Consider the following 112,450-nt stretch of genomic DNA (forward strand, 5'->3'; position numbering starts at 1 on the left):
CGGCACCGGTTGGGCGGTGCCGGGTGACGGCGGCTGGCCGCAGGCGGCGAGAGTGGCGGCGGCCAGGAGACAGAGGACGGTTCGGGTGTTCATGGCGGATGCCTCCTTTACAAAATGAGGCCTGCCGTCGACAGGTGGATACACCCACCGCTTCCATAGCCCGAAGCTATGGTCAACTGGGATTGGCGGGGCAGCTCCACCAGCGGGGAGGGTGGGAGGAAGGACAACTCTGGAAGGACCCGAATTGGCTCGGACACGCCGCGACATGGCGAAACTGGTGGACGCGGACGGTTTCCGCACGTACATCCGCGACGGCTGGGGTGAGTGGGACAGCTCCGTCGACCTCCCGGACGGCACGGCCGAGGCGGCTGCGGCTCACCGCGCCAGGCTCACGGCGGCGCTGCCGGGCAAGCGGATCGCACTGGCCGCCGGGCGCGCGCACGTCCGGTCCAACGACACGTTCCACGAGTTCCGCGCCGACAGCGACTTCGTGTGGCTGACCGGCTGCCAGGTCGAGGGCGCCGTGCTGGTGCTGACCGACGACGACGCCACGCTGTTCGTTCCGGTGCCGTCGGAGACCCACAGCGTCGACTTCTTCGGCGACGCCGACCGCAGCCCGTTCTGGATCGGCGCCGCCGCCGGCCCGAAGGAGTGGGGCGAGGCCCTCGGCATCACGGCCCGCCCGATCGAGGACCTCGCGAACGCCCTGCGCGGCCGCCACCCCGAGACGCTCGTCGCCAAGGGTCTCGACCCGTTGCTCGACGCGCTGACCGGTTCGCACAGCGATGAGCTGCGCACCGTCCTCTCCGAACTCCGCCGGATCAAGGACGACTGGGAGATCGACCAGCTCCGCCAGGCCGTCGACGCGTCGGTCAAGGGCTTCGCCGACGTCGCCATGGAACTCGGCCAGGCCGTGCGCGGCGGGGGAGAGCGCTGGCTGCAGGGCACGTTCGACCGTCGTGCGCGCACCGAGGGCAAGGGCCCCGGCTACACCTCGATCGTCGCCGCCGGCCCGCACGCCCCGGTGCTGCACTGGACGCGCTGCGACGGCCGTGTGAACGACTCCGACCTGCTGCTGCTCGACGCCGGTGTCGAGATGAACTCCCTCTACACCGCCGACGTCACCCGCACGTTCCCGGTGAGCGGCGAGTTCAGCGAGCCGCAGCGCCAGGTGTACGACCTCGTGCTGAAGTCGCACGTCGCCGCGCTCGCGGAAGTGCGGCCCGGCAACGACTACAGCGCCTTCCACCACACCGCCATGCGCGTGCTCGCCGAGGGCCTGCACGACTGGGGCCTGCTGCCCGTCAGCGTCGACAAGGCGCTCGACCCGCTCGGCCAGCACCACCGCCGCTACATCGTGTGCGGCACCGGACACTTCCTCGGCCTCGACGTGCACGACTGCGCCGACGCCCGCCAGGAGACCTACCAGCAGGGCATCCTGGAACGCGGCATGGCGCTGACCGTCGAGCCCGGCCTGTACTTCCACCCCAACGACGAGACGCTGCCGCCGGAGCTGCGCGGCATCGGCGTGCGCATCGAGGACGACCTCGTCGTCACCTCGACCGGGGCGGACGTCCTGTCGGACTCGCTGCCGATCGAGGCCGACGACGTGGCCGCCTGGGTGCGCAAGCAGCGGTCGTAGCTCGTTCCTAAGTGGACGGAGTGGAGCGGGCCCAGGCGAACGTGAGTTCCACGGCCCGCTTCCAGTTCGCGTACTCGTTCTCGCGGTGCCGGGCGTCCATCGCCGGGTTCCACCGCGCGGCCAGATGCCAGTTGCGCCGCAGCCCCTCCAGGTCCGGCCAGTACCCGGCGGCCAGCCCGGCCGCGTAGGCGGCGCCCAGTGACACGGTCTCCGCGACCAGCGGCCGTTGCACGGGGATGTCCAGCACGTCCGAGATGAACTGCATGAGCAGGTGGTCGGCGGTCATGCCGCCGTCCACCTTCAGCACCGGCGTCGGCACGCCGAGGTCGGCGTTCATCGCGTCGACGACCTCCCGCGTCTGCCAGCCGGTCGCCTCCAGCACGGCCCGCGCCAGGTGCCCCTTGTTGATGTACGAGGTCAGCCCGACGACGAGCCCGCGCGCCTGCGAGAGCCAGTGCGGCGCGAACAACCCGGAGAACGCCGGCACGATGTAGCAGCCGCCGTTGTCCTTCACCGTGCGCGCCAGGGTCTCGATCTCCGGCGCGGAGTGGATCAGCCCGAGGTTGTCGCGGAACCACTGCACCAGCGATCCGGCGACGGCGATCGAGCCCTCCAGCGCGTACGCCGGCTCGCCGCCGATCTGGTAGCCGATCGTCGTCAGCAGCCCGTGCTTCGAGCGCACCAGCTCGTTCCCCGTGTTCATCAACAGGAAGCCGCCGGTGCCGTACGTGCCCTTGATCGATCCCTTCTCGAAACAGGTCTGCCCGAACAGCGCCGCGTGCTGGTCTCCCAGCGCGGCCGCGATCTTGATACCGGGCACCACCCGCGTCGTGACACCGCTGATCTCCGTCGACGGCCGGATCTCCGGGAGGATCTTCGACGGCACGCCGAAGAACTCCAGCAGCATCGGATCCCATTGCCGCGTCGAGAGGTTCATCAACATCGTCCGCGACGCGTTGGTGACGTCCGTGACGTGCAGGCCGCCGTTGACGCCGCCGGTGAGGTTCCAGATCAGCCAGGTGTCCATGGTGCCGAACAGGACGTCGCCGCGCTCGGCCTTCGCGCGCAGCCCGGCCACGTTGTCGAGCATCCACCGCAGCGACGGCGCCGAGAAGTAGGTCGCCAGCGGCAGGCCGCACCGGTCGCGGACCTCCTCGAGGCCCGGTTTCTTCCCGAGCTCGGTGACGAGCTCCTCGGTCCGGATGTCCTCCCAGACGATCGCGCGTCCGATCGGGACACCGGTGTGCCGGTCCCACAGCACGAACGTCTCGCGCTGGTTCGTGATGCCCATCGCGACGACCTGGTCGGCGGTGATCCCCGCCTGCCGCAACGCCTGCGGCACGATCCGGTCGACGTTGCGCCAGATCTCCACGGCGTCCTGCTCCACCCAGCCCGGTCGCGGGTGGTACTGGCGGTGCTCGCGCTGGGCGACCGCGACGAGGCGGGCGTTCTGGTCGAACACGATGCAGCGCGTCGACGTCGTCCCCTGGTCGATCGCCATTACGTACCGTTGCACGGCGAGCCCCTCAGTTCTCGTCGACAAGCGAAGTGGTGACGGATTCCGCGGCCTGCACGACCTGACGCACCAGCGTCGCACGCGGACGGCCCGCCGAGTCGCACAGCCGGTCCGCCGCGCCCGAAATTCCGATCGCGCCGATCACCAGGCCGCCGGGGATGCGGATGGGCGCGGCGATGCTCGCCTCACCCGGCATGTACTCCTCGGCCTCGCCCGCCCAGCCCTGCCCGCGCACCTCGGTCAGCACGCGCTCCAGCATCTGGGTGCGCGTGATCGTCCTGCGCGTCAACGACGTCAGCTCGCGCCGGCGTGCGGCCGCCGACAGATCCGGGTCGTAGGCCAGCAGGACCTTGCCGAGCGCGGTGGCGTGCAACGGCAGCATCGCGCCGATGCCGAGTGTTTGCACAGAGTCATCAGGCCGGAACACGTGGTGCACGACGAGCACGGCGCCGTCGTGGTGCATGCCGATGCGCACCTCCTGACCTGACCGCGAGGCGAGCGTGTCGGCCCAGTTGATCGATCGAGAACGCAGCTCGTTCGCGTCGAGGTAGGACGTTCCCAGGTGCAGGAGGGCGGCGCCCAGCCGGTAGCGGCCCGTCGCGTGATCCTGTTCGACGAACTCGACCCGTTGCAGCGTACGGAGAATCCCGTGCGCGGTGCCCCGCGCGAGACCGAGCGAGTCGGCGATCTCCGTGAGACCGTGATGGCCGGAGCCACGCGCGAGCAGCCGCAGCACGGCGGCGGCGCGTTCGATCGACTGGATGGGTCCCGGCACGCGTGAAACGTAATTGAGACGACCCGTGTCGGCAATGTCGAACAGGTAGGGCGGGCATCACGCCTGGACACAGGCCTGAAACGCCTTGTCTGCGCGCAGCGTGACCGGTCGGTCACACGTTCGGTGGTCGCAGGTGTCGACATTGTCGAACCGCACCTGTTGAACAGCTGTTCAGGCAGTCATACGTTCCGCCTCAATCACCACGGGGTGATCAGCCGTTCAAAGACGAATGGGAGGCCAGCGTGGGTCTCGGGTCAGTGTTCCTCAGCGAGGTGCTCGGTACGGGCGTCCTGCTGTTGCTGGGTGCGGGCGTGGTGGCCAACGTGCTGCTCGCCAAGTCGAAGGGGTTCGACGGCGGTTGGCTGTTGATCAACTTCGGCTGGGGCCTCGGTGTCTTCGCCGGTGTGTACGTCGCCTACAAGTCGGGCGCGCACCTCAACCCGGCGGTGACGGTGGGCATTCTCACCAGCGGTGCGGCCGAGTACGCACCTGGTGTGCCGGTCAGCTTCGGCTCGACGATCATCTACTTCGCCGGTGAGTTCCTCGGCGCGTTCCTCGGTGCCGTCCTCGCGTGGCTCGCCTACAAGCCGCACTTCGAGGAGACGCCGGACCACGGCCTCAAGCTCGCCGTCTTCTCCACGGGCCCGGCGATCCGCAGCTACGCCTGGAACCTGGTGTGCGAGGTCATCGGCACGTTCGTCCTCGTCTTCGTCATCCTCGCGTTCGGCAAGACGCCGACCCAGATCGGCCCGCTGGCCGCCGCACTGCTGGTCGTCGGCATCGGTGCCTCCCTCGGTGGCCCCACCGGCTACGCGATCAACCCGGCCCGCGACCTCGGCCCGCGCATCGCGCACGCCCTGCTTCCCATGGGCTACAAGGGAACCGAGGGTGAGGCGATCGGCGAGAAGGACTCCGACTGGGGTTACTCCTGGGTGCCGGTCGTCGGCCCGCTCATCGGTGGCGCGCTCGCCGGTGTGATCGCTTCGCTCGCGTTCTGACGCTGACCATCCGGAAAGGACTTCTTCGATGTCGCAGTACGTTCTCGCCGTCGACCAGGGCACGACCAGCACGCGGGCGATCATCTTCGACCACAGCGGCTCCATCGTCGCCGTGGGCCAGAAGGAGCACGAGCAGATCTTCCCGCGCGCCGGCTGGGTCGAGCACAACCCGGTGGAGATCTCCGAGAACACCCGGTTCGTGATCGGCCAGGCGCTCTCCACCGCCGACCTCAACACCGGTGACCTCGCCGCCGTCGGCATCACCAACCAGCGCGAGACCGCGGTGGTGTGGGACAAGAACACCGGCGAACCGGTCTACAACGCGATCGTCTGGCAGGACACCCGCACCCAGGCCATCGTCGAGGAGCTCGGCGCGCTCGGCGGCGGTGCCGAGCGCTACAAGGCGAAGGTCGGCCTGCCGCTGGCGACCTACTTCTCCGGCCCCAAGATCCGCTGGATCCTCGACAACGTCGAGGGCGCCCGTGAGCGTGCCGAGGCCGGCGACCTGCTGTTCGGCAACACCGACACGTGGACGCTGTGGAACCTCACCGGCGGCCCCAACGGCGGTGTGCACGCGACCGACGTCACCAACGCGTCGCGGACCATGCTGATGGACCTCGACACGTTGTCCTGGGACGCGGAGATCGCCTCCGACATGGGCATCCCGCTGTCCATGCTGCCGGAGATCCGGTCCTCCTCCGAGGTCTACGGCACCGGCGGCCCCGGTGGGGTGCTGAAGGGCGTGCCGATCGCGGGCATCCTCGGCGACCAGCAGGCCGCGACGTTCGGCCAGGTCTGCTACGAGCCGGGCACCGCGAAGAACACCTACGGCACCGGCAACTTCATGTTGCTCAACACCGGTACCGAGAAGGTCGCCTCGAAGAACGGTCTGCTCACGACCGTCTGCTACAAGATCGGCGACGAGGCCCCCGTCTACGCGCTGGAAGGCTCCATCGCCGTCACCGGCTCGCTGGTGCAGTGGCTGCGCGACAACCTCGGCATCATCGGCTCGGCGGCGGAGATCGAGGCGCTGGCGAAGACGGTGGACGACAACGGTGGCGCGTACTTCGTGCCGGCGTTCTCCGGTCTGTTCGCGCCGTACTGGCGAGCGGACGCGCGCGGCGCGGTCGTCGGCCTGACCCGGTTCGTCAACAAGGGTCACCTGGCACGGGCCGTGCTGGAGGCGACGGCGTTCCAGACCCGCGAGGTGCTGGACGCGATGAACGCCGACTCCGGTGTGCCGCTGACCGAGCTGAAGGTCGACGGCGGCATGGTCGCCAACGAGCTGCTGATGCAGTTCCAGGCCGACGTTCTGGACGTGCCGGTGGTGCGTCCGGTCGTCGCCGAGACGACCGCTCTCGGTGCCGCGTACGCCGCCGGTCTGGCCGTCGGCTACTGGTCGGGGCTCGACGAGCTGCGCGCCAACTGGGCCGAGGACAAGCGCTGGACGCCCGCACTCGAGTCCGACGAGCGCGAGCGCGAGTACCGCAACTGGAAGAAGGCCGTCACCAAGTCGTTCGACTGGGTCGACGCCGACGTTCGCTGACTTCTTTCTTTAGGAGCTGAAGAAGTTGTTCGCAAGGCTGGATCCGGCTCGGCGTGCTCGGTCCCTGGAGACGTTGGGCAGCACGGAGTTCGACGTCCTCGTCGTCGGAGGTGGTGTGGTCGGCGCGGGCGCTGCTCTCGACGCGGCGTCGCGCGGCCTCTCCGTCGCGCTGGTCGAGGCCGACGACTGGGCGGCGGGCACGTCGAGCCGGTCCAGCAAGCTCGTCCACGGCGGGCTGCGGTACCTGGAGCAGCTGGAGTTCAAGCTGGTCCGGGAAGCTCTGAAGGAACGCGGCCTGTTGCTGCGCCGGCTCGCACCGCACCTGGTGCGGCCGGTGCCGTTCCTCTTCCCGCTGAAGAAGCAGTGGGAACGCGCGTACGTCGGTGCGGGCGTGATGTTGTACGACTCGATCGGCGGCGCCGGGGCCGTGCCGATGCACCGGCACCTCTCGCGTCGCAAGATGGCCGCTGTCGGGCCGTCGCTGGACTCCGACGCCTTCGCTGGCGCGATTCGGTACTACGACGCGCAGATGGACGACGCCCGGCTCGTGTCGACGTTGGTCCGCACGGCCGCGCAGCACGGTGCGACCGTGGTGTCGCGGGCCCGCGTGACTTCTCTGCTGCGAGTCGATGGCCGGGTCACCGGTGCCTCGGTGCGGGACGAGCTGTCCGGCGTGACGCACGTGGTGCGGGCGCGGCGGGTCATCAGCGCCACCGGGGTGTGGACCGATTCGCTCAACTCGATGTCGCCGGGTGCTCCGCCGTTCCACGTGCGGATGTCCAAGGGCGTGCACGTGCTGGTGGAACGTTCGAAGATCCAGCTGGACGGCGGGTTGATCACGCAGACCGAGAAGTCGGTGCTGTTCGTGATCCCGTGGGGTGCCTACTGGATCATCGGCACCACCGACACGCCCTACTCCGGTTCGCCGGAAGACGTCACCGCCACCTCTGAAGACGTCTCCTACATCCTGGACCACGTCAACGCCGTGCTGCGGTCTCCGCTGACCGTGGACGACGTCGTGGGCACGTACGCGGGTCTGCGGCCGTTGCTCGCCGGGGCTTCCAGTGACACCTCGAAGCTCTCCCGCGAGCACGCCGTCGCCGAGCCCGAGCCGGGGTTCTTCGTGATCGCCGGCGGCAAGTACACGACGTATCGCGTGATGGCCGCCGACGTCGTGAACGCCGCGGTGTCCGGTCTGGGGCGCGCGGTGGCGCCTTCGCTGACCGCCCGGCTGCCGTTGTGCGGCGCCGTCGGTTTCCAAGAGCTGTGGGCGGACCGGGCTCGAGTCGCTGCGGAGTCCGGCCTGCCCACGTCCACTGTGGAGCGTCTGCTGCGCCGGTACGGCTCGGCCGTGTCCGACGTGCTGGCGCTGATCGCGCAGGACTCCTCGCTGGCCACACCGGTGGCGGGGTATCTGGCGGCGGAGATCGTCTACGCCGTGACGCACGAGGGTGCGTTGGGGCTGGAGGACGTTCTCGCGCGGCGGACGCGGATCGCCATGGAGCACCTGGACTTCGGTGCTTCGGTCGCCGGTGAGGTCGCTGACCTGATCGCCGGTCCGCTGGGCTGGTCTTCTGATGAACGTGTTGCTGCTGTGGAGTCTTATAGGGCTAGCACGGAGTTGGCGGCGAGATGAGATGGACAGCGCGGAGCTGATCGAGAGGTTGCGGCGGGAAGGCGGCTTCCGGCTGCTCCCGCTGCTCGGGAACACCGGGCAGGTCGCAGGGGTGCACCTGGCCCGGTTCCTTCCCGGCGGGCAACTCGACGTGATCCAGGCGTGGGACGAGCGGTGGGCCGTGTGGGCCCGGATGCCGGACGCGCTCGACCCCGCCGCGCCGTTCGCCGGACCTGAGGGCGGCGTCGTGCAGAGCGGCCCGTTCGCTCGCGTGGTCTCGCCGTTGCTGCCGCTTCAGCCCGGCCTCAGCCGCTGAACACGTCCCACTTGTCCCACCACCGCACGACGTGGGACGGCGGCACCGCGTAGTGGCGGCTGTCGGGGTTCTTGGGACGCGTGCCGACGCGTGCCAGGAACTCGGTGTACCGCTTCTCGACGTCGTGGCGGAACCAGTCGGCGGGCACCGGGTAGAACTCGGGGTGTTCGCCTTCCAGGTCCACGAACACCACGGCGTCGGTGTCCGGTGCCAACGGTTTCAACGCGTCGGACAGCTGCCACTCGTCCGAGCGCTTGCCGAACACCTGCACCAGCCGTCCGCCGACCCGCAGTCGATAGCGTCGGGGTTCGGAACGCACGTCGACCGGGAGCATGGTCCTGCACACGGCTTCGGCCGCCGCGCAGTACACCGCGTACGCGTGCACCTGGTCATTGCTCAGCTTGGTGAGACGTAAGTGCGCTCCTAGGTCGGAAGAGCCGGTTTGTTGCGCGGTCAGAAGGAATATGTCCGCTCACATCCAGGTCGCGATCTCGTCATTTTCGTCCTATCGGTCCAGTGGGGCGTCGCGTTGCGTCAAGTCGTTGTTCCGCAGCATGTTTCACCCGTTCGGCGTCCTTCGTCAACGCTCTGTCCACTCCTGACTGCGGAGTGGGCACAGCCCCCGCGAGGCAATAGAAGAATTCAATGTGCGACCTGTAACGATCATTCGTGCGTCATTGATGTAGCCGCTGGCCGCCGGGATTTTGGGTGCCACGCGGGAACTGACATCGGCAAGCAGCCGCCTGAGGCGGGCACGCGACTGCTTCTTGACGTTGCGGAGCCGACATGCGTACTGACGATGCCTGCGCATCGCACGAACCTGGCGTACGACACCGCGTCGGCGGCGCCGTCAGGGCGGCTTGGCGGCACCGAGTCGTGCGCCTCGCTGTGCTGGCCGCGTCCGTGGCGGGTTTCGGCCTGGCCACGTGGACGATCGCGAGCGCGTTGCCGACGTTCTCGGTCGACGTCAGTTCACCGCCCCGGTCGTTCAGTCCCAACGGCGACGGGCAGGAGGACGTCCAGACGGTCGTGTACTGCCTGACCGAACCGGCCAACGTGGACATCACGATCGTCGGCGACGGCGGAACCGTCGTGCGCACGATCGAGTCGGCTGTGTCGCACAGCGGAAATCCGTCGTGCTACGGCTACAACTACGCGGATTGGGACGGCAGGTCGGACTCCGGCACCGTCGTGCCCGACGGCGTCTACGAGGCGCGCCTGCACGCGGTGAACGCGGAAGGCAGGACCGCTGACGACGTCGTCGCGATCGAAGTGGACAGCCGCATCCCCGGCGCGCTGACCGCGCCGAGTCCGAACAGCACGCTGTCCGGAACCGTCAGCTGGACGTTCACGCCGTCGGCGGGTTTCGCCGTCAGCGACGTGCACGTCGACTGCTCCGGCGCCGCACTGGGGTCCGCGACGATCGCGAACGCCGATCGCACCTACTCCGGCTCCGGCGACACGACCCAGTGCCAGGCCGGTGAAAACCGCCTGACCACGGGCGTGCAGTGGACGGACGGCCTCGGAGCGCGGCACTGGTGGACCGCTCCGGTCGTGCCCGTCGTCGTCGACAACCCGCCGCGAGTCGAGATCCAGCCGTACTCGCACAGGTACTTCAGCCCCAACGGAGATTCCCAGGAGGACAGCGCGTCGGTCGCCTACTGCCTGTCCAAGCCCGCGAAGGTCGATGTCACCGTGACCGACTCGGCCGGTGCCGCCGTGCGCACGATCGAGTCCGCCGCCTCCAAGTACGGTCATTCCGTCTGCGCCTACGGCACGAACTACGCCGAGTGGGACGGCAAGACCGACGCGGGTCAGATCGTCGCGGACGGTGTCTACGCAGTGGGCGTCCGCGCGGTCGACTCGTCGGGCCAGTCCGGTTCCGCCTCGATCGAAGTCGGCGTCGACAGGCGCACTCCGGGTTCGGTGGCGTCTCCGGTCGCAGGAGATGTCCTGGCAGGCTCCGTGACGTGGAGGGTCGTCCCGACCGTCGGCATGAACGTCTACGAGGTCGCGCTGTACTGCGCGGGTTCCGGCGGTCTCGGCTACTCCCGGGCAGCGGCTCCCGACGGCGCGTTCACCGCTACCGCCGACTCCACGAGCTGCGCGGCCGGCCGCAACGACCTGGTGGCGCAGGTGCACTGGACGGACCCCTTCGGATCGAGTCACGGGTGGACCTCGCCGCCGACACCGGTCACCGTCGACAACCCGCCGCGGGTCGAGATCAATCCGTACGCGCACCGCTACTTCAGCCCGGACGGTGACGACCAGGACGACACCGTGGACTTCACGTTCTGCCTGAGCAAGAACGCGAAGGTCGACATCACCGTCACGGACTCGTCGGGTTCGTCGGTGCGCACAGTCGAGACGCAAGCGGATCGCACCGGTGGGGTCTACTGCAACTGGAACCTCTGGTCGGGCTGGGACGGCAAGAACGACAGCGGTGCCGTGGTGCCAGGAGGCGTCTACACCGTGCGCGTGCGGGCGACCGACTCTTCGGGCCAGACCGGCGATGCCACGATCGAGGTCGGCGTCGAGACACGCCCGCCCGGCGTGCTCACCGCACCGGCACCGAATGCCGCGCTGTCCGGGGAGGTTCCTTGGTCGTTCAGCCCCACCACCGGATTCGAACTGACGAATGTCAGCGTGGCGTGCGCGGAAGCGGGCATGGGAAGTTCGGGTTCGCCCGAGACCAACGGCAAGTTCACCGGTACCGCTGACACCACGCGGTGCGCGAGCGGCGCCAACCACGTCACCGCGACCGTGCAGTGGATCGACCCGTTCGGCCGAGGCCAAAGCTGGACGACTCCACGGGTTCCGGTCGTGATGGACAACGCGCCGCAGGTGTCCGTTCACCACCAGACCCATCGGTACTTCAGCCCGAACGGTGACGACCAGGAAGACGTCCTCGACGCCTACTACTGCCTGTCAGGCAACGCGAACGTCGACGTCACCGTCGCGGACGGCACCGGTGCGACCGTCCGCACGCTCGAGGCGGCCACGCCCAAGTCCGGCAACCCCTACTGCCCGGGCTGGAACAACCACGCCGAGTGGGACGGCCGCACCGACACCGGAGCCATGGCATCGGACGGCGCCTACACGCTGCGAGTTCGTGCCACGACCTCCTCCGGCCACACAGGGGAGGCCTCGGTCGAGGTCGGCATCGACTCCAGACGCCCCGGCAGCCTCGTGACCCCAGCTCCCGGCACGACGCTCGCCGGCGTTGCCCGGCTCGCGTTCCAGCCGACCTCCGGCTACCCGGTCACCCAGGTCGACACCTCGTTCGACACCGGCGGTCAGGCCTCGATCTTCAACCCTTCCGCGGACGGGCTGTGGCGAACGAGCCTGCTCACCGGATCGCTGCGCAACGGACCCGCCGTGCTGCACGCGACGGTGCAGTCCACCGACGCGTTCGGAGTGCGTCACTGGTGGTCGGCAACCCCGACACCCGTGCTCATCGACGTCACGTCGCTACCGCTGACGGTGAGCGCGGACCCGCTCTCCGGACCCGCACCGCTCGCCACGACGCTGCGCGTCGACACCTCGGACCCTCAGGCACGAGCCGTGCACTACGTCGTGAACTTCGGAGACGGCACGCCGAACGTCTCCGGTGACGCGGTCTCCCCGTATCCGACGATCGAGATACCCCACACCTACACGGCTCCGGGCGTGCGGCGCGCCATCGTCACCGTCACGAACTCGGCCGGTGCCGCCTCCACGTCGGCGGTGGACATCACCGCCACAGGCCGGCCGAACACGGCTCCGGTGGCGGAACTGGCCCTCGACCGGTCATCGGGCACCACGCCACTGGTCGTGAACGCCTCAATCGGAGGCAGCGACGCCGAACAGGACGCCCTGAGCTACAGCATCAGCTTCGGCGACGGCACGCCACCGGCGTCGGGAGCACTCCCGCGCGGGCCGGTCAGCCACACCTACGACGTGCCGGGCAGCTTCCTCGTGCGGCTGGCGGTCAGCGACGGCCAGCGGACGACGGTCAGGACGGCTGTCGTGGTGTCGGCTCTCGGAGAACCCCACACCGCGAACGCGGGTGACGACCAGCGAGCCACCACCGGCGACCAGGTCGCCTTCGACGGAGGTGCGTCGAGGCCGTCTGCGGCGATCTCCTCGTACCACTGGGACTTCGGCGACGGCGCCACCGCTGACGGCGCCGCGGTGACGCACACCTACTCCGCACCCGGCGAGTACACCGCCTGGCTGACGACGAAGATCGGCCAGGACACCGCCACCGACACCGCGAAGATCACCGTGCAGGCACCTCCCGCCGAGCAGGGCCTGATCGTGCACGTGTCGGGAAGCGGTGGCGCCCTGCCCGGAGCCCAGGCGCTGATCGTGCGGCCCGACGGTTCCCGGCTGAGCGCCACGACGGACGGCACCGGCAAAGCCGTTCTCGCGAACGTCGACGACGGCAGCACGACGCTCTACGTCTGGGCCACCGGACACCGTCCGCAGGCGGTGACCACCACCGTCACCGGCGGCCGGGGCGAGGTCTCCGCCACCCTCGTCGTCGGCGAGGTGGGCGCGGCGACGCTCGACCAGCGCAGGCTGACCTACGAGGAGATCATCGAGAAGGGCATCGATGTCGCCGACCCGGTGAACAGCCACGTCTACGAAGCGAACATCCACCTCTACTTCGAACCCGGCGAGCCGGACAGCGGTCGGGTCCTCCCGTTCATCGTGACGCCGAACGGAATCGAGTGCGTCGGAGAATGCGGTCAGCCGAGCGAACCGGGCGGCGGTGGTGGTGGGGGAAGCGGTTCGTGCTCGCCGACATCGCTTCTCAACCCGTGCTTCACCGTCGGTGAGTACCAGTACCTGCCGCGCGTGACGTACGTGCGGAACGAGCCGATCATCCAGTGGCTCGTGCTGCCGATGAGAGCGTCGTTCCTGAAGGAGTTCTTCGACGTCAAACTGATCGTGCAGAACCTGACCGGTGGCTTCACCTTCGAGCACGGCGTGGCGAACCTCCAGCTGCCCGGCGGCCTGTCGCTCGCGCCGACGCCCGTGCCGCAGAGCCTGTCGCAGTCCGTCGACGCGGTACCCGGCGGGGAGAGCCGCACGGTGAGCTGGGTCGTCCGCGGTGACACCGAAGGCAAGTACCCGCTGTCCGCGACCTACTCGGGCTCGGTCGAACCGATCGGCGAACCCGTCTACCTCACCGCCCGCAGCCAGTCCGACGTGGAGGTGGTCGGAGCGTCGAAGCTGCGGACGACCATCAAGGTCGACCAGGACATCGTGCGCTGGGGTCCCTACCACGTGGACGTCGAGATCCACAACGAGTCGGACGTCCCGGTCTACAACATGCAGATCGAGATGTTCGACCGGCCGGAGAACGCGCCGGACGACCAAGCGCTGTTCGACTACGCGCCAGGACTGAACCAGGTGCAGGGCACCGGTGTCATCGCATCGCGCGGTACGTGGACCGCCGAGTACGTCGTGTTCGCGGGCGTGGGCAACGAAGAGGTGACCCGGCTGCACGCCGTGCTGGGCAAGTCGTTCGTCGAACGCACGGGCGGCGACGTGGACCTGCATCCGCAGTTCGGCTTCAGGGACCGCCCGCAGGGCAAACCCACGAGCGTCCACGCGATCGAGATGGAGGTGAGGCAGCGCGGCGGCGTTGACAACGCCGATCTGAACTGGACGAGGCCGCAGGTCGCCGACGGCGTCACCGTGACGGGCTACGAACTGTGGACCCGGCAGTCTCTGCGCGGCGGTGTGTGGAAGAAGCGGAACGACGCACTCAGCACGGACGAGGTGTCGATTCCCTCGACCGAGAGAATGGAGGGCCGCTACTACGGGGTGGTGACCAAGCTTTCCGACGGCACCAGGGAGTACCGGCACTCGGTGGGTGTGGGGCCGTCCCGCTACGTCTCGCTGGGTGACTCGTTCTCGGCTGGCGAGGGGGTGCCGCAGTTCGAGTCGGACACGGCGTCCGACGTGAGCGGCTATGTCGGCGGTAACAAGTGCCACCGGTCCTTCAGTTCCTACGCGCGGCTTCTGGCCGCGGACCGTTCGATCCCTGCTCTCCTGGAACCCGCGACGTTCGCCGCCTGCTCCGGTGCGATCGCCAAGGATTTCGAAGAGTCCAAACCGCACAGCGGTGAGCGGCCTCAGCGAGAACAGGTCAGCCAGTTCACCGATGTCATCACGCTCTCCGTGGGAGGCAACGACATCGGGTTCAAGGACGTGGCGACGAACTGCGCCATCACCGACTGCACCTTGGACGTCCTGGCGAAGATGGCGATCGGTGGAAACGGGTTTCTCGACCGCGTGGGCGAGGTCTGGGATCGCATACCTGCGAACGCGTGTGTCAACCCTTTGACGCGGCAGGACGAAATCCTGTGCGCCTACCAGCTCCTTCAGACGATCACCTCTGCCGAGGACCTGCTCGACCTCGACGCGGACCGCGTCGTCTCCCCGCGCAACCTCTCCAACGAGAAGCTGCGGGATCGACTGACACGGGTCTACAACGCACTGCTGGAGAGAGCGCCGAACGCCCAGATCCTGGTGCAGTCCTACCCACAGGTCGTCAAACCGGACAACATCTTCCTCGGCAGGTGCGATCTGTTCTCCGTCATCGGCCTGCCCGTCTCCAAGCTCGACAGCCTGGAGATCAGGACCGTCGAGTACCTCACCAGCGAGTTGAACCGGGTGATCAGAGAAACCGTGGAGAGCAGGCACAACTCGCGGATCCAGCTGGTCGACGCGCAGGACTACTTCGAGGGCCACGAGCTCTGCCGGGATGGTTCGAGGAACGACGACAGCTACTTCCACGGCCTCGTTGCTCCTGACTTCTCCGACCCGCTGAAGCTCGGTCCGCTCTCATACTCGTTGCACCCCAACGCGGAGGGACAGAAGGCCTACGAGCGGGCAGCGGCGGACCAGCTCAAGAAGGGCGTCCTCGACGTGTTCACCGTGCCGTCCCGCGGCGAGGTGAACGCCGGCGCCGTGTACGTCGCGGCTGGGAGCAGGTCGCTGCGCGCCTCCGCCGCGTGGCCGGGCAGCACGGTGTCGTTGAAGCTGGTCAGTCCACAGGGGACTGAGTACGACCGGCACACACCCGGTGTGCGCACGGGCGGAGACAGTACGTCCCGATGGCTCGAGGTGCCGAACCCGGGCCAGGGCGAGTGGAAGGTCAAGCTCTTCGGGGACGACGTCAACTCCGCCGGTGAGCCGACGCAGGTATCCGCCTATGCCGAGGTTCCCCCGCCGCCGACGCCCACTGCGGTGGCCGTCTCACGACCCGTCGACGGTGTGCCTGGGGCATTCGACTTCGAGGCACGAGATGCCAACACGGCCTACGTCTACGAATGGACGTTCTCGGACGGAACTGTGGCCCACGGTGCGACCGCGCGGCACCAGTTCACAGGCAACGGACCGATGTGGGCGTCGCTCCGGGCCACCGACAAAGCGGGTGAGAGCGGCTGGTACGGCCTCGACCTGGGACCGGCACCCACCACGCCGACCTCGGTCGCCTTGACGAGCAGTTCGGAGACGGCCGCGTACGGCGACAACCTCACCTTGACCGCGACGGTGACGGCGGGTGGACCGGTCCCGACCGGCACCGCAACGTTCAGCCTGGACGGCAGCGCCTTGCCGGGGTGTTCGGACGTGCCGCTCGCCAACGGTGCGGGTACGTGCGCCACGAGCATGCTCGCCGCTGGCACACACTCGATCACGGCCTCGTACAACGGTTCCGCGGAGTTCGGCCGTGCCTCGGCGACGCTGACCCAGCGAGTTGATCGGGCCGTGCTGAGAGTGGACGCGCGCGATGCCACCAAGCCTTATGGCGCGGAGTCGCCGCCACTCGCCCATGACGTCGTCGGCTTCGTCAACGGTGATGACAAGAACGTGGTCGTCGGGACTGCGCCGTGCGTGCTGGCACCCGAAGCGCCGAAGAACGCGGGAGTGCACCAGAACGCGATCACCTGCGGCACGAACGGGTTGTCCGCGCTGAACTACACGTTCACGCCAGGCCGTGTTGGAGCGCTCACCGTCACCAAGGTGCCGCTCACCGTCAACGCGAACAGCGCGAGCACCACCTACGGCGACACACTTCCAGCGCTCACGGCGAGGCTGGCCGGGTTCGTGGCGGGGGAGACCGCGTCGAACGGGGTCGTGACGGGTTCAGCTCTCTGCACGACCACCGCGACGGCGACGTCGCCTTCGGGTTCCCATCCGATCACCTGCACGCCGGGTTCACTCGGCGCGGCTAACTACACGTTCGCCGCTGGTGCGTCAGGAACCCTTGTCGTGGCGAAGCGAGCTGTCACCGTGGCGTACACAGGTCCGGCTTCGGTGTCCACCGGATCCGCGACCGCGACCTCGGCGCGCAGCATCGACCTGCGCGCGCAGGTGACCGTCGCGCCTGGCGGCACCGTCGATCTCACCAAGGCGTCGGTTGTGTTCCGGCTTTATCGGAGCAGCAACACGACCATGGACCCCGCTGCCCCTGATCTGCGGTGTGAGGCGACCTCGACCACTGCCGGGGTGGCGACGTGCACCGTCTCCACCGTCGCCGTCGACAACTGGACCGTGGTCGCCTCGGTGCCGGCTACCAACGGCCACTTCGTCTCCGCCGACTCCGATCCTGCAGTGCTGAGCGTGTACCAGCCGATCGCAGGCAAGTACGCGCTCGGGGCGGGATGGGTGACCGATCCCGGCACCGACGGCAAGCCGGTCGCGGTGGCGGCCAACACCCGTGGCACCTTCGGCTTCATCGCCACCACGAGACTGGGGCTGACCCTGGGCCAGTCCGTCTACTCGTTCCGCGGTGTGAACGGCTACAACTACGTGATCAAGACCGACAGTTTCGTGGGCGGCAGCCTCACATTCGGCGCCAAGAGCATCGCGTTCACGTCGAAGTGCTCGGTCACCGTGCTCGACCCGAAGACCGGCAAGCGGGTGACGTCGCTGGGCATGAGCAATCTGTCGTGCCGATTGGACGTGACCGACAACGGTGATCCGGGCACGCGCGACACCTATGCCTTCACCGTGAAGATCTCGACCGGCGCCACGTACCACCAGGTCGGGACGACTGCGGCACCGCTGCCGGTGAAGGGCGGTGAAGTCGTGGTGCGCGTGAAATAACCACGCCTTAAGCGCACGGCGCGAGTGTGCCGGACATGATCAGAGCACTCGCGCTGGCCGTGCTGGCCGTCGTGGCCATGGCCCCGGCCGCCCACGCCGCCAGTCCCGTCGGCATGACCGACGGCTTCTACGTCGACCCGGACTCCAACCCCGCCGTGTGGGTGCGCGACCACGCGGGCGACGGCCGCCAGGCCGCGATCAAGGCGAACATCTCCTCCAAGCCGATCGCCCGCTGGTTCGGTGCCTGGAGCGGCGACATCAAGACGTCGGTGTCGGCTTATGTGAACAAGACCGGCACCAAGCTGCCCGTCCTGGTCGCCTACAACATCCCCGGCCGCGACGCGTGCGGTGGCCACTCCGGAGGCGGTGCCGGCACGCCGGAGGCCTACCGGACCTGGATCTCCTCCTTCGCCACAGCCATCGGCACGCGCCCGGCCGTGGTGGTGATCGAGCCGGACTCGCTGGCGGACTTCAACTGCATGGACAGCGCGAAGATCGCCGAGCGGACGGCGATGATCAGGTACGCCACCGAGCAGTTCAAGGCCAAGGCGCCCAACACGTGGGCCTACCTCGACGCCGGCAACGCGCAGTGGGTGCCGGCCGCGACGATGGCCGCCCGCCTGGACGCGGCGGGCGTGCGCAACGTGCGCGGTTTCTCGATCAACGTGTCCAACTACCACACCACCGCGGCCTCGACGGCGTACGGCAACTCCGTCAGCGGCGCGCTTCCCGGCTACACCAAGCCGTACGTGATCGACACCAGCCGCAACGGCAACGGCCACAACGGCGAGTGGTGCAACCCCGGCGGACGGAAGCTGGGCACGCCCGCCCGCACCGGTGGCGGCGCGGAGATGTTGTTGTGGGTCAAGGTTCCCGGCGACTCGGACGGGCGCTGCGGCAAGGCACCGGGCGTCGACGCGGGCCAGTTCGACCCGCAGCTCGCGTTCGACCTGGTGTACGGCTACTGAGTCCTGACCAGGCTGCGCAGCGGTGTGGGCCCGCGATACTCCGCGAGCTTGCGCCGTGACTGGTGCTCGTCCAGGGCGACGTCCTCGAGCAGGTCGAAGAGCCTCCTGCTCCGCTCGACGGCCGCCTCGCCCTGGGCGAAGACCCTGGTGTAGCCGGATTCCGCGAACACCAGCGGCGACGCCTTCTCGAACTCGAACAACGTGCACGCCGACTGGAACGCAGCGGACGTCGCCTCCTCGGGCACGATGCGCACGACGGAGGAGTTCGCCAGCAGCCACACGAACTGCTCCTCCATCACCTGGTCGTCGCCGAGCCGCATCCGCAACGCCAGCTCGTGCAGGTAGAAGACGCACTTGGGCCCGTTGGGGCGGCGCATGACCGCCTGCCGGTCCAGGTCTTCGAGCGGTTGCCCGGTCGCGGCCTGCACGGCCCGCGCGTACTTCGGCGTCCGCAGCAGGCTGTTGACGGTCAGGACGTCGTAGGCGGTGATGCCGGTGGCCATCGCCTCCGTCATAGTGAGGGTGCGCAGGCTGTCCGGCGCCTGCGCGAGGTACGGGTCGAAAGCGTTGTGGTAGCGGCGGAGGAAGTCGTCGAAGTAGTCGATGTCCTTGCCGCACACGGTGAGGTACTGCGCGAGGTCGACGTCGCTGCCCCTGATCTTGCCGTGCTCGAGGTTGGAGACCTTGCTCGGATCCCAGCCGAGCTGCAGCGCCATCGCGCGGCCCCTCAAGCCGGTGAACCTCTGCCTGAGCCGGCGCAGTTCGTCGCCCAGATCCCTGCTGTACGCGGTGGAAGTCGTCACGGTCACGACCTCGAACGTATGGGTTGGAACAACTCCATGCCACAGGCTCGTTCGGGTGAAAACGCGCTCTTGATCGCGCCGCTAAGGTTGGGCGTAGGCCGCCGCCCTGACGATGGGAGTTGCGTTGATGAGGCGGCCCTGGATCCCCGCTCTTCTCGCCGCACTACTGGCCCTGGTCTTCGCCGTACCGGCTTCCGCACAGGCGACACCGCGTTCGGCGGTCTTCGGCGGCGGCCCGTTCTACGCCGACGGCCAAGCCGTGATGAACACCCTGCGCTCCTCCGGGTTCACGACGGTGATCCTCTGGAGCATCCACGTGCACCCCAACGGCGATCTCTACTACAACGACATCTTGCTCGTGCAGAACGGCCGCTACGTCGGCGACTCCGGCTGGCCCGCGCGCCTGCGGACGTTGAAGCAGGCCCCGACCTCCGTCAACCGCGTCGAGGTGTCGGTCGGCTCGTGGGGCGTGCGGGACTGGGAGAACATCGCCGCGCTGATCAGCTCCGGTGGCACCGGTTCGTCCTCGATCCTGTACCGCAACTTCCAGGCTCTGAAAACCGCCACCGGCGCCGACGCGATCAACAACGACGACGAGTCGTTCTACCAGGTGGCCCCGACCGCGGCCTTCGCACGGATGGCGGCGGGCCTCGGGTACTCGAAGTTCACGTTCGCGCCGTACACGAACCAGTCGTTCTGGGCGAGCCTCAAGTCGAACCTCGGCTCACTGGTAGACCGCGCGTACCTGCAGGGCTACGCGGGCGGCGCGGGCAACAACCCGGCGACCTGGAACCGCGCCCTGGGAATGACGGTCGACCCTGGCCTGTGGAGCAAACACGGCTCCGGCTGCTCGGCCGGCGACTCACCCGCCACCGTGCAGAGCAAGATGCGGTCGTGGAAGACCTCGGCCGGCATCACCGGCGGCTTCATGTGGCTCTACGACGACATGAAGGCGTGCGCGTCCCAAGGCACCGCCGCGGCCTACGCGACGGCGATCCGCAACGGCGTCAGCTAGTCGGGTCGAGCAGCTTGCGGAGCTCGGCCTCGAAGTCGACGTAGTCGTTCTCACGACCGGGGGCGACTACGTCGTAGGTCGAGTTCAGGAACTCCTGCATCTCCGACGACTGCACGTGGAACACGGCGTGCGACACGTCAGAGCGCAGCTCGAGCACGGCGGTGGTGGAGTTGTGGGGCCGCAGCGTCACGTCGCCGGCACCACTGGTGGTGATCAACCCGTCGGCGAGCAGGTCCCGGCTCACGAGCCACACGGTCTCCTGGCGTCCCATGCGGAACGTCATGGTCACGGCGTGCGGGTCGTCGGCGCGGTAGCCCAGCTCGACCTCGACGGGCAAGGGGCGCCCGGAGGGGGCGATGAAGGCGAAGACGGACTCGGCGCCCACTCGTGTCACGTTCGTCATGCCCCCTAAGACGTACAGCAGCCTCCGTGGATGCCTCGATCAGGAAAAGCGATCAGAACGTGATTTTCAATGGTCCCGAAGTATGACTTTTGACAACCGGCTCGGCTCACCAGGTGAGACGGGGCTGTTCACCTGTTCTGACCTGCGGGTATGTGTTCTTTGTGCTGGTGGGGTTCGGTCATCTGTGGAAGAAATCACCAGCTGGGGCGAGCTGGATGCGGTATGGGAAGGCCCGGATGCTGAGACGGGGAAGCTCGTTACCTTAATTCGACTTAAATGTGGAAGTGCTTTCTGTAGTTAATTCGGCACGGAAAGTGATGGCCGCAAGGCGGTGAGGTCGGCGACGAGTGCCGCCGCTCCGTCCCGCACCTCGGCGGGCTGGGCCGGGTCCTGCGCCAGCTCGCGACAGGTCTTCACCGCCGCGTCCCGCTCGCGCTCGTACACGCCCTGCACGGCGAGGAGAGCGGCGTGCAGGTGGTCGGCCTGCTCGTCGCCGGCGGCCACCACCGCGGCGCTCATGATGGCGAACGCCGCCGCGTCGCCACGGCGGAACAGCGCCTCGGCCGTCTCCTGGGTGACGAACGTGTCCGCGGGGTCGAGCACCAGTTCCAGCAGCACCGGGCGGGCCGCGGGTACGTCGGCGAAGCTCGCCAGACCACGCCCGGCGTCCGCCCTGTCGTCGCAGTGGGGACTGGCCGCCAGCCGGACCAGCGCGGTCACCACGGCCTGCCGTGCGGCGTCGTCCACGGCTGTCATGCCGGGTTGCCGCGCGGCCGCAGCCGCCCGCCCGGCAACGGCGGCGCCGGCAGACGATCCCCGGGATAGCCCTCGACCCGCCCGAACCGGTCCGTCTCCGCCTGCCACTCCTCCCGGAACCCGGCGATCTCGTCGTGCGTGCGCCCGACGAAGTTCCACCACATGACGATCTCCTCGCCGAACGGCTCGCCGCCCAGCAACACGACCCGCGCACCGTCAACCGACGAGAGCGTCAGCGTCGAACGCCCAGTGCCGACGTACCCGAGCGAGCCAGGAGACAGCGCGGTCACACCCAGCGTCACGTCACCGGTGTCGAGCAGGACGCCGTGCTCGAACGACGGCGCCACGTCCAAAGTCAGCGACGCACCCGCGGGCAGCACGATCTCGGCGCCGAGCAGCGGGGTGAAAGTGCGCACGGGCGACGTCGACCCGGCCAGCGAGCCGAGGAACACGCGCACAGCGGCACCGTCCACCAGCACGGTCGGCGGGACGTGGTGCTGGAAGTCGCGCGGGGCGTCGCGGTGGCCGTCGGGCAGGGCGAGCCAGAGCTGTACGCCGTGGAGCACGGAGGACGCGGCGGTGGACACCTCGGAGTGCGCGATGCCGCTGCCGCCGGTCATCAGGTTGAGTTCGCCTGGGCGCACGTAGGCGTGGACGCCGTGGCTGTCGCGGTGCTCGATCTCGCCGGTGAACAGCCAGCTGACGGTTTGCAGGCCCGTGTGGGGATGCGGGGCCACGTCCATGCTGACGTCGTCGGGGCCGTAGTGGTCGCAGAAGCACCACGCGCCGATGAGCGATCGTTGTTTTTGGGGGAGCGTCCGGCGGACCGACATCGCTCGCGGGCCGCCCAGGGGGACGTCGCGCGGCGTCAGGACCTCCACGTCGCCGGGGGAGGAGGTGCACGTGACTTCCGCGGGCTCGGCCTCGACATTGCTCACGCCGGTGATCGTAAGCGGTTCAGCTGACTCACAGCTGGCTCTTCCCCTGCGTACAGCCGCGGCGTCGAGCATGGGCGGAGAACGAAGGAGAGTCACATGGACGTCGACCCGAACACCCCCAGCGGGTCCCGCTGGGAGCCAGGTGCCGCTACGGCCACGGTGCCGCCACCGGCTCAGCCTGTTCCCGCCGGGCGGACACCGCGCCGGCTCACCGGACCGGTGGTCGCGGGGGCGCTCGGCCTCGCGGTGCTCACCGGGGCCGGCGGGTTCGCGCTGGGCCACGCGGTGGCGGGCGACGGCGCGAGCGAGGTGCGGCAGGACTCGGGCCGCCTCCCCGGCGAAGGGCAGCTCCCCGGCGGCAGGCAGCTGCCCGGTGAGGGACGCGGCGACGGCAGGTTCGGCACGCCGCCGGACGGCACGCAGGGTGATCTTCCGGGGCAGGACGGGCAGGGGACATGACGCCGGACGCCGGGCGAAGACGTCCGCTCGACTCCGGGGTGCGGGGCGTCGCCGTCGTGCTCCTGTGGGCCGGGCTCGCGCTCGTCACGTACTGGTGGGCCGCGGGCGGCGGGATCGGCGACCTCGGCGGCTGGGAGTCAGGGCTGAACTCGCTGGGCCGCCTCACCGGCCTGCTCGGGTCGGACCTGCTGCTCGTGCAGGTGCTGCTGATGGCGCGGTTGCCGCTGCTGGAACGGGCGTTCGGCCAGGACCGCCTGATCGCGGTGCACCGGCTCACCGGCTTCACCTCGTTCAACCTCGTGCTCGCGCATCTGGTGCTGATCACGTGGGGGTACGCGGCGGGAGACCTGACCCGGTTCCCCGCGGAGCTCTGGGAACTCGTCATCGACTACCCGGCGATGCTGCTCGCGCTCGCGGGCACCGCGTGTCTGGTGCTGACGGTCGTCACGAGCATCAGGGCGGCCCGAGCGAAACTGCGCTACGAGTCGTGGCACCTGCTGCACCTCTACGGCTACCTCGGCGTCGGACTCGCGCTGCCGCACCAGCTGTGGACCGGCCAGGAGTTCCTCACCTCGACGGCCGCCACCGTCTACTGGTGGAGCCTGTGGGCGGTCGCGCTGGTCGCGGTGCTGGTGTGGCGGCTCGGACTGCCGTTGTGGCGCAACGCGCGGCATCGTCTGCGCGTGACGTCGGTCGTGCCGGAGGACGACGACGTCGTGTCGGTCTACCTGACCGGACAGGACCTCGGCAGGATGCCGGCGCAGGCCGGGCAGTTCTTCGGCTGGCGCTTCCTGAACCGGGCCGGGTGGACGCGCGCCAACCCGTACTCGCTGTCGGCCGCACCGGACGGTCGCAGCCTGCGCATCACCGTGCGGGGGCTCGGCGACGGCAGCACGGCGTTGCGGGAGATGCGGCCCGGAACGCCGGTGTTGTTCGAAGGCCCGTTCGGCAGGCTCACCGACCGCGCGCGAACCCGCCGCAAGGTCGCGTTGGTCGGAGCCGGTGTCGGCGTGGCGCCGCTGCGCGCGCTCGCGGAGGGACTCGGGTACGGACCGGGGGAAGCGGTCCTGCTGCACCGCTTCGCGCGTCGCCCGCTGTTCGCGGCCGAGTTCGGCGCGCTGGTGCGCGAACGCGGCCTGCACGTCGTCGATCTGCCGGGCCACCGCAGGTCGGCCGGGTCGTGGCTGGGTGACGGCGTGCCGGTCGACGACCTGTCCGCGCTGCGGCACCTGGTGCCGGACATCGCCGAGCGCGACGTCTACGTGTGCGGGCCTGCGCCGTGGGCGGAGTCCGTGCGTCGCGCCGCGAGCGCCGCGGGCGTCCCCGCTGACCACGTCCACGTCGAGGAATTCAGGTGGTGACCGGATGAAGCGCGTTCTGGCCTGGCTCCTGGGCACGGCGACCGCCGTCGTCCTGCTGTTCGGGTACCGCACCTCGTTGTCGGGGCCGATGACGGTGGCGACCCAGCCGCTCGCCGGGAGCGCCGGCACGTCGTCCGGCGGCGCGAACACGGTGACGGGCCCCGCCGTCGACACGCGCTGGGGTCCGGTCCAGGTGCGGATCACCCTGGACGGCGGCAAGATCACCGCCGTCACCGTGCCGCAGTACCCGGACGGCAACCGCAAGGACGAGCAGATCAACGCTCGCGCGCTGCCGGTCCTCGTGCAGGAGACGTTGCAGGCGCAGAGCGCCGACATCGACACCGTCAGCGGGGCGACCGTCACCAGCGAGGGCTACGTCGAGTCGTTGCAGGCCGCCCTCGACCAGGCGGGCAGGTGATCTTCGTAGACTGTGCGCGGGGGTAGCGGTGGATCTTCGCGCGCACGTGTCGGGCAGCGGGTACGAGCTCGACGACGCACAACTTCAAGTCATCACGAGGCTCAACGAGCTCGCGAGCGAACGCAGGGGTGTCTACCTGCACGGGCCCGTCGGCCGGGGGAAGAGCTTCCTGGCGGACGCGCTGTTCGACGTGCTGCCGGAGCCCAAGAAACGCGTGCACTTCCACGCGTTCTTCCAGGAGCTGCACCGCAGGATCTCCGAACGGCTGCACGAACGTGGCGCCGTCGCCAGGGCGGTGAAGGAGCTGATCGGACGGGCGAAGGTGCTCGCGTTCGACGAGCTGCACGTGCACGACGTCGGCGACGCGATCCTGATGACGCGGTTGTTGGAGACGCTCCAAGCCCGCGGCGTGATGATCATCGCCACCTCCAACTACCCGCCGGACGGCCTGCTGCCCAACCCGCTCTACCACGACCACTTTCTGCCCGGCATCGCGCTGATCGAGGAACTGATGGACGCGGTGGAGCTCAACGGCGCCACCGACTACCGGCGCCTGCACGGCGAGCCACGATCGCGGTTCGAGACCGGCGAGATCATCAAAGCGGCCGAACTGCCCACCACCCCGATCACCCTCGACGTCAACGGCCGCGCCATCACGGCGCTCGGCACCGAGAACTCCAAGGTCTGGTTCGACTTCGGCGACCTGTGCGAGAAGCCCACCTCGACGCAGGACTACCTGGTGCTGGCCGTCGACTTCGACGAGTGGGTGATCACCGGCGTCCCCATACTGGACACCCGCGACCGCGAGGCACAGCAACGGTTCGCGAACGTCGTGGACGTGCTGGTGGACAAGGACGTCCGGCTGACACTGGTGAGTGACTACCCGCTCGAAGACGTCCTCGGCGGCCACCCGCTCGACCTCGCCCGCACCGCCAGCCGCCTGGAGCTGATCAACACGACCGGGTGAACAGTTGGGCCGCCTCCACCGCCGATAGGTAGCACAACCCCTGTCGTAGGAGCAGCAAGTGATGATGGTGCGCGCCCGCGTCGGCGAGCTCGTGGAGAGCAACCGGTTCCAGATGTTCATCGTCGGCGTGATCGTGATCAACGCGATCACGCTGGGAGCCGAGACGTCGACCGTGCTGGAAGCGAAGTTCGGTCCGCTGTTGACGACGATCGACCACCTGGCGCTGGCGATCTTCACGGCCGAGCTCGCGGCCCGGCTGTACGCGTTCGGCTGGAAGTTCTTCAAGGACCCGTGGAACGTCTTCGACTTCGTCATCGTGGGCATCGCGCTGATCCCGGCCGCGGGGCCGCTGTCCGTGCTGCGCAGTCTCCGGATCCTGCGCGCGCTGCGGCTCGTCGCGATGGTGCCGAGCATGCGCCGGGTCGTCACGGCGCTGGTGCGGTCGATTCCCGGCCTGGTCTCGTTGTCGGGACTGCTGGTGCTGCTCGTCTACATCGGCGGCGTGATCGCGAGCAACCTGTTCGGCGACACCGGCGACCCGCGCTTCACCGGTCTGGGGCCGACGTTGCTGACCCTGTTCCAGATCACGACGGGCGACGGCTGGTCGGACGTCATGCGCGACCTGATGGTGCAGAAGCCGTTCGCGTGGATCTTCTTCCTGATCTACCTGATGGTCGGCACGTTCACGATGCTCAACCTGTTCATCGCGGTCGTGTGCAGCGCGATGCAGGAGGAGGTCACGGTGCCCGCACCCCGTTCCGCGAACCACGACGACCTCCTGCTGATGGAGGTCCGCGCGCTCAGGGAAGAAGTGCGGGCGATGCGGCAGAACGCCTAGAAAAAAGCCAGGGGTCCCGATCGGCGACGCCGCCGTACACCGATCGGGACCCCTGCAACCCCGCCTTCTACGGGGTGACCGGGATGTTCGACACGCCCTTCTTGGCCTTGGTGGCCGTGTTCGAGGCGTGGACGACATTCGGGTTGGCCTTGCACTTCGACGTGGACGACACGTACACCGCGTACTCGCCGACGTTGCCGAGGTCGGACTTGTTGCCGCGCCACACGTTGCCGCAGCCGTTGCCGAACGCCGGCGCGGTGCTCGGATTGTGCGTCTCGTAGCCGTTCGCGAACGTGCCGGGCGAGGAGAAGGTGCCGGTGTTGTTCTCGATCCGGTAGTCGAACCCCTTGACGTCGATCCAGGAGTCAGCGGAGTTCGCGCCGGAGATTCCGGTGCCGTTGAACGTGTTGCCGCTGATCAGACCGCCCTGCGTGCCTTCCTTGACGTCGATGTGCTCCGCCGACACACCAGGGCCGATCCTGTTGTTCAGCACCTGCACGCGGTCGGACTTGTCGACGCCGCCGGAGTTGCCGTGGCACTTCCAGTTCGAGTTCGCGGAGCCGATGTAGACGCCCTCGCCGTAGTCCTTCGTCACGACGCCGGCGTCCGTGATCGTCGAGTTCTTGATCACGCCGTCCGCGGAGGAACGCCGGAAGTGCACGCCTTCCTCGTCGGTCCTGCGCACGGTCACGCCGTCGATCGTGACGTGGTGGGAGTTGTCGAGGATGATGCCCTTCTTCGACTCCGCCACCGTGATGCCCTTGATGTTCCAGTAGGGCGCGTTGTACAGCCACAGGCCGTAGCCGGAGTCCCAGCCCGCGGTCGGCACCGGGCAGGCCGGGGCCGTGCCGGACGGGCCGTCGTTGACCAGTACCGCCGACGAGGGCCCGGTGAGCGTGATCGGGTTGCTCGACGTGCCGGCCTTCTGCGAGACGAACGAACCGCGGTAGGTGCCCGCCGCGAGCTGGATGACGTCGCCCGCCTTGGCGTTGAGCAGCGCGGCCCTGAGCTGGTCGGCGTTGGACACCGGGATGGTGGCCCGGGCGCCGAAGTTGTCCTCTGTGGATCCCGCCGCGAAGGTCGCCGGGATGTTCTTGAGGAACAACGACTTCGCCGAGTCGGTCCTGGTCGCGTCGACGCCGTGGCCGCCGGTGTAGTCGCGCTGCTCGTTCTTCGCCCAGTCCGCGATGGCGGTGCCGCCGACGTCCAGGTGCTGGTACGCGCTCCCGTTCCAGCCGAACTGGTAGATCCGCGACTTCTCGCTGTAGAACGGGTCGTAGGAGCCACCGGTCGACAGCTGCTTCGTCATGCCGTTGTTGAAGAACACGTTGCGCGGCCCGGAAGCGCCCGACCACTTGACGGCCTTCTTGCCCGCGCCCCACCAGATCGGGAACCAGTTCGAGTCGTCGGGCCCGCCGCCGCCCTCCTCACCGCAGTTCGCGCGGCAGTTGCCGGAGCGGTGCGCGTAGGAGATCTTCACGCTGTTGTTCTCGAACAGGTTGTTGCGCTCCCACCCGCCGTGCAGGTTCAGGTCGGAGTCGAAGTCGTTGCCCACCACGACGTTGCCCGACGCGGACCACTGGAACGTGAAGTGACGCAGGTTGCGCGACGTGTTGCCGGCGTAGAGCGAGTCCCACACCCGCGAACCGCGGAAGTAGCCGTTGCCGCCCTTGCCCTTGTTCCACGAACCGTCGAGGTAGTTGTCGACGATCTGCAGGTTCTTGGCCTCCTCGGTGACGATCGGGTGCGACCCGGTCATCTCCGCGCGGATGCCCTTGACCCACGAGTTCGCCGCCCACTTGAAGACGATGCCGTGCATCTCGTCCGCGGGAGCCATGTTGCCGTAGTTGTTGGTGGCCTCGGCGGGGTTGAGGTTCGGCATCGCCTGAGAGAAGCCGAAGTTCTCGAACCCGACGCCGAGGACCGGGTCCACCAGCGGCGACACCTTCGAGTCGTACGTCGCCCCGTCAATAGCCGGTGAACCGTCCGAGGTGGAGTTGACCGGAACGTCGAACTCCAGCGGCTTGTCGAGCGTGACGGTGGTGCCCGACACCGATGCGACGGTGAAGATCTGCTGCCGCATGTGCATGTTCAGCATCGGGTACGGGGTGCCCGTCGCGAACTGCTGCTCGTAGAACTTGACCGAGTTCGCGGCACGGACGTTGACGAACATGCCCGCCTTGATCGCACTGGCGGAGGCGACCTTGATGGTGCGGTCACCGGCCTTGGCGGCGGTGCTCACCTTCGCGCCGGCCTTCCAGTGCACGTTGATCGTGCCCTCGAAGATGTCCTTGCGGTTCTCCGGAGCCGCCGCGTAGTCGCTCGCGTAGCTCGAGTGCACGCCGCGCGACTGGACCCGGAACAGGCCGCGGCCCGGCCACAGCCAGCCGCCCTTGCCCTGCCCGGACGTCATCCCGTCCTCGTCCCAGTCCGAACCGTCCGGCGTCAGCGAGTCGTACCGGGTGTTCGCGTCGGGCGTGTAGACGATCTTCGTCGCCGTCGCGCCGGCGCCCCTGATGATCAGGTAGTCGGCGTCGACGTGCAGTTCCTTCGACACCTTCAGCTGGCCCGCCGGCAGCGTGATGGTGCTGAGCTTGGTGTAGCTCGCGCTGGGCGAGCACTGAGTCCTGATCGCGTCGATCGCGGCCTGGAGCCCCGCCGTGTCGTCGGCCGCGTCATTCGGGCGCACGTTGAACTGAGAAGCGAGTTCCGCCGCCGTGATCTGACAGGCGGCGCTCGGGTTCACCTCATTGTTTCCCGGCAGCACGCCATTGCCGCGATACCCGGCTTTCGACCAGTCGTACAGGCCGGAAACAGGCGCGCGGCGATTGCCTGACGAGACGTCCAGGCCTGTCAGCGCAGGTGCGGCGATCGCGGTGGCAGCGGGCACGGCCATCGAACCTATTAGGAGCAGAGATAGCAGGGGCAGGGAGGTTCGCATCATTGATTACCCTCGTTTGGCAGGGCGGGGCCATTTCTTTGTAGTAGAGGTGCAGACCTCTGTCAAACTTTCACATTCATGAAATAGATAATGATGCAATGGTTTTCAGTAACGGTTTTTGCCCGATCGAACAGTGTCCGGGGCAGCTCACGCGTCTGAATCGAGTGAGTCGATCGGGCCGGCCGCCCTCCGGGGGTCTCCGCTGGGGTCCCGCGGGCCTTGTACCGGGATTTTTGCCCAACCCGCGTGGAATTCGGCCCGTCCTGTCATCCGGTCGGTCGCAGAGAACCCACGAAAGAGCGGATGGTGACCCTCTTGCACGGGTTATGAGGCCTACCGGAACGCGGTGTCCGGCCCACCCGTTCGTGTCCGAACCAAGCCTGAACGGCGGATCGCTGACTGGGCCATCAGCTGCAAAGGTCAGTTCCTGTTCGGCAGTGAGCGTTCCAACGAACAGGAGCCACCCAGACCATGGCGAGCCCCACCGTGAAGCCGGTTCTGCGCACCGACTACCAGCGTTCCGTGGCGGACTACTGGAACAAGGAGAAGGACCCGGTCAACATCAAGCTCGGTGAGGTGGACGGTCTCTACCACCACCACTACGGGCTCGGCCAGTACGACCCCGCGGTGCTGGAGGCCCCGCCCGCGGTGCGCGACCAGGCGATCATCGCCGAGATGCACCGGCTCGAGACCGCGCAGGCCGAGGTGCTGCTGGACGCGTTCGGCGACGTTCCCGTGCGCGGCCACCTGATGGACGGCGGCTCCGGCCGCGGCGGCACGAGCTTCATGGCCAACGCCCGGTTCGGCGCCCTGATCGACGGCGTCAGCATCTCCGAGGAGCAGGTGGCGTTCGCCAACGACCAGGCGGTCGAGCGCGATGTCGCGGACCAGGTCCGGTTCCACTTCAAGAACATGCTCGACACCGGCTTCGAGACCGGCTCGTTCAACGGCATCTGGACCAACGAGACCACGATGTACGTGGACCTCCAGCAGCTGTACGGCGAGTTCGCGCGGCTGATCGCGCCCGGCGGCCGGTACGTCTGCATCACCGGCTGCTCCAACGACCTGACGGGCCTGCGTTCGCGGGCGGTCAGCCAGATCGACCAGCACTACATCTGCAACATCCACCCGCGCAGCGAGTACTTCAGGGCGTTGGCGGACAACGGGTTCGTGCCGATCAGCGTGGTCGACCTGACGCCGGAGACCATCCCGTACTGGGAGCTGCGCGCCAAGTCGTCCGTCGCCACAGGAGTCGAGGACCCGTTCCTCACCGCCTACAAGGAAGGGTCGTTCCACTACCTGTTGATCGTCGCGGACCGCATCTGATGAGGGATCTCCTCACCGGGCCGTCCGGGCTGGGCACCTCTGCTGCCCGGCTCGGACGGCCAGAGGCCGTTGCGCCGCCGCCCGAACCCGGTTATGCCGAACGTCCCTGGGGCGACGGCACCGCGCCACCGCTGTACGTGCCGGTGCTCGAACGCGAGGACGCCGTGCTGGCGGCCGCCGTGGACGAACGCCTGGTCGCGTGGGCGGGGGAGTGCGGTTTCGAGGAGCCGGAACGGTTCCTGGGCGGCATGTTCGGCCGGCTCGCGGTGCTGACCCACGTGGACACCGACGACGTCGAGCAGCTGCTGATCGCGGCGAAGCTGAACGCGGCGTGGTGGGCCGCCGACGACCTGTACGCCGACAGCACCGAGATGGGCGCGATCCCGGCCGAACTGCCGCCGCGCCTCGCGCTGGCGATGGCCGCGATGGACCCGGTCGCACCCGCCGCCGAGTTCACCGCGGACCTCGAGGACAGAATCGCGTCCGACCCGGTGCTCGTCGGTCTGCGCTCGGGCATCGCGCACCTGACGTCGCGCAGCACGGCGACTGTGGTGCAACGGGTCTGCTACTCGACGTTCGCGATGTTCGTGTCGTGGGGCGCTTATGCGGCGTGGCGGCACACCGGCAACTACCCGCCCGCGTGGCAGTACCTCGCGACAAGGCAGCACGACACCTTCTACACGTCGATGACACTGATCGACGCGGTCGGAGGCTACGAACTGCCCGCGCCGCTGTACTACGACCTGCGGGTGCGGCAGCTGCTCACGGCCGCCGGCACGGCGTCGGTCATGGTGAACGACCTGGTGTCGGTGGAGAAGGACGCCGCCGACGAGCAACCGGTCTGCAACATGGTGCTGCAGATCGCCGCCGACCAGGAGTGCTCGATCGCCGAGGCCACCGCACGGACCGTGGAGCTGCACAACCAGCTGGTGCGCGACTTCGAGGCCGGGCACAAGGCGTTGCTCGCGGTGCCGTCGGTGGAGCTGCACCGGTTCCTGAAGGGCACCAAGGCCTGGATGGGCGGCGGCTTCGAATGGCACACCACGCATCCTCGTTACAGGTGAAGCGTCCGCCCGAGCCACGCCATGCGCGTGGCTCGGGCGCGCCGGGACAGCGCGGCCTCCGGTGCGAGGTGGTCGAAGCCGTGGCAGCCGCCGGGCCACACGTGCAGCTCGGCGTCCCCGCCGGCCTGCCAGATCCGGGACGCGTAGCCGACGGCCTCGTCGCGGAACACGTCCACCGAGCCGACGTCGACGTAGGTCGGCGGTAGCCCGGAAAGATCGGTCGCGCGTGCCGGAGCGGCGAACGGTGACACGTCCGGACCGCCCCGCGCGTCGCCCAGCAACGCCGTCCAGCCGGTGATGTTCGACGAACGCACCCAGATCGTGCCGTCGAGGAACTGGTGGCTGGACGGGGTCTCGCACCGGTCGTCGAGCATCGGGTAGATCAGCAGCTGGCCGCGGATCGCCGGGCCGCCGTGGTCGCGGGCCATGAGCGTCACCGCCGCCGCCAGCCCGCCGCCCGCGGACGTGCCCGCGACGACCGGAGAGCCGAAACCGTTGCGCTCCATCCACGTCAGCGTCTGGAAGCAGTCCTGCACGGGCGCCGGATGCGGGTTCTCGGGCGCCAGCCGGTACTCGGGGGAGACCAGCGTGACGCCGAGCTCCTCGACCCACTCGGCCAGCACGTGCAGGTCGGAGCGGCGGGTGCCCGCGACCATCCCGCCGCCGTGCACGTGCAGCACGGGCGGGCCTTCGGGACCCCTGGCAGGGCGCAGCACGAGCACGGGCACACCGTCCGCGTCCTGCTCGGTGAACGTGACCGTGCCGCCCCGGGACAGTTCCGCGTCGGTCACGACCCGGTTGGCGGCCCGTCTCGCCGGGATCCCGTCCGCCGTGAGCGGTGGCCGGGAGAGGTCGATCGCCGCCGCGAGCTCCGGGTCGATCATCCCTTCACGCCCGTGTGCGCGAGGCCCTCGATGAACTGCCGCTGTGCCAGCACGAACACCACCAGGATCGGCACCGCCGTCATCGTCGCGGCGGCCAGCTGGACGTTGAACATCGGACCACCGTAGATGTCGACGAACTGGGTCAGCGCCTGCGGAAGCGTGAACATGTCCGGCGTGGACAGGTACACGATCGGTTCCAGGTAGAGGTTCCACGAGTGCAGGAACGTGAAGATCGCGACCGCGCCCAGCGCCGGCCGGGAGAGCGGCAACGCGATCCGGTAGAAGATCCCGGCGCGACCCAGTCCGTCCATCCGCGCGGCCTCCTCCAGTTCCGGCGGCAGCGCGATGAAGAACTGGCGCATGATGAAGATCGCCAGCACGCACGGCGCGCCGAAGATCGGCACGATGATCAACGGCCAGTGCGTGTTCGTCATGCCGAGCGACTGGAAGAGCTGGAACAGCGGGACGATCGTGACCTCGCTCGGGATGAGCAGGCCGGTCAGCACCACCACGAACAACGCGTTCTGGCCGGGGAACTTGATCCGCGCGAACGCGTAGCCCGCGAGGGCCGCGACGGCCATCGTGCCGACCGTGACGATCACCGCGATGTAGAGGCTGTTCCAGTACTGCTGCCCGAACGGCTGCATCCGGAACACCTGGGAGTACGTGGAGAACGTCCACTCCGACGGCAGCAACGACTCCGAGAAGATCTCGCTGATCGGCTTCATCGACGAGGTGACCATCCACCACGTCGGGAACACGAACGGTATGCACAGCACGCAAAGCAGCCCGTACAAAGCGACCTTACGCCTCATGGAGCACCCACTTCCGGCGCATCCGCCACTGCAGCAACGTCAAAGCGGCGACGATGACGAACAACAGCACCGAGATCGTCGCGCCGTAGCCGAAGTGGTGGAACTGGAACGCCTGCTGGTACAGGTAGTAGATCAACACGGTCGTGGACGTGCCCGGACCGCCCTGGGTGAGCACCGCGATCTGCGCGAACACCTGCAACGAGCCGACGATCGTGATGATCGACGTGAGCAGGATCGTCGGGCTGATCAACGGGATCGTGATGCTCCGGAACCGCCGCCACGCGCCCGCGCCGTCGATCTTCGCGGCCTCGTACAGCGGCGCCGGAACCCCTTGCAGCGCCGCGAGGAACAGCACCATGTTCAGCCCGACGTTCTTGATCACCTGCACGACGATCACCGACACCATCGCGGTGGACTCGCCCCGCAGCCAGTTCGGTCCGTCCACGCCGAAGACGCCGAGCAGCCCGTTCACGCTGCCGTCCGGCTGCAACATGAGCTGCCAGACCAGCGTCCACGCCACCAGCGACACCAGCACGGGGGAGAAGAACAGCGTGCGGAACAGCGTGGTGCCGCGCAGTTTCTGGTTGAGCAGCACCGCGAGCAGCAGAGCCAGCGACAGGTTCAGCACCACCAGCCCGGCGGCGAACCAGGCGGTGGCGACGAGCGACTCGCGCAGCTTCTCGTCGGCGAGGAGCTGCTTGTAGTTGTCACCGCCGATGAACTCGAACGTCCCGCCGAGCACGTTCCACTCGTTGAGGCTGTACCAGGCGACCAGCCCCAACGGGATGAGCACGAACGCGAGGCTGCCGAGCAGAGCAGGCGCGACGAACAGGTAGCCGACCAGGTTGTCGCGCCTGCGATACGTCCAGAACGTCACTGGCGCTCCAGCAACGGCTTGATCTTCGAGCACACGCCGTCGAGTACCTGGCCGACGTTCGCGTCCGGCTTCCACAACGGGTCGAGCGCGGCGCGGATCGTCTGGTTCAGCTCCTCCTGGCCCTGGTGGCTCGGCTTCACGACACCCTTGTTGATGCCCTCGATCACGACCGACTGCAGCTGCTCCGGCCTGATCAGCGGGTTGCTCTTGGCCAGGGTCTCGGCGTTGAGCAGCGACGCGCGCACCGGCGGGAAGAACTGGGCGAGCTTCGCCGAGTTGGCCTCGTTGGTGAGGAACCCGAGGAAGTCCGCGGCGGCGTCGGCGTTCTTCGAGCGCTTCAGCACGCCGACACCGGCCTGGCCGATCACCGCGTAGTCGCCCTTCGGGCCCTGCGGCAGCGGCACGAGGGTCCAGGTGAACTTGGCGTCCTTCAACGCGCCCGCCCGCGAGATCTGGCTGACCGCCATGGAGGCGTCACCCGCGAAGAAGTCCACGGTGGTGCCGGGGCCGGGGATCGCCTTGTCCGTGAAGATCGCCTTGTGGACGAACGTCATGGCGTCCTTCATCTCCTTGCTGGAGAAGCCGCACGACCTGCCGTCCTCGCTCCAGGCGTTCGCGCCCCAGCCGCGCCAGATCGACGAGAGCACCGCCCAGTTCTGGTACTTGAAGTCCGGCAGCACCAGGCCCTTGCCGGACGCTGCCGCGGCCGCCATCGCCTGGTCCCACGTCCAGGTCTCCGGCACGTCCTTGACCAGGCTCGTGTTCACGAAGAGCCCGAACGGCGAGGTGGAGAACGGGTACGCGTACAACTCGCCGTCCTTCTCCCAGAGCTTCGTCGCGGACGGGACGAGCTCGTCGGCCTTCTCGACCTTGCCCCTGATCGGCGCGAGCGCCCCGGAGGCGACGAAGTCCGGCGCCGACTCCTCCAGGATCCATGCCAGGTCCGGTGCGTTCCCGCCGGCGATCTGCGTGGTGAGCGTGGTGGTGTAGCCGTCGGCGGGGATCGAGTCGAACTTGATCTCGGTGACGTCCGGGTGCGAGGCCTTGTACTCGGTCGCGATGTCGTTGAGCAGCTTGAGATGTGCCTCGTTCGCGGTCCACACGGTCATGCGCAGCGACTTGGGGCCGGTGGCCGCCGATCCGCTGCAGGCCGTGAGCGCCAGCAGTGCTGTGCAGATGAGCGCAATGAGTCGGGACATCGTTGTCTCCCAGGACTAGTAGCCGGACACGTCCGGCCAGCGGAGCTCGACGCCGTCGCGTTCCAGCCGGTGCTGGAAGTCCGCGAGCAGGCCGGGGGTGTTGCGCACCGCGCGAGGGGTGACTCGGTGCGCCAGGCAGAAGTCCGCGAGCGCGCCCGCGACCTCGCCGACGTTCCACTCGACCGGGTGCAGCCGGTGGGAACCGTTGGTGATGTGGGTGGTGCCGATGTTCTTGCCCGCCGGTAGCAGGTTCTCGACGCGCTGGGGGATGAGCGCGCCGAGCGGGATCTCGAACGGGCAGCTGGCGACGTCGAGGTAGTTGTCGCCGCCGGTCGAGGGGTGCAGGTCGATGCGGTACATGCCGACACCCACGGCGTCGGCGTGCTGCACCGCGCCCTTGTCGCCGCGCACGGCGAGCGAGAGGTCCTGTTCGACGATCGTGTACTCGGTCCGCATCCGCCGTGACTCGCGGATGTACGGCGCCTGGGCCAGGCCGTCCGCGCTGCCGGTGACGTCGCCGCGCAGCCGCAGCCCGGGGAAGCCCGTGCCCCCGTCCGCTCGTGGTGCCTCGGTCTGCAGCCAGTACAGGACCGACCTCGACAGCTCCCGTGCCGCGGCGATGTGCCTGTCCACGTCCGGCACGTCGATCACCGGTGACTCGAAGTAGTCGATCATCGGCCAGTTGACCAGGCAGATGTCGCTGTCGTAGGCGCCGTCGACGAAGTTGCGGCGGGCGGCGATGCGGCGGAACGTCCAGAGGTTGCTGTCGCCCGCACTGAGCCGCTGGTCGGACAGGACGCTGAGCGGGTCGTCGTCGGGGTTCGGGGTGAACGTGCGCTCGGCGATGGTCAGCGTGCGCGGGTCGGGGGAGCGGAACGACAGCATCCGGTCGCCCCAGTACGAAGGCTGGTACTCGCGCCAGAAGTCGTAGCGCGCCGGCTTGTCGATCGTGTGATCGCCGTCGACGTGGTCGATCGCGAAGCACACCGACATCGCCTGCATGTTCGCCGGTTGCGCGGTCTCCGGTGCGCTGGGCTCGCCGGTGTCCAGAGTGGACTCGAAGCCCGTCACGTACTCGGTGCCGGACAACGGCAGCAGCTCGCCGGTCTCGGTCGCGTCGAGGACGTAGGGCGCGGCCAGCTCGATCTCGGAGCCGTTGTGCTCGACGGTGACCGACACGATCCGGTCGCCGTCGGTGCGCGCGGAGATCGGCCTTGCGGGCTGGAGGACCGTGAGCTTGCCACTGCCCCGGTAAGGCGCCAGCATCTCGTCGATCACGGCGACGGCCACGCGGGGTTCGTGGCAGAGCCTGCTCACGTTGCCCGCGCCGGGGTTGAGCTCGCGCCACGCCCGCGCCTGCGGGGTCAGCGGGTAGTGGCGGCGGTAGTAGTCGCGGATGCCGTCCCGCAGCGCGCGGTACGAGGCGGTGACGCCGAAGCGCTCGACCCAGCTGTGCTCGTCCGGCGGCACGGCCTGGCTGGTGAGCTGCCCGCCGAGCCACTCGAACTCCTCGGTCAGCACGACCCGGCGACCGGCGCGCAGCAGCGCGAGTGCGGCGGCGACCCCGCCCAGTCCGCCGCCCACGACGACGACATCTGTGTTGTGCGGCAACAGGTTCCTCCAGATCAACCGAGCGTGGAGCCTTGAACGAACTCGCAGGCCAGCAGCTCCTGCGGGGTGGTGCCGTGTTCGAGCACCTCGGTCAGCGCCTGCACCGCCCGCCGCCCCATCTCGCGCCGGGGGATGCGGAACCCGGTCAGCTCCACGTCCTGCGGCGCGGGCCGGGTCGCGGCACCGAGCATGAGCACCGACAGGTCGCCGGGGACCGACAGGCCGCGCTCGCGGGCGGCGAGCACGAGCGCGGCACCGTCGGAGACCTCCTCGGCGAGCACGCAGGTGATCCCCGCGCCGACCAGCTGATCGAGCCCGGCGAACTGGACGTGCGTGCCCTCGACACCGTGTGCCGCAACGGCTTGCTTGAACCCGCGCAACCGGTCGGCCGACGACTCGGCACCCGTTCCGGCGCCCGCGTAGGCGAACCTGCGGTGCCCGAGCGCGACCGCGCGGTCCACGAGATCCCGCACGGCGGCGGGGTAGTCGGCGCCGACGTGCGGGACCGGACCGCCCGCGTCGTCACGCCGGCCGATCGAGACGAACGGGACGGCCTCCGCCACGAGCTGGGCGAGGTCGTCCCTGTCGATCGAACGACCGAGCAGTACGCAACCGTCCGCCAGCCGGATCCTGCTGTCGTCGCTGAAGATCCGCCGCTTCCCGTCCGTCGCCTTGGCGCTGGTGAACAGCAGCAGATCGCAGCCCACCTCCTCCGCCTGTTCCTCGATGCCCTCCAGGAACGGCTGGTAGAAGTCCGAGCGGGTGCTCGGGAAGACGGCCTCGTAGGTGAAGACCCCGAGGATGCGGTTGCGCTGGTCGTGCAGCCGGCGCGCGATCGGGTTCGCGACGTAGCCGGTCCGCCTGATCACCTCCAGCACACGGGCCCGCGTGTCCTCCGCGATCCGGACGCCGCTGTCGGTCCGGTTGTTGAGCACCAGGGACACCGTGGCCTGGCTGACGCCTGCCATCCGCGCGATGTCCTGCTGGGTGAGCCTCTTGGCCATGAGCACCTGCCAATTCGAATTGGCACGGAGTCTGCGTCAGCACCCGCATCGCCGTCAACCCTGTAATAATTCGAATTAGCATCTTGACGGGCGCAGCCTGGCGGGCGAAGGTCCTGGGCCTTGGAGGTAAGCCCGTGAACGCATTCAGCCGACGCAGCCTGATCACCGGTGCCACCGCGATCGGACTGCTCGCCACCCTGCCCACGCCGGCGCACGCCCTGCCCGCGCCGCCACCCGTCACCCCGGACCGCCGCGCCTTCGAGCCCGACGAACAGCGGTTCGCGCAGTACCTGATGCTCGTCTCGCCGATGGTCTCGGACATGAACGCAGGCGGCTTCTTCGGCGGTGGCTGGTGGCGCAGCCCCAACGTCTCGTACAACGCCCGCGTCCAGGAGCACGTCTACACGCTGGCCTGGTTCGCGACGCAGTCCCGTTCGTGGAACCCGTACCGCGGCAACGGTCTGGTGCTCGCCGCGCTGGACGCCGGGCTCGGCCACTACCTCGGGCTGCAGCACGCCGACGGCTCGTGGCCGGAGTACTCGGCCGACCAGCACTCACTCGCGGCGACCGGGTTCGCCATGGGCTACCTGAGCAAGACGAACGCGCTGCTCAAGCGCGCCGGAGCGTTGCCGGCCCGGCAGGCGCAGATCACCGCCGCGCTGCGCAGGGCCATGACCTGGTTCCTCGACCCGTCGAACGGCACGGTCTGGCAGTCGCCGCTGACCTGGGCCAACCAGACCACCTCAGGACTCGCGGGGTCGGCGCTCGCGTTGAAGCAGGACCCCGATCCCGCGCTGCAGCAGCGGCTCACCGAGGCGTTCCGGCGGCTGACCACTGTCGGGCAGAGCCCCGCCGGGTTCTTCTACGAGGAGTCCGGCGCGGACACCAACTACAACTTCGAGGTCATGCTGCCCGAACTGGCCGACGCGTGGCGGCAGTCCGGCGACCCGAACCTCGTCACCATGACCAGGAGGTACACCGACTGGCTCGGCTACAACCTGCTGCGCGAACCGGACGGCTCCGGCTGGTTCGCGAACATCGCCACGAACTCGCGCACGTCCTCGAAGTTCTACGCCGACGTGCGGCCCGATCCCGAACGGACCGCGCTCAACGCCCAGTTCGTCTCGGAGGTACCGGACCTCGCCGCGTTCGTGTCCAGTCGTGAGGACATGGCCGCCGCACGGGCCGAGTGGGCGGCCTCGTCCGCTCCGGTTCCCGCGCTGATCAAGCCGGACACGTCACCGCGCATCCTGGCGCACGCCATCTACGGTGAGCGCTACCCGAGCCGGGCCGAGCGGACGGCCGCGATCGCGCGGTTGCCGTATCACCGCGCGCACTTCACCGAGCGTCGCGGCGACCAGGGGCAGGACTTCCTGTTCGTGCGGCGTCCACGGTGGTATGTCGGTGGCTACTTCGGTGCTCGACGCGCGACCTCGTTGGCGCGCACCGGGTTGACGTTCCTGTGGCACCCGGTGGCGGGCACGCTGGTGCAGTCGATGAACAACAACAACCACGCGTGCTGGGCCACCGTGTTCCCCGGCCAGGTGCCGGACTCGAACGGTCCGCAGCAGGCCGAGTTCCTCGGTGGCGAGCCGTACCGGTTCCGCTATCGCACGCCGTCGGGCTCGGTGGTGACCGAGGTGACGGTGGGCGATCGGATCGTGCGGTCGGTGCGAGCCCGGTCTGCGGCCACCGAACAGATTCCTTTGGTGGTGAAGGATTCCGACACGGTGGCGCTCGACCCGCGTGGCCTCACCCTCACCCGCGGCCGGACCGTGATCCGGTTCGACTGGGGGCGCCAACTGGATCCGCAGCTGCGCACGGCGTCCACGATCACCTATCCCGGCCGTCGCATGCAGATCCTCACCGTCCCGCACGACGGCACGTTCACTCTCACGATCACGGCGCGTTAGTCCACTGAGGACGGAATGTTTCACCCTTATGTCGCAGCGCTCTCTCGCATGTGCGCGCAGCTCACGGGGTATTCGGTGAATCCAAACCCCTTGGCCCTGCGATTCACGCGAGGGAGTGATCGTGATGGCACACGTGCGACGTCTGGTGGACGACCTCACTGGCGACGAGTTCGATCAACCGGTTCCCTTCGGCCTGGTGTACCCGATCTGCACCGCGGACGGCTCCGCGCCGCCGAGCCAGCGCGGCCGCACGTGGGAGCACCTCGTGGCCTGCGACCGGAAGCTCCGGCCGGTGGTGTGACGGGTGATCACCGCGGGTAACTTGCCGTGGTGGACATCAAGCACGAAGTGACCCAGCCCGAGTCGTCCCTGCTGGCGAGTTACCCGGACTACCTCGACGCCCAGCGGCTCGTGGACCGGATGTCCGACGACGGCTTCCCGGTGGAGAGCGTGCGGATCATCGGCGACGGGGTCCGGACGGTCGAGCAGGTGACCGGGCGCATGACGCGGGGCCGTGCCGCCGTGACGGGCGCGGCCAGCGGTGCGTGGTTCGGTGTGTTCATCGGTCTGCTGTTCGGCCTGTTCACCGCCGGCAGCAGCTGGATCTGGTTCGTGCTGATCAGTCTCGTCGTGGGCGCGTTCTGGGGCGCGGTCTTCGGGTTCGTGGCGCACTGGACCACGCGCGGTCGCCGTGACTTCGCGAGCACCATGACGCTGCAGGCACGGCGGTACGAGGTGCACGTCGACAAGGAGCAGGCCGCGCAGGCGGCGAAGTACGTGCTCTAGGAGCCGCCGATGCTCACCCGCACCGTGAACCCGTCCTCGTCGCGACCCATCGACACGTAGTCGCACGTGCGGTGCAGGATCCACAGCCCGAGCCCGGCGGACAGGGTCTCGGCGGTCGGCATCAGGCCCGCCAGCGGGTCCGACGGGCCGGGGCCCTGGTCGGTCACCGTCACCACGACCCGTGCGTGGTCCGACCACAGCCGGAACCGCACCGGCGCGATGCCGTGCGTCAGGCCGTTCGTGACGATCTCGCTGGCCGCGTAGACGACGTCATGCGCGTCGTCCTCGCTCAGCCCCATCGCGTCGATCGCCGCTCCCACGGCCTCGCGCACACCGCGGGCGCTCGGGTCGACGAGCTCGACCAGCGGGGAGCGGCGTTCCAGCACGTCCGGGACCTGCGTCGATGCCGCGAGGCCCTCGCGGTAGCCGGGGTTCTTGTCGTGTGCGCCGGGGGTGGTGGAGATGTTCGGGTGCGTGCGGACGACGTCGGCCAGCACCTCGGCGGGCGTCGTCCTGGTGTCGTACGGGCACAGGCCCCACACCGGGAACTCGGCGTAGGCCAGGTTCACGGCGGCCTCGTAGCGCGCCCACCAGTCCCACGGCGCGCCCATGCCGGGGTGCGGCACGTCGCCGACCACCCGCATCTGCTGCGCGCCGGACGCGGTGTGCTCCGCGAACAGGCTCCGGTAGTTGGCGATGGCCTCCGACGGCCGTGCGTACTGGTCAGCGCCCGGCATGTAGGTGACGGCGGCGTCGCGGCCGAGCGCGCCACGCAGCAGAGCGGTGTTCTGCTCGGCGCACGCGACGATCGACGGCTCGCCGGCGCGCAGGCCGTTCTCGAGGAACGGCACGGCGTGCGCGAGGAAGTCGTCGTCGGAGCCGTAGAAGGCGGTCTCGTGGAAGAAACCGGTCACGAGAGTGATGCTACGCGCGCTGCGGGCCGAGAACTGCGATACCGTTCTACTCGGGTTGAGCAGCCAGCCCTTGTGACGGTCGTGCGTGCCGTCCCTACTGGAGGTTGCCGCGTGCTCCCCAACAGTCAAGTTCCCTTCCGGTCCACCCGCGAGAGAGTGGGCGACACCGTCCTCGTCCGCGTCGCCGGCGAGATCGACGTCTCGACCGCCCAGTACCTGGCCGACTGCCTCGGCGAGGCGGTGCGGACGGTCACCCCGCCCGCGTCCGTCGTGCTGGACCTGAGCGGCGTGCGGTTCCTCGGTGCTCAGGGCATCGGCCTGCTGCTCGACCACCAGGACCTCTGCCTGCGCCGTGGCAGCGCGCTCGTGATCGTCGCGAACACCGCCGCGGTCCTGCGCCCGTTGCGGGCGCTGGAGCTGATGAGCGTCCTGGGCGTCCGGTCGAGCGTGCTGGAGGCGATGGCGCCGGCCTAGGCGCGTTCGGAGTCGCCGCGCAGCACGCAGAACTCGTTGCCCTCGGGATCGGCCAGGATCGCCCAGCCGGTCCCGTCGGGGTTGCGGTGATCGCCGACGAACGTCGCGCCGAGGCCCAGCAGCCGTTCGACCTCCTCGTCGCGTGAGGTGTCCGGGCGCAGGCACAGGTGGAGCCGGTTCTTCACCGTCTTGGGCTCCGGCACCTCGTTGAAGTACAGCACCGGGCCCTCAGCCAGCAGGACCTCGGTCTCCCGGTCGCCCGGCTTGTCCTCGGGGTGCAGCGGGCGACCGGTGACCTTGCTCCAGAACAACGCCAGCTCGTAGGCGTTCGCGCAGTCGATCGCCACGTTCTGCAACACCGATGTCATGCGCGCCAGCCTATTGCGGCGCTAGAGCATCGGCGGCATCAGCCGGTAGCTCTCGGCGTAGTAGTCGTCGGAGCGACGGCGATAGCCCTCGTGGTCGTCCGGGTCGTACTCGGGCGCGTTCTTGATCTGCTCCCTGGTGCGGTCGACGTGGACCTTGCGTTCCTCGTGGTCCACGCGCCGCACCGTGCCGACCGGGAGCACGACCCGGTGGCCGAAGATCCACGGGCCGGTGTCGACCATCAGGCAGTCGTGCGGCACCTCGGCGTTGGCCTGGTCGATCTTGCCGATGCCGCCGTCGGTGGCCTCGACGTCGTAGCCGATCAGTCCGGTGTCGGGGCGATCCGCGAGGTCCTGTTCCGGCTCATCGGCCCACGACGGATCGCGCCACACCCACGGCATGAACGGGACGGGTTGCATGCTCGGCCTCCTTCAGTCCGGGCATGGGGTACCCCGTCAGGCCCTGTCGAGGAACTTCTTCATCATGCCGATCTGCGCGGTGCGGGACTTGTCGATCCGGTCCGCGAGGTCCTTCACCTCCTGGTCGGCGCCGCTGCCCGTCTCCCACCGGGCCATCTGCACGGCGTCGTCCTGGTGGGCGATCATGACGTTGAGCAGGCGCTGGTCGAACGCCGCGCCCCGCAGCGCGGCCAACCTCGCGAGCTCCTCGGGATCGGACTGCCGCATGCCGCCGTGGCCAGAGTGGGAGTCCGGCGGTGCCGTCAGCGGCTCTCCCCACGACGTCAGCCAGTCCTTCATCGTGCCGACCTCGGTCGTCTGGGTCTGCTCGATCGCGGCCGCGAGCATGCGCAGCTCCTCGTTCTGGGCACGGTCCTTCGCGAGGGCCACCATCTCCACTCCCTGCTGGTGATGCGGGAGCATCATCTGCAGGAACATCACGTCCAGCGGATCGCCGCGCAACACGGCGTCCGGCTGCGTGGTCGCGCAGCCGGACACCACGAAGGCGAGCGCGAGCACCAGGAACCGCATCAGAGGCGTCGCCACAGGGCGGGCGTGTTCGGCGGCTCCCACCCGGCGAGGGCGGTGTGCGCGAGCTGGCACTCGTAGTTCACGCCGGCGTAGGTGACGCGGTTGCCGATCGAGTAGGTCGTGCCCGCGGCCCACGTTCCGCCCGCCGGCGGGGGAGTCGTGGTGGTCGTGGTCGGCGGGGGCGTGGTGGTCGTCGTGGTCGGGGGAGGCGTGCTGCCGCCGCCGAAGTCGACGTCCGAGCACGTGTAGAAGGCCTCGTTGCTGCCGACCACGCGCTGCCAGATCGAGTAGAGGATGTGTCGGCCGGAACGACCGGGCAGGTTCAGCGTCCAGTTCGTGAACGTGCTGGGGTTCTGGCCGTTGAACGTCTGCAGGTGCACGAGGTCCGACCAGCGCAGCGGCTGCGTCGGGTTCCAGCCGTCCCTGGTGATGTAGAACTCGAAGTTGCTGTTCGAGTGCGGTGCCGACGCGTGGTAGGTCACCGTCAGCGGCCCGGCCGAGACCCGCTTGGCCGGCCAGTCCGCGCGTTGCAGGTCGAGGCCGCGGTACTTGTCGCGGCCCGCGCTGCACAGCTTGCCGTCCGGGATGAGCTCGCGGTGACGCCCGCCGGCCTCGAGCAGCGAGACCTCGTTCCAGTCGTAGTAGGCCTGCGTGCCACCGGCGGCGACGGCCGCCTTGCACGCGTCGGACTTCGGGGTCTCCGGGCCCTCGTTCTTGCACGTGTAGACCCGGCTGGCCGGATCGGACATCGTGCCGTGGGCGATCGCGGGCGTCGTGGGGACGAGGAACGCGACGACCACCACGGCGGTGGACGTGATACTTGCTAGGGCGAGCCGAGTACGTGACTTCACAACGCCTCCTGGCAGGCGGAGGTGGCGAAACACTTCCGCGAGGAGTGGTTCGCGTGACGGGTCGGCGGCCCTGGTTCACAAGTGTAAACAAGTGGTTGAACCATTTCATTGGACCAACCGGACGAATCGCCCGTGGTGCCGAGCCGCGCCGACCGGCTGGTCGTTCATCTGCGCGCGCTGAAGGTGTGGGCGGGCAACTCTTCGCTGCCGCAGACGGAGAAGCTGCCGGGCCTGGCTCACAGCGCGAACCACCGTCCAATGTGATCCTGCCTCGCAGCAGCTGACACCGATGAGTTCTCGTCGCGCGACCGGTCCGCCCTTCCAGAACGATCGGAAGGGTGGACCGCGTGGATCTGCACAGCGTGATGTGTGTGAGCGACCTGGCTCGGTCGCTGGAGTGGTACGAGGTGTTCTTCGGCCGCGCGGCGGACGAGGTCATCGGCGAGGAACACCTCTGGCAGGTGGGGGAGAACGCGTACGTCGTCCTCGACGCCCGTGACGTGCGGTCGGCGCGCGTGGGCGGCTCGATGATCACGTTCGGGGTGGCGCCGGGGGAGTTCGGCGAGGCGCTGGCCCGGCTCGCGGCCTTCGGCGTCGGCCACGAGCCCGTCGAGACGTACTCCAACGGCGTCCGGCACGTCGAGGTGCTGGATCCGGACGGCAACAGCCTGTCGCTGGCCGCCCTGCCCCGGGGTTCGTCGTAGAGTCGGAGAGATGAGCGACGAGAACGTGCTGGGCCGCATCAACGAGCTGGTCGACGAGGAGCACGAGCTGCGTCAGCAGCTCGCGTCCGGGGAGATCTCCACGGACGAGGAGCACGCCCGGCTGCGGTCGTTGGAAGAAGCCCTCGACCAGTGCTGGGACCTGCTGCGGCGCCGCCGGTCGGCCCGGTCGCTGGGTGGCGACGCGGAGGACGTTCCCGCCCGCACGGTCGGCGAGGTCGAGGGCTACCTGCAGTAGCGAGTGCTGTGGCACTCAGTTCCTGGTGTCGCGGAAGATGATCCAGCGCATCACGCTGTACATGAACGCGGCCTCGCACGCGCCGGCGACGATGCGGGACAGGTGGTACTGCAGGCCGATCTCGGTCAGCGCGCTGCCGACCCCGAGGATGAACGCCAAGTAGTTGATCAGGATCGCGACGGCGTAGAGCCCTGCCTGCGGGCCCACCGGCGCGTGCGAGCGGAAGTTCAGCGCTCGGTTGAGCACGAAGCTCAGCCCGAACGCGAGCACGTAGGCGATCGTGAACGCGATCGGCACCGGCAGGCCCAGGCCGCTGCGGAACAGCGTGAGCAGCAGCAGGTCGATGCCGAACGTGAACCCGTTGATCAGGGCGAACCCGAGGAAGCTCGGCGCGACGACGCGGGAGAGCCCGAACGGCAACCGCCTCACGACGACGTCCATCAGGTCGTGGAACCTCTTGCCGAGGTCTCGGTCGTTCAGGGTGGTGCCGGTCATGGTCACGACAGTGCCACGGCCGGGAGGGACGAAAGCGACGAAACGGCCCTTGATCGACAGGGCGTCCACAGGAGTTCAGCGGGTGTTCAGGTGGTTGAACCGCCGCCAACGCGTCGGGCTCATCCCGTGCACCTTGCCGAACGTCCGCGCGAAGTACCCGGCGTCCGGGATGCCCACCTGCCGCCCGATGTCGCCGACCGGCAGGTCCGTCCCGGCCAGCAGGCGCCGTGCCTGGACCATCCGGCGCTCGGTGATCCACTCCTGCACCGTGCGGCCGGTCCGCCTGCGCACGGTCGAGGTCAGGTGGCCGGGGGAGATGCTGACCGCGGCGGCGACCTCGCGCAGCGACAGCGGTTCCGGGTAGCGGCGCTCGATCACCTCGAACACCTCGGCCAGCAGCGGTTCGGCGTTCTCGCGCAGATCGCCGACGACGTCCGCGGCCAGCCTCGACACCCCGACCAGCAGCAGCGTCAGATGTGCTGACACGGCTTCCCGGTAGCCGTCGGGGCGTTGCACGAGTTCCGCGTGCAGTGCCTCCACGCGGGCAGTCCATTCCGTGCGGTGCTCGACGGGGACCTTGAGTCGCAACGCACCCGTCGCGCCGCCGTGGACGAACGGGAACAGCAGCGGGTGCGTGCGCCACGCGAGGTGCGCGCCGGGGGTGTCCGGGCCGAGCGCGTCGGCGGTGAAGAAGACGCCCCAGCCCCGTGCGCCGAGGAGGTCGTCGCTGCGGGCCTGGCTCATCACGTCGCCGGGCGCGATGACGAACAGGTCGCCCGCCTCGACCTGCCTGATCTGACGGCCGTGCCGCACCACGCCACCGGCCGTCTCGAAGTAAGCCAGGCCGGGGAAGTCGTGGGAGTGGGCCTCGTGCGAGCCGTCGAAGTCCGCGCCGTGCCCGAGCCGCACGGTCATGACCGGGAGATCGCCGGGAGCGGGCTGCCAGGAGTACTTCGCGGGCCCGTCGCCCTTCATCGGTGTTCGAATCGCGCGCACCGTCAAATCGTCCCACTCAAACCGTGGATCGGCACAGAAATCCTGTTCGGGCAGCGATCAGAATGAGGTCATGGCCGAAACATCGTCCCAGGAGCGGGACTACCTGCCTGGCATGGGCAAGCACTACCTGCTGCCGTTCTACGACGTTCTGCACCGGGTGTCCGGGCTGCACGCGATCCATCAGGAGATGGTCGAGGCGGCCGGTCTGAGCGCCGGGCAACGCGTGCTCGACGTCGGCTGCGGCACCGGGAACCTGTTGCGCTCCACTGGAAAACGTCATCGCGACGTCGAACTCGTCGGTGTGGACCCCGATCTGAAGATGCTGGCGCGGGCGGAGCGCAAGCTGCGGCGGGCCGGGCTGACGGCGAAGCTGGACCGGGGGTTCGCGCAGGAGCTGGCGTTCCCCGACGCCTCGTTCGACGTCGTCTTCTCCAGCCTGATGCTGCACCACCTCGACGAGCCCTCGAAGGGCGAGATGCTCGCCGAGGTGCGTCGGGTGCTGCGGCCGGGCGGCCTGCTCGTGCTCGCCGACATCGCGCACCACGGCCACGCGGCGAAGGGGATCGCCGACGCCGGGTTCACCGCGGAACCGACCAGGACGCGGAAGTTGCGGATGTTCGGGGAGATCGGAATCGAGGTCGCGAGAGTCCACTAGGGACAGGTCCATTGTCGACCGATTGAACGCGCATGATGTTTCTTTGCTGCCAACAGTTCCGATTGTTCACGAACTTGCCGGTTACCGTCGTGGGAGCGCGATCTCCCATCTAAGCTGCCCGCCGTGACAGATGCGACGGGAAGTCTGGTGGCGCAGCGCTACCGGCTCGTTCAGGTGATCGGCGTCGGCGGCATGGGCCGGGTGTGGCTCGGCCGGGACGAGGTCATCGGCCGTGAGGTGGCCATCAAGGAACTGCTGCTGCCGGTCGGGCTCGACCCCCAGCAGCGGGCGTTGCTGTGCCAGCGCGCGATGCGGGAGGCGCAGCTCGCCGGCCAGCTCAACCACCCCGGCATCGTCACCGTGCACGACGTCGTCGAGTACAACGGCACCCCGATGATCGTGATGGAGTTCGTCCGGGGCGGCTCGCTCTCCGACGCCGTCAAGGCCCAGGGCGCGCTGCCCCCGGACCAGGTCGCCTACATCGCGACGTCGATGCTGAGCGCGTTGCGAGTGGCGCACCAGGCCGGGATCGTGCACCGCGATCTCAAGCCCGCCAACGTGTTGCTGTCCGGCGACCGGGTCGTCATCACCGACTTCGGCATCGCGCGGCTCACCGGCGACGTCCCGCTGACCACCGACGGTTCGATCGTCGGCACGCCCGCGTACATGGCGCCCGAGCAGGGCACCGGCGCGCCGATCACGCCGGCGACCGACATGTGGTCGCTCGGCGCCACGCTGTACGCCGCCGTGGAGGGCAGGCCGCCGTACCAGGGCCAGGACTTCATGACGACCCTGTCGATGCTGCTCACCCAGGACCCGCCGCCCCCGCAACGCGCCGGGCACCTCGCGTCCCTGCTGGGCGGGCTGCTGCGCAAGAACCCCGCCGAACGCGCGTCGGTCGACCAGGCGCTGGCGATGCTCGCCGGCGCGCCCGTCGTGCTGCCGGTCGTGGCCAAGCAGGGCGTCAGCCGGCGCACGTTGCTGCTGGCGGGAGCCGGCGCGCTCGCGGTGGCCGGCGGCGGCACCGCGTGGTGGCTCAGCACCAGGAACAACGACGGCGAGGCGGCCGAACTGCCGTCCACCAAGGACAACAACAAGGCGGCCTCCAACAAGGAGGGCGGCTCCGAGCAGTCGACGACGTCCTCGAAGTCCCAGCCGGGACGCCCGGAGGAGTACACCGAGCACGTCCAGCTCGCCGACCACACGTACGCGATCGCGTCCATCGCCTGGAGCCCGGACGGCAAGTTCCTGGCCAGCGCCCAGGACGGCCTGGGCGACGGCGGTGACACCGTCCGGATCTGGGACACCACGACCAACAAGGTCGTCGGCACCGTCCAGCTCCCGGACGGTCCCGGCGGCGCGGCGGCCACCGCTGTCGCGATCAGCCCGGACGGCAAGATCCTCGCGGCGGGCGGCAACCGCACCGGCGACTTCACCACGTACCTGTGGAACCTCGCCGACCGCACCATGATCGGCGGCCTCGACGAGAGCCGTTCGATCATGAAGACCCTGCGCTTCCACCCGGACGGCAAGACCCTCGCCGGCGTCACCCACACCGGCCGCCTGCAGGTCTGGGACGTCGCGACGCGCAAGGTCAAGATCGGCCTGACCGAGGCCCAGGGCAGCAGCGAGCTCTCCTTCAGCCCGGACGGAAAACTCCTCGCCTACGCGGGCACCAAGTACCAGGAGATCAAGATCGTCGACCCGGCCACCGGCAAGACGGTCAAGACCATCAACGACTCGACCGGTGACGGAGGCACGTTCTCGCCCGACGGCAAGTCGCTCGCGGTCATCGACGGCGACGGCAAGAACGCGATGCAGCTCTGGGACGTCGAGTCGGGCCAGAGCAAGGCGGTGTTCCTGCGCGCGGACGACGGTCTGACGGTGTCGAGCGCGCTGTTCCACCCGGACGGCGACACGATCGCGGTCTGGGGGCAGGGCAACTTCGTCCAGCTGTGGGACGTGGAGACGAAGAAGATCCGCGCGACGGTGATCGGTGCGGCCGGGCAGATCCAGGCGGTGGCGTTCTCGCCGGACGGCAAGCGGATCGCGGCGGGCGGCGACGACAAGACCGTCAGGATCTGGAAGTTGTGAGTGCGCGGAGCGTGATGCGCTCGTCACAAGTGGTGCGACTGAACGAAACGCGCGGTTCCTAGCGTCGAGATCCATGACCCTTGACGAGGTTGTGGAGCCCGCGCCGGTTCGTGCGGCGTCCAAAGAGACGCTCGAGGACTACACCCTTCGGTTCGCACCCAGGACGTACCGGCGCTGGACGCCCGCCGTCGTCGGGGCGTCCGCGCTGGGCGGGATCGCCTACATGGCGGACTTCTCGATCGGCGCGGGCATCGGGCTCGCGCACGGCACCGGGAACGCGTTGCTGGCCATCGCGTTCGCCGCGATCGTCATCTTCGTGACGGGGTTCCCGCTGGCGTACTACGCGGCGCGGTACAACATCGACCTCGACCTGATCACCCGCGGATCCGGGTTCGGCTACTACGGCTCGGTCATCACGAGCGTGATCTTCGCGAGCTTCACGTTCATCTTCTTCGCGCTCGAAGGCTCGATCATGGCGCAGGGCCTGCGGTACGCGCTGGGGTTGCCGCTGTGGCTGGGGTATCTCGCGTCGACACTCGTGATCATCCCGCTGGTGATCTACGGGATGAAGGTGCTCGCGAAGCTGCAGAGCTGGACGAACCCGTTGTGGTTGCTGCTGATGGTGGCGCCGCTGCTCTACCTGGTGATCGCGGACCCGGACTCGGTCAGCCGCTGGCTCGCCTACGGGGACACCGGCGTGAACACCGCGGCGGTGATGCTCGGCGCGGGCGTGTGCCTGTCGTTGATGGGGCAGATCGGCGAGCAGATCGACTACCTGCGGTTCATGCCGCCTCGTACGGCGGAGAACCGGCGGGCGTGGTGGACGTCGATGATCATGGCCGGACCGGGCTGGGTGGTGTTCGGCGCGCTGAAGCAGGCGATCGGCGCGTTCATGGCCGTCTACGTGCTCGACGCGGTCGGCAAGGTCGCGGCGGTGGAGCCGATCGAGCAGTTCACCGGGGTGTTCAAGCAGTTCATGCCGGCGTGGCTGGTGGTGCCGCTGGCGCTGGTGCTCGTGGTGCTGAGCCAGGTGAAGATCAACGTCACCAACGCCTACTCGGGGTCGCTGGCGTGGACGAACTCCTTCACCCGCGTCACGAAGCACTACCCGGGGCGACTGGTGTTCGTGCTGGTCAACCTCGTGATCGCGCTGGTGCTGATGGAAGCGGACATGTTCAGCTTCCTCAACAACCTGCTGAGCTTCTACTCGAACTGCGCGATGGCGTGGGTCGTCACGGTCGCGGCGGACATCGCGATCAACAAGTACCTGCTCAAGCTCTCGCCCAAGCAGCCGGAGTTCCGCCGCGGCATGCTGTTCGCGGTCAACCCGGTGGGAGTCGGGTCGTTCCTCGCCTCGTCGATCTTCTCCATCTCGGTCTACTTCGGACTGTTCGGCCCGGCGATCCAGCCCTACTCGCCGCTGGTGGCGGTCGGGATCCCGATCGTGCTGACGCCGTTGCTCGCGGTGCTCACGCGCGGCCGGTTCTACCTGCGCCGCACCGACGACGGCATCGCGGAGCCGGTGCTCGACGAGGACGGCAACCCGAGCGGGACGCGGTACGAGTGCGTGGTGTGCACGGAGTCGTACGAGCGACCGGACATGACGGCCAGTGCTCTCGGTGGCGAGATCTGCTCGTTGTGCCTGAGCACCGACCGTGACGGCCGCCACGTGCTTCCTGCTTCCTGACCGGCGTGGCTCCACGGGCGAGGTCCGTTCCCATCGAGCAAACTGCACGTCATGCAGGAATGGGCCTTGCTCGCCGTCGCGGCCGTGCTGATCATCGTGGTGGTGTCGTACGCCGCGCCCAAACTGGGCGTGGCCGCACCCGTGCTGCTCGTGCTCGTCGGCATGGCGTGCAGTCAGGTGCCCGGAGCGCCGCACCTGGTCGTGGAGCCCGAGTGGATCCTGGTGATCGTGCTGCCGCCGATCCTGTACTCGGCGGCGGTGAACGTGCCGGTGGTCGACTTCAGACGCAACTTCGCGACCATCGGCGCGCTGTCGGTGCTGCTCGTGGTCGTGTCCGCGTTCGGAACCGGCCTGCTGATCTGGTGGCTGCTGCCCGAGATCGGCTTCGCGGCCGCGCTCGCGCTCGGCGCCGTGATCAGCCCGCCGGACGCGGTCGCCGCCACGTCGATCGGCAAGAAGCTCGGCCTGCCGCCCAGGCTCGTCACGATCCTCGAGGGCGAGGGCCTGGTCAACGACGCGACCGCGCTCGTGCTGCTGCGCACCGCGATCGTCGCGATCACGGCCAGCGTGTCGTTCGGCAGTGCGGTGGGCGACTTCGCGTACGCCGTGTCGGTGGGCGTGGTGATCGGCGCCGCGGTCGGCATCGTGTCGGTGTGGGCGCGGTCGAAGATCCAGGGCCAGCCGGTGCTCACGACCGCGATCTCGTACGTCGTCCCGTTCCTGGCGTTCATCCCGGCCGAGGAGGTGCACGCGTCCGGCGTGATCGCCGTGGTCGTGGCCGGCCTGATCACCGGTCACCAGAGCGCCAAGCGCTTCACCGCGCACGACCGCATCTCCGAGCGCACCAACTGGCGCACGATCCAGCTGATCCTGGAGAACGGCGTCTTCCTGCTGGTGGGCTTCGAACTCACGTCGGTCGTCGCCACCGTGGCGGACGACGGTCTGGCGCGGACGCTGGTGATCGGCGTGCTGGCCACCGTGGCGCTGGTACTGCTGCGCGTGGCCTTCACCATCCCGGTGATCGCTCTGCTGCGCCGCCAGCAACGCCGCGCGGACGCGTTCACCAGCAAGCTCGAGGCCTTCGCCGACCGGTTCGTCGCCCGCGGCCCCAAGCCCGGCGAGGAGAAGCGGTACGACCGCGGAATCCGGATGCTGCAACGCAAACAGGCCGACGTGGCCTTCTACGCCACCGAGGGCCTGAGCTGGCGGGGCGGCGCGGTGCTCGCCTGGTCGGGCATGCGCGGCGTGGTGACGGTGGCGGCCGCCCAGACCCTGCCGGAGGACCTGCCGTTCCGCAACGAACTCATCCTGATCGCCTTCACCGTCGCGATCCTCACCCTGGTCGTGCAGGGCGGCTCGCTGCCGCTGGTGATCAGGTGGCTGGGCATCCGCGGCAACGACGAGGACCACGAACGCCGCGAGTACGCCCGGCTGGCGGGCGAACTGGTGACGGCGAGCCGGACGTTGCTGGAGAGCTCGACGTTGTGCCGCGAGAACGGCGAGCCGTTCGACGAGCACCTGCTGGAACAGACGCTGGAACGCACCATCGCCATGAGCGAGGGCATCGAGAAGAAGTTCCTGGAGCAGGACCCGGACAAGTCGCTGCACCAGCGTTTCGAACTGCAGCGGATGATGACGGACGCGCAGCAGAACGCCCTGCTGGACGCGCGTGCCGGGGGAACCTACGCCTCGCACACGCTGGAACGCGCGCAGACCTTCGTGGACAGTCAGAGCACCCGGTTCATGTGACCCGGCGGCCGGCGCCGCCGGGCATCCGCGAGGGCAACGGCCTGCGCAGTCGCGGCTTGACGAAGGCAATGCCGGCCAGCGCGGCCGCGCGAACGAACAAGGTCCCTGCACGTGATCTCACGTCGCGGCAGCCCCAGCCGGTGTCACTGGAACAGGTTGCCGACCTTCGCCTCCACGTCCACCGTGTTGCGCGGCGAAGCCCCGAGCGTCAACCGGGACACGATCCGATACCGGTCCCCCCGGTAGATCGAATGCACGTACTCCACCTGCCGCCCTTCGGCATCGGTCGTCAACCGCTCGAACAACAACGCCGGTGCCAGCTCGGGAACTCCGAGCAGACCGGCCTCGGAATCGTTCACCACGGTCGGCTCGATCGACTGCACGGCCTCGGAAACGTGGACGCCGTGCTCGCGCAGCCGTTCGTAGAAGTCGCCGGACTCCATGTCGTGCAACGTCAACGAGGGTGCGACAAGCGCGGGCACGTGCAGGTACTCCAACGCCATCGGCTCGCCGTCGACCAGGCGCAGGCGGGCGATGTAGTGGATCTCGGCGGCGGGGGAGAGGTGCAGGCGGCGGCCCACTCGGGCGCCGGCCGGGATGCGGGCGTGTTCGAGCACCCTGGACGACCACGTGCCGCCTGCCTGGGGCAGGGACATGGATCCGGTGTCGGAGACCATCTCCTGGGTGATCTTGGCGCGCGCGACGAAGGTGCCTCGGCCGTGCTGGCGGACGAGCAGGCCGGTGTTGACCAGTTCCTCCACGGCCGAGCGGACGGTGGGGCGGGAGACCGAGAGCTGCTGGCACAGCACGCGTTCGGCGGGGATCGGGGCGCCCGCCGGGTGGGTCTCGATGAGTTCGAGCAGGTAGTCGCGGACCTGCTCACGCTTGAGGATTGCTTCGGCCATGCCCCTCCGCTCGGTCGGCGGCCAGTATGGCATACCACTGGTAAGTAACCAGTCGATTGAAGATCGAGAGCGCTCCCACGCATCCAACCAGGGGATTGACCTGAGAAGTGGTCTATGCCACTTTCTACCTCACCCGACCAGACCTGACCAATTGGTCACATCCCAGCGAGAGGTGAGTCGTGTCGCGCTCCGCTGCCTTGTTAGTCCTGGCGCTCACGTTGTCGGCCTGCGGTACGTCCGCGGGCGGCGGCGGTGGCAAGCAGGAGATCACCGTGTGGCTCATGAAGGACACGGCCACCGAGGAGTTCGTGTCGAAGTTCGAGAGCGAGTTCGAACGTGATCACGCCGACCTCGACCTGAAGATCCAGATTCAGGAGTGGAACGGCATCACGCAGAAGGTGACCAGTGCCCTGGCCAGCACTGATCCGCCGGACGTGATCGAGGTCGGCAACACCCAGGTCGCCCAGTACGTGGCCAGCAAGGGCGTCACGGACCTGTCCGCCAAGAAGAGCGAACTTCAGGGCGACGACTGGATTCCCGGCCTGAGCGAACCGGGTGCGGTGGACGGCAAGCAGTTCGGCGTGCCGTTCTACGCGGCCAACCGGGTCGTCATCTACCGCAAGGACCTGTTCGAGGCCGCCCAGGTCACGTCGCCGAAGACCCGCGAGGAATGGCTCACCGCCACCGCCAAGCTCGACCAGGGCGACCAGCAGGGGATCTACCTGCCCGGCCAGAACTGGTACACGCTGTCCGGGTTCGTCTGGGACGAGGGCGGTGACCTGGCCAAGCAGAGCGGCGACAAGTGGAGCGGCTCGCTGAACACGCCGCAGGCGTTGGCGGGCATGGACTTCTACAAGAAGCTCCAGGCGCTCGGCGACGGGCCCAAGGACTCCGACGAGGCCAAGCCGCAGCAGACGGACGTGGTCGCGGGTGGCAAGGTCGCGCAGTTCATCGCGGTGCCCGGTGCGGCGAAGCTCGTCACGAAGGCCAACCCGGAGCTGGAAGGCAAGATCGGTTTCTTCCCGATCCCCGGCAAGACCGCGGACAAGCCCGGCGCGGTGTTCACCGGCGGCTCCGACCTCATCGTCCCGCTCGCGTCGAGCAGGCAGGACGGCGCGTACGAGGTCGTGAAGGCGCTCGCCGGCGAGAAGTGGCAGGTGGAGCTCGCGAAGGCGATGAACTACGTGCCGAACCGCAAGTCGCTCGCGTCCTCGGTGGGCGGTGATCCCGGCACGGCGGCGATGGCGCAGGGCGCGGCCAACGGGCACGCCACCCCGAACTCGCCGAACTGGGCGGCGGTCGAGGCCCGCAACCCGATCAAGGAGTTCCAGACCGCGGTCCTGACCGGCGCCGATCCCGCGACGGCCGCCAAGTCCGCGGACGAAGTGATCACCCAAGCGCTCAACTCGGGCAAATGACGCTCCTGGCCGAAAGGCCGGTGCGGGAGACCGCACCGGCCGCCCCGAAGCGCCGCAAACGCCCGGTGCTGCCGTACCTGCTGATCGCGCCGACCCTGGTCACCACCGCGTACCTGCTGGTGTACCCGCTGGTCCGCAACGTGATCATCTCGCTGCAGGAGTTCGGGCTGCCGCAGCTCGTGCGCGGCGACGCGAAGTTCGTCGGACTGGCGAACTACGTGAAGGTGTTGTCCGATCCCGAGTTCTGGGGCGTGGTCAAGCGCACGCTCTGGTTCACCGCGATCAACGTCGTGCTCATCATGGTTCTGTCCACATTGGTCGCGTTGCTGCTCGTCAGGCTCGGGAAGTGGCTCCGGCTGCTGGTGATGGGCGGGCTCGTGCTCACCTGGGCGACGCCGATCATCGCGGCGACCACGGTGTTCCAGTGGCTCTTCCAGTCCAGGCTCGGCGTCGTGAACTGGGCGCTGGTCTCGCTGGGCTTCGAGGAGTACCGCGACTACACCTGGTTCGCGGACGGCGAGGCGACGTTCGGCATCCTCATCACGCTGATCGTGTGGCAGTCGATCCCGTTCGCCGCGCTGTCGCTGTACGCGGCGATGATCACCGTGCCGCAGGAGCTGTACGAGGCCGCGCGCATCGACGGCGCCGGTGCGTGGCGGGTGTTCTCGACCATCACGTTCCCCATGCTGCGTGCCATGTTCGGGCTGATCACGTGCCTGGAGGTGATCTGGGTCGTCAAGGCGTTCGTGCAGATCTGGGTGATCAGCCAGGGCGGTCCTGGCCGGGCCACCACGACGTTGCCGGTTTACGCCTTCCAGGTCGCGCAGTCGTTGCAGCGCTACGACCTCGGTGCGGCCGTGTCGATGCTGATGGTGGCGTTGCTCGTGGTCGCGCTGCTGGCGTACTTCCGCCAGCTCTACCGGCAGGAGCGAGACGCATGATCGGACGGATCTCCCGGACCACGGCGGCGTTGATCGTCTTCGTGATCTCGGTCTTCCCCGTGTACTGGATGGTGCTCACGGCCTTCAAGCCCACCAAGGACATCCAGAGCGCGACACCGACGTTCCTGCCGATCCCGGTCACGTTCGACCACTTCGGCACGGCGATCGCCGCGAAGGGGTTCTTCTCGTTCTGGCGCAACAGCCTTCTCGTGGCCGGCGGGGCCGTGGTGCTGGCGTTGCTGGTCGCCCTGCTCGCGGCGTTCGCGATCGCGCGACTGCAGTGGAAGGGGCGCCGGGCGTTCGTGCTGATGGTGTTCGTCGCGCAGATGACGCCGTGGGAGGCGCTGCTCATCCCGATCTACGTGATCGCCAGGGACACCGGCATGCTCGACACGCTATGGATCCTCACGCTGGTCTACTTCATGATGACGTTGCCGTTCACCATCGTGACGTTGCGCGGGTTCCTCGCGGCGATCCCGGTCGACCTGGAAGAGGCGGCGCAGGTCGACGGCTGCACGCGCGGGCAGGCGTTCCGCAAGGTCGTGTTCCCGTTGCTCGCACCAGGTCTGCTGGCGACGTCGCTGTTCGGGTTCATCACCGCGTGGAACGAGTTCGCCTTCGCCAACGTGCTGATCATCAAGGACCAGGACGACCGGACGCTGCCGGTCTGGCTGTCCTCGTTCAACAACACCTTCGGCACCGACTGGGGAGCCACGATGGCCGCGTCGACGCTGTTCATGCTGCCGGTGCTGCTGATCTTCGTCGTGCTGCAGGGCCGGGTGACCACCGGCATCGTCGGAGGGGCGGTGAAGGGGTGATCGTTCCACTCCCGACCAGGATCGTGCGCCGCGGCAAGGGGTTCACGCTGGACTGTGACACGAGTGTTCGCGTCACCCCGGGCGCCGAGCCCGTGGCGAGGCTCCTGCGCTCGCTCCTCAGACCCGCCACCGGACTCCCGTTGCCGATCGCGGACCACGGCCAGATCGTCGTCGCGCTGGACGCCAAGCTCGTCGGCCTCGGCGCGGAGGGCTACGCGCTGACCGTCAACGAACACGGCGTCCTGCTGCGCGCGGGCACCAGGGAAGGACTGACGCACGGAGTTCAGACGATCCGTCAGCTGCTGCCCGTCGAGGCCTTGAAACCGTCCCGGGTGTCCGAAGTGGACTGGACGCTGCCGGGTGTCGACATCCGCGACGTGCCCAGACTGCCGTGGCGCGGGTTCATGCTCGACGTCTCCAGGCACTTCCAGCCGGTGCCCGTGCTGCGCAGGTTCATCGACCTGATGGCCCTGCACAAGCTCAACGTCCTGCACCTGCACCTCACCGACGACCAGGGCTGGCGCATGCCGGTGCCCGCCCACCCGTTGCTGACCTCGGTCGGCGGCTGGCGCACCGAGACGAACGGTGACGGCGTCCCGCACGGCGGCACCTACACCCGTGCCGAGTTGGAAAGCCTCGTGGCGTTCGCCGCCGAACGGGGCGTCCGGGTCATGCCGGAGATCGAGATGCCCGGTCACGCCCGCGCGGCACTGGCCGCGTACCCCGACCTCGGCATCGCCCCGGAACCGCTGCCGGTCTGGACCCGTTGGGGCATCAGCGATGCCGCGTTCGGCCTGCACGCCATGGGCTTCGTCCGCGAGGTCCTGGCCGAGGTGCTGGAGGTGTTCCCCGGCGAGCACGTCCACCTCGGCGGCGACGAATGCCTGCTGCCCGAGGACGTGCACGGCCAGTTCCTCCGCCAGGCGAGCAGGTACCTGCTCGACCGCGGCCGGGTGCCGGCCGCCTGGGAACCGACCGGCGACCCGCGGTCCGTCGTCATGCCGTGGAAGGACGAAACCCAAGCGGCGAAGGCACTCGAGCGCGGCCAGCCGGTCGTGATGGCCCCGCACACCTCCACCTACCTCGACTACCCGCAGTCGGACGCGCCGCACGAACCACCCGGCCAGCCCGGGTTCGTCGTGACGGCACGGGACGTCTACCACGTGCCGCTGCCCGACGGCGTGCTCGGCGCGCAGTGCCAGCTGTGGACCGAGCACGTCCGCTCCCGTGACCACCTGGAATACCTGGCATTTCCCCGTCTTGCCGCGCTGGCCGACACCCTCTGGTCCCAGCGCCCCGAGTGGGAGGGCTTCACCACCAGGATGCGCCTCCACTCGTCAAGGCTCGCCGCCCTGTCCATCCCTGCCGAAATGAGGAGAGAACGTTGCGAGCACTCCTAGCCGCGTCCTGCGCGGCCCTGGCGGTGGCAGCACTGGCCGTGGCGCCCAGCGCGTTCGCCGCCGACGCGATCACCGCCCAGTACCGGACCAGCGCGTCCGGTGCGACGACCGACCAGGCCGAACCGTGGTTCAAACTGGTCAACTCGGGCACCACGAGCGTGCCGCTGTCCGACGTGAAGATCCGCTACTACTTCAAGAGCGACACCCCGGACGTCGGCTACCGGTTCGCCTGCTCGTGGGCCGTGCGCGGCTGCGGCAACGTCACCGGCCAGTTCGGCACCCTGACCGGCGGTCCTGCCGACCGCTACCTGGAGGTCGGCTTCACCTCCGGCGCCGGCACGCTGAACCCCGGCGCCGACTCCGGCGACCTGCAACTCCGCTTCTACCGCACCAACTGGGGCCCGATCGCCCAGTCCGACGACTACTCGTTCCGCGGCGAGAGCACCTACTCGGCGTGGAACAAGGTGACCGTCCACCGCGGCAGCACGCTGCTGTGGGGCACCCCGCCGGGCGGCAGCCCGCCCACCACCACGACGACCAGCTCCACGCCGCCGAACCCCAACGGCCCCAAGATGTTCGACGACTTCGCGTACAACAACTCGAGCGACTCGCGGATCAGCCAGCGCGGCTGGACCGTCCGCTCGGGCGGTGGCGGTCCTGGCGTCCCCGGCGCCGAGTGGGACGCGTCGCGCGTGACGTTCCCGACCGTCGACGGCCAGAAGGTCCTGCGCCTGGACTCGTGGAACAACGGCTCCGCCGCCAAGCAGACCGAGATGTTCCACCAGCGCAAGTTCTTCGAGGGCACCTACGCCTCGCGCGTGAAGTTCAGCGACGCGCCCGTGTTCGGCCCGGACGGTGACCACGTCGTGCAGACGTTCTTCACCATCACCCCGCTCGACGCGCCGATGGCCCCGAACTACGGCGAGATCGACTTCGAGTACCTGCCCAACGGCGGCTGGGGCGAACCGGCCAACGTCATGTACGAGACCACGTGGGAGACCTACCAGAACGAACCGTGGGTCGCCGACAACATCCACAACGAGCAGCGCGTCAGCTACAACGGCTGGCACGACCTCGTGTTCCAGGTGGCGAACGGCCGCGTGAAGTACTACATCGACGGCGTGCTGGTCGCCGACCACGGCGACAAGTACTACCCGGAGACGCCGATGTCGATCAACTTCAACCTGTGGTTCATCTCGGGAGGCCTGCAGGGCAGCAGCGCCGAGCGGGCCTACCAGCAGGAGGTCGACTACGTGTACTTCGCCAAGGACCAGGTGCTCAGCCCGGCCCAGGTGAAGACGGCGGTGCAGGACTACCGCACCGCGGGCGTCGCGCACGTCGACAACGTCTGATCGGCGTCTGATCAGGCCAGCAGTTTCTCCAGTGTGATCGGCAGATCGCGGACCCGGACACCCGTGGCGTGGTGGACGGCGTTCGCGATCGCGCCGGCCGCGCCCACGATGCCGAGCTCGCCGATCCCCTTCGCACCCAGGCCGCTGACCAGCGGGTCAGGGTGGTCGAGGAACCGGACGTCGATCCTGGGGACGTCCGCGTGCACCGGCACGAGGTAGGAGGCGAGGTTGGCGTTCGCGAAGCGGCCGGTCGCGTGGTCGATCTCGGTGGACTCCAGCAGTGCCTGGCCGATGGCCATCACCACGGCGCCCTGGATCTGACTGCGGGCCGCCTTGGCGTTGACGATCGTGCCCGCGTCGATCACCGACAGCCAGCGGGCCACGCGTGGTTCGCCGGTGAGCCGGTGCACGCGGACCTCGCAGAAGTGCGCGCCGAACGAGCGGTAGCCGTGTTCCGGGTCCACGAGCTGCGGTGAGGTGCCGACGGCCTCGACACCGCCGACGTCGCAGTGGGTGAGCAGGGTGCCGAAGCTCATCGTCAGGCCGCCGCCGGAGATGCTGCCGTCGCGGTAGGTGACTTCCCCGCCGTGGAACGGGGAACGCGGGTTCGTCGTGGCGAGCGAGATCAGCTCGGCACGTGCTTTCGCGGCGGCGTCCTGGACCGCGGGTCCGTTGCTGCACGTCGAGACCGAACCGCCGGCGTTGGCCGCGGCGGGGGACGACGAGTCGCCCAGTTCCGGGCGCACGCGGTCGATCGGGACGCCCATGGCGTCGGCGGCCAGGACGGCGAAGACGGTGTACTGGCCGGTGCCGAGGTCCGCGCCCGTCCCGGACACGGTGACGGTGCCGTCCGCGGCGAGCCTGACCTTCACCGACGCCTTGTCGCGCCAGGCCGCGTAGGTCGCGGTGCCCACGCCGGTGCCGACGAGCCAGTCGCCGTCCTGGGTCGCGCGCGGCTGTTTCGGGCGGTGTGCCCAGCCGAACTCCTCGGCGCCTCGCCGGTAACACTCGTCGAGGTGCTTGCTGGACCAGGGTTTCTTCGAGTTCGGGACGACGGACGCGTAGTTGCGCAGCCTGATCTCGAGCGGGTCGACGCCCAGCTGCCCGGCCAGTTCGTCGATCGCGCTCTCCAGGGCGAACGACCCGTTCGCCTCGGCCGGCGCGCGCATCACGGTGGCGGCGCCGAGGTTGAGCGGCACGACCTTCTTGGTGGTGCGGAGGTTCGGGCTGGCGTAGGTGGTCTGCACCCAGCCCGCCGGGCTCTCGGAGAAGGTGCCGGCCAGGCCGCGGCTCGACACGCTGTCGTTGGTGATCGACGTGAGCGTGCCGTCCTGCTCGCTCGTCAACGTGATCGTCTGCCGGGTGAGCGGCCGATGCCCGGCCACCGCGAACACCTGCTCGCGGGTGAGGACGGCCTTGACGGGGCGCCCGAGCGCTCTGGCCGCCGCGCACGCCAGCGGTACCTGCGCCCAGTTGCCCCACTTGCCGCCGAAGCCGCCGCCGACGTGCGGGCTGAGCACGTGGATCTTCGCCGGGTCGACGCCGAGCGTTTCGGACAGCCGCGTCTGCACGAGCAGGGCGCCTTGGGAGGTCGAGTAGACCGTGAGGTGGTCGCCGTTCCACGTCGCAACAGTGGCGTGCGGTTCCATCGCGCAGTGGTGTTGCACAGGTGACGTGTAGTCGGCCGTGAACGTCACCGGGCCTTCGGCTACCGCGCTCCGCACCTCTTCGACGTCCTCGAGCTTCTGCACGGTCCGGCCGGGGAACTCGGTGACGTGGGGGAGCTGCTGGTAGGTCGCTGTGACCAGGCCCGCCGCGTCCCGCGCCTGTTCCCACGACTCGGCGACGACGAACCCGACGGGCTGACCGAAGTACCGGATCTCCTTGTCCTGCAACGGGGGGAAGCGCTCGTCGTTCTGCTCCTGGACGTACGCGAAGAGCTTGAGCGGGGTGAACGGCGTGTACACCGCGAGCACGCCGGGGGCGCTGAGCGCGGCGGCGGTGTCCATCGCGGTGACCGAGCCCCTGGCGATCGTGCTGGTGACCAGGTAACCGTGGGCGACGCCCGGGATCTTCGTGTCGGCGGCGTAGGGTGCCGCGCCGGTGACCTTGATGCGGCCGTCGACGCGGTCGACCGGCTGCCCGATCATCGCACGCCTGCCGCGTCGAGCAGGGCGCGGACGATCGTGCGTTTGAGCAGGCTGGTCTTGAACGCGTTGTGCGCCAGTGGCCTCGCTCCGTCCACAGCGGACTCGGCGGCGTCGGCGAACGTGCGTTCCACGGCCACGGAGCCTTTCAGCGCGTCCTCGACGGCCCTGAGCCGCCACGGTTTCGTGCCCACGCCGCCCGCCGCGAGCCGCACGTCCTGGACGACACCGCGTTTGACGTCGATCGCCGCCGCGACGGACGTGAGCGCGAACTCGTAGGACTGCCGGTCGCGGATCTTGAGGTACGTGGCGTGCCGGGCCCACGAGAGCGTCGGCACGACCACCTCGGCGATCAGCTCACCGGGCGCGAGCACGTTCTCCCGGTCCGGTGTGCTCCCCGGCAGCAGGTAGAAGTCCTCCAGCGGCACCGTTCGCTCGCCGTCCCTGCTCCGCAGCACGACCTGCGCCTCCATCGCGACGAACGCCACCGCGACGTCGCTGGCGTGGGTGGCGACGCACGAGTCGCTGGTGCCGAGGATCGCGTGACCGCGGTTGACCCCGGTCAGCGCGGGGCAGCCGCTGCCCGGCCGCCTCTTGTTGCAGGCCGACGTCACGTCGCGGAAGTAGTCACAACGCGTGCGCTGCAACAGGTTTCCACCGATGCTGGCCATGTTCCGCAGCTGACCGGACGCGCTGAGCAGCAACGCGCGAGAGATCATCGGGTGCGTCGACGCGACCAGCGGGTGGTTCGCGACGTCGCTCATCCGCTCCAGCGCACCGATCCGCAGCCCGCCCCGCATCCGGATTCCCCTGAGCGGCAACCGGTTGACGTCGATCACCTGGTCCGGCGTCAGGACGTCGAGCTTCATCAGGTCGACCAGCGTGGTGCCACCGGCGAGGAACGCGGACCCCGGCCTGGCGAGCCTGAGGGCGTCGGTGACGGTCGACGGCGCGGAGTAGTCGAAGGCGTGCATCAGCTCTCCCTGGCCTGCTTGATCGCCTGGAGGATGTTCGGGTAGGCGCCGCACCGGCAGAGGTTGCCGGACATGGCCTCCCGGATCTGCTCGTCGGACCGCGTCTCGCGTTCCTCGACGACCTTGACGGCCGACATGATCTGCCCGGACGTGCAGAAGCCGCACTGGAAGCCGTCGTGGTCGATGAACGCCCGCTGCACCGGATGCAGCTCGTCGCCGTCCGCGAGCCCTTCGATGGTCGTGACCTCCTTGCCCTGCAAGGTGACCGCGAGCGTCAGGCACGACAGCACGCGCCGGTCGTCGACGTGGACCGTGCAGGCACCGCACTGGCCGCGGTCGCAGCCCTTCTTCGTGCCGGTCAGCCCGAGCCGCTCCCGCAGCGCGTCCAGCAACGTGACGCGCGGGTCGAGGGTCACCCGCCGCCGCTCGCCGTTGACCAGGAACGAGACCTCGGTTCCTCCGCCGTCCGGCGCCGCGACCGCCTCGAGAGCCGGACTGAGCGCGACGCCCGCGGAGACCGCCGCCGCCTGCCCGAAGAACTGCCGCCTGGTCGTCATGTGACCCCCCTGTGCTCGGGGCCACACAAGCAGTAAGGGTTCGGCTGGTCAATGAGGTGGGCGTGGTTCCGGTACAAGGTTCATCAGCGTGAACCGTCCGGCGGGTTTGCCGTGGTGCCGGGGAGGCCGATCCGCCGGGTGATCGCCGGCGGGTGGGCCGGCCTGGGGGAGGGGCGGCCTCGTGCTGCGGAAGATCCGGCTGTGGGAAGTGCTCGGGATGGTCCTGCTCGGCCTCGTCGTCGGCGGCGCCATGGGGGTGCTCGGCGTCGAGGCACCCTGGACGTACGTGGTGGGCGGGGCCCTCGTGGTCGTCGTGGTGCCCGTGCTGCTGCGCAGGCTGGCGCGGCGGTGATCAGGAGGCGGTCACGGTCTCGCAGGTGACCTTCTCGCCGGGCCTCCCGGTCACGGTCGCCAACTCCTTCATGCCGTCGAGCAGAATTCGGCACGACAACACCTGGTCGCCCCTGGGCGTGGCCGAGACCTGCGCCTTCTCGCCCGCGTTGACCACGACCTCGAACTTCCACGGCAGCGCCGTCGAGACGGTGGCGGACTGCGGTGTCTCCTTGCGGTAGCGGGTGGGCGACTGGGCGAACGTCACGTCGACGGCCGTCTCGGCGGGCTGGGACTCGACCTCGTACGTGATGGCCCACGCCTTGCCCACCAACGTGTTCCAGCCGCCGAAGTGGTTCACCAGGACCACGGTCCCGGTGCCGATCACGGTCAGCACGACGAGGACGATGAGCGTCGTCTTCATAGGACAGACGTTAGGGGTGAACAGCGTGCACCGGCATCGTTCGGTGGTGTGACTCGCGGGTCATTCCGGGGGACTACGCGCCGCGCTCCAGGTACTTCTTGATGCAGTGGACCACGCCCTGGCGGCTGGCGAACGCGTTGAAGTCGGCGAGCCGGTGGACCGAGAACCCCATCTCGCTCCACAGCCGCTCCATCTCGTCGTCGATCACGGCGAGGTCGGCGTTCTCACCGTGGCCGAACGTGGGCAGGTAGACGTTCCTGCCCACTTCCGCGCTGTTCTCGACGAGGCAGTTGTTCCAGGTGATGTGGTGCCAGGACCGCACTTCGACGGTCGTGTCGGCCACGGCGCCCGCCGCCGCGAACTCGGCGACCACCTCGCGCAGTTCGGCGCCGTCGGGGGTGTCGGCGAACGCGCGCAGGGCGGCGAACGTGAGTTGCTGGGAGATGTGCGGCCGGTGCACGAGCGGGTTGCGCACGACGTCGAAGCCGCGTGCCTCGAAGTCCGCCGCGATCTCGTCGTAGGCGTTCTGCAGGCCGTACGGAGACTTGGTGCCGAGGGCGGTGTCCGCGAGCGCGGGGCTGCCGACCAGTACGCGGAAGCGGCCGTCCACCTGTCCGACCAGCGTGACGAACATGTCGATGTGGAAGATCGGCTGGACGTCCCCGACGCCGCCGCCCGGGATGTCCAGGTGGTACTCACCGGCGTCGACCGTCGCGTAGTACGCCTTGAGCCCCAACGGGCGTTTCGTGCCGACCAGGACCAGTTCGCGGTCGCTGTCGACGTGCCTGCGGAACAGCTCCCGGACGAACTCCACGGCCGTCCGCCCCGCCGGCACCGAGATCGGCAGTTCACCGCTCTGGACGAGTTCCAGCGTGTCCAGGAAGTAGTCGGTGCCGAGCAGCCAGAAGTCGTCGCCGATCAGGCAGTTGCCGCCCTGGAACACCAGCGGTGCCTGGGTCGCCCGCACCGGGCCGAACTCCTCGACTGCGTCCGCGATCAGCGAGTCGCCGGAGCGGGGGAACGACCACGGTTCCAGCAGGTACGTTCCGGCCTCTCCCTGGTCGGTGAGGGCGAGGTAGCCGTCCTCCGCCCAGTCCGTGAAGTCGACGTAGTCGGGCATCGGCACGTACTGGGCGGTGTGCCCGGCCTCGGTGAACCAGCTCTCGACGGTCTGGCGGTCGCTTTCGTGGTGCACCACGACGAACCCGGTGCCCGGCCGCAGCGCGCCGATCACCGACCGGTAGCCGGCCGCCAGTTCCGGGGTGTGCACGCCGTAGGACGGGAACGCGAACAGCAGCCGGTCGATCGACCCCGACCACGAGGACACCAGGCTGGGGCGGGCGATGCCGGGCGTCGTCCGGAGCTGGTTCAGCACGCCGATGCGGGACGGGGCGAGCGACGGGACGCGATCGCCGTCCGTGCGGCGGTACGGAGGTGCGTCGGGAACGAGGAACCGGAAGGCGGCGTCGCCGTGCAGACCCATGCCGCCGATCCTAGTGACGGCGCGACGCCGGCGGGCTCACTTCAGCAGCAGGCGCACCGTGAGTTCGAGGCGGTTCGCGACGTCCGTCGCGGTGGCACGGCGGGTGACCCAGGCGACCAGGTTCGACAGCCACACGTCGCCGATGACGCGGGCGATGGCCTTCTGCTCCTCGGTCGGGGCGTCGTCGCTCATCGCCTTGGTGAACATGCTCTCCATGAGCAGCGAGACGCGGTCGATCTCGGCGCCCGCGGAGGCGTCGGCGAACGTGAACGCGCGCGTCATCGCCTCGGTGAGGTGCGGGTTGCGCTGCAGGCCCCTGGTTATGCGGCCGAGCACGAACAACACGCGCTCGTACGGGCTCTCGCCGGGGACGGTGGTGCGGTCCATCTTCTCCTGGGCGCGTTCCAGCTCCACCGCGAGGCTCGACACGAGCAGGTGGACCTTCGAGGGGAAGTAGCGGTACAACGTGCCCAGTGCGACGTCCGCGCGGTCGGCCACGGCGCGCATCTGGACGGCGTCGAACCCGCCCTTCGACGCCAGCGCGATGGTCGCGTCGACGATCCGCTTGCGACGCTCGCGCTGGGCGGCTGAGCTGAGCTCGTCGCCCGCCATGAGCGCGTCCGTGCGCGACTTCGAAGGTGACACGGAGATGATCCTCCTGGAACGTGTTGCAGCTGCCTTCGCATCATACTCGATCGGTTTCCCAGCCATGATCTGTTGCCGTAAATAGAACACGTTCTATAAACTTCTTCACGTACTGGAGGAGGCCGCATGCCGATCGCCACGACCGGGGAACAACGGGCTCTGCGCGACAGCGTGGACGCCGCCAAGGGTGAGTGGGCAGATCTCGTCAAGGTCGGGTTCTTCGAGGTGACGCGGGAGGGCGGCACGGTCGCCGATCTCGCGGTGATGCTGGAGCGGGCGGCCGAGAACCTCGTGCCGGGGCCGTTGCTGCCCACGGCGCTGGTGTCGGTGCTGTTCCCGGACTTCGAGGGGATCGCGGGGTTCGGGTTCTCGTCCCATCATGTGGTCGGTGCCGCCGAAGCGACGCACATGTTGCTCAAAACGGACAGTTGGATGCTCGTTCCGGCCGAACAGGTGTCGCTCACCGCACTGGAAGCCGTGGACCACTCACGTTCGCTCGGGTCGGTCACGGTCAACGCGCCCGGGCAGACGGTCGACGACCCGACCGATCTCGCGGTCACGTTGATGGCCGCCGAGGCGAGCGGGATCGCCGCGTGGTGCCTGAACACCGCTGTGGAGTACGCGAAACAGCGTCAGCAGTTCGGGCGTGTCATCGGGTCGTTCCAGGCCGTGAAGCACCTCTGCGTGGAGATGTTGTGCCGGGCGGAGCAGGCGTCGTCGGTGGCCTGGGACGCGGCGCGGTCGGTCGGCGAGGAGGAACACCCGCTGGCGGCGGCGGTCGCGGCGGCGGTGGCGTTCGACGCGGCCGTCCGCAACGCCAAGGACTGCGTCCAGGTGCTCGGCGGCATCGGCTTCACCTGGGAGCACGACGCGCATCGCTATCTGCGCCGGGCGTTGGCGTTGCGGCAACTCGCGGGCGGCGTGGCGTTCTGGCGCCGACGTGTCGCCGAACTGGCGCTGGCCGGGGCACGCCGGTCGCTCACCGTCCAGGTGGAGTCGGATCCCGACGTGCGGACGTTCGCGGAGGAGATCGCCGGGCTCGACGCCGCCGCGCAACGAGAACGCCTGGCGGACAGCGGATTCCTCGTGCCGCACTGGCCGAAGCCGTACGGGCAGGACGCCGACCAGGCCAGGCAGATGGTCATCGACAGCGAGTTCGTCCGCGCCGGGGTGCGCAGGCCGGATCTGATCATCGGAGGCTGGGCGGGACCGACGATCCTCCGCCACGGAACGCCGGAGCAGCAGGAACGGTTCGTGCCACCGACGTTGAGCGGGGAACTGACCTGGTGTCAGCTGTTCAGCGAACCCGAGGCCGGCTCGGACCTGGCCTCGTTGCGCACCAAGGCCGAGCGCGTCGACGGTGGCTGGAAGCTCACCGGGCAGAAGGTCTGGACGTCGCTCGCGCACCAGGCCGACTGGGCGATCTGCCTGGCCCGCACGGACTCCGGCGTCCCGAAGCACAAGGGCATCACGTACTTCCTGGTCGACATGCGCGCGGCCGGCGTGGACGTGCGGCCGTTGCGGGAGATCACCGGCGACGCGCGGTTCAACGAGGTCTTCCTGGACGACGTGTTCGTGCCGGATGACTGCGTGGTCGGCGCGGTGAACGACGGCTGGCGGCTGGCCCGCACCACCCTCGCGAACGAACGCGTCGCGATGGGCTCGGCACTCGGCGAGCCGCTGGAACAGGTCCTGAGGTCACCGGCTGCCGCTGACCACGCGGAACGGCTGGGTGCCCTGGTGGCGCAGGGACTGGCGGTGTCCGTCCTGGACCTGCGGGCGAGCCTGCGGGTGCTGAACGGGCAGGAGCCGGGCGCGGAGTCCAGCGTCCGCAAGCTGGCCGGGGTGCGGCAGCGGCAGGACGTCGCCGAGTTCGCGGTCGAGATCCTCGGGCCGGACGCCGCGGTCGAGGGTGAGCTGATCCACGAGTTCCTGCTGACCCGGTGTCTGAGCATCGCGGGCGGAACCACGCAAGTGCTGATGAACCTGGCAGGCGAGCGAATTCTCGGTCTACCGAGGGAGCCCTAGATGGATTTCCAGCTCGACGAGACCCAGCAGGAGATCGCCGCTCTGGCGGCCGACGTGCTGGGCAGGGAGAGCGCGACCCCCTGGAAGGCGTTGGGGGAGGCGGGATTGCTGGCCCTGGCCGTTCCGGAACGGCTCGGTGGGGACGGGCTCGGCGTGCTGGAGACGGCCGTGCTGCTCACCGAGGTCGGCCGGCGGGCGGTGGACGTTCCGGCACTGGCCACGCTCGCGCTGGGCGTGTTGCCGATCGTCCGGTACGGAACGCCGGAGCAGCAGGACGCCTTGCTGCCGTTGGTGACCGAACAGCACGGCGTGCTGACAGCGGCGTTGAGCGAACCTTCGAGACCTCTGCCGTCCACGCCGGAAACCACGGCAGGACCGGACGGCATCTCCGGCGTGAAGATCAACGTGCCGTATGCCGCTGAGGCGCGACGAATCCTCGTCAGCACGAGCGGCGGAGTCTTCGTCGTCGACCCGGCGCAACCCGGTGTGTCCACATCGGAGGGAACCGTCCGTCTCGACGGCGCTCGAGGCGAACTGCTGGAAGGCGCGGAGGAGGGCATCCGCCGGTTCGCGCTGGCCGGAGCGGCGGCGGTGGCGGACGGCGTGCTGGCCGGAGCACTCGACCTCACCGTGAAGCACGTCGGCACCCGTCACCAGTTCGGCAAGCCGCTGGCCACCTTCCAGGCGGCGGCGTGCCTGGTCGCGGACGTCTACATCGCCTCCCGCACCCTGCACCTGGCCGCGCTGACGGCCGCCTGGAGCCTCGACGACAACGACCTCGACACGGCGGCCTACTGGCTCGCGGCGGAAGCCCTGCCGGCCGTGCACACCTGCCACCACCTGCACGGCGGCCTCGGGCTCGACATCACCTACCCGATGCACCGCTACTACGGCATGGCCAAGGAGCTGACGCGGTTCGTCGGCGGAGTGGAGCACCGCTTGGGAGCCATCGATGTTCATTGACCTCACCGCCGAACAGCTCAAGCTGCGCGACGAGCTGCGCGAGTACTTCGCGACCGTCATGTCCGACGCCGAACGCGAGGCGATGCTGACCGAACGGCACGGCGTGACCTACCGCGAGCTCGTCAAACGACTCGGGCGCGACGGACGGCTCGGCGTCGGCTGGCCGAAGGAGTACGGCGGGCTGGGGTTCGGTCCGATCGAGCAGCAGATCTTCGTCAACGAGGCCGCTCGCGCGGACGTCCCGCTGCCGTACGTGACGCTGCAGACCGTCGGCCCGACGCTGCAGACGTACGGAACCCAGGAGCAGAAGGACTTCTTCCTGCCGAAGATCCTCAGTGGTGATCTCCACTTCGCCATCGGCTACACCGAACCGGACGCGGGCACCGACCTGGCCGCGTTGCGCACCAAGGCGGTCCGCGAAGACGATCACTACGTCGTCAACGGGCAGAAGACGTTCACGACGGGTGGCCACGACGCCGACTTCGTGTGGCTGGCCTGCCGCACCGGGGCCGCGGACTCGCGGCACAAGGGCATCACGATCCTGATCGTCGACACCACGGACCCCGGCTACTCGTGGACGCCGATCATCACGTGCGACGGCGCCCACCACGTCAACGCCACCTATTACAACGACGTCCGCGTGCCCGAGGCCCGCAGGGTCGGCGAGGAGAACAAGGGCTGGCGGCTGATCACCACCCAGCTCAACCACGAGCGCGTCATGCTCGGCCCGTCCGGACGGCTCGGCGCGCTGGTCGAACGGGTCCACGGCTGGGCCTCGGAACGTCAGCTCCTCGACGAACCGGACGTGCGCCGGGCACTCGCCGAGGCGCGGGCCGTCCACCGCGTGAACGAGCTGCTCAACTGGCAGGTCGCCGGCGGTGAGCTGGAGGTCGCGGACGCGTCGGCCACGAAGGTGTTCGCCGCGGACCGGACCCAGCGCATCGGCCGGCTGCTCGAAGAGCTGGTCGGACGCCACGGCGCACCAGCCGAACTGACGAAGTGGCTGGACGTGCAGGCACGCCGCAACCTCGTGCTGACGTTCGGCGGGGGAGTGCAGGAGATCCAGCGCGAGCTGATCGCGAACATCGGACTGGGCCTACCCCGGGTGGTGCGATGACCGACATCGAGAAAGAGGCCGCCCGCATCGCCGAGCAGGGCGAATGCGCGCCACGACTGGCTCGTGACCTCGTCAACCAGCCGATGATCAACAACTGGCTGGAGGCCATCGGCGACGAACACCCCGGCTACGACGGGATCGCGCCGCCGGCGATGGTCCAGGTCTGGACGATGGCGGGGTTGAAGGGCCAGCGCACCCTGGACGACCCGCTCGGCGCGATGATGACCATCCTGGACGAGGCCGGGTACACCTCGGTCGTCGCGACCAACAGCGACCAGACCTACCACCGCTACCTGAAGGTCGGCGAGCACCTCTCGGTGACGACGAGCCTGGAGGACGTGACCGGGCCGAAGAGGACCGGGCTCGGCGAGGGCTGGTTCGTCACGACCAGGAGCACCTGGTGGGTCGGCGACGAGGCCGTGGCCGAGATGCGGTTCCGGGTGCTGAAGTTCAAGCCCGCCCACGTGCCCGCTCCGCAGCCGGAAGCCGCCTCCGCCCAGTCGAGTGCGCCCGCCGCGCAGCCGGCGGCCCCCGAGATCCAGGCCATCCGGCCGTCCGTCAACCGCGACACCGAGTACTTCTGGGAAGGCACCCGGCAGGGCGAGTTGCGCATCCAGCGGTGCGGTGGCTGCGGTCTCCTGCGCCACCCACCGGGCCCGATGTGCCCGGAATGTGGTGCCACGAAGCCGAAGTACCTCGTCTCGGAGGGCTACGGCGTGGTCTACAGCTACGTCGTGCACCACCACCCGCAGGTGCCCGGCAAGCAGACCCCGTTCGTCATCGCCCTGATCGAACTGGACGAGGGCGTGCGGATGCTGGGCGAACTGGACGGCGAGCCCAGCGTCGGGCAACGGGTCGAGGTCGTGTTCACCAAGGTCGACGACGACCTGACGATGCCGAGCTGGAGGCCCCGTGCGGATCGGTGATTCCCTGCCCGAGTGGCACGTCGAGGCCACCCCGACGTTCGTGATCAGCACCGCGCTGGCCACCCGGGACTTCCAGGACGTGCACCACGACCGCGACCTGGCGATCCAGCGCGGCTCGAAGGACATCTTCATCAACATCCTCACCACGACCGGCCTGGTGCAGCGCTACGTCACGGACTGGGCGGGCCCGGAAGTGCTGGTGCGCCAGGTGAACATCAAGCTCGGTGCGCCCTGCTTCGCCTACGACACGCTGAAGTTCTTCGGCCAGGTCATCGAACGCGAGCGGCAGGACCTGACCATCGAGGTCGTCGGCCGGACCGCGCACGGCGACCACGTCACCGGAACCGTGAAGATCGAGGTGCCCGCGTGAACGCCGCGATCGTCGGAATCGGCGCGACCGACTTCTCCAAGGACTCCGGCCGCAGTGAACTCCAGCTGGCGGCCGAGGCCGTCCGGGCCGCACTCGAAGACGCGGGCCTCGAACCGTCCGATGTGGACGGCCTGGTCAGCTTCACCATGGACACCAACGCCGAGATCGCGGTCGCACGCGAACTCGGCATCCCGGAGCTGACGTTCTTCAGTCGCGTCCACTACGGCGGCGGGGCGGCGTGCGCGACGGTGCAGCAGGCCGCGATGGCCGTGGAGACCGGCGCGGCGAAGGTCGTCGTCTGCTACCGGGCGTTCAACGAACGCTCCGGGCACCGGTTCGGGCAGGTCCAGACGGCGGCAGCGGCCAACATCGACAACAGCTGGTCCTACCCGATGGGTCTGGGCACGCCGGCCGCGATGGTCGCCATGTTCGCCCGCCGGTACATGCACGAGTACGGCGCCACGAGCGAGGACTTCGGCCGGATCGCGGTGATCGACCGCAAGCACGCCGCCACGAACCCGCACGCCTGGTTCCACAACCGCCCGATCACGCTGGACGACCACCAGTCGTCGCGCTGGATCGCCGAACCGCTGCGGCTCCTGGACTGCTGCCAGGAGAGCGACGGCGGCGTCGCGCTGGTCGTCACCTCGGCCGAACGAGCCCGCGACCTGCCGAACAGGCCCGCGCACGTCAAGGCCGCGACGCAGGGCAGCAGCGTGGACCAGTTCACGATGACGAGCTACTACCGCGACGACCTGACCCGGTTGCCCGAGATGGGCGTGGTGGCGAGGGGACTGTGGGAGAAGTCGGGCATCGGTCCGTCCGATGTGGACGTCGCCGTGCTCTACGACCACTTCACGCCGTTCGTCCTGGTCCAGCTTGAAGAACTGGGCTTCTGCGGACGCGGTGAGGCCAAGGACTTCGTCCGGTCCGGGGCGCTCGAACTGGACGGAACGCTCCCGCTCAACCCGCACGGCGGGCAGCTCGGCGAGGCCTACCTGCACGGCATGAACGGCATCGCCGAGGGCGTGCGCCAAGTGCGCGGCACCGCCGTGAACCAGGTCGCGAACGTCGACCACGTCCTGGTCACCGCCGGTACCGGCGTTCCGACCAGCGGCCTCGTGCTCGGCCGGGAGGCCTAAACTGGCCGACCATGACCGAGCCCGCGTTGCACGTGAGCAATGGCGACAGCACCGACGTTCCGGGCACCGGGCTCGCGCAGCGCGTCCTGTACTGGCGTGACTCGCTGCACGAAGGCCCCGTGCCCGACATGGGTCCCGAGGAACTGCGCGGAATCAGGGCCGCCTTCCTGACGGAGAGCGGCGTCGACGACCGCGCGGAGGGCTCGGCCATGTTCGCCGAGCGCGACCGGCTTCTGGAGGCCGACAGGGACGGCGAGTACGTGCTGTGGTTCGAAGCCGATCTGTACGACCAGCTGCAGATCATCCAGATCCTCGACCGCCTGGCCGGCCTGGGCGTTCCGGCGCAACGCATCACGCTGATCTGCATCGGCGAGTACCCCGGCATCGCCCGGTTCGGCGGCCTCGGCGAGTTGACGGCGGAACAGTTGCGGGAACTGCCCGCGACGAAGGCATGTGCGGTCCTGACCTCGGACGCGCTGGAGCTGGCCGTCGACGCGTGGGCGGCCTTCCGGGCGCCCACGCCTGAACGCATCGCGGAGATCGCCGCCCGGCGCTCCGGCGAACTGCGGTTCCTCGCCGAGGCGTTCGACCGGCTCGGTCGCGAGTACCCGTCCACTCGCGACGGTCTGTCGCTCACCGAACGACGCGTGCTGGCCGCGGTCGCGAGAGGGGCTACCGACGCGGGCACGGCGTTCGTCCGCGCCGCGGCCAGGGAAACGCGCCCCTATCTCGGTGACTCGTGGTCTTTCCTGATCATGGAACGGCTGGCGCACGCGCCTGTCCCACTGCTCACCTCGTCGGACGACCGGATCACCCGCCACACCCGCCTGAGCCTGACCGGCGCCGGGGCTCAGGTGCTCGCGGGCACGGCGGACCACGTCACGATCAACGGCGTCGACCGGTGGATCGGCGGCGTCCACCTGCGGGGCAGTGAGCCGGGCTGGCGCTGGGACGAAGGAACCGAAGCCGTCACACGGTCGTGAGGACCGCGTCCGCGAGGACGGGACGGTCGCCGGCGAACGTCGTCAGCACGAGACGCTGACCGTCCCGCCACACCCGCGTCGTCAGCGTCTCGCCGGGGAAGACCACGCCCGCGAACTTCGCCTCGAACGACGACACCTGCTCCGGTCCGTCGAGCATCGCGTCGATCACGGCCTTGCACACCACCCCGTACGTGCACAGCCCGTGCAGGATCGGCGCGTCGAACCCGGCCCGGACGGCGAACTCGGGATCGGCGTGCAACGGATTCCGGTCACCGCACAACCGGTACAGGTAGGCCTGCTGCGGCAGCGTGGGGGTGTCGATCACGAAATCCGGTGCGCGTGCCGGCACCTCCACCTTGCCCGAAGGCCCGCGGTCTCCACCGAACCCGCCCTCGCCGCGGGCGAAGATGCTGGACCGGGTCGTGTACAGCGCGGTCCCGTCCGGCGTCACGGCCGTCGACTCCTGCACGATGACCGCGGCCTTGCCCTTGTCCCACACGTCCGCGATCCGCGTCCGCAACACCGCCTCGCCCTCGGCAGGCAGGGGAGCGTGCACGGTGATCTCCTGGGTTCCGTGCAACACCCGGGCCAGGTCGATGTCGACGCCGGGGAACGACACGGCGGGCGGCGCGGTCTCGTGGAAGCGCGGCGCGACCACGCCGAACGTCGGCAGCACCCGCAACCCCTGCTCGTAGACGTAACGGAGTTCGGTCGCGCCCAGAGCCAGGTGGTAGAGCAGCACGTCGGACTCGGCCCAGGAGAACTTGATCTCGGGAAGTTCCGCTCCCACAGCGACGTCCGGGTCGATCGGCATCAGGCGCCCCTCACTCGTAGCTGATCTTCACGATGTCGGTGACCGGGACCGACTGGCACGCCAGCACGATGCCCTCGGCGATGTCGTCGGAGTCGAGCACGTCGTTGTTGAGCATCTTGACCTCGCCCTCGACCAGCCGGCACGCGCACGCGCTGCACGCACCCTCCCGGCACGAGTACGGCGCGTCGAGTCCCTTCTCCAGCAGCAGGTCGAGCAACTTCGTGCGCGCGGGCCACGGAAACCGGTGCTGTTCACCGTCCAGCTCGACCTCGACCACCGCGTCCGGCCGATCGTCGACCACCGGAACCACGTCGGAGAACGGATCACTGGACAGCGACACGAACTTCTCGACGTGCACGACCGAAACGTCGTGCAACGCCTTGCGAGCAGCCTCCATGAACGGCCCCGGACCGCACACGAACGCCTCGTCGCACGACCGGACGAACGCTCGCAGTCCCGCCACGGAAGGCAGTCCCTGCACCGACTCCAGCCAGTGCACGACGGTCAGCCGCTCCGGGTACGAGCGGGCCAGTTCGGAGAGCTCGCTGGCGAAGATCACCGAAGCCTCGTCCCGGTTGGCGTACACCAGGAACACCCGTCCGGAACCCTTACCGAGCACGGCCCGGATGATCGACATGACCGGCGTGATCCCGCTCCCCGCCGCGAACGCGAGCAGCGATCCGTCCAGCGACGACGGCGTGAACACCCCGGCCGGCGCCAGCACGTCGAGTTCCATGCCGGCCAGCAACGACGAGCACATCCAGTGCGACCCGTACCCGTCCGGCGTCCGCTTGACCGTGATCTTCAACGGCTCACCCGGTGCGCTGGACAGCGAGTAGCACCGCGCCACGTCACCGGCCCGCACCGTCAGGAACTGGCCGGGCTTCACCGCGAAGTCCACGCCCGACAGCACGAACGAACGCGCGTCGGCGGTCTCCTCGATCACGGCGTCGACCCGCAGCCGGTGCACCTCAGCCATCGGCGACCTCCAGCGTTCCCTCGCGCACGGCCTTCTCGATGCCGTCACGCAGCCGCAGACAGGTGGGCACGAAGGCGGACCGCGGCCCGCACAGCTCGACGCACGTGGACGTGTCGGAGAGCCACTGCACGCTGGTGTGCTGGGGGCTGTTCTTCTTGACCAGCACCCGGTTCCCGCAGTCGCACCGGACCGGAACCATGCCACCGACCAGGAACTCGTCGCGCTCGCTCACGTCGCCGACTCCTGACGGGCGAGATTCTCGGCGACCTCCTTCTCCCAGACCTCGATCGCCCGGCTCGTGTCGACCTCGAACTCGAAGCGCCGCACCATGTCGTCGCTGATGTCCTCCACGTCGACGTAGAACTGCTCGTACCAACGGCGGAGCTGGTAGACCGGCCCGTCCTCCTCGCACAGCAACGGGTTGTCGATGCGCGACTTGTTCTGCCAGATCTCCACGTCCTGCAGGAACCCGACGCCGATGCCGCGGGCGAACTTCTCCGCGATCTTGTCGGCGTGGACGTCGTCCACACCCGGCAGCTTCTTCACGATCGCGCCCCACTGGAGCTTGAACGAGGTCGGCGAGATCGGGTAGTGGCAGTTGATCAGCACCGTCTCGATCTCGAGGCCCTTGTAGTCGTTCCACAGGTAGTCGATCATGTACGACGGCCCGTAGTACGCGGCCTCGGAACGCACTTCCACGTCACCGGTGTAGTTCGAGCCCATTGCGACGTCCGGACGGCCGCGCGTGGTCAGGTACTGCGAGGCGACGTGGCCCTCCATCACGTTCTTGAAGTACGTCGGGAACGCGAAGTGGATGTAGAAGAAGTGGGCCATGTCGACGACGTTGTCGATGATCTCGCGGCAGTTCGCGTTGTCGATCACCACCGAGTCCCAGGTCCAGTTGCTCCACTCGTCGCTGAACGCCGACTCGATGCGCGGGATCGTGATGTGCTCCGGCGGCGGGTTGCCCTGCGGGTCGTTCCACACGAAGAGCTGCTTGTTCTCCTCGAGCGTGATCCACGACCGGGTGCGCGCCCGCAGCGGCACCCGCTTGGCGTAGGGGATGTCGACGCACTTGCCGTTGCCGGCCCAGCGCCAGTCGTGGAACGGGCAGGCGATGTTGTTGCCCTTGACCGTGCCCTGGGTGAGGTCGCCACCCATGTGCCGGCAGTACCCGTCCAGGACGTTGATCTTGCCGTCCTCCGAGGCGAACACCACGAGTTTCGTGCCGAACGCCTCCACGGGGTGAGGTTTGCCGTCGCGGAAGTGACTGGCGAGGCCGAGGCAGTGCCAGCCGCGCGCGAACCTCGCTGGAGGCGCGCCGGCGTCGATCGTCCGCACGCTGTCCTGCGTCATCGCTTTCCTCCAGTGATGTCGAGGCCGGCCAGATATCCGAACGTCATCGCCGGTCCGAGGGTGGCGCCCGCGCCCGCGTAGGTGTGGCCCATGACGGACGCGCTGGTGTTGCCCGCCGCGTAGAGGCCGTCGATCACCGACCCGTCCTCGCGCAGCACCCGCGCGTGAGTGTCGGTGCGCAGGCCGCCCTTGGTGCCGAGATCGCCGGGCACGATCTTGACCGCGTAGAACGGGCCGGTCGTCAGTGGCGCCAGGTTGGGGTTCGGCTTGGTGCGCGGATCGCCGTAGTAGCGGTCGTACGCGCTGTCGCCGCGGTGGAAGTCGGCGTCCTTGCCTTCCACGGTCAGGGTGTTGAACCGCCGCACGGTGTCCGCCAGTTCCGGCAGGTCGGCTTGCTGGGCCAGTTCTTCCAGGCTGGGCGCCGTGAGCACGGAGTCCTTCCAGCGCCGGGGGAGCGGGCGGCGCGGCGGGATGCCGCAGAACGGGTAGCGGCTGCGGTAGGCGTGGTCGAAGACGAGCCAGGTGTCGCCGGTCATCGCGTTGACCACGTCGATGTACGGCGCGGCCTCGTTCACGAACCGGCGGCCGGTCTTGTCGACCAGCACGCAGCCGGGCAGAGAACGCTCCGCGAGCAGGAAGAACGGGCCGCGCGGCAACGGGACGGAAGGGCCCCACCAGGCGTCGTCCATCAGCCCGACGGCCGCGCCCGCGCGTTGCCCGGCCTCGATGCCGTCACCGGTGTTGGCCTTGGCGCCGACCGTCCATTCCGTACCGATGTCCTGGTGCTGCTTGCGCATCCGTTCGTTGTTCTCGAACCCGCCGGACGCCAGCACGACGTGCTTCGCCAGGATCAGCTTCTCGCCGACGAGAACCCCGGCCACCCGGCCGTTCTCGTGGTGCAGGTCCGTCATCGCGGTGTTGAGCCTGACCTCGACGTTCAGCGCCTTCAGCCCTGCTCGCAGGCCCGCGGACAGCGCCTGACCCATCGTCAGGCGGCGGCCGGGCAGGAACCGGCGGGCGAAGACCTTGGCGGCGGTGAAGATGCCGCGCGGGTGTCGTCCGATCAGCGTCAGCCAGCGGTAGTCGGTCTGGGTGATCACGATGCCCGCCGGCGTCGGCACGTACGGCGGTTCGAGGTCCTTGACCTCGTCGCCGAGCAGTGCCGCGTTGAACGGCAGTGGTTCCACCGAGCGGCCGCGTGGCTGCCCTCCTGGCGCCTCCGGGTAGTAGTCGGAGTACTCGCGGACCCAGCGGAACCTCAGCGGCGTGTGGGCGCGGATGAAGGCCAGCATGGCCGGTCCGGCGTCCAGGAACGCTTCCCGCAGTTCGGCCGGGACCTCGCTCGCGATGTGCGCGAGATAGGTGCTGGCCCGCTCTGGCGAGTCGGGTATGCCGTTGGCGGCGACCACGGCGTTGTTCGGCACCCAGATGCCGCCGCCCGACCGCGCGGTCGAGCCGCCGTAGTGCGCGGCCTTCTCGATGATCAAGGTCCGCAAGCCGTGTTGAGCGGTGCAGAGCGCGGCTGTCATGCCCGCCGCGCCGCTGCCGACGACGATCACGTCGTACATCGCACCCTCCCGAAGCTCAGACTAGAACAGGTTATAGTTCTGAGGCGGTTTGGCGCTATGGTGTAGGAGTTCCAGGCAAGTCGACTCACCAAGAACCTGTTTCTGGAGGGTTGCGTGGAAGTCACCGCTGACGTGGTCGTCATCGGCTTCGGCGCGGCCGGCGCTTGCGCCGCCGTCGAGGCCGCGGCGGCTGGCGCGTCCGTGGTGGTGCTGGACCGGTTCACCGGTGGAGGCGCGACCGCGTTGTCCGGCGGTGTCGTCTACGCGGGTGGCGGGACGCGGCAGCAGGTCGAGGCCGGTGTCACCGACTCGGTGGACGCGATGTTCTCCTACCTGCGGCACGAGGTCCGGGACGCGGTGTCTGCGGAGACCCTTCGGCGGTTCTGCGAGGACAGCGCGAAGATGCTGGCCTGGCTGGAGGACCAGGGCGTGCCGTTCGACGCGCGGGTGTCGCCGTTCAAGACCTCCTACCCGACCGACGACTACTACCTCTACCTGTCCGGCAGCGAGGACGCCTGGCCCGACCCGGCTCCTCGCGGGCACCGGACCAGGGCGAAAGGCACGTCGGGCAAGGCTTTCTTCACTCGTCTGGCCGAAGCGACCCGGCGTGCGGGCGTGCGGATCATGCCGCAGACCCGGGCCGTCGAACTGGTCGTCACGGACGGCAGGGTGACCGGCGTGCGGTGCCGGACCCTCACCGGGTTTCCACGGCTTCTGCACGGGGCGTTGTCCAGGGCGGGCGCGAAGCCGTGGCTCTACTACCCGCCTTTGGGCAAGAGGCTGTTCGGGCTGGCAGCGTGGCTCGAACGGTTCGGCCGGCCGCTGGTGGTCACCGCCGGGCAGGGCGTGATCATCGCGGCCGGCGGCTTCATCGCGAACCGGGCGCTGGTGCACGAGAACGCTCCGGCCTACCGCGGTGGCCTCGCCTTGGGCACGCCCGGCGACGACGGTGGCGGGATCCGGCTCGGCGTGGCCGCCGGTGGGAAGACCGCGCGGATGGACAAGATCTCGGTGTGGCGGTTCGTCACGCCGCCCAGCGCGTTGCAGCGCGGGGTCCTGGTCGACTCGGCCGGGCAGCGGTTCGGGGACGCGACCCTGTACGGCGCCGCCAACGGAGGCGCGATCGTCGAACGCGGCGGCAAGGCCTGGCTGCTGATCGACGACGAGATCCTCCAGGTCGCGCGGGCCCAGGTGAAGACGCAGACGGCGCCGTTCCAGCGCTGGCAGGTCCGCTACCTGCTGGGACGAGGCATGGTCACTGCGCCGACCATCGAGGAAGTGGCCGCCAAGGCTGGAATCGCGGTGCCCGAGCCGTTCGGGACGCCGCCCTATTCGTTGATCAACGTGTCGGTGCGCGCGGGGTTCGGCTACCCGTGCCCGATGCTCACGCTCGGTGGGCTCGTCGTGGACGAGGACACCGGTCAGGTGCAAGGAGTTCCAGGCCTGTACGCGGCGGGCCGGTCCGCGGTCGGGGTGTGCTCGGAGTCCTACGTCAGCGGCCTCGCGCTCGCCGACTGCGTCTTCTCGGGCCGCCGTGCGGGGCAACACGTAGCCAAATCGACTCGAGCAGGGGAGGCCCGGTGCTGACGATCCAGAAACGGGAGGCGGCCGCCGAACTGCTGCGGACGGCGGAACGCGACCGCGTGCCGATCAAGCCATTGGTGGAGCTGTATCCCGACATCGACGTGGTCGATGCGTACGAGATCCAGCTGCTCAACGTCCGGCACCGCAACAGGGACGTGATCGGCCACAAGGTCGGCCTCTCGTCGTTGGCGATGCAGCAGATGATGGGCGTCGACGAACCCGACTACGGCCACCTGCTCGACGACATGCAGCTGGCCGGAACCGCGGACGCGTCGGCGTACCTGTATCCGCGGGTCGAGGTGGAGATCGCGTTCCTGCTGGCCCGCGATCTGCCCGGCGAGGGCTGCACGGTCGAGGACGTGCTGGCCGCCACCGAGTTCGTCGTGCCGTCCATCGAGCTGATCGACAGCCGGATCGAGAACTGGCGGATCGGCCTGCAGGACACCATCGCGGACAACGCGTCGTCGGCCGGGTTCATGCTGGGCTCCGAACGCGTTCGTCCGTCCGAACTGGACATCGGTGCCGTCGCGGCCACGTTGCGGCGCAACGGCGAGGTGGTCGCAGAGGGACGTGGTGACGCCGTGCTGGGCGATCCGGCGATCGCGGTGGCGTGGCTGGCGGCCAAGGTCGCGGGCTTCGGCGTCCGGTTGCTGGCCGGCGACATCGTGCTGCCCGGTTCGTGCACGCGCGCCATCGACGCCCGGCCTGGTGACGAGTTCCGCGCCGAGTTCGCCGGACTCGGTTCTGTCGACCTGAAATTCGAATGAGGTGACTGGGTGAAGGCGGCCATCGTCGGCTCCGGCAACATCGGCACCGACCTGCTCTACAAGCTCCTGCGCTCGCAGGTGCTGGAACCGCGCTGGATGGTGGGCATCGACCCGGCCAGCGAGGGACTGCGCCGCGCGGCCGATCTCGGGCTTGAGGTCTCGGTCGACGGCGCGGAGTGGTTGCTGCGTCAGGACGAGCTGCCGGACATCGTCTTCGAGGCGACGTCCGCGGCGGTGCACAGGGCCAACGCCCCGCGCTACGCCGAGGCGGGCGTCCGGGCGATCGACCTGACACCGGCCGCGGTCGGGCCCTACGTCGTGCCGCCGGTGAACCTCGGCGAGCACCAGGACGCGCCCAACATCAACCTGATCACGTGCGGCGGCCAGGCCACGATTCCCATGGTGCACGCCGTTTCCCGGGTCGTTCCGGTGTCGTACGCGGAGATCGTCGCGAGCGTGGCGTCGGTGTCGGCGGGACCGGGCACGCGGGCCAACATCGACGAGTTCACCCGCACGACCAGTCGCGGCATCGAGGCGATCGGGGGTGCTTCGAAGGGCAAGGCGATCATCGTGCTGAACCCGGCGGACCCGCCGATGATCATGCGCGACACGATCTTCTGCGCGATTCCCGAGGACACCGATCCCGACCCGATCACGGACTCGATCGCGCGGATGGAGACCGACATCCGGTCGTACGTCCCGGGATTCCGGTTGCTGCGCGAGCCGCAGTTCGACGGCGGCCGGGTCGCGATCTTCGTGGAGGTCGCGGGCGCGGGCGACTTCCTGCCCGAGTACGCCGGGAACCTCGACATCATGACGGCCGCCGCGACCAAGGTGGGGGAGGAGATCGCCCGTGCAGCTCAGGTTGACCGACACGTCACTGCGTGACGGCTCGCACCACAAGCGGCACCAGTTCACGGTCGACGACGTGCGCTCGATCGTTGCCGCACTGGACGGCGCCGGGGTCCCGGTCATCGAGGTGACTCATGGCGACGGGCTGGGCGGGTCGTCGTTCAACTACGGCTTCAGCCACACACCCGAACAAGAGCTGATCAAGGTCGCGGTCGAGACGGCTCAGCAGGCCAAGATCGCCGTGCTGATGCTGCCGGGTGTCGGGGTCAAGGACGACATCCTGGTGTCGCAGGACAACGGCGCCTCGATCGTCCGGATCGCCACGCACTGCACCGAGGCCGACGTCTCCGTCCAGCACTTCCAGTTGGCCCGCGAACGTAGGCTGGAGACCGTCGGGTTCCTGATGATGGCGCACTCGCAGCCGCCGGAGGCGTTGGCGAAGCAGGCGCGCATCATGGCCGACGCGGGGTGTCAGTGCGTCTACGTGGTCGACTCGGCCGGAGCCCTTGTCCTGGAACAGGTTTCGGAGCGGGTTGAAGCACTGGTGGCCGAACTCGGTGACGATGCCCAGGTCGGCTTCCACGGGCACGAGAACCTGGGGCTGAGCGTCGCGAACTCCGTTGCCGCCGCACGCGCTGGAGCGAAGCAGATCGACGGCAGCGTGCGCGGATTCGGGGCGGGCGCGGGAAACACGCCCCTCGAAGCGTTCGTCGGCGTCTGCGACAAGCTCGGATTCGAGACCGGCGTCGACTTCTTCAAGATCGTGGACGCGGCCGAGGACGTCGTCCGGCCCGTCATGCCCGACGAGTGCCTGCTCGACCGGATGGCACTGATGATGGGGTACGCGGGCGTCTACTCGAGCTTCCTCAAACACGCGTACACGCAGGCACAACGCTATGGCGTGTCCGGCGCGCAGATCCTCGTCCGCGCGGGCGAACGCAAGCTCGTGGGCGGGCAAGAGGACCAGCTGATCGACATCGCACTGGAGCTGAGCAGGGAGAAAGTCCGATGAGCGAGGAAATCCTCGGCAAGGTGCGGGAACTGCTGCCGGCGCTCGCCGAACGCGCGCCCGAGGCGGAGGAACTGCGCAGGGTGCCGCCGGAGTCGGTGAAGGCGTTGCAGGAGACCGGGTTCTTCCGGATGCTGCAGCCCGCGCGGTACGGCGGCTTCGAGTCGCATCCGCTCGACTTCTACACCGCGGTCAGGCTGATCGGCAGCGCCTGCGGATCCACTGGCTGGGTCGCGTCCGTGCTGGGCGTGCACCCGTGGCACGTCGGGCTGTTCGACGTCCGGGCGCAGGACGAGGTGTTCGGCGAGGACCAGGACACCCGGATCTCGTCTTCTTACGCGCCAACAGGTCGTGCCACCGCGGTCGAGGGCGGGTTCCGGTTCAGCGGCAAGTGGAGCTTCTCGTCCGGCTGCGACCACGCGACGTGGGTGCTGCTCGGCGGCCTCGTGATGAACGACGAGGGCAAGCCGATCGACTTCCGGACGTTCCTGCTGCCGATCTCCGACTACACGATCAACGACGTGTGGGACACGGTCGGTCTGCGCGGCACCGGCAGCAACGACATCGTGGTGAACGACGTGTTCGTGCCGGAGTACCGGGCGTTGAGCATGTCGAACACCGCGCGGTGCAAGTGCCCTGGCCAGGAGGTCAACCCCGGCCCGTTGTTCCGCATGCCGTACGGCACGATCCACCCGTACGCGGTGACGGCGCCGATCATCGGCATGGCGACCGGGGCCTACGCGCTCCACGTCAACGCGACCCGTGAACGCGTCCGGGCGGCGTACCTGGGAGAGAAGTCGGTCGACGACCCGTTCGCGCAGGTCAGGATCGCGACCGCGGCGGCAGACGTCGACGTCGCGTGGTGGACGCTGGAGAAGGACATCAACGACGAGTGGGCGCACGCCGTCGCCGAGACGAAGATCCCGATCGACCTGCGCCTGAGGGCCCGGCGCGACCAGGTGCTCGGCAGCGGGCGGGCGCTCGCCGCGATCGACCTGCTCTTCGAGAGCGCGGGCGGCAAGGCGATCAACGCCGGTCTGCCGTTGCCCCGCTTCTGGCGCGACGCCCACGCCGCACGAGTGCACGCGGGCAACGACCCGGAGCGCGTGCTCGTGCTGTACGGCAAGAACGAGCTCGGCATCCAGGTCCGCGACGGCTTGTTCTGAGGGGGCGTTGATGAGCGTGCGGTTGCACTACCACGAGGCCGGTACCGACAACGCCGAGACGCTGGTCCTGCTGCACGGCGGCGGGCCCGGTGCGTCGGCGCTGAGCAACTTCCGCGCGAACATCCCGGTGTTCGCGAAGTCGTTCCGCGTGCTGGCGGTCGACATGCCGGGATACGGCCAGTCGGACAAGCCCGCCGAACACGACCAGTACTTCTCCTTCGCCTCCAGGGCTTTGAAGGATCTGCTGGACTCGCTGGAGATCGAGCGGGCGCACATCCTGGGCAACTCGCTCGGCGGCGGCACCGCCGTCCGGTTCGCGCTGGACAACGGGAAACGTGCCGGCCGGCTGGTGCTGATGGGGCCGGGCGGGTTGTCGTTGAACGTCTTCTCGCCTGATCCGACCGAGGGCGTGCGCAAGCTGAGCGCGTTCGCTCGAACGCCTACGCGGGAGAAGATCGAGGAGTTCCTGCGGATCATGGTGTTCGACCAGTCGCTGATCACCGACGAGCTGATCGACGAACGGTTCGAGGCCGCTTCAAAGCCGGAGTCGTTGCGCGCCATGGCGGCGCTGGGCAAGTCGTTCTCCGGTCCCGACTTCGAGCAGGGCATGCTCTGGCGCGAGGCGTACAAGCTGCGGCAGCGGGTGTTGCTGGTCTGGGGCCGCGAGGACCGGGTGAACCCGCTGGACGGCGCGTTGCTGGCGACGAAGCTGATCCCGCGCGTGCAACTGCACGTGTTCGGCGGGTGCGGTCACTGGGCGCAGCTGGAGAAGTTCGACGAGTTCAACCGGCTCGCCCTCGACTTTCTGACGGAGGCGTGATGGGCATCAGGTCCCTGGCCTATCTCCGGATCGAGGCCACCGACATGAACCGGTGGCGCGAGTTCGGGCTGAAGGTCCTCGGCATGGTCGAGGGCAAGGGTTCTACCGAGGGCGCTCTCTATCTGCGGATGGACGACTTCCCGGCGCGGCTCGTGATCGTGCCGGGGGAGACCGACCGGCTGCAGGCATCTGGCTGGGAGGCCGCCACCGAGGCCGAGGTCGAAGAGGTGGCGAAACGCCTGGCCTCGGCCGGGGTCGCGTACGTCGAGGGGTCGGCGGAGGACCTTGCGGAACGGCGGGTCACCGGGCTGATCCGGTTCGAGGACCCGTCTGGCAACACGTTGGAGGTCTTCCACGGCGCGGCTTTGGAACACCGCAGGGTCGTGTCGCCGTACGGGCACCGGTTCGTGACAGGGGAGCAGGGCCTCGGCCACGTCGTGCTGTCCACTTCGGACGACGAGGCCGCGCTGCACTTCTACCGCGACGTGCTCGGGTTCCGGCTGCGCGACTCGATGCGCCTGCCGCCGCAGTTCGTCGGCAGGCCCGCCGACGGACCGCCCGCGTGGCTGAGGTTCTTCGGCTGCAACCCGCGCCACCACAGCCTCGCGTTCCTGCCGATGCCGACGCCGAGCGGGATCGTGCACCTGATGGTCGAGGTCGAGAACACCGATGACGTGGGCCTGACGCTGGACCGGGCGACGCGGCGCAAGGTGCCGATGTCGGCGACGTTGGGCAGGCACGTCAACGACCTGATGTTGTCGTTCTACATGAAGACGCCCGGCGGGTTCGACGTCGAGTTCGGTTGTGAGGGACGGCAGGTCGACGATGAGGACTGGATCGCACGCGAGAGCACGGCGGTGAGCCTGTGGGGACACGACTTCAGCGTGGGCGTCCAGAAGTAGCCGCCCGCTACCGTTCCGTCCTCGGTCACTTCTGCACCGGGGTGACCGTGGTGACCGGCATGTCCGCGGACGGTCCGGTCGGGTTCGCCTGCCAGGCCTTCGCCGCGTTGTCGCTGGACCCGCCGCTGGTGGTGTTCTGTCCACAACGGACTTCACGCAGCTGGGCCGCGATCGCCTCGGCCGGCTCGTTCTGCGTGAACGTGCTGGCCGAGGACCAGCGTGAGGTGTCGACGGTGTTCGGGAAGGCGGGCACGGACAAGTTCTCCGCCGTGTCGTGGACGCCTTCCCCGACCGGCGCCCCGGTGCTCGACGGCGCGCTGACGTGGGTCGACTGCCAGGTGTCGGTGGTGCACGACGCCGGTGACCACCACATGGTCGTCGGCTCGGTCGTGGAGCTGGGCCCGGTGCGCGAGGCGCAGCCGCTGCTGTTCTACCGCGGCCGCTACGCCACGCACGCCGAGCTGGACACCCGCGGCTGGTCCGGCGAGGTCCTCGACAACCTGCTGACCTGGCAGCGCCAGTCAGAGTGGAGCTGACGCGGTGACCTGCCAGACGGCGGCGGGAATGCGCACCTCGTCACCGGTCACGAAGCCGTCGAACGCGCCCCGGACGGCCGCCATGATCCGGGGCCGTTCGGACTCCTCGGCCTCCTTGAGCGCACGGGAGATCGGGCCGAGGTTGCTCAGGTACGGGACCAGCAGCTTCTCGGGCAGGGCGCGGAGTTGGTCCACCGGCCGGATGTCGATCCCGTCCCAGCCGGCCTCCTCGAGGATCTCGCGCGTCCTGGCGGGATCGGCGAGGGCGAACGGCCCAGGCCCGTCCGGGTCCGGCGCCGGGGCGTCGGGCAGCAACGGCGCGGCGGCCTTGGTCGCGGTGGTCATGAACGGGTTCTCCTCCGCCGTGCGCCACGTGATGAAGCAGAGCTCGCCTCCCGGCGACGTGGCGCGCAGCAGGTTGCGGAAGGCCGCGGTGAGGTCGTCGAAGAACATGACCCCGAACCTGCTCACGATCAGGTCGAAGCTCGTGTCGAACGCGTGCACCTGCGCGTCAGCCAGCAGGTACTGCGCTTTTCCGTGCTCGCGTGCGGCGGCGAGCATCGTCTCGGAGATGTCGACGCCCACGCAGGCCGCCCCGGTGGCCTCCGTGATCGCCCTCGTGACGCCACCCGTGCCGCACCCGACGTCGAGAACCCGTTCACGCGGCCGTTCGAGCGCAGCCTGGACGAGCAGGTCCTGGAACGGGCGGAGCATCAGGTCCACGATGTCCTGCACGTTCGCCCAACCCTGCCCCGCGGCGTTCCACCAGGCGGCCTGCTCGCTGTTCACCTCTGCTGTCATGCTCCTACCGTCCTACTTCAAGTCGGCTTGAGGTCAAGTGTCGTGGACAAAACCGAGATCGGCATCGGCGAGGTGGTCCGGCGTTCGGGCGTGCCGGCCTCTACTTTGCGCTACTACGAGGAGCGCGGCCTGATCGCGTCCGTGCGACGGCAAGGTCTGACGCGCGTGTTCACCGCGGCCGTGCTGGAACAGCTGGCGTTGATCGCGGTCTGCCGGACGGCGGGCTTCTCGCTGGACGAGATCACGCTGATGTTCTCGCCGGACGGCCGCCCGTCGCCGAACCGCGCGATGCTCGCCGCCAAGGCCGACGAGCTGGACGTCACGATCCAGAAGCTGGTGTCGATGCGCGACGACCTGCGGCACGCGGCGGCGTGCCCGGCGCCGACGCACATGGAGTGCCCGTCGTTCCGCCGCGTGCTCGGTCAGACCTAGGCGACCCAGATCCGCGGCGCCACGGAGGCGGCGGCCTGGTAGGGGGACGGGCTCGTCCCGACCACCTCCAGCGGCCACTTCTCGCGCAGCGTGACCCACAGCCGCGCGGACAGCCCCGCGAACACCCCGAGCACGTCGGCGCCGGACACCTGCAGGACGTAGGTCCACGTCGCGACGTCCGGTGCCCCGGCGAGCGGTTCCCTCCAGGCGCGGCGCAGGACGCGTCCCCCGTACCTGGCCGCCTCGTTCGCCAGCACGCGGTCCGCCCTGCTCGGGTCCGGCGCGTCGGTGGGCCCGACGGCGCTGAACCGGTACGGCACGGGCGGCACGGCGGTGATGATCCGCACGGCGGCCAGGTCGGGGCTGTGCGGATCGTCCAACGACGACTGGATGAGGTCGTGTTCCTCTTGCGTGATGCCGATGTTCTCGTGCGCCATGGTCAGCAGCAGCGTCGCCTCGGCCTGCGCGGGTTCGCCACCGAAGTAGTCCTCGCGCACCGAACGCAGGACGTCGTCCTCCAGCCGCCCCGCGAACCGCGCGCACAGGTCGGTGACCGTCGCGTAGGTCTGCACGTCCACGGATCAGATCTTCGCCCGCAGCCGTTCGAGGTGCACGGCAGGGCTGCCGAACAGCTGCCCGCTGCCGTGCGCCCGCTTGAGGTACAGGTGCGCGTCGTGCTCCCACGTGATCGCGATGCCGCCGTGCAACTGGACCATCTCGGCGGCGACCTTGAAGAACGCCTCCGAGCAGTAGACCTTGGCGACCGCGGCGGACACCTCGTCGGTGGCGGCCTCCGCGGCTGACCTGGCGGTCTCGACGAGGACGTGCATGTCCGCCATGCGGTGCTTCAACGCCTGGAACGAGCCGATGGGTCTGCCGAACTGCACGCGGGTCCTGGTGTGCTCGACGGTGAGTTCGAGGGCTCTCGCGGTGGCGCCGACCTGTTCCGCGCAGAGGGCGGCCAGTGCGATGTCACGGATTTCGGGCGACCAGCGGCCCAGGCGGGTCGCTTCCGCGTTGGTCAGGCGGACGGTCGCCAGCCGGCGGGCCTGGTCCATCGTCGGCGTGTGCTCGCGGCTGACGCCGGGCTGCTCCGGGTCGACCTCGTACAGGTGCTCGCCGTCGCTGACCAGGAGGATCTCGGCCAGGTCGCCGTCCAGGACGTACCGGTGGACGCCGTCGAGACTGCTCTGGTCGTTGTCCCACGGCCAGGCGAGCGTGGCGATGGCCCCGTCGGCGATCCGGCGCAGCAGGGGTCCGGACCGTTCGTCGTCGAGGGTCAAGAGTGCTTCCGCGGCGATGGTCGAGGCCAGCAGCGGTGACGGGGTGAGGGTGCGGCCGAGTTCTCCGAGCGCGACGTGGGTTTCGGCTCGGGTGGCGCCGGATCCGCCGTGTCGTTCGGGGATCGGGAGCACGCCGATGTCGCACAGCCGCGCCCACACGGCCTTGTCGTAGCCGTGCGGGGTCTCGATGGCCGCGCGGACGTCGGAGTGCTTGTCGAGCAGGCTGCGGACGGCGTCACGCAGTGCGAGTTGTTCCGGTGTCACAACGCCTCCAGCACGCGTGCTCGGTGCATCGACGGACTTCCCCACGCCGTGCGCAGGGCTCGGGTCTGCAACAGGAAACGGCCCAGGTCGTGCTCCGCGGTGTAGCCGATGGCACCGTGGACCTGCAGCGCGGTGCGGGCGGCCTGCCAGGCGGCGTCGGAGGTGGTGACCTTGGCCGCCGATACGTCGCGGGACGACATGGTCACGGCCGCGCCGAACACCAGCGGGCGGGCGAGTTCGAGTCCGATGAGGACGTTCGCGAGGTGGTGCTTGACCGCCTGGAAGCCGCCGATGGGCTTGCCGAACTGGGCGCGGGCCTTGGCGTGGGCCGTGGTCATCTCCAGCATGGCGCGGCCGAGGCCGAGGAGTTGGGCCGAGCAGGTCAGGACGCCGAGGTCGAAGGCGCGATCCGCTGGGATGGTGGTGGCGATCACCGGGCCGGCGGTCAATTCGACGAGGCGGCGGGCGGGGTCGACGGACTGGAGTTCGGTGGTGGGGGAGGCTTCGCGGAGGGTGTCGCCTTCGACCAGGAGGTAGCGGTCGGCCTCGACGGCCTGGGGAATCAGGGGAGGGAAGGCGACGGACCAGGTCCCAACCCCTGCCCTGCCACCGCCGCCGCTGCTGCCACCGCCGCCGCTGCTGCCACCGCCGCCGCTGCTGCCACCGCCGCCGCTGCTGCCACCGCCGCCGCTGCTGCCACCGCCGCCACCACCGCCGCCGCTGCTGCCACCGCCGCTGCCACCGCTGCCACCGCCGCCGCTGCCACCGCCGCTGCTGCCGCCGCCACCGCCACCGCCGCCGCCGCCACCGCCGCCACCGCCGCCGTCCCCGTTGCCGTCGCTGACGCCAGCAGCCCCAGCCCCCACCCCGCCCACCAGCGCCGGCACCACCGCGAGCGACTCCACCAGCGGCCCGCTGACCGCGTGATGCCCCAACTCCTCGAACACCACCACGAGGTCGACCGGGTCGGTCACCTCGTCCACCCCCAGCGAGGCCAGGTCCGTCCTGCCGGCGGCCAGGAACCCGTGCAGCACGGTGGCGAAGTCCGTCTGCTCCGGCGAGAGCGTGAACATCATCGCGGCAGCCCCAGGAGTCGTTCGGCGATCACGTTGCGCTGGATCTCGTTGGTACCGGCGTAGATCGGACCCGAGAGCGAGAACAGCCACCCGTCCCGCCACCCCGGCGCGACCTCACCGAGCAGGTCGAGCGCGGTCTCGTGCAGGGCCACGTCCAGCTCGGACCAGAACACCTTCGTGACGCTGGCGGCAGGCCCCGACAAGGGACTGGCCAGCGCGCCGAACGTGTGGAGCCGGTAGGCCTGCGCGCCGATCCACGCGTCGACGACCCTGTCGCGCAACGCCGGGTCCGGGTTCTTGCGGTACAGCTCGACCAGCCGGGAGGCCGCCGCGGTGAAACGGCCCGGGCTGCGCAGGGTCAGGCCGCGCTCGTTGCCCGCCGTGCTCATCGCCACGCGCCAGCCGTCGCCGACCTCGCCCACGACGTCGTGGTCCGGCACGAACACGTCGTCCAGGAAGATCTCGGCGAAGCCCGGTTCGCCGTCGAGCTGGTCGATCGGGCGCACGGTCACGCCGTCCGCCCTCAGATCGAAGAGCAGGTAGGTCAGGCCGCGGTGACGTTCGCCGTCGCCGGTGCGGAACAGGCCGAACGCCCGGTCCGCGAACGCCGCCCGCGAGCTCCAGGTCTTCTGCCCGCGCAGCAGCCAGCCGCCGTCGCACCGGACGGCGGTGCTGCGCAACGACGCCAGGTCGGACCCGGCCTCGGGTTCGGACCAGGCCTGCGCCCACACCTCGTCGCCGCGCGCCATCGCGGGCAGGATCCGCGCGCGCTGTTCGTCGGTGCCGTGAGCGAACAACGTTGGCGCTAAAAGAAAAATACCGTTCTGCGAGACACGGCCCGGCGCGCCAGAAGCGTGGTACTCCTCCTCGAACACCAGCCACTGCAGCAGAGAGGCTTCGCGGCCGCCGTACGAAGAAGGCCACGAGACCACCGACAGCCGCTCGGACGCGAGCAGTCGTTCCCACGAGCGATGTTCCTCGAAGCCCTCAGCGGTGTCCATGGAGGACAGCGGACGGACGTGCGCGGCCAACCACGAACGCACTTCTGCCTGGAACTCCGAAGTCCGGGCGTCCAGTGAGAGATCCATCAGCCGGAGGCCTTCTTCATCGAACGGGCGTCCATCCCGGCCAACGCGTCGGAGCTCACCTCGGCGTTGTGCGCGTGCGCGAAGTGGTGCAGACCGAAGACGGAATCCATCCCGGCACGCAGGCCCATCAGATCCTCGGACTGGTTGACGGCCTTCTTCGCCAACGCGAGCCCGAAGCGCGGCATCGCGGTGATGCGCGACGCCAGCTGGAACGTCGACTCTTCCAACTCCGCACGCGGCACGACACGCGAGACCATGCCCCACTCGTAGGCGCGCTGGGCCGAGAAGCGGTCGCCGGTGAAGAGCACCTCCTTCGCGGCGCGCGGGCCGAGCATCCACGGGTGCGCGAAGTACTCGACGCCCGGAATCCCCATGCGCACCACGGGATCGGCGAAGAACGCGTCCTCGGCCGCCACGATCAGGTCGCACACCCAGGCCAGCATCAGCCCGCCCGCCACGCACGCGCCCTGCACCATCGCGATCGTCGGCTTCGGGATCTCCCGCCACCGCCGGCACATGCCGAGGTAGACCTCCATCTCGCGGGCGAACCGGAGATCACCGCCCTCGCGGCCGACGTGGTCCCACCACATCACGGCCTTGCGCTCGAAGGAGACGTCGACGTCGCGGCCAGGAGAGCCGATGTCGTGGCCCGCGGAGAAGTGGTCGCCGGCGCCCGCCAGGACGATCACCTTGACCTCGTCGTCGTTCACCGCACGGGTGAAGGCCTCGTCCAACGCGTAGGTCATCGCCGAGTTCTGCGCGTTGCGGTACTCCGGGCGGTTCATGGTCACGACGGCGACCGCGTCCCGCCGCTCATACGAGACTGTCACGCGTTCTCCTTGCGCAGTTGGGTTTTGAGGACCTTGCCCATGGCGTTGCGGGGGAGCGCCGGGTGGAACTCGACGGCACGCGGCACCTTGTAGTTCGCCAGCCGCTCCCGGCAGAACGCGATCACCTCGTCCGCGGAAAGCGAGAAACCGGGCGCCGTGACGACGTGCGCCACCCCGACCTCACCCAGCCGGGCGTCGGCGATCCCGACCACGGCCGACTCCGCGACTCCCGGCAACCGGGCCAGCGCCTGCTCGATCTCGGCGGGGTAGACGTTGAAACCGCCGCAGATGTACATGTCCTTGAGCCGGTCGGTGATCGAGAGGTAACCCCGCGAGTCCACCGCGCCGACATCACCGGTGTGCAGCCAGCCGTCGGCGTCGATCGCTGCAGCGGTGGCGTCGGGATCGTCGAGGTATCCGAGCATCACGTTCGGGCCGCGCAACAACACCTCGTCCTGCTTGCCCAGCCGAAGCTCGAACCCGGCCATCGGCGCGCCGCACGTGTGCGCGACGGTCTCGGGAGAGTCGCCAGGGCGGCACATGGTGGCGACGACGGCCTCGGTCAGCCCGTAGGCGGTGAGCACGGTCAGCGACAGCTCCGCCAGCCGCTCGATCAGCACGACGGGCACCACCGCGGCGCCGGTGACCACCAGCCGCAGGCTCGACAGGTCGAACGAGCCGCGGTCGGGGTGGTCGAGCAACGCCTGGAAGATCGTCGGCGGACCGGGCAGCACGGTGATCCGTTCCCGTTCGATCAGCCGCATCGTCTCCACGACGTCGAACACCGGCTGCGGCACGATCGTCGCCCCGGTCAGCAGACAGGCCAGAATCCCCGCCTTGTAGCCAAAGGTGTGGAAGAAGGGGTTGACGATCAGGTAGCGATCCGCGGACGTCAGCTCACCGCAGGCGGCCCAGGCCCCGGCCACCCCGAGCGACTGCCGGTGCGCGCTCATCGCCCCCTTGCTGCGCCCGGTGGTGCCGGACGTGAACATGACGTCGCAAAGCTGATCTTCAGTCAGGTCAGGAAGATCCACGCCCGTGGCGACCCACGAGGCCGGTAGTCGCACCACCGAGGGCAGATCCGGCGACAACGCCCGCAGCTCCGCCTCCCGATCACGCCCGAGGAACTCGCCCTCGACGACCAGGGCGCGAGCGGCACTGCGTCGCAGCACGTCCAACGTCTCGGTCGCGGTGAACCGGGTGTTGATCGGCACCAGCGCCGCACCGGCACGCAACGCCCCGAGCGCCGCGACCACCCAGTGCGAGGAGTTCGGCGCGCACAAGGCCACCCGATCGCCGGGGAGCACACCCATCCCGGCGAGTGCGCGCGCCGCGTCCAGCACCGCCGAACGCAACTCCAGCCAGGTGAGGCGAACCTCCCCGTCCACCAACGCCTCCGCGTCGATGTACGAAGCAGCAGCGCGGTCGAGCACGGCTGAAACCGTTTGCCTGCTTGGAACGTCCGCCATCACGCCCTCCAAAGCAAGTGCTTGGTAGGTTAGAGTATGGCGCATGGAGTCCTTCCGGCGCGAGGTGCGGGAATGGTTGTCCGCCAACCTCGTCGGTGAGTTCGCTGAGCTGCGCGGCCTGGGTGGACCGGGCCGCGAGCACGAGGCGTTCGAGGGACGGCTGCGGTGGCATCGGCATCTCGCGAGGAGCGGGTGGACGTGCCTCGGCTGGCCCGGCGAGCGCAGTGTGGAAGAACAGGTGATCTTCCACGAGGAGTACGCGGAGGCCGACGCTCCGGCGAAGGTCGACATCGTCGGCGAGGGTCTGCTCGGCCCGACGCTCGTCGCGTTCGGCACGCCGGAGCAGAAGGAACGGTTCCTGCCCAGGATCCGCTCGCTCGACGAGCTGTGGTGCCAGGGCTACTCGGAACCGGGCGCGGGCTCCGACCTCGCCTCGGTCACGACGAAAGCCACCCTCGAAGGCGACAGGTGGGTGATCAACGGCCAGAAGATCTGGACGTCGAACGCGCACTACTCGGACTGGATCTTCGTCCTGTGCCGCACCGAACCCGGTTCGCAACGGCACAGGGGCCTGTCGTACCTGCTCGTGCCGATGGACCAGCCGGGCATCGAGGTGCGGCCGATCCGCCAGCTCACCGGCACCTCGGAGTTCAACGAGGTCTTCTTCGACGGCACGGTGACGGCGAGCGAGAACGTCGTCGGTCAGCCCGGCGAGGGCTGGAAGATCGCCATGGCCACCCTCGGCTTCGAACGCGGCACCGCGATGCTCGGCCACCAGGTCAGCTTCCGCCGGCAGCTCGACGCGATCATGGCGAAGGCACCAGAAGACGAGCGCCTCACCAGGGCGTGGCTCGAACTGCACGTCATGCGCTCGCACACGATGAGAACGCTCAACGACGACCCGGGTCCGGAGGCGTCCGTGCTGAAGCTGTTCTGGGGAAGCTGGCACCGCAGGCTCGGCGAGCTCGCGATGGACTCGCTCGGCCCCGAATCGATGATCGACGACAACGAGTGGCAGCGGATGTTCCTGTTCAGCCGCGCGGAGACGATCTACGGCGGGTCCGACGAGATCCAGCGCGAGATCATCGCCCACCGCATCCTGGGGCTGCCCCGATGAACGGCCACGGCCTGCTCAAGGACAAGATCGTCGTCGTGACGGCCGCGGCGGGCACCGGCATCGGCTCGGCGACCGCGAAGAGGTGCCTCGAAGAAGGCGCCACCGTGATCATCAGCGACTGGCACGAGCGCCGCCTCAAGGAAACTCATGAGTCGCTGGGCACCGATCACGCCGTCCCGTGCGACGTCACCAACGAGCAGCAGGTGCAGACGCTGATCGACGAGACGGTCGAGCGCTACGGCCGCATCGACGTGATGGTGAACAACGCCGGCCTCGGCGGCGAGAAGTCCGTGCTGGACATGGCCGACGACGAGTGGTCGCGCGTCCTGGACGTCACCCTCAACGGCACCTTCCGCTGCACCAGGGCCGCACTACGCCAAATGGTCGTCCAACGAAGCGGTGTCGTCGTTAACAACTCCAGTGTGATCGGCTGGCGCGCCCAGAAGGGTCAAGCCCATTACGCCGCAGCGAAAGCCGGTGTCATGGCGCTGACCAGATGCGCCGCGATGGACGTCGCCGAGCACGGCATCCGGGTGAACGCGGTCGCCCCGAGCTTGGCTGCGCACCCGTTCTTGACCAAGGTCACCAGTGAGGAGTTGCTGACCGAACTGGCGTCCCGAGAGGCCTTTGGGCGCGCCGCCGAGCCCTGGGAGGTCGCGAATGTGATCGTGTTCCTCGCCAGCGACTACTCGTCCTATCTCACGGGCGAGGTCGTCTCGGTGAGCAGTCAGCACCCGTGAGGAAGGAACGACCGATGAGTAGCCGGAGGGCCGAGCTGCTGGAGCTCGCCGCGAAGATGTTCGCCGAACGTGGCTACGGGCAGACCACGGTCAGGGACATCGCGGACGCGGCGGGCATCCTGTCCGGCAGCCTCTACCACCACTTCGACTCGAAGGAGTCGATGGTGGACGAGATCCTGCGGACCTTCCTGGACGAGCTGTTCACGCGGTACCGGGAGATCGTCGACGCAGGCCTCGGCCCGAAGCAGACGCTGAAAGCCCTGGTGGTGGCGTCGTTCGAGGCGATCGACACCCGGCACGCCGCGGTCGCGATCTACCAGAACGAGTCCAAGCACCTCATGCCGCTGGAGCGGTTCTCCTACGTGGACGATCGCAGCGTGGAGTTCCGCAAGCTGTGGACGGTGCTGCTGGAGGAGGGCATGCGTGCGGGCGTGTTCCGCGCCGACCTCGACGTTGACGTGGCGTACCGGTTCATCCGCGACACGGTGTGGGTGGCCGTGCGGTGGTACCGGCCGGACGGTGACCTGGCAGCGGACGAGGTCGCCGACCAGTACCTCGCGATCCTGCTCGACGGCATCGCCACGGGCCGCAGGAAGAACTCCAAGACGTAGCAAAGCCGTAGAAGGAGGGCCCTCGTGGCCGAGGCGTACATCATCGAGGCTGTGCGGACTCCGGCGGGCAGGCGTGGCGGCGAACTGAGCCACGTGCACCCCGCCGATCTCGGCGCGCACGTGATCACGGCGCTGCTCAACCGGGTCGACGTCGACCCGACGGACGTGGACGACGTGATCTTCGGGTGCGTGGACACGGTCGGCCCGCAGGCGGGTGACATCGCGCGGACGTCCTGGCTGGCGGCGGGATTCCCGGAGCAGGTGCCGGGTGTGACGGTCGACCGGCAGTGCGGGTCGAGCCAGCAGGCGCTGCACTTCGCGGCGCAGGCGGTGATGAGCGGCACGGCCGACGTCGTGGTCGCGGGCGGCGTGCAGAACATGTCGCAGGTGCCGATCGGGTCGGCCATGAGCGTCAGCCCGTTCGAGGGGTGTGAGGGCTGGCAGCACCGCTACGGCGACGAGGAGGTCAACCAGTTCCGGGCGGCCGACCTGATCGCCGTGCGCTGGGACCTGTCGCGCCGCGAGATGGAGGAGTTCGCGCTGCAGAGCCATCTGCGGGCGATCACCGCGATCAAGGAAGGCCGGTTCGACCGCGAGATCGCGCCGGTGAACGGTGTCGCGGCCGACGAATGCCCGCGCACGGACACCAGCGTCGAGAAGATGGCCGCGCTGCAACCGTTGCGACCGGGTGGCCGGACGACGGCGGCGTTGTCGTCGCAGATCTCCGACGGTGCCTCGGCCGTGCTGGTGGTGTCGGAGCAGGCCGTGCGCGAGTACAAGCTGACGCCTCGGGCTCGCGTGCACCACATGTCAGCGCGCGGCTCCGACCCGATCTACATGCTGACCGCGCCGATCCGGGCCACCCGGTACGCGCTGGAACGCGCCGGGATGTCCATTTCGGACATCGACCTGTTCGAGATCAACGAGGCGTTCGCGTCGGTGGCGCTGGCCTGGGCCAAGGAGCTCAAGATCGACCTCGGGAAGGTCAACGTCAACGGGGGAGCGCTCGCGCTCGGCCACCCGATCGGCGCGACCGGCACGAAGCTGTTCACGACGTTGCTGCACGAGTTGGAGCGGACGGGTGGCCGGTTCGGGCTGCAGACGATGTGCGAGGGCGGCGGTCAGGCGAACGTGACGATCATCGAACGTCTCTGAGCCGGTCGATCGCCGACTCGGCGTCCTTCACGATGGTCTCGATCAGTTCCGCGCACGTCGGCAGGTCGCCCAGCAGTCCGGCGACCTGACCGGACGCGAGCACGCCCGCGTCGGTCCTGCCCTCGACCAGGCCCGCGCGCAGCAGCATCGGCGTGTTCGCGGCCATGATCACCTGCGACCAGGTGAGGTCCTTGCCGTGTCTCATGGCCAGGCCCTCGCGGATCATCGCGCGCCAGCTCAGCCCGGTGTGCTTGCGGAACTTGGCCGCGTTGCTGACCGCTCGCACCAGACTGCTGACCCGTCCGGACTTCTCGAGGTGCTCGACGAGGTCGGACCGCAGGACCCGGTGCGGCAGGCCGTCGACGCGGGTGGTCACGACCGTGCCGTTCAGATCTCGTTGAAGGTAGGCCTGTTTCACCGCGTCCGGGACCGTGCTCTCCTGGGTGAGCAGGAATCTCGTGCCCATCGCGATGCCAGCCGCGCCGTACGCGAGCGCCGCCGCGAGACCCCTGCCGTCGAAGAAGCCACCGGCCGCGATCACCGGGATGTCGACGGCGTCCAGCACGCTCGGGAGCAGCAAAGTCGTTGCCACGCCACCGGTGTGGCCGCCGCCCTCCCCACCCTGCACGATCACGGCGTGGGCGCCCCACTTCGCGACCTTCTCCGCGTGCCTGGCCGCACCGATCGACGGGATCACGACGACGCCGGCGTCGTTCAGCTTCGCGATCATGTCCGGTTTCGGGGCCAGCGCGAAGGAAGCGACCTTCACCTGTTCGCGGATCAGCAGGTCGATCCGCTCCGGCGCGTCGGAGGCGTCCGCTCGCAGGTTCACACCGAACGGCGCGGACGTGCGGGCGCGGGTCTCCTTGATGGCGGCTTCGAGCTCGACGTAGGTCATGGTCGCCGAGGCGAGAATGCCGAGACCGCCCGCTTCTGCGGTCGCGGAGACCAGCCGTGGCCCCGCGACCCAGCCCATGCCGGTCTGCACGACCGGGTGCCGGACGCCGACCAGTTCAGTCAAGGCGGTCTTCACTGCGGGACTTCCTTGTCCCGCTTGCTGCCCGGATCTAGCTTCGTCCGGATCAGGTCCAGTTCCTCGTCGGTCGGCAGCCGCGTCTCGGTGACGTCCTCGGCGACGAGCGGGAACGACGTCTGCTTCTGGACCTCGTCGACCGACACCCCCGGATGCACGGAGACGATGCGCATCGAGTGGTCCGGGGTGGCGAAGTCGAGCACGGCGAGGTTCGTGACCACGCGGTGGATGTCGTGGAACGGCCCGACGGCGCGGTCGTAGCCGACGCCGGACACCACGTCCACGGCCTCGACCAGCACGCGCGTGCTGTGCCGCGGCACCCAGTAGCTGGTGCGGTGGTTGATCGTGTTGCCCGGTGCGCCGCGGAAGCCCAGGAGCTGCCGGGTGGGTCGCGCGTGGTCGCCGATCGCGGAGATGTTCTGGTTGCCGAACCTGTCCACCTGGTTCGCGCCCATCACGACGTGCCGGCGGCCGTGCGCGACGACGTCGAACACCTTCCGGTACGGCAGCCATCCCTCCACAGTGGACTCGGGCGTGAGCAGGAACGCCTCGCCGTCGCTCAGCAGCAGGTCGGGCTCGGTCGTGAGGCGGGCCAGTTTGGCGCCGAGGGACGGGATGAGGCCCATCGGGCTGGCCAGCGTCTCACCGGCTCCGAGGAACAGGTCGGCGCAGGCGGCGACGCAGACTTCGGCTCGCGTGATGTCGCTCATCCCAGGAACCTCTCGTAGAACTCCGGCCACTGCTCCAGGTCCGTGGCCGCTGAGGCGTACTCGCGCTGAAGGGCCTCGTCGCGGGGATAGTCCGGGACGCAGCTCGTGAACCCCGCCCCACCCGGTGCTTCCACCACGCCGTCGACCATCATCCGGTTGAGCAGCAACGTCTGCGGTGGCCCGTCGAACGTCTCCACGATCTGCTCGCACGAGACGTAACGCCGGTCCGCGGCCAGGCAGAACAGGTCGTCGAAATACGGGTCCGGCCCGAGGTACTGGGCGTTGCCGTGCTTGTCCGCCCGATTCAGGTGAACGAGAGCGATGTCGAGCTTCAACGCCGGCATCGCGACCAGTTCCTCGCCGTCGTCGTAGGGCGATCGCACGGTCTTGAGCTCGGGCGCGTACTTCAGCACGTCCGAACCGAGGCCCGCCCTGATCGGCAGGAACGGGAGCCGGTGCCCGGCGGCCCGCAGCCCGGTCTGGAACATGCCCTCGTCCAGCTCCAGGACCTCGATCGCGGCGGTCTCTCGCGCCCGTTTGAACCACGGGTCGTACGGGATCGAGTCGAGCGAGACGAAGCCGTAGACCAGTTTGCGCACCTTGCCCGCCGCGCACAGCAACCCTGCGTCCGCGCCGCCGTAGGTCACGACCGTCAGATCCTTGACCTCGGATCGAAGCAACGTCTTGAGCAGGGTCATCGGCTTGCGCCGCGAGCCCCAGCCGCCGATGCCGACGGTCATCCCGTCCTTGATCTCGCCGACGACCTCGTCAGCTGTCATTCGCTTGTCGCGCATGGTTTCCGTCCAGGAAGGCCTGCCGGGCGTGGTCCGACACGCCGGTGAGGTTCAGTTCGAAGGTGAAGCCCTGCTCGAAGCGGTAGCTCTGGTGCACGCGCTGCGGGTCGATGCCGTTGATGGCCTCCTTGGCCGCGCGGATCACCGACGTGTCCTTCTTCGCGATCTCCTTGGCGATCTCGCGCGCCGCGTCGTCGAGCTGTGCGCGCGGCACGACCTCGACGACGCTGCCGTGGTGGTGCAGGGTTTGCGCGCTGACGTTGCGGGCCGTGTAGTAAAGCGTCCGCATCAGGTGCTGCGGCACGAGCCGGGCCAGGTGCGTGGCCGCGCCGAGTGCACCTCGATCTACCTCGGGCAGCCCGAACGTGGCGTCGTCGGACGCGACGATGATGTCCGCGTTGCCGACCAGCCCGACGCCGCCACCGAGGCAGAACCCGTTCACCGCGGCGATCACCGGCACCTCGCAGTCGTACACGGCCGCGAAAGCCTTGGCACACCCACGATTGGCCGCGACCAGGGCGTTGTAGTCCTCGGCGCGCTGGATCTCCTTCAGGTCGACGCCCGCGCAGAAGCCGCGGTTCTCGGCCCTCAGGATCACCACGCGGGCGTCCGGGTCCTCACCCGCGGCCGTGATGGCCTTGGCCAGCTCGAACCAGCCCTGCGACGGGATGGCGTTCACCGGGGGATAGTCGACGGTGACCTCGATGATGCCGTTTTCGGTGTGGCTGCTGGAGATTCCCATGGAGCCGCCTTCCGAACCAAGCGATTGCTTGGTAACTTAGCAGTGCCGGAGCGAGCGGGGTAGGTGCTGGTGGAACTGGACCTCGACGGAGCAGTCGTCCTCGTCACGGGCGGCGTGCGGGGTGTCGGTCTCGGCATCACCCGTGCGTTTCTCTCGGCCGGGGCCGTCGTCGTGACGTGTGCTCGGCGTCCCGCGGAGGTCGACGGGGCGTCGTTCGTGCCTTGTGACGTGCGGGATGCCGATCAGGTCGGCGCTTTGGTGTCCGGGATCGTCGCCGAGCACGGCCGGCTCGACGTCGTGGTCAACAACGCCGGTGGGGCGCCGTTCGCGTTGGCGGACAAGGCCTCGCCGCGGTTCCACGCCAAGATCGTCGAGCTGAACCTGCTGGCGCCCCTGCTGGTTTCCCAGGCGGCGAACGAGGTCATGCGGAAGCAGGATTCCGGCGGGTCGATCGTGAACGTGAGCAGCGTCAGCGGACGGCGTCCGTCGCCCGGAACCGCCGCTTACGGTGCCGCGAAGGCCGGGCTCGACAACCTGACCTCGTCGCTGGCCGTCGAATGGGCGCCGAAGGTGCGGGTCAACGCGTTGGCCGTGGGCCTGGTGCGCACGGAGCAGTCGCATCTGCACTACGGCTCCGAGGCCGGGATCGAGGCCGTGGCGAAGACCGTGCCGTTGGGGCGTCTCGCGTCGCCGGACGAGGTCGGCGCGTGTGCGGTGTTCCTGGCTTCACCGCTGGCGTCCTACGTCAGCGGCGCGACCTTGGTCGTGCACGGCGGGGGAGAGGCACCCGCGTTCCTGACCGCTGCCGATGGGGGCTCTTCATGAACCGGGTTGTGATCGTGACAGGGGCCGGGCGGGGCATCGGCCGCGCCCACGCGCTGGCGTTCGGCGCGGCTGGCGCGCGGGTCGTGGTGAACGACCTGTCCGCGGCGGTCGCGGGCGAGGTGGCGGAGCTGATCGGGCCGAGGGCCGTCGTCAACACCGACGACGTCGGCACCTGGGCAGGTGCGAAACGGCTGATCGATGCCGCGGTGTCGGAGTTCGGCGGACTGGACGTGCTCGTCAACAACGCCGGCATCGTGCGCGACCGCATGATCGTGAGCTGCGCCGAGGACGAGTGGGACGAGGTCGTCCGTGTTCATCTGAAGGGCCACTTCGCCACGCTGCACCACGCCGCCGCGCATTGGCGTGCTGTGCACAAGGCCGGGGGCGCCGTCAGCGGCCGGGTGATCAACACGTCGTCCGGCGCCGGGATCTTCGGCAGCGTCGGGCAGGCGAACTACTCGGCGGCCAAGGCGGGCATCGCCTCGATGACCCTGGTGGCGGCCGCCGAACTGGCCCGCTACGGGATCACCGTCAACGCGATCGCCCCCGCCGCCCGCACCCGGATGACCGAGGCGACGTTCGCGACCATGATGGCGGCGCCGGAGGACGGGTTCGACGCGATGGCCCCGGAGAACATCTCGCCGCTGGTCGTGTGGCTCGGCAGCGAGGAGGCCGGGGACGTGACCGGGCGGATGTTCGAGGTCGACGGCGGCCGCGTCTGCGTCGTGCACGGCTGGCAGCGCGGGCCGGAGGTCGACAAGGGCGAGCGCTGGTCGCCCGACGAGCTGGGCAGCGTCGTCCGCAAGCTGGTCGCCGACGATCACCCGACGCCGGTCTACGGAGCCGAGTAACTTCGATCATGTGACCCGTCTGGACTCCTACAGGACCGTCTCGGCAGCCTTGTCGCAGCTCAGCGACCGCGAACTCGGTGAACTGGTGGACCGCGCCGAACCGAGAGGGGCGGGAATCGGCGGGCCGACGGCGGTGGCGGACGTCGGCGGGATCCCGGTCTTCGTGAAGCGGCTGCCGCTGACGGACCTGGAGCTGCGGCACGCCGGATCGACGGCGAACCTCTACGACCTGCCCGTGCACGCCCATTACGGCGTCGGGCTGGTCGGGTCGGCGGGCTTCGGCGCCTGGCGTGAGCTGGCCGTGCACACCATGACGACGGACTGGGTGCTGGCGGGTGAGCACGAGGGCTTTCCGCTGACGTACCACTGGCGGGTCCTGCCGTCGGCCCAGGAACTTCCCGAGGAACTGGACAGGGCGGTCGACTACTGGGGACCGGAGGTGAGGCCCCGCATCGAGGCGTTGCGGGAGTCCACCGCGAGCATCACGCTGTTCCTGGAGTGCTTCCCGCACAACCTGCACGACTGGCTGAACAGCCAGGAAGACCTCGAAAGCGCTTGCGAGATGGTCGAACGCGAGATGGCGGCCGGGGTGGAGTTCATGAACTCCCGCGGCCTGCTGCACTTCGACGGCCACTTCCAGAACATCCTGACCGACGGCGAACGCCTGTACTTCGCCGACTACGGCCTCGCGATCTCCTCCCGGTTCGACCTGTCCGGGGAGGAGATCGCGTTCTTCGCCGAGAACCAGGACTACGACCGCCACTACACCGTCACGCACCTGGTGATGTGGTTCGCGTACCAGCTGCGCTCGCAGGGAGTTCCGCCACGGGTCGCGGCGGTCCTGCACCGCCACAACGACGTCGCCGCGGTGATGAAGGACTTCTACCGCCGGTTCCAGCACGAGAGCCGGCGGACTCCGTATCCGGTCGAGGACCTCAGATCCGTTCGATGATCGTGCCGGTCGCCATGGCGCCGCCCGCGCACATCGTGATCAACGCGGTGGAAGCGTCCCTGCGCTCCAGCTCGTGCAGCGCGGTCGTGATCAACCGCGTTCCGGAGCTGCCCACGGGGTGACCGATCGCGATGGCGCCGCCGTTGACGTTGACCCGGTCCAGGTTCGGCCGGTGCACCGCCGCCCACGACAGCACGACGGACGCGAACGCCTCGTTGACCTCGAACAGGTCGATGTCCGCCATCTTCATCCCGCTGCGCTTCAGCAACCGCGCGGTGGCGTCGACCGGCCCGTCCAGGTGGTAGTACGGGTCTGATCCGACCAGGCACTGCGTGACGATCCGTGCGCGCGGCTTGAGCCCGTGCGCCCGTGCGAACTCCTCGTCCACGACCATCACCGCGGACGCGCCGTCCGAGATCTGCGACGAGGTCCCGGCCGTGTGCACGCCGTCCGGCACGACGGGCTTCAACGCCGCCAACGCTTCGAGCGAGGTCTCCCGCAGGCCCTGATCGGTGTCCACGAGTTCCTCGCCGACCTTCACCGGAACCACCTCGGCGGTGAACCGGCCCGCCGCCCACGCCGCCCGAGCGCGGTTCTGCGACTGGACGCCGAACCGGTCGACCTCCTCGCGTCCGATGCCACGCCGTTCCGCGACGCGTTCGGCGGCCACGAACTGGTTGGGCAGGTCGATGGTCCACGAGTCGGGACGTGGCATGCCGGTCTCGCCGATGTTGCTGCGCAACGGCACCCGGCTCATCGCCTCGACCCCGCACGCGATGCCGGCGTCGATGGCGCCCGCCGCGATGAGACCCGCGATGAGGTGCGTGGACTGCTGGGCCGAGCCGCACTGGGCGTCGACGGTGGTGCAGCCGGTGGTCTGCGGCAGGCCCGCGTGCAGCCAGGCCGTCCTGGTGATGTTGTTCGACTGCTCGCCCGCCTGGGTGACGGTGCCGCCGATGACCTGTTCGACAGTGGACGGATCGAGACCCGTCCTGTCAAGAAGACCTCGTTGTGCCGCACCGAGGAGCTCGGCGGCGTGCAGGCCGGACAACCAGCCGTTGCGCCTGCCGATGGGCGTGCGCACCGCTCCCACGATCACCGGACTGCCCACGCGAGCCTCCTGGAAACTAGAACACGTTCCTCTATGGCTCCAGATTGGCCGCATGGGGGCTTCAACACAAGGCGCAACCGTGTTTGAATCGGATAGAACGCGTTCCACCTAGGAGGTGCCTGTGAGCAAGCCGCGCATCCCGGAAGGCTTCGACTTCACCGACCCCGACATGTACGCGAGCCGGCTGCCGTTCGAGGAGTTCGCCGAACTGCGCCAGACCGCGCCGATCTGGTGGAACTCCAAGCCGCTGGGCAAGGGCGGGTTCCCCGACGAGGGCTTCTGGGTGGTGACGAAGCACCACGACGTCAAGGAGGTCTCGCGCAACAGCGAGCTGTTCTCCAGCCGCGAGAACACGGCGATCATCCGGTTCAAGGACGACATGCCGCGCGACAACATCGAGATGCAGCGGCTGCTCCTGCTCAACATGGACCCGCCGACGCACACGAAACAGCGCGCGATCGTCTCGCGCGGGTTCACGCCCCGAGCCGTGAACAGCCTGCGTGACGCGCTGGCCGAACGAGCAGAGCGGATCGTGGCGGAGGCGCTGGACAAGGGCACCGGCGACTTCGTCTCGGACGTCGCGTGCGAACTGCCGTTGCAGGCCATCGCGGAGCTGATCGGCATCCCGCAGGACGACCGCCGCAAGATCTTCGACTGGTCCAACCAGATGATCGCCTACGACGACCCAGAGTTCGAGATCGAACCGCTCACCGCCGCCACGGAACTGCTCGGCTACTCGTGGACGATGGCAGAGGACCGCCGCAAGTGCCCGCGCCAGGACATCGTCACCAAGCTCGTCCAGGCGGACGTGGACGGCGCAGGGCTCGCGTCGGAGGAGTTCGGCTTCTTCGTGCTGTTGCTCGCCGTGGCCGGCAACGAGACCACGCGCAACGCCATCACGCACGGCATGAAGGCGTTGCTCGACCACCCCGAGCAGTGGGAGCTGTACAAGGACTCCAGGCCCACCACCACCGGCGACGAGATCGTCCGCTGGGCCACCCCGGTCGTGTCGTTCCAGCGCACCGCGATGGCCGACACCGAACTGAGCGGCGTGGAGATCAAGCAGGGCCAGCGGGTCGGCATGTTCTACTCCTCGGCGAACTTCGACGAGGACGTCTTCGACAGCCCGCAGAAGTTCGACATCCTGCGCGACCCCAACCCGCACCTCGGGTTCGGCGGCAGCGGCGCGCACTTCTGCATCGGCGCGAACCTGGCCCGCCTGGAGATCGACCTGATCTTCAACGCGATCGCCGACGCCATGCCGAACATCAAGCAGGTCGCGGAGCCGCGCAGGCTGCGTTCGGGCTGGCTGAACGGGATCAAGGAGTTCCGAGTCCAGTACTCGTGAGAAAGACCGAGGGCCCCTCCGGTGTCGCGGAGGGGCCCTCACTCATGTCCGCTACGACTCGACGCGCAGGGTGGCCATCGCCCGTTCCGTCTCCCAGAACGCCCGCATCGACTTGATCAGCCCGTCCTCGCCCACGTTGTAGACGAACACGCCCTCGGTGTCCACACGCGCCCCGCCGGGCAGGAACGCGCTGATCGTGCCCACGTTGGCGCACTCGGAACCGGCCGCGAACGAGTCGTGCATCGCGAACTCGAAGCGTTCGACGTTGGCGATCGCGAGGTCCCAGAAGGCGGCGATCGCCTCCTTGCCGTGATGGCCCTTGCCCTCGGCGTCGAACATCGACGGGCCCACCGGGTCCTCGACGACGGCGTCCTCGGCGAACAGGGCCAGCCAGTCTTCCTTGAGACCGCTCGACACGGCCTCCATCGAACGCCAGGACGCCACGCGGGCGGGGGTTTCGGTCTTGGACGCCGTCCAGGTAACTGCGGTCACGCGAACTCTCCGATCACCTCGTCGGCGAAGCGCCGAAGTCCGTCCTTCTTGGCCTGCAGGCTGCCGTCGAAGCCGACGCCGTAGAACAGCCACGGCACGACGATCGTGTCGGTCACGCCGATCTCGTCGAGCTGCTTGTAGCCGTCGAGCCCGAACCGGTCGATGCACACGGCCTGGATCTCGAACGGCCTTTCGAAGCAGCCGAGGTCGTCGAGCTGCGCGATGACCGACTTGAGCTCCTCGAACTTGATCATTGCCGACGTCCAGCCGTCACCGACGCGGGCCGCGCGCTTCAACGCGGCGGCGGAGTGGCCACCGACGTAGAACGGCACCGGCGACGTGGGGGCCGGCGACATCTGCAGCCGGTCGAAGTCGAAGTAGTCGCCGTGGTACTCGACCATCCCGCCGCCGAGCACGAGCTTCAGCACGTCGATCATCTCGTCCACGCGCGGGCCGCGGTTCTTGTACGGCACGCCGCACCACTCGAACTCCTCCGGCGACCAGCCGAGTCCGACGCCGAACCCGAACCGGTTGCCGGTCATGTGCGCGACCGACCCGACCTGGCGGGCCAGCAGGAGTGGGTTGCGGGAGCCCAGTTTCAGGACCTGCGTGTAGAAGTTGATCCGGGACGTCACGGCGCCCATCGCTGCGGCGGCGACGAACGGGTCGACCCACGGGGTGTCGGCGTTCCACATGCGGGAACCGTCCGGGGTGTACGGGTAGTCCGCGGACACCTTCTCCGAGAAGAAGAGCGAGTCCGGCAGCGCGATCGAGGCGTAGCCGCACTCCTCGGCGCACTGGGCCAGCTCGGTCAGCTGGTCGAGCGGGCTCATGGCGATACCGACGGTGAACTTCACGGCTTCTCCGATCCTACGACCCACATGGCGAAGAACTGCGAACCGCCGCCGTACGCGTGGCCCAGCGCGACCCGCGCGCCGTCGACCTGGTGGTCTCCCGCGGTGCCCATGACCTGCATGGCGGCTTCGGCGAAGCGCAGCAGACCGGAGGCGCCGATCGGGTTGGACGAGAGCACGCCGCCGCTCGGGTTCACCGGCAGGCGCCCGCCGATCTCGGTCTCGCCGGCCTCGGTGAGCTTCCAGCCCTGGCCGATGTCGGTGAAGCCGAGGTTCTCGAGCCACATCGGCTCGAACCAGGAGAACGGCACGTAGATCTCGGCGGCGTCCACTTCGGACAGCGGGTCGGTGATGCCCGCCTGCTTCCACAGCGCGCGAGCCGCGTCCTGACCGGCCTGCGGGTTGACCTGGTCGCGTCCGGCGAACGTCGTGGGCTCGGTGCGCATCGCGGCCGCGCGGATCCAGGCGGCCTGGCCCGACGTGGGTTCCGCACTGATCACCACCGCGCAGGCACCGTCCGACGACGGACACGTCTCGTCGTAGCGGATCGGGTCCCACAGCATGGTGGAGGCCTGCACCGACTCGACGGTGATGTCCGGTTGTTTGAGGTGCGCGTAGGGGTTCTTGGCGCCGTTGCGCCGGTCCTTGGCCGCGACCATCGCGCCGATGTGCTCGGGAGCGCTGGCTCGGCGGATGTACGAGCGCACGTGCGGTGCGAAGTAGCCGCCCGCACCCGCGTGCACCGGCATGGTGAACGGCGTCGGGACGGACAGCGCCCACATCGCGTTCGACTCGGACTGCTTCTCGAACGCCACGGCCAGTACGCGGTTGTGCACGCCGGACTGGACGAGCGACGCCGCCACGTTGCCCGTGCTGCCGCCGACCGAACCGGCGGTGTGCACGCGCAGCAATGGTTTTCCGACCGCGCCCAGGGCGTCGGCGAGGAACAGTTCGGGCATCATCACGCCCTCGAACAGGTCCGGCGCCTTGCCGAGGACCACGGCGTCGATGTCGGACCAGTCCACGCCGGCGTCGGCCATCGCGCGGTCGATCGCCTCACGGCACAAGCCCGCCATCGACACGTCGAGGCGCTTCGCGGCGTGGTGCGTCTGGCCGACGCCGACCACTGCTGCCGGTCGCATCACTGCCGCCCTTCCATCACGCAGACGAGGTTCTGTTGGAGCAGTGGGCCACTGGTGGCGTGCCCGAGGACCTTGGTCGCCGAGCCGTCGTGGATCCGGCGGGCCGCCTCGCCGATCCGTGCCAGCCCGGCCGCGAACATCGGATTGCCCGCCAGCACTCCGCCGGACGGGTTCACGGTCACGTCGTCGCCGAGCCCGAGTGCCTGGCGCAGCAGGATCTCCTGGTGGGTGAACGGCGCGTGCAGCTCCGCCACCTGGACGCCGTCGGTGCCCGCCGCCTTGCCCGCGGCCACCGCCGACGGCGACGTGGTGAGGTCGCGCGTGCCGAACGACGGCGAGTCCGTCCGATGCTCGAACCCGGTGATCCACGCCGGTCGTTCGCACAGCTCGCGGGCTTTGTCGCCGGCCGCCAGCACGATCGTCGCGGCACCGTCGGTGATCGGCGCGCAGTCGTGACGGCGCAACGGATCCGCGACGTACGGCAAGGTCAGCAACTCGTCGGCGTCGACCTCGCCGGACAGCTGGGCGAGGGGGTTCGAGAGGGCGGCGGAACGGCTCTGCGCGGCCACTGCGGCCATCGCGCGTTCGTCCCACAGTCCGTTCTCGATGCCCATCCGCGCCTGGATTCCGGCCAGGCCAAGGGAATCCGGCCACAGCGGCGTCACGAGGTAGGGGTCGAGCTGCATGGCCATGACCCGCCGCAGCTGACCTGCCGACGACTTGCCGAAGCCGTAGACCAGGGCGGTGTCGATCTCACCGCAGAGCAGCTTCACCCACGCCTCGTACAGCGCCCAGGCCGCGTCCATCTCGACGTGCGACTCGGCGATCGGCGGGAAGGCGCCGATCGCGTCGACCGCGGAGACGAACGAGAACGCGCGCCCGGCCAGGTAGTCAGAGGACCCGGAGCACCAGAACCCGATGTCGGTCTTGGTGAGCCCGAGCCCGCCGAGCACCTCGTGGAAGATCGGCACCAGCATCTCGACACCGTTGGTGGTGCCGTCGGTCTCGCGCACGCAGGGCGTCTGCGCGAAGCCGACTACCGCAATGTCACGCACGCGAGCCTCACAGGTGCTGGGAGTAGGAGTCGAAGGGCGCGTCCGGCTCACCGGACGGCCTGAAGTGGTCGATGTTCTGCATCGTCGGGCCCCACTCCTCGCGCGGCTTCCAGACCGCCTCCACGCGCATGCCCATCCGGACGTCCTCCGGTGCGACGCCGAGCAGCAGGTGCAGGAACGGGATGTCCGCGCCGTCGAGCAGCACGTACGCCGAGACGTACGGCGGCGGGATGCGCTGGCCGAGGAACGGCACGTTGACCACGCAGTACGTCGTGATGGTGCCGCGGTCGGACAGTTCGATCTGGTCCGTCGTCGGAACGCCGTCCACGGGGCAGGCCGGGCGCGGCGGGAAGTAGACCTTCTCGCACACCGGGCAGCGCTGCGCGATCAGCCTGCCTTCCATGAGGCCGCGCAGGAACGGGTCCTCCGTCGGCGACGCCGAGTGCGTGTAGTGCAGGTTCACCGGTGTCGTGACCATCGTGACGGCTTCCGCGTCGACAGGTTCGTCGGCGGGCTCGTCGGAGATCTCGAAGCACTCGATGTCGGTGATCGCGCCGACCCGTTCCGGACGCCACCTTGCGCGCACGCGTGTTCCGGTCGCCATCTGGTCCGGCGAACCGGCGTCGACGGCGTGCAGCAACGAGGTGTCCGCGCCGTCGAGCTGGATGAGCGCCCAAGCGAACGGCCGGTCGAGCGGCTGTCCTTCGAGGGGTTCGGGAATCCACGACCACCCGCGCACGACACCGGTCGCCGTCACGTCCACGAACTCGTGGAGACGTTCGGCGGTCACGGGGTCGTACTCGAGCGGTGGAACGTGCACGCGCCCGTCACTGCCCCGGATCCCGGTCACCTTGCGGCGGCGAAGATCCGAGAGGAACCGGCCCAGCGTCGGGCCGAGCGAGCGCGTGTAGTCGAAGCCAACGTCGAGCGGAGCACTCAGCGGCCGAGTCACAGATCAAAGTGAAACAGGTTCTCGAAATGGTGGCAAGATGAGGGCATGAAGCTCGGTCTGCAGCTCGGGTACTGGGGCGCCGGTCCGCCTCAGAACGCCGCCGAACTCGTGGCGGCGGCGGAGGAATTCGGCTTCGACGCGGTGTTCGCCGCCGAGGCGTGGGGGTCGGACGCGTTCACCCCGCTGGCGTGGTGGGGATCCGAGACTTCGCGCGTGCGGCTCGGCACGTCCGTCGTGCAGATGTCGGCCCGCACACCGGCTGCCTGCGCGATGCACGCGCTGACCCTGGACCACCTCTCCGGCGGCCGGTTCGTGCTCGGTCTGGGCGTGTCCGGGCCGCAGGTCGTGGAGGGCTGGTACGGACGGCCGTTCGCGAAACCCCTGGCCAGGACCAGGGAGTACGTGTCGATCCTGCGGCAGGTGATGGCCCGCGAGGCGCCGGTCCGCAACGACGGCCCGCACTACCCGTTGCCCTATCAGGGGCCCGGTGCGCTGGGGCTGGGCAAGCCGTTGAAGCCCATCACCCACCCGCTGCGCGCTGACCTGCCCATTTGGCTCGGTGCGGAGGGTCCGAAGAACGTCGCGCTGACGTCGGAGATCGCGGACGGGTGGCTCGCCATCTACTACGCGCCGCGGCTCGCCGGCATGTACGACGAGTGGCTGGACGAGGGGTTCGCGAAATCGGGTCGTAGCAGGGAGAACTTCGAGGTCGCTGCCACGTGTCAGGTCGTGGTGACGGACGATCCGGCGTCCGTGCGCGCCATGCTGAAGCCGTTCGTCGCTTTGTACATCGGCGGAATGGGCGCGCCGGGGATGAACTTCCACGCCGAGGTGTTCACCCGCATGGGATACGGCGAGGTCGTCCGGGACGTCGGCGAGCTGTTCCAGGCGGGCCGCAAGGACGAGGCGGCGCAAGTGGTTCCGGACGAGCTGGTGGCCGAGATCAGCATCGTCGGCACCGCCGAGCACGTCCGCGACGAGGTTCGCCGCTGGGAGAAGGCGGGCGTCACGACGCTGCTCGTCGGATGCCGCGACGTTGCCTCGATCAAGGCCTTGTCGGAGGCTTGTCAGTAGGTGAAACGCGTTCTACTTTGAGGGTGTGGTCACAGGACTCTGGAACATCGCCGCCGATCAGCCGGACCTGACCGCGCTGGTCGATCCGAGTGGTCGAGAGATCACCTACTCGGAGCTCGCGGACGCCGCGAACCGCTACGGACGCGGGTTCCGGGCCCTGGGCCTCGAACCCGGCGACAGCATCGTGCTGATGCTGCCCAACAGCGCCGACCTGGTGTCGGTGTACTTCGCCGCCTTCCAGACCGGCCTCTACGTCGTGATGGCCAACTGGCACCTGACCGGGGCCGAGGTCGGGTACCTCGTGCAGGACAGCGGAGCGAAGGCTTTCGTCGCGCACGAACGGTTCGCGGCCGCCGCGGTGGAGGCTTCGGCCAGCTTGCCCGCCACCGCGCGGTTCGCGGTCGGGGACATCCCGGACTTCGAGCCGCTGGCCAAACTCGGTGCGGGAGAGGAAGGCCGTCCCGAGGGGCGCACCACCGGGTCGCCGATGCTCTACACCTCCGGCACGACCGGCCGGCCCAAGGGTGTGCGCAGGCCGTTGACCGGCGCCGACCCCGACGTCGTGCCGCCGTCCGCCCCCTGGTTCTTCGGCATCTTCGGGATCAAGCCGCACGACGGGCACGTGCACCTGTGCGGGTCACCGCTCTACCACACGGCGGTGCTGAACTTCGTCGTCATCTCGATCCAGCTCGGCCACGCCGCCGTCCTGATGGACCACTGGGCGCCCGAGGACATGTTGCGGCTGATCGAACGGCACAAGGTCACCCACAGCCACATGGTGCCGACCCAGTTCCATCGGCTCCTGGCGCTGCCGGATGACGTCAAAGCCAAGTACGACATGGGTTCGCTGCGCGCGATGATCCACGGTGCGGCGCCCTGCCCCCTGGAGGTCAAGCGCCGGATGCTCGACTGGTGGGGGCCGGTCGTGATCGAGTACTACGCGGCGACCGAGGGCGGAGGCACCGCGATCACCGCGCAGGAATGGCTGCGCAAACCGGGTTCCGTCGGGCTGCCCTGGCCGACGTCGGAGATCAAGATCCTGGGCGAGGACGGCACCGAGCTGCCGGTCGGTGAGCAGGGCCTGGTCTACATGCGGATGGGCGACGCGACCTTCGAGTACCACAAGGACGCGGAGAAGACCCGTGCCGCGCGCGTGGGGAAGCTGTTCACGTTGCAGGACATCGGGTATCTCGACGAGGACGGCTACCTGTTCCTGTGCGACCGCAAGAACGACATGATCATCTCCGGTGGTGTGAACATCTACCCCGCGGAGATCGAGGG

The 112,450-nt window shown here is 68.9% G+C and carries 107 protein-coding genes and 1 pseudogene (2 of these 108 only partly in view); 57 read left to right on the plus strand and 51 right to left on the minus strand.

Annotation, left to right across the window (positions count from 1 at the left end; translation table 11 throughout):
• On the minus strand, positions 1-93 hold the 5' portion of the coding sequence (locus tag ACIQF0_RS13245) for a hypothetical protein (RefSeq protein WP_401028669.1). Its footprint begins 429 nt before the window's first position; only the first 93 of its 522 coding nucleotides appear in the window; its start codon is at positions 91-93; its stop codon lies off the left edge, out of view.
• A 172-nt stretch (positions 94-265) separates the two neighbouring features.
• Here ACIQF0_RS13245 and ACIQF0_RS13250 point away from each other — a divergent pair, with 172 nt between their 5' ends.
• Positions 266-1,642, plus strand: a complete 1,377-nt coding sequence (locus ACIQF0_RS13250) for an aminopeptidase P family protein (RefSeq protein ID WP_401029943.1) — start codon at positions 266-268, stop codon at positions 1,640-1,642.
• A gap of 7 nt (positions 1,643-1,649) precedes the next feature.
• On the opposite strand, the gene glpK (ACIQF0_RS13255) is transcribed toward ACIQF0_RS13250, so the two are convergent.
• The gene (gene glpK / locus ACIQF0_RS13255) at positions 1,650-3,143 is read right to left on the minus strand and encodes a glycerol kinase GlpK (protein ID WP_401029945.1); all 1,494 of its coding nucleotides are present in this window, start codon (positions 3,141-3,143) and stop codon (positions 1,650-1,652) included.
• 25 nt (positions 3,144-3,168) lie between these two features.
• On the minus strand, positions 3,169-3,933 hold the full coding sequence (locus ACIQF0_RS13260; protein WP_360039485.1) for an IclR family transcriptional regulator: 765 nt from the start codon (positions 3,931-3,933) through the stop codon (positions 3,169-3,171).
• 242 nt (positions 3,934-4,175) lie between these two features.
• Between ACIQF0_RS13260 and ACIQF0_RS13265 the strand changes: the two genes are divergently transcribed.
• The 4 genes from ACIQF0_RS13265 to ACIQF0_RS13280 are packed head-to-tail and all read left to right on the plus strand — an operon-like array spanning position 4,176 to position 8,408.
• A complete protein-coding gene (locus ACIQF0_RS13265) occupies positions 4,176-4,931 on the plus strand; it encodes an MIP/aquaporin family protein (protein ID WP_401028673.1) in 756 nt (251 codons plus the stop codon).
• A gap of 28 nt (positions 4,932-4,959) precedes the next feature.
• Positions 4,960-6,477: a glycerol kinase GlpK gene (glpK, locus tag ACIQF0_RS13270; RefSeq protein WP_360039480.1), complete on the plus strand. Its 1,518-nt coding sequence runs from the start codon at positions 4,960-4,962 to the stop codon at positions 6,475-6,477.
• Positions 6,478-6,502: 25 nt separating this feature from the next.
• The gene (locus ACIQF0_RS13275) at positions 6,503-8,113 is read left to right on the plus strand and encodes a glycerol-3-phosphate dehydrogenase/oxidase (RefSeq protein ID WP_401028677.1); all 1,611 of its coding nucleotides are present in this window, start codon (positions 6,503-6,505) and stop codon (positions 8,111-8,113) included.
• A 1-nt stretch (position 8,114) separates the two neighbouring features.
• The gene (locus ACIQF0_RS13280) at positions 8,115-8,408 is read left to right on the plus strand and encodes a hypothetical protein (protein WP_360039477.1); all 294 of its coding nucleotides are present in this window, start codon (positions 8,115-8,117) and stop codon (positions 8,406-8,408) included.
• Here the strand turns inward: ACIQF0_RS13280 and ACIQF0_RS13285 are convergent.
• On the minus strand, positions 8,398-8,793 hold the full coding sequence (locus ACIQF0_RS13285; protein ID WP_401028681.1) for a hypothetical protein: 396 nt from the start codon (positions 8,791-8,793) through the stop codon (positions 8,398-8,400). The two genes, ACIQF0_RS13280 and ACIQF0_RS13285, sit on opposite strands and share 11 nt — an antisense overlap.
• A 401-nt stretch (positions 8,794-9,194) precedes the next feature.
• On the opposite strand from ACIQF0_RS13285, the gene ACIQF0_RS13290 reads away from it, so the two are divergent.
• Complete coding sequence (locus ACIQF0_RS13290; protein ID WP_401028684.1) at positions 9,195-17,516, plus strand: PKD domain-containing protein; 8,322 nt, start codon at positions 9,195-9,197, stop codon at positions 17,514-17,516.
• A 35-nt stretch (positions 17,517-17,551) separates the two neighbouring features.
• Positions 17,552-18,484 (plus strand): glycoside hydrolase family 6 protein, encoded by a 933-nt coding sequence (locus ACIQF0_RS13295; RefSeq protein ID WP_401028687.1) that lies wholly within the window; start codon positions 17,552-17,554, stop codon positions 18,482-18,484.
• Here ACIQF0_RS13295 and ACIQF0_RS13300 read toward each other — a convergent pair.
• Entirely contained in the window at positions 18,478-19,293 is an 816-nt protein-coding gene (locus ACIQF0_RS13300; RefSeq protein WP_401028690.1) for a helix-turn-helix domain-containing protein, read from the minus strand. The genes ACIQF0_RS13295 and ACIQF0_RS13300 overlap by 7 nt on opposite strands.
• 121 nt (positions 19,294-19,414) lie before the next feature.
• Between ACIQF0_RS13300 and ACIQF0_RS13305 the strand changes: the two genes are divergently transcribed.
• Positions 19,415-20,302, plus strand: coding sequence for a lysyl endopeptidase (locus ACIQF0_RS13305; RefSeq protein WP_401028693.1), 888 nt, complete (start codon positions 19,415-19,417; stop codon positions 20,300-20,302).
• On the opposite strand, the gene ACIQF0_RS13310 is transcribed toward ACIQF0_RS13305, so the two are convergent.
• From ACIQF0_RS13310 to ACIQF0_RS13320, 3 genes are all read right to left on the minus strand, one after another.
• Positions 20,295-20,705, minus strand: a complete 411-nt coding sequence (locus tag ACIQF0_RS13310) for an SsgA family sporulation/cell division regulator (protein ID WP_093589641.1) — start codon at positions 20,703-20,705, stop codon at positions 20,295-20,297. The two genes, ACIQF0_RS13305 and ACIQF0_RS13310, sit on opposite strands and share 8 nt — an antisense overlap.
• A gap of 297 nt (positions 20,706-21,002) precedes the next feature.
• The gene (locus ACIQF0_RS13315; protein WP_401028696.1) at positions 21,003-21,461 is read right to left on the minus strand and encodes a hypothetical protein; all 459 of its coding nucleotides are present in this window, start codon (positions 21,459-21,461) and stop codon (positions 21,003-21,005) included.
• The gene (locus ACIQF0_RS13320; RefSeq protein WP_401028699.1) at positions 21,458-22,399 is read right to left on the minus strand and encodes a pirin family protein; all 942 of its coding nucleotides are present in this window, start codon (positions 22,397-22,399) and stop codon (positions 21,458-21,460) included. The genes ACIQF0_RS13315 and ACIQF0_RS13320 overlap by 4 nt, the downstream gene beginning before the upstream one ends.
• Positions 22,400-22,495: 96 nt before the next feature.
• On the opposite strand from ACIQF0_RS13320, the gene ACIQF0_RS13325 reads away from it, so the two are divergent.
• The 5 genes from ACIQF0_RS13325 to ACIQF0_RS13345 all read left to right on the plus strand — a co-directional run bounded on the left by ACIQF0_RS13325 (position 22,496) and on the right by ACIQF0_RS13345 (position 26,442).
• Positions 22,496-22,858, plus strand: coding sequence for a hypothetical protein (locus ACIQF0_RS13325; RefSeq protein ID WP_401028702.1), 363 nt, complete (start codon positions 22,496-22,498; stop codon positions 22,856-22,858).
• Positions 22,855-24,219, plus strand: coding sequence for a ferric reductase-like transmembrane domain-containing protein (locus ACIQF0_RS13330; protein ID WP_401028705.1), 1,365 nt, complete (start codon positions 22,855-22,857; stop codon positions 24,217-24,219). Before ACIQF0_RS13325 ends, ACIQF0_RS13330 begins: the two co-directional genes overlap by 4 nt.
• 4 nt (positions 24,220-24,223) lie before the next feature.
• Positions 24,224-24,637 carry an FMN-binding protein gene (locus tag ACIQF0_RS13335; RefSeq protein WP_401028708.1) on the plus strand — a complete coding sequence of 138 codons (414 nt, stop codon included), beginning with the start codon at positions 24,224-24,226 and terminating at the stop codon, positions 24,635-24,637.
• 28 nt (positions 24,638-24,665) lie between these two features.
• Entirely contained in the window at positions 24,666-25,604 is a 939-nt protein-coding gene (gene zapE, locus ACIQF0_RS13340) for a cell division protein ZapE (RefSeq protein ID WP_401028711.1), read from the plus strand.
• Positions 25,605-25,665: 61 nt separating this feature from the next.
• Positions 25,666-26,442, plus strand: a complete 777-nt coding sequence (locus tag ACIQF0_RS13345) for an ion transporter (RefSeq protein ID WP_401029948.1) — start codon at positions 25,666-25,668, stop codon at positions 26,440-26,442.
• Positions 26,443-26,509: 67 nt separating this feature from the next.
• On the opposite strand, the gene ACIQF0_RS13350 is transcribed toward ACIQF0_RS13345, so the two are convergent.
• The gene (locus ACIQF0_RS13350; RefSeq protein ID WP_401028714.1) at positions 26,510-29,338 is read right to left on the minus strand and encodes a right-handed parallel beta-helix repeat-containing protein; all 2,829 of its coding nucleotides are present in this window, start codon (positions 29,336-29,338) and stop codon (positions 26,510-26,512) included.
• 516 nt (positions 29,339-29,854) lie between these two features.
• Between ACIQF0_RS13350 and ACIQF0_RS13355 the strand changes: the two genes are divergently transcribed.
• Both ACIQF0_RS13355 and ACIQF0_RS13360 read left to right on the plus strand, forming a co-directional pair.
• Positions 29,855-30,709, plus strand: a complete 855-nt coding sequence (locus tag ACIQF0_RS13355) for a geranyl diphosphate 2-C-methyltransferase (protein ID WP_360039449.1) — start codon at positions 29,855-29,857, stop codon at positions 30,707-30,709.
• The gene (locus ACIQF0_RS13360) at positions 30,709-31,773 is read left to right on the plus strand and encodes a family 2 encapsulin nanocompartment cargo protein terpene cyclase (RefSeq protein WP_401028718.1); all 1,065 of its coding nucleotides are present in this window, start codon (positions 30,709-30,711) and stop codon (positions 31,771-31,773) included. Before ACIQF0_RS13355 ends, ACIQF0_RS13360 begins: the two co-directional genes overlap by 1 nt.
• On the opposite strand, the gene ACIQF0_RS13365 is transcribed toward ACIQF0_RS13360, so the two are convergent.
• Genes ACIQF0_RS13365 through ACIQF0_RS13390 form a run of 6 tightly spaced genes read right to left on the minus strand, consistent with a single transcriptional unit; the run spans position 31,764 to position 38,163 of the window.
• The gene (locus ACIQF0_RS13365; protein WP_401028720.1) at positions 31,764-32,657 is read right to left on the minus strand and encodes an alpha/beta hydrolase; all 894 of its coding nucleotides are present in this window, start codon (positions 32,655-32,657) and stop codon (positions 31,764-31,766) included. The genes ACIQF0_RS13360 and ACIQF0_RS13365 overlap by 10 nt on opposite strands.
• Positions 32,654-33,472: a carbohydrate ABC transporter permease gene (locus ACIQF0_RS13370; RefSeq protein ID WP_401028723.1), complete on the minus strand. Its 819-nt coding sequence runs from the start codon at positions 33,470-33,472 to the stop codon at positions 32,654-32,656. Before ACIQF0_RS13370 ends, ACIQF0_RS13365 begins: the two co-directional genes overlap by 4 nt.
• Positions 33,462-34,349: a sugar ABC transporter permease gene (locus ACIQF0_RS13375; protein WP_360039437.1), complete on the minus strand. Its 888-nt coding sequence runs from the start codon at positions 34,347-34,349 to the stop codon at positions 33,462-33,464. The genes ACIQF0_RS13370 and ACIQF0_RS13375 overlap by 11 nt, the downstream gene beginning before the upstream one ends.
• Entirely contained in the window at positions 34,346-35,548 is a 1,203-nt protein-coding gene (locus ACIQF0_RS13380) for an ABC transporter substrate-binding protein (RefSeq protein WP_401028728.1), read from the minus strand. The genes ACIQF0_RS13375 and ACIQF0_RS13380 overlap by 4 nt, the downstream gene beginning before the upstream one ends.
• A 15-nt stretch (positions 35,549-35,563) precedes the next feature.
• On the minus strand, positions 35,564-37,159 hold the full coding sequence (locus tag ACIQF0_RS13385; RefSeq protein ID WP_401028731.1) for an FAD-dependent oxidoreductase: 1,596 nt from the start codon (positions 37,157-37,159) through the stop codon (positions 35,564-35,566).
• Between the two features lie 14 nt (positions 37,160-37,173).
• Positions 37,174-38,163, minus strand: coding sequence for a LacI family DNA-binding transcriptional regulator (locus ACIQF0_RS13390; RefSeq protein ID WP_360039429.1), 990 nt, complete (start codon positions 38,161-38,163; stop codon positions 37,174-37,176).
• 134 nt (positions 38,164-38,297) lie between these two features.
• On the opposite strand from ACIQF0_RS13390, the gene ACIQF0_RS13395 reads away from it, so the two are divergent.
• From ACIQF0_RS13395 to ACIQF0_RS13405, 3 genes are all read left to right on the plus strand, one after another.
• Complete coding sequence (locus ACIQF0_RS13395) at positions 38,298-40,076, plus strand: hypothetical protein (RefSeq protein ID WP_401028735.1); 1,779 nt, start codon at positions 38,298-38,300, stop codon at positions 40,074-40,076.
• 124 nt (positions 40,077-40,200) lie between these two features.
• A complete protein-coding gene (locus tag ACIQF0_RS13400) occupies positions 40,201-40,377 on the plus strand; it encodes a hypothetical protein (protein ID WP_360039423.1) in 177 nt (58 codons plus the stop codon).
• A gap of 29 nt (positions 40,378-40,406) precedes the next feature.
• Entirely contained in the window at positions 40,407-40,862 is a 456-nt protein-coding gene (locus ACIQF0_RS13405) for a general stress protein (RefSeq protein ID WP_401028739.1), read from the plus strand.
• On the opposite strand, the gene ACIQF0_RS13410 is transcribed toward ACIQF0_RS13405, so the two are convergent.
• Complete coding sequence (locus tag ACIQF0_RS13410; protein WP_401028742.1) at positions 40,859-41,776, minus strand: anti-sigma factor RsbA family regulatory protein; 918 nt, start codon at positions 41,774-41,776, stop codon at positions 40,859-40,861. The two genes, ACIQF0_RS13405 and ACIQF0_RS13410, sit on opposite strands and share 4 nt — an antisense overlap.
• Positions 41,777-41,932: 156 nt before the next feature.
• On the opposite strand from ACIQF0_RS13410, the gene ACIQF0_RS13415 reads away from it, so the two are divergent.
• Entirely contained in the window at positions 41,933-42,250 is a 318-nt protein-coding gene (locus tag ACIQF0_RS13415; protein ID WP_401028745.1) for an STAS domain-containing protein, read from the plus strand.
• On the opposite strand, the gene ACIQF0_RS13420 is transcribed toward ACIQF0_RS13415, so the two are convergent.
• The 4 genes from ACIQF0_RS13420 to ACIQF0_RS13435 are packed head-to-tail and all read right to left on the minus strand — an operon-like array spanning position 42,247 to position 44,456.
• Positions 42,247-42,618 carry a VOC family protein gene (locus tag ACIQF0_RS13420; protein ID WP_401028749.1) on the minus strand — a complete coding sequence of 124 codons (372 nt, stop codon included), beginning with the start codon at positions 42,616-42,618 and terminating at the stop codon, positions 42,247-42,249. The genes ACIQF0_RS13415 and ACIQF0_RS13420 overlap by 4 nt on opposite strands.
• 21 nt (positions 42,619-42,639) lie before the next feature.
• A complete protein-coding gene (locus ACIQF0_RS13425) occupies positions 42,640-43,035 on the minus strand; it encodes a PRC-barrel domain containing protein (RefSeq protein WP_401028752.1) in 396 nt (131 codons plus the stop codon).
• A 36-nt stretch (positions 43,036-43,071) separates the two neighbouring features.
• Positions 43,072-43,620: a DUF305 domain-containing protein gene (locus ACIQF0_RS13430; protein ID WP_401028755.1), complete on the minus strand. Its 549-nt coding sequence runs from the start codon at positions 43,618-43,620 to the stop codon at positions 43,072-43,074.
• Positions 43,605-44,456 carry a lytic polysaccharide monooxygenase gene (locus tag ACIQF0_RS13435; RefSeq protein ID WP_401028758.1) on the minus strand — a complete coding sequence of 284 codons (852 nt, stop codon included), beginning with the start codon at positions 44,454-44,456 and terminating at the stop codon, positions 43,605-43,607. The genes ACIQF0_RS13430 and ACIQF0_RS13435 overlap by 16 nt, the downstream gene beginning before the upstream one ends.
• 365 nt (positions 44,457-44,821) lie before the next feature.
• Between ACIQF0_RS13435 and ACIQF0_RS13440 the strand changes: the two genes are divergently transcribed.
• Positions 44,822-45,160 carry a VOC family protein gene (locus ACIQF0_RS13440; RefSeq protein WP_401029951.1) on the plus strand — a complete coding sequence of 113 codons (339 nt, stop codon included), beginning with the start codon at positions 44,822-44,824 and terminating at the stop codon, positions 45,158-45,160.
• A gap of 10 nt (positions 45,161-45,170) precedes the next feature.
• Positions 45,171-45,416, plus strand: coding sequence for a DUF2630 family protein (locus ACIQF0_RS13445; protein ID WP_401028760.1), 246 nt, complete (start codon positions 45,171-45,173; stop codon positions 45,414-45,416).
• A gap of 15 nt (positions 45,417-45,431) precedes the next feature.
• Here ACIQF0_RS13445 and ACIQF0_RS13450 read toward each other — a convergent pair whose 3' ends face one another.
• A complete protein-coding gene (locus tag ACIQF0_RS13450) occupies positions 45,432-45,911 on the minus strand; it encodes a GtrA family protein (protein ID WP_401028763.1) in 480 nt (159 codons plus the stop codon).
• Positions 45,912-45,986: 75 nt separating this feature from the next.
• Entirely contained in the window at positions 45,987-46,907 is a 921-nt protein-coding gene (locus tag ACIQF0_RS13455) for an AraC family transcriptional regulator (protein ID WP_401028766.1), read from the minus strand.
• A 70-nt stretch (positions 46,908-46,977) separates the two neighbouring features.
• Here ACIQF0_RS13455 and ACIQF0_RS13460 point away from each other — a divergent pair, with 70 nt between their 5' ends.
• From ACIQF0_RS13460 to ACIQF0_RS13475, 4 genes are all read left to right on the plus strand, one after another.
• Positions 46,978-47,562: a class I SAM-dependent methyltransferase gene (locus ACIQF0_RS13460; protein WP_401028769.1), complete on the plus strand. Its 585-nt coding sequence runs from the start codon at positions 46,978-46,980 to the stop codon at positions 47,560-47,562.
• A 123-nt stretch (positions 47,563-47,685) separates the two neighbouring features.
• On the plus strand, positions 47,686-49,656 hold the full coding sequence (locus tag ACIQF0_RS13465; RefSeq protein ID WP_401028772.1) for a WD40 repeat domain-containing serine/threonine protein kinase: 1,971 nt from the start codon (positions 47,686-47,688) through the stop codon (positions 49,654-49,656).
• A 73-nt stretch (positions 49,657-49,729) separates the two neighbouring features.
• On the plus strand, positions 49,730-51,343 hold the full coding sequence (locus ACIQF0_RS13470; protein ID WP_401028775.1) for a purine-cytosine permease family protein: 1,614 nt from the start codon (positions 49,730-49,732) through the stop codon (positions 51,341-51,343).
• 51 nt (positions 51,344-51,394) lie between these two features.
• Positions 51,395-53,092, plus strand: coding sequence for a sodium:proton antiporter (locus ACIQF0_RS13475; RefSeq protein ID WP_360039368.1), 1,698 nt, complete (start codon positions 51,395-51,397; stop codon positions 53,090-53,092).
• Between the two features lie 143 nt (positions 53,093-53,235).
• Here ACIQF0_RS13475 and ACIQF0_RS13480 read toward each other — a convergent pair whose 3' ends face one another.
• Complete coding sequence (locus ACIQF0_RS13480) at positions 53,236-53,997, minus strand: GntR family transcriptional regulator (RefSeq protein WP_401028779.1); 762 nt, start codon at positions 53,995-53,997, stop codon at positions 53,236-53,238.
• Between the two features lie 179 nt (positions 53,998-54,176).
• Between ACIQF0_RS13480 and ACIQF0_RS13485 the strand changes: the two genes are divergently transcribed.
• Genes ACIQF0_RS13485 through ACIQF0_RS13505 form a run of 5 tightly spaced genes read left to right on the plus strand, consistent with a single transcriptional unit; the run spans position 54,177 to position 59,926 of the window.
• The gene (locus ACIQF0_RS13485) at positions 54,177-55,415 is read left to right on the plus strand and encodes an extracellular solute-binding protein (RefSeq protein ID WP_401028782.1); all 1,239 of its coding nucleotides are present in this window, start codon (positions 54,177-54,179) and stop codon (positions 55,413-55,415) included.
• On the plus strand, positions 55,412-56,356 hold the full coding sequence (locus tag ACIQF0_RS13490; protein ID WP_360039360.1) for a sugar ABC transporter permease: 945 nt from the start codon (positions 55,412-55,414) through the stop codon (positions 56,354-56,356). Before ACIQF0_RS13485 ends, ACIQF0_RS13490 begins: the two co-directional genes overlap by 4 nt.
• On the plus strand, positions 56,353-57,174 hold the full coding sequence (locus ACIQF0_RS13495) for a carbohydrate ABC transporter permease (protein WP_360039357.1): 822 nt from the start codon (positions 56,353-56,355) through the stop codon (positions 57,172-57,174). The genes ACIQF0_RS13490 and ACIQF0_RS13495 overlap by 4 nt, the downstream gene beginning before the upstream one ends.
• The gene (locus tag ACIQF0_RS13500; RefSeq protein ID WP_401028787.1) at positions 57,171-58,574 is read left to right on the plus strand and encodes a beta-N-acetylhexosaminidase; all 1,404 of its coding nucleotides are present in this window, start codon (positions 57,171-57,173) and stop codon (positions 58,572-58,574) included. The genes ACIQF0_RS13495 and ACIQF0_RS13500 overlap by 4 nt, the downstream gene beginning before the upstream one ends.
• Positions 58,559-59,926 carry a cellulose binding domain-containing protein gene (locus ACIQF0_RS13505; protein ID WP_401028790.1) on the plus strand — a complete coding sequence of 456 codons (1,368 nt, stop codon included), beginning with the start codon at positions 58,559-58,561 and terminating at the stop codon, positions 59,924-59,926. The genes ACIQF0_RS13500 and ACIQF0_RS13505 overlap by 16 nt, the downstream gene beginning before the upstream one ends.
• Before the next feature lie 11 nt (positions 59,927-59,937).
• Here the strand turns inward: ACIQF0_RS13505 and ACIQF0_RS13510 are convergent, their stop codons facing one another.
• Genes ACIQF0_RS13510 through ACIQF0_RS13520 form a run of 3 tightly spaced genes read right to left on the minus strand, consistent with a single transcriptional unit; the run spans position 59,938 to position 63,604 of the window.
• The gene (locus ACIQF0_RS13510; protein ID WP_401028793.1) at positions 59,938-62,076 is read right to left on the minus strand and encodes a xanthine dehydrogenase family protein molybdopterin-binding subunit; all 2,139 of its coding nucleotides are present in this window, start codon (positions 62,074-62,076) and stop codon (positions 59,938-59,940) included.
• The gene (locus ACIQF0_RS13515) at positions 62,073-63,047 is read right to left on the minus strand and encodes an FAD binding domain-containing protein (RefSeq protein WP_401028796.1); all 975 of its coding nucleotides are present in this window, start codon (positions 63,045-63,047) and stop codon (positions 62,073-62,075) included. Before ACIQF0_RS13515 ends, ACIQF0_RS13510 begins: the two co-directional genes overlap by 4 nt.
• Entirely contained in the window at positions 63,047-63,604 is a 558-nt protein-coding gene (locus ACIQF0_RS13520; protein WP_401028799.1) for a (2Fe-2S)-binding protein, read from the minus strand. Before ACIQF0_RS13520 ends, ACIQF0_RS13515 begins: the two co-directional genes overlap by 1 nt.
• Before the next feature lie 181 nt (positions 63,605-63,785).
• Here ACIQF0_RS13520 and ACIQF0_RS13525 point away from each other — a divergent pair, with 181 nt between their 5' ends.
• On the plus strand, positions 63,786-63,956 hold the full coding sequence (locus ACIQF0_RS13525) for a hypothetical protein (RefSeq protein WP_401028801.1): 171 nt from the start codon (positions 63,786-63,788) through the stop codon (positions 63,954-63,956).
• Here ACIQF0_RS13525 and ACIQF0_RS13530 read toward each other — a convergent pair whose 3' ends face one another.
• From ACIQF0_RS13530 to kstR, 3 genes are all read right to left on the minus strand, one after another.
• Positions 63,957-64,358: a hypothetical protein gene (locus ACIQF0_RS13530; RefSeq protein WP_360039336.1), complete on the minus strand. Its 402-nt coding sequence runs from the start codon at positions 64,356-64,358 to the stop codon at positions 63,957-63,959. It abuts the gene before it with no gap.
• A gap of 73 nt (positions 64,359-64,431) precedes the next feature.
• Positions 64,432-65,841, minus strand: coding sequence for a hypothetical protein (locus tag ACIQF0_RS13535; protein ID WP_401028804.1), 1,410 nt, complete (start codon positions 65,839-65,841; stop codon positions 64,432-64,434).
• A gap of 36 nt (positions 65,842-65,877) precedes the next feature.
• A complete protein-coding gene (gene kstR, locus ACIQF0_RS13540) occupies positions 65,878-66,453 on the minus strand; it encodes a cholesterol catabolism transcriptional regulator KstR (RefSeq protein WP_245821835.1) in 576 nt (191 codons plus the stop codon).
• A gap of 159 nt (positions 66,454-66,612) precedes the next feature.
• On the opposite strand from kstR, the gene ACIQF0_RS13545 reads away from it, so the two are divergent.
• The 7 genes from ACIQF0_RS13545 to ACIQF0_RS13575 are packed head-to-tail and all read left to right on the plus strand — an operon-like array spanning position 66,613 to position 74,015.
• A complete protein-coding gene (locus ACIQF0_RS13545) occupies positions 66,613-68,514 on the plus strand; it encodes an acyl-CoA dehydrogenase family protein (protein ID WP_401028807.1) in 1,902 nt (633 codons plus the stop codon).
• On the plus strand, positions 68,515-69,477 hold the full coding sequence (locus tag ACIQF0_RS13550; protein ID WP_401028810.1) for an acyl-CoA dehydrogenase family protein: 963 nt from the start codon (positions 68,515-68,517) through the stop codon (positions 69,475-69,477).
• The gene (locus ACIQF0_RS13555; protein ID WP_401028813.1) at positions 69,467-70,594 is read left to right on the plus strand and encodes an acyl-CoA dehydrogenase family protein; all 1,128 of its coding nucleotides are present in this window, start codon (positions 69,467-69,469) and stop codon (positions 70,592-70,594) included. Before ACIQF0_RS13550 ends, ACIQF0_RS13555 begins: the two co-directional genes overlap by 11 nt.
• Positions 70,591-71,520 carry a bifunctional MaoC family dehydratase N-terminal/OB-fold nucleic acid binding domain-containing protein gene (locus ACIQF0_RS13560; RefSeq protein ID WP_401028816.1) on the plus strand — a complete coding sequence of 310 codons (930 nt, stop codon included), beginning with the start codon at positions 70,591-70,593 and terminating at the stop codon, positions 71,518-71,520. The genes ACIQF0_RS13555 and ACIQF0_RS13560 overlap by 4 nt, the downstream gene beginning before the upstream one ends.
• The gene (locus ACIQF0_RS13565) at positions 71,507-71,890 is read left to right on the plus strand and encodes a MaoC family dehydratase (RefSeq protein ID WP_401028819.1); all 384 of its coding nucleotides are present in this window, start codon (positions 71,507-71,509) and stop codon (positions 71,888-71,890) included. The genes ACIQF0_RS13560 and ACIQF0_RS13565 overlap by 14 nt, the downstream gene beginning before the upstream one ends.
• The gene (locus ACIQF0_RS13570) at positions 71,887-73,032 is read left to right on the plus strand and encodes a lipid-transfer protein (protein ID WP_401028823.1); all 1,146 of its coding nucleotides are present in this window, start codon (positions 71,887-71,889) and stop codon (positions 73,030-73,032) included. Before ACIQF0_RS13565 ends, ACIQF0_RS13570 begins: the two co-directional genes overlap by 4 nt.
• Positions 73,033-73,043: 11 nt before the next feature.
• Positions 73,044-74,015 (plus strand): hypothetical protein, encoded by a 972-nt coding sequence (locus tag ACIQF0_RS13575; RefSeq protein WP_401028826.1) that lies wholly within the window; start codon positions 73,044-73,046, stop codon positions 74,013-74,015.
• Here ACIQF0_RS13575 and ACIQF0_RS13580 read toward each other — a convergent pair.
• The 5 genes and pseudogenes from ACIQF0_RS13580 to ACIQF0_RS13600 all read right to left on the minus strand — a co-directional run.
• Positions 74,002-74,829: a MaoC/PaaZ C-terminal domain-containing protein gene (locus tag ACIQF0_RS13580; protein ID WP_401028829.1), complete on the minus strand. Its 828-nt coding sequence runs from the start codon at positions 74,827-74,829 to the stop codon at positions 74,002-74,004. The genes ACIQF0_RS13575 and ACIQF0_RS13580 overlap by 14 nt on opposite strands.
• A 10-nt stretch (positions 74,830-74,839) precedes the next feature.
• Positions 74,840-75,808: a 2Fe-2S iron-sulfur cluster-binding protein gene (locus ACIQF0_RS13585; RefSeq protein WP_401028832.1), complete on the minus strand. Its 969-nt coding sequence runs from the start codon at positions 75,806-75,808 to the stop codon at positions 74,840-74,842.
• Positions 75,801-76,040, minus strand: coding sequence for a hypothetical protein (locus tag ACIQF0_RS13590; protein ID WP_360039310.1), 240 nt, complete (start codon positions 76,038-76,040; stop codon positions 75,801-75,803). The genes ACIQF0_RS13585 and ACIQF0_RS13590 overlap by 8 nt, the downstream gene beginning before the upstream one ends.
• Positions 76,037-77,164, minus strand: coding sequence for a Rieske 2Fe-2S domain-containing protein (locus tag ACIQF0_RS13595; RefSeq protein ID WP_401028836.1), 1,128 nt, complete (start codon positions 77,162-77,164; stop codon positions 76,037-76,039). The genes ACIQF0_RS13590 and ACIQF0_RS13595 overlap by 4 nt, the downstream gene beginning before the upstream one ends.
• Positions 77,161-78,741, minus strand: a pseudogene (locus tag ACIQF0_RS13600) (FAD-dependent oxidoreductase); the annotation flags it as partial. The gene ACIQF0_RS13595 and the pseudogene ACIQF0_RS13600, both read right to left, overlap by 4 nt.
• Positions 78,742-78,846: 105 nt before the next feature.
• Here ACIQF0_RS13600 and ACIQF0_RS13605 point away from each other — a divergent pair.
• From ACIQF0_RS13605 to hsaB, 8 genes are read left to right on the plus strand one after another with little or no spacing between them, the layout of a single operon-like run.
• Complete coding sequence (locus tag ACIQF0_RS13605; protein ID WP_401028839.1) at positions 78,847-80,319, plus strand: FAD-binding protein; 1,473 nt, start codon at positions 78,847-78,849, stop codon at positions 80,317-80,319.
• On the plus strand, positions 80,313-81,083 hold the full coding sequence (locus tag ACIQF0_RS13610) for a 2-keto-4-pentenoate hydratase (RefSeq protein ID WP_401028842.1): 771 nt from the start codon (positions 80,313-80,315) through the stop codon (positions 81,081-81,083). The genes ACIQF0_RS13605 and ACIQF0_RS13610 overlap by 7 nt, the downstream gene beginning before the upstream one ends.
• 9 nt (positions 81,084-81,092) lie before the next feature.
• A complete protein-coding gene (locus ACIQF0_RS13615; protein WP_401028845.1) occupies positions 81,093-81,971 on the plus strand; it encodes an acetaldehyde dehydrogenase (acetylating) in 879 nt (292 codons plus the stop codon).
• Positions 81,937-82,947 carry a 4-hydroxy-2-oxovalerate aldolase gene (gene dmpG / locus ACIQF0_RS13620; protein ID WP_401028847.1) on the plus strand — a complete coding sequence of 337 codons (1,011 nt, stop codon included), beginning with the start codon at positions 81,937-81,939 and terminating at the stop codon, positions 82,945-82,947. The genes ACIQF0_RS13615 and dmpG overlap by 35 nt, the downstream gene beginning before the upstream one ends.
• Positions 82,944-84,110 (plus strand): 3-hydroxy-9,10-secoandrosta-1,3,5(10)-triene-9,17-dione monooxygenase oxygenase subunit, encoded by a 1,167-nt coding sequence (gene hsaA, locus ACIQF0_RS13625; RefSeq protein WP_401028849.1) that lies wholly within the window; start codon positions 82,944-82,946, stop codon positions 84,108-84,110. Before dmpG ends, hsaA begins: the two co-directional genes overlap by 4 nt.
• A gap of 10 nt (positions 84,111-84,120) precedes the next feature.
• A complete protein-coding gene (hsaD, locus tag ACIQF0_RS13630) occupies positions 84,121-84,930 on the plus strand; it encodes a 4,5:9,10-diseco-3-hydroxy-5,9,17-trioxoandrosta-1(10),2-diene-4-oate hydrolase (RefSeq protein ID WP_330275035.1) in 810 nt (269 codons plus the stop codon).
• Positions 84,930-85,832, plus strand: a complete 903-nt coding sequence (gene hsaC, locus ACIQF0_RS13635; RefSeq protein WP_401028852.1) for an iron-dependent extradiol dioxygenase HsaC — start codon at positions 84,930-84,932, stop codon at positions 85,830-85,832. The genes hsaD and hsaC overlap by 1 nt, the downstream gene beginning before the upstream one ends.
• Positions 85,796-86,368: a 3-hydroxy-9,10-secoandrosta-1,3,5(10)-triene-9,17-dione monooxygenase reductase subunit gene (hsaB, locus tag ACIQF0_RS13640; protein WP_401028854.1), complete on the plus strand. Its 573-nt coding sequence runs from the start codon at positions 85,796-85,798 to the stop codon at positions 86,366-86,368. Before hsaC ends, hsaB begins: the two co-directional genes overlap by 37 nt.
• On the opposite strand, the gene ACIQF0_RS13645 is transcribed toward hsaB, so the two are convergent.
• Entirely contained in the window at positions 86,354-87,169 is an 816-nt protein-coding gene (locus ACIQF0_RS13645) for a class I SAM-dependent methyltransferase (protein ID WP_401028856.1), read from the minus strand. The genes hsaB and ACIQF0_RS13645 overlap by 15 nt on opposite strands.
• Before the next feature lie 42 nt (positions 87,170-87,211).
• On the opposite strand from ACIQF0_RS13645, the gene ACIQF0_RS13650 reads away from it, so the two are divergent.
• A complete protein-coding gene (locus ACIQF0_RS13650) occupies positions 87,212-87,601 on the plus strand; it encodes a helix-turn-helix domain-containing protein (protein WP_401028859.1) in 390 nt (129 codons plus the stop codon).
• On the opposite strand, the gene ACIQF0_RS13655 is transcribed toward ACIQF0_RS13650, so the two are convergent.
• From ACIQF0_RS13655 to ACIQF0_RS13680, 6 genes are read right to left on the minus strand one after another with little or no spacing between them, the layout of a single operon-like run.
• Positions 87,598-88,179, minus strand: coding sequence for a hypothetical protein (locus ACIQF0_RS13655; protein WP_401028862.1), 582 nt, complete (start codon positions 88,177-88,179; stop codon positions 87,598-87,600). The two genes, ACIQF0_RS13650 and ACIQF0_RS13655, sit on opposite strands and share 4 nt — an antisense overlap.
• Positions 88,180-88,182: 3 nt before the next feature.
• On the minus strand, positions 88,183-89,148 hold the full coding sequence (locus ACIQF0_RS13660) for an acyl-CoA dehydrogenase family protein (protein WP_401028865.1): 966 nt from the start codon (positions 89,146-89,148) through the stop codon (positions 88,183-88,185).
• Positions 89,145-90,224, minus strand: coding sequence for an acyl-CoA dehydrogenase family protein (locus tag ACIQF0_RS13665; RefSeq protein ID WP_401028868.1), 1,080 nt, complete (start codon positions 90,222-90,224; stop codon positions 89,145-89,147). The genes ACIQF0_RS13660 and ACIQF0_RS13665 overlap by 4 nt, the downstream gene beginning before the upstream one ends.
• Positions 90,221-91,312: an acyl-CoA dehydrogenase family protein gene (locus tag ACIQF0_RS13670; RefSeq protein WP_401028871.1), complete on the minus strand. Its 1,092-nt coding sequence runs from the start codon at positions 91,310-91,312 to the stop codon at positions 90,221-90,223. Before ACIQF0_RS13670 ends, ACIQF0_RS13665 begins: the two co-directional genes overlap by 4 nt.
• Complete coding sequence (locus tag ACIQF0_RS13675) at positions 91,312-92,142, minus strand: enoyl-CoA hydratase (RefSeq protein ID WP_401028878.1); 831 nt, start codon at positions 92,140-92,142, stop codon at positions 91,312-91,314. Before ACIQF0_RS13675 ends, ACIQF0_RS13670 begins: the two co-directional genes overlap by 1 nt.
• The gene (locus ACIQF0_RS13680; RefSeq protein WP_401028881.1) at positions 92,139-93,611 is read right to left on the minus strand and encodes a FadD3 family acyl-CoA ligase; all 1,473 of its coding nucleotides are present in this window, start codon (positions 93,609-93,611) and stop codon (positions 92,139-92,141) included. The genes ACIQF0_RS13675 and ACIQF0_RS13680 overlap by 4 nt, the downstream gene beginning before the upstream one ends.
• 43 nt (positions 93,612-93,654) lie before the next feature.
• On the opposite strand from ACIQF0_RS13680, the gene ACIQF0_RS13685 reads away from it, so the two are divergent.
• Genes ACIQF0_RS13685 through ACIQF0_RS13700 form a run of 4 tightly spaced genes read left to right on the plus strand, consistent with a single transcriptional unit; the run spans position 93,655 to position 97,234 of the window.
• Positions 93,655-94,728 (plus strand): acyl-CoA dehydrogenase family protein, encoded by a 1,074-nt coding sequence (locus tag ACIQF0_RS13685; RefSeq protein ID WP_401028884.1) that lies wholly within the window; start codon positions 93,655-93,657, stop codon positions 94,726-94,728.
• The gene (locus tag ACIQF0_RS13690) at positions 94,725-95,468 is read left to right on the plus strand and encodes an SDR family oxidoreductase (RefSeq protein WP_401028887.1); all 744 of its coding nucleotides are present in this window, start codon (positions 94,725-94,727) and stop codon (positions 95,466-95,468) included. The genes ACIQF0_RS13685 and ACIQF0_RS13690 overlap by 4 nt, the downstream gene beginning before the upstream one ends.
• Before the next feature lie 14 nt (positions 95,469-95,482).
• Complete coding sequence (locus tag ACIQF0_RS13695; protein ID WP_401028890.1) at positions 95,483-96,079, plus strand: TetR/AcrR family transcriptional regulator; 597 nt, start codon at positions 95,483-95,485, stop codon at positions 96,077-96,079.
• Positions 96,080-96,103: 24 nt separating this feature from the next.
• The gene (locus tag ACIQF0_RS13700) at positions 96,104-97,234 is read left to right on the plus strand and encodes an acetyl-CoA C-acetyltransferase (protein ID WP_401028893.1); all 1,131 of its coding nucleotides are present in this window, start codon (positions 96,104-96,106) and stop codon (positions 97,232-97,234) included.
• Here the strand turns inward: ACIQF0_RS13700 and ACIQF0_RS13705 are convergent.
• From ACIQF0_RS13705 to ACIQF0_RS13720, 4 genes are read right to left on the minus strand one after another with little or no spacing between them, the layout of a single operon-like run.
• Positions 97,218-98,267 (minus strand): NAD(P)H-dependent flavin oxidoreductase, encoded by a 1,050-nt coding sequence (locus tag ACIQF0_RS13705; protein WP_401028896.1) that lies wholly within the window; start codon positions 98,265-98,267, stop codon positions 97,218-97,220. The genes ACIQF0_RS13700 and ACIQF0_RS13705 overlap by 17 nt on opposite strands.
• Complete coding sequence (locus ACIQF0_RS13710) at positions 98,264-98,977, minus strand: CoA-transferase subunit beta (protein WP_401028898.1); 714 nt, start codon at positions 98,975-98,977, stop codon at positions 98,264-98,266. Before ACIQF0_RS13710 ends, ACIQF0_RS13705 begins: the two co-directional genes overlap by 4 nt.
• Positions 98,974-99,771, minus strand: coding sequence for a CoA transferase subunit A (locus tag ACIQF0_RS13715; RefSeq protein ID WP_401028901.1), 798 nt, complete (start codon positions 99,769-99,771; stop codon positions 98,974-98,976). Before ACIQF0_RS13715 ends, ACIQF0_RS13710 begins: the two co-directional genes overlap by 4 nt.
• Positions 99,746-100,513 carry an enoyl-CoA hydratase family protein gene (locus tag ACIQF0_RS13720; RefSeq protein WP_401028904.1) on the minus strand — a complete coding sequence of 256 codons (768 nt, stop codon included), beginning with the start codon at positions 100,511-100,513 and terminating at the stop codon, positions 99,746-99,748. The genes ACIQF0_RS13715 and ACIQF0_RS13720 overlap by 26 nt, the downstream gene beginning before the upstream one ends.
• 63 nt (positions 100,514-100,576) lie before the next feature.
• Between ACIQF0_RS13720 and ACIQF0_RS13725 the strand changes: the two genes are divergently transcribed.
• From ACIQF0_RS13725 to ACIQF0_RS13735, 3 genes are read left to right on the plus strand one after another with little or no spacing between them, the layout of a single operon-like run.
• Positions 100,577-101,338 carry an SDR family oxidoreductase gene (locus tag ACIQF0_RS13725; RefSeq protein WP_401028907.1) on the plus strand — a complete coding sequence of 254 codons (762 nt, stop codon included), beginning with the start codon at positions 100,577-100,579 and terminating at the stop codon, positions 101,336-101,338.
• Complete coding sequence (locus tag ACIQF0_RS13730; RefSeq protein ID WP_401028910.1) at positions 101,335-102,189, plus strand: SDR family oxidoreductase; 855 nt, start codon at positions 101,335-101,337, stop codon at positions 102,187-102,189. The genes ACIQF0_RS13725 and ACIQF0_RS13730 overlap by 4 nt, the downstream gene beginning before the upstream one ends.
• 10 nt (positions 102,190-102,199) lie before the next feature.
• Entirely contained in the window at positions 102,200-103,141 is a 942-nt protein-coding gene (locus ACIQF0_RS13735; RefSeq protein ID WP_401028913.1) for a hypothetical protein, read from the plus strand.
• On the opposite strand, the gene ACIQF0_RS13740 is transcribed toward ACIQF0_RS13735, so the two are convergent.
• The gene (locus tag ACIQF0_RS13740) at positions 103,125-104,252 is read right to left on the minus strand and encodes a steroid 3-ketoacyl-CoA thiolase (protein WP_330275056.1); all 1,128 of its coding nucleotides are present in this window, start codon (positions 104,250-104,252) and stop codon (positions 103,125-103,127) included. The genes ACIQF0_RS13735 and ACIQF0_RS13740 overlap by 17 nt on opposite strands.
• Positions 104,253-104,373: 121 nt before the next feature.
• Here ACIQF0_RS13740 and ACIQF0_RS13745 point away from each other — a divergent pair, with 121 nt between their 5' ends.
• Entirely contained in the window at positions 104,374-105,600 is a 1,227-nt protein-coding gene (locus tag ACIQF0_RS13745; RefSeq protein ID WP_401028917.1) for a cytochrome P450, read from the plus strand.
• A gap of 51 nt (positions 105,601-105,651) precedes the next feature.
• Here ACIQF0_RS13745 and ACIQF0_RS13750 read toward each other — a convergent pair whose 3' ends face one another.
• Genes ACIQF0_RS13750 through ACIQF0_RS13770 form a run of 5 tightly spaced genes read right to left on the minus strand, consistent with a single transcriptional unit; the run spans position 105,652 to position 110,095 of the window.
• Positions 105,652-106,092 (minus strand): nuclear transport factor 2 family protein, encoded by a 441-nt coding sequence (locus tag ACIQF0_RS13750; protein WP_360039210.1) that lies wholly within the window; start codon positions 106,090-106,092, stop codon positions 105,652-105,654.
• A complete protein-coding gene (locus tag ACIQF0_RS13755) occupies positions 106,089-106,949 on the minus strand; it encodes a TIGR03619 family F420-dependent LLM class oxidoreductase (RefSeq protein ID WP_360039207.1) in 861 nt (286 codons plus the stop codon). Before ACIQF0_RS13755 ends, ACIQF0_RS13750 begins: the two co-directional genes overlap by 4 nt.
• Positions 106,946-108,088, minus strand: coding sequence for a thiolase domain-containing protein (locus tag ACIQF0_RS13760; RefSeq protein ID WP_401028922.1), 1,143 nt, complete (start codon positions 108,086-108,088; stop codon positions 106,946-106,948). Before ACIQF0_RS13760 ends, ACIQF0_RS13755 begins: the two co-directional genes overlap by 4 nt.
• The gene (locus tag ACIQF0_RS13765) at positions 108,088-109,143 is read right to left on the minus strand and encodes a thiolase domain-containing protein (protein WP_401028925.1); all 1,056 of its coding nucleotides are present in this window, start codon (positions 109,141-109,143) and stop codon (positions 108,088-108,090) included. The genes ACIQF0_RS13760 and ACIQF0_RS13765 overlap by 1 nt, the downstream gene beginning before the upstream one ends.
• Before the next feature lie 7 nt (positions 109,144-109,150).
• Positions 109,151-110,095, minus strand: a complete 945-nt coding sequence (locus ACIQF0_RS13770; protein ID WP_401028928.1) for a Zn-ribbon domain-containing OB-fold protein — start codon at positions 110,093-110,095, stop codon at positions 109,151-109,153.
• Between the two features lie 45 nt (positions 110,096-110,140).
• Here ACIQF0_RS13770 and ACIQF0_RS13775 point away from each other — a divergent pair, with 45 nt between their 5' ends.
• Complete coding sequence (locus ACIQF0_RS13775; RefSeq protein ID WP_401028931.1) at positions 110,141-111,169, plus strand: LLM class F420-dependent oxidoreductase; 1,029 nt, start codon at positions 110,141-110,143, stop codon at positions 111,167-111,169.
• A gap of 25 nt (positions 111,170-111,194) precedes the next feature.
• Positions 111,195-112,450, plus strand: partial view of an acyl-CoA synthetase gene (locus ACIQF0_RS13780; protein ID WP_401028934.1) — the 5' portion only. Its footprint extends 259 nt past the window's final position; the window shows 1,256 of its 1,515 coding nt (coding positions 1-1,256); its start codon is at positions 111,195-111,197; the stop codon falls past the right edge of the window.

It is taken from the genome of Lentzea sp. NPDC092896 (assembly GCF_044754905.1).
In the GTDB taxonomy this organism is placed as follows: Bacteria; Actinomycetota; Actinomycetes; order Mycobacteriales; family Pseudonocardiaceae; genus Lentzea.

What these genes read in the sequence shown, in the direction of transcription:
- ACIQF0_RS13250 (WP_401029943.1), top strand. Translation starts at nt 266, where the DNA reads ATGGCGAAACTGGTGGACGCGGACGGTTTCCGCACGTACATCCGCGAC.
- glpK (WP_401029945.1), bottom strand. Translation starts at nt 3,143, where the DNA reads ATGGCGATCGACCAGGGGACGACGTCGACGCGCTGCATCGTGTTCGAC.
- glpK (WP_360039480.1), top strand. Translation starts at nt 4,960, where the DNA reads ATGTCGCAGTACGTTCTCGCCGTCGACCAGGGCACGACCAGCACGCGG.
- ACIQF0_RS13280 (WP_360039477.1), top strand. Translation starts at nt 8,115, where the DNA reads ATGGACAGCGCGGAGCTGATCGAGAGGTTGCGGCGGGAAGGCGGCTTC.
- ACIQF0_RS13290 (WP_401028684.1), top strand. Translation starts at nt 9,195, where the DNA reads ATGCGTACTGACGATGCCTGCGCATCGCACGAACCTGGCGTACGACAC.
- ACIQF0_RS13295 (WP_401028687.1), top strand. Translation starts at nt 17,552, where the DNA reads ATGATCAGAGCACTCGCGCTGGCCGTGCTGGCCGTCGTGGCCATGGCC.
- ACIQF0_RS13305 (WP_401028693.1), top strand. Translation starts at nt 19,415, where the DNA reads ATGAGGCGGCCCTGGATCCCCGCTCTTCTCGCCGCACTACTGGCCCTG.
- ACIQF0_RS13310 (WP_093589641.1), bottom strand. Translation starts at nt 20,705, where the DNA reads ATGACGAACGTGACACGAGTGGGCGCCGAGTCCGTCTTCGCCTTCATC.
- ACIQF0_RS13315 (WP_401028696.1), bottom strand. Translation starts at nt 21,461, where the DNA reads ATGACAGCCGTGGACGACGCCGCACGGCAGGCCGTGGTGACCGCGCTG.
- ACIQF0_RS13325 (WP_401028702.1), top strand. Translation starts at nt 22,496, where the DNA reads ATGGACGTCGACCCGAACACCCCCAGCGGGTCCCGCTGGGAGCCAGGT.
- ACIQF0_RS13330 (WP_401028705.1), top strand. Translation starts at nt 22,855, where the DNA reads ATGACGCCGGACGCCGGGCGAAGACGTCCGCTCGACTCCGGGGTGCGG.
- ACIQF0_RS13335 (WP_401028708.1), top strand. Translation starts at nt 24,224, where the DNA reads ATGAAGCGCGTTCTGGCCTGGCTCCTGGGCACGGCGACCGCCGTCGTC.
- ACIQF0_RS13345 (WP_401029948.1), top strand. Translation starts at nt 25,666, where the DNA reads ATGATGGTGCGCGCCCGCGTCGGCGAGCTCGTGGAGAGCAACCGGTTC.
- ACIQF0_RS13350 (WP_401028714.1), bottom strand. Translation starts at nt 29,338, where the DNA reads ATGGCCGTGCCCGCTGCCACCGCGATCGCCGCACCTGCGCTGACAGGC.
- ACIQF0_RS13355 (WP_360039449.1), top strand. Translation starts at nt 29,855, where the DNA reads ATGGCGAGCCCCACCGTGAAGCCGGTTCTGCGCACCGACTACCAGCGT.
- ACIQF0_RS13360 (WP_401028718.1), top strand. Translation starts at nt 30,709, where the DNA reads ATGAGGGATCTCCTCACCGGGCCGTCCGGGCTGGGCACCTCTGCTGCC.
- ACIQF0_RS13365 (WP_401028720.1), bottom strand. Translation starts at nt 32,657, where the DNA reads ATGATCGACCCGGAGCTCGCGGCGGCGATCGACCTCTCCCGGCCACCG.
- ACIQF0_RS13370 (WP_401028723.1), bottom strand. Translation starts at nt 33,472, where the DNA reads ATGAGGCGTAAGGTCGCTTTGTACGGGCTGCTTTGCGTGCTGTGCATA.
- ACIQF0_RS13380 (WP_401028728.1), bottom strand. Translation starts at nt 35,548, where the DNA reads ATGTCCCGACTCATTGCGCTCATCTGCACAGCACTGCTGGCGCTCACG.
- ACIQF0_RS13390 (WP_360039429.1), bottom strand. Translation starts at nt 38,163, where the DNA reads ATGGCCAAGAGGCTCACCCAGCAGGACATCGCGCGGATGGCAGGCGTC.
- ACIQF0_RS13400 (WP_360039423.1), top strand. Translation starts at nt 40,201, where the DNA reads ATGGCACACGTGCGACGTCTGGTGGACGACCTCACTGGCGACGAGTTC.
- ACIQF0_RS13420 (WP_401028749.1), bottom strand. Translation starts at nt 42,618, where the DNA reads ATGACATCGGTGTTGCAGAACGTGGCGATCGACTGCGCGAACGCCTAC.
- ACIQF0_RS13425 (WP_401028752.1), bottom strand. Translation starts at nt 43,035, where the DNA reads ATGCAACCCGTCCCGTTCATGCCGTGGGTGTGGCGCGATCCGTCGTGG.
- ACIQF0_RS13440 (WP_401029951.1), top strand. Translation starts at nt 44,822, where the DNA reads ATGTGTGTGAGCGACCTGGCTCGGTCGCTGGAGTGGTACGAGGTGTTC.
- ACIQF0_RS13445 (WP_401028760.1), top strand. Translation starts at nt 45,171, where the DNA reads ATGAGCGACGAGAACGTGCTGGGCCGCATCAACGAGCTGGTCGACGAG.
- ACIQF0_RS13450 (WP_401028763.1), bottom strand. Translation starts at nt 45,911, where the DNA reads ATGACCGGCACCACCCTGAACGACCGAGACCTCGGCAAGAGGTTCCAC.
- ACIQF0_RS13460 (WP_401028769.1), top strand. Translation starts at nt 46,978, where the DNA reads ATGGCCGAAACATCGTCCCAGGAGCGGGACTACCTGCCTGGCATGGGC.
- ACIQF0_RS13470 (WP_401028775.1), top strand. Translation starts at nt 49,730, where the DNA reads ATGACCCTTGACGAGGTTGTGGAGCCCGCGCCGGTTCGTGCGGCGTCC.
- ACIQF0_RS13475 (WP_360039368.1), top strand. Translation starts at nt 51,395, where the DNA reads ATGCAGGAATGGGCCTTGCTCGCCGTCGCGGCCGTGCTGATCATCGTG.
- ACIQF0_RS13480 (WP_401028779.1), bottom strand. Translation starts at nt 53,997, where the DNA reads ATGGCCGAAGCAATCCTCAAGCGTGAGCAGGTCCGCGACTACCTGCTC.
- ACIQF0_RS13490 (WP_360039360.1), top strand. Translation starts at nt 55,412, where the DNA reads ATGACGCTCCTGGCCGAAAGGCCGGTGCGGGAGACCGCACCGGCCGCC.
- ACIQF0_RS13495 (WP_360039357.1), top strand. Translation starts at nt 56,353, where the DNA reads ATGATCGGACGGATCTCCCGGACCACGGCGGCGTTGATCGTCTTCGTG.
- ACIQF0_RS13510 (WP_401028793.1), bottom strand. Translation starts at nt 62,076, where the DNA reads ATGATCGGGCAGCCGGTCGACCGCGTCGACGGCCGCATCAAGGTCACC.
- ACIQF0_RS13515 (WP_401028796.1), bottom strand. Translation starts at nt 63,047, where the DNA reads ATGCACGCCTTCGACTACTCCGCGCCGTCGACCGTCACCGACGCCCTC.
- ACIQF0_RS13520 (WP_401028799.1), bottom strand. Translation starts at nt 63,604, where the DNA reads ATGACGACCAGGCGGCAGTTCTTCGGGCAGGCGGCGGCGGTCTCCGCG.
- ACIQF0_RS13530 (WP_360039336.1), bottom strand. Translation starts at nt 64,358, where the DNA reads ATGAAGACGACGCTCATCGTCCTCGTCGTGCTGACCGTGATCGGCACC.
- ACIQF0_RS13535 (WP_401028804.1), bottom strand. Translation starts at nt 65,841, where the DNA reads ATGGGTCTGCACGGCGACGCCGCCTTCCGGTTCCTCGTTCCCGACGCA.
- kstR (WP_245821835.1), bottom strand. Translation starts at nt 66,453, where the DNA reads ATGGCGGGCGACGAGCTCAGCTCAGCCGCCCAGCGCGAGCGTCGCAAG.
- ACIQF0_RS13545 (WP_401028807.1), top strand. Translation starts at nt 66,613, where the DNA reads ATGCCGATCGCCACGACCGGGGAACAACGGGCTCTGCGCGACAGCGTG.
- ACIQF0_RS13550 (WP_401028810.1), top strand. Translation starts at nt 68,515, where the DNA reads ATGGATTTCCAGCTCGACGAGACCCAGCAGGAGATCGCCGCTCTGGCG.
- ACIQF0_RS13555 (WP_401028813.1), top strand. Translation starts at nt 69,467, where the DNA reads ATGTTCATTGACCTCACCGCCGAACAGCTCAAGCTGCGCGACGAGCTG.
- ACIQF0_RS13560 (WP_401028816.1), top strand. Translation starts at nt 70,591, where the DNA reads ATGACCGACATCGAGAAAGAGGCCGCCCGCATCGCCGAGCAGGGCGAA.
- ACIQF0_RS13575 (WP_401028826.1), top strand. Translation starts at nt 73,044, where the DNA reads ATGACCGAGCCCGCGTTGCACGTGAGCAATGGCGACAGCACCGACGTT.
- ACIQF0_RS13580 (WP_401028829.1), bottom strand. Translation starts at nt 74,829, where the DNA reads ATGCCGATCGACCCGGACGTCGCTGTGGGAGCGGAACTTCCCGAGATC.
- ACIQF0_RS13585 (WP_401028832.1), bottom strand. Translation starts at nt 75,808, where the DNA reads ATGGCTGAGGTGCACCGGCTGCGGGTCGACGCCGTGATCGAGGAGACC.
- ACIQF0_RS13595 (WP_401028836.1), bottom strand. Translation starts at nt 77,164, where the DNA reads ATGACGCAGGACAGCGTGCGGACGATCGACGCCGGCGCGCCTCCAGCG.
- hsaA (WP_401028849.1), top strand. Translation starts at nt 82,944, where the DNA reads ATGAGCGAGGAAATCCTCGGCAAGGTGCGGGAACTGCTGCCGGCGCTC.
- hsaD (WP_330275035.1), top strand. Translation starts at nt 84,121, where the DNA reads ATGAGCGTGCGGTTGCACTACCACGAGGCCGGTACCGACAACGCCGAG.
- hsaC (WP_401028852.1), top strand. Translation starts at nt 84,930, where the DNA reads ATGGGCATCAGGTCCCTGGCCTATCTCCGGATCGAGGCCACCGACATG.
- ACIQF0_RS13645 (WP_401028856.1), bottom strand. Translation starts at nt 87,169, where the DNA reads ATGACAGCAGAGGTGAACAGCGAGCAGGCCGCCTGGTGGAACGCCGCG.
- ACIQF0_RS13665 (WP_401028868.1), bottom strand. Translation starts at nt 90,224, where the DNA reads ATGATGTTCACGCTCTCGCCGGAGCAGACGGACTTCGCCACCGTGCTG.
- ACIQF0_RS13670 (WP_401028871.1), bottom strand. Translation starts at nt 91,312, where the DNA reads ATGGATCTCTCACTGGACGCCCGGACTTCGGAGTTCCAGGCAGAAGTG.
- ACIQF0_RS13680 (WP_401028881.1), bottom strand. Translation starts at nt 93,611, where the DNA reads ATGGCGGACGTTCCAAGCAGGCAAACGGTTTCAGCCGTGCTCGACCGC.
- ACIQF0_RS13685 (WP_401028884.1), top strand. Translation starts at nt 93,655, where the DNA reads ATGGAGTCCTTCCGGCGCGAGGTGCGGGAATGGTTGTCCGCCAACCTC.
- ACIQF0_RS13690 (WP_401028887.1), top strand. Translation starts at nt 94,725, where the DNA reads ATGAACGGCCACGGCCTGCTCAAGGACAAGATCGTCGTCGTGACGGCC.
- ACIQF0_RS13695 (WP_401028890.1), top strand. Translation starts at nt 95,483, where the DNA reads ATGAGTAGCCGGAGGGCCGAGCTGCTGGAGCTCGCCGCGAAGATGTTC.
- ACIQF0_RS13710 (WP_401028898.1), bottom strand. Translation starts at nt 98,977, where the DNA reads ATGAGCGACATCACGCGAGCCGAAGTCTGCGTCGCCGCCTGCGCCGAC.
- ACIQF0_RS13715 (WP_401028901.1), bottom strand. Translation starts at nt 99,771, where the DNA reads ATGCGCGACAAGCGAATGACAGCTGACGAGGTCGTCGGCGAGATCAAG.
- ACIQF0_RS13720 (WP_401028904.1), bottom strand. Translation starts at nt 100,513, where the DNA reads ATGGGAATCTCCAGCAGCCACACCGAAAACGGCATCATCGAGGTCACC.
- ACIQF0_RS13730 (WP_401028910.1), top strand. Translation starts at nt 101,335, where the DNA reads ATGAACCGGGTTGTGATCGTGACAGGGGCCGGGCGGGGCATCGGCCGC.
- ACIQF0_RS13760 (WP_401028922.1), bottom strand. Translation starts at nt 108,088, where the DNA reads ATGCGACCGGCAGCAGTGGTCGGCGTCGGCCAGACGCACCACGCCGCG.
- ACIQF0_RS13775 (WP_401028931.1), top strand. Translation starts at nt 110,141, where the DNA reads ATGAAGCTCGGTCTGCAGCTCGGGTACTGGGGCGCCGGTCCGCCTCAG.